The sequence below is a fragment of the Rhizobium sophoriradicis genome, assembly GCF_003939025.1.
Lineage (GTDB): Bacteria > Pseudomonadota > Alphaproteobacteria > Rhizobiales > Rhizobiaceae > Rhizobium > Rhizobium sophoriradicis.
Genome location: NZ_RQIH01000007.1, coordinates 230687 through 344407, shown reverse-complemented (window position 1 = coordinate 344407; position 113721 = coordinate 230687). Strand labels below are relative to the sequence as shown.

Annotated in this window: 110 protein-coding genes, 1 tRNA gene, 1 other RNA gene and 1 pseudogene (2 of these 113 only partly in view); 66 read left to right on the top strand and 47 right to left on the bottom strand. The window is 61.9% G+C overall.

Translation table 11 applies throughout. The features are described from left to right. The 7 genes from EFR00_RS14420 to EFR00_RS14390 all read left to right on the top strand — a co-directional run. Window positions 1-104, top strand: partial view of an ABC transporter permease gene (locus EFR00_RS14420; protein WP_039621946.1) — the end only. Its footprint begins 715 nt before the window's first position; only the last 104 of its 819 coding nucleotides appear in the window; the start codon falls outside the window, past its left edge; the stop codon is at window positions 102-104. Next, on the top strand, window positions 101-925 hold the full coding sequence (locus tag EFR00_RS14415) for an ABC transporter ATP-binding protein (RefSeq protein WP_077990442.1): 825 nt from the start codon (window positions 101-103) through the stop codon (window positions 923-925). Before EFR00_RS14420 ends, EFR00_RS14415 begins: the two co-directional genes overlap by 4 nt. Continuing rightward, window positions 922-1743, top strand: coding sequence for an urea amidolyase associated protein UAAP1 (locus EFR00_RS14410; protein ID WP_009993031.1), 822 nt, complete (start codon window positions 922-924; stop codon window positions 1741-1743). Before EFR00_RS14415 ends, EFR00_RS14410 begins: the two co-directional genes overlap by 4 nt. Window positions 1744-1753: 10 nt before the next feature. Then, window positions 1754-2404, top strand: a complete 651-nt coding sequence (locus EFR00_RS14405; protein ID WP_077990444.1) for an urea amidolyase associated protein UAAP2 — start codon at window positions 1754-1756, stop codon at window positions 2402-2404. Between the two features lie 2 nt (window positions 2405-2406). Next, window positions 2407-5946: an urea carboxylase gene (gene uca, locus EFR00_RS14400; protein ID WP_077990447.1), complete on the top strand. Its 3540-nt coding sequence runs from the start codon at window positions 2407-2409 to the stop codon at window positions 5944-5946. Further along, window positions 5946-7757: an allophanate hydrolase gene (atzF, locus tag EFR00_RS14395; RefSeq protein WP_077990450.1), complete on the top strand. Its 1812-nt coding sequence runs from the start codon at window positions 5946-5948 to the stop codon at window positions 7755-7757. Before uca ends, atzF begins: the two co-directional genes overlap by 1 nt. A gap of 185 nt (window positions 7758-7942) precedes the next feature. Next, on the top strand, window positions 7943-8740 hold the full coding sequence (locus tag EFR00_RS14390; protein ID WP_077990452.1) for a creatininase family protein: 798 nt from the start codon (window positions 7943-7945) through the stop codon (window positions 8738-8740). A gap of 19 nt (window positions 8741-8759) precedes the next feature. On the opposite strand, the gene EFR00_RS14385 is transcribed toward EFR00_RS14390, so the two are convergent. Further along, on the bottom strand, window positions 8760-9710 hold the full coding sequence (locus EFR00_RS14385) for a LysR family transcriptional regulator (RefSeq protein WP_039621959.1): 951 nt from the start codon (window positions 9708-9710) through the stop codon (window positions 8760-8762). 181 nt (window positions 9711-9891) lie between these two features. Between EFR00_RS14385 and EFR00_RS14380 the strand changes: the two genes are divergently transcribed. The 6 genes from EFR00_RS14380 (at window position 9892) to EFR00_RS14355 (ending at window position 15939) form a co-directional block, all read left to right on the top strand. Then, window positions 9892-10908, top strand: a complete 1017-nt coding sequence (locus EFR00_RS14380; protein ID WP_077990464.1) for an ABC transporter substrate-binding protein — start codon at window positions 9892-9894, stop codon at window positions 10906-10908. A 68-nt stretch (window positions 10909-10976) separates the two neighbouring features. Beyond that, the gene (locus tag EFR00_RS14375) at window positions 10977-11801 is read left to right on the top strand and encodes an ABC transporter ATP-binding protein (RefSeq protein ID WP_077990466.1); all 825 of its coding nucleotides are present in this window, start codon (window positions 10977-10979) and stop codon (window positions 11799-11801) included. Beyond that, complete coding sequence (locus EFR00_RS14370) at window positions 11801-12637, top strand: ABC transporter permease (protein WP_077990469.1); 837 nt, start codon at window positions 11801-11803, stop codon at window positions 12635-12637. The genes EFR00_RS14375 and EFR00_RS14370 overlap by 1 nt, the downstream gene beginning before the upstream one ends. Continuing rightward, window positions 12637-13950 carry a cytosine deaminase gene (locus EFR00_RS14365; protein WP_077990471.1) on the top strand — a complete coding sequence of 438 codons (1314 nt, stop codon included), beginning with the start codon at window positions 12637-12639 and terminating at the stop codon, window positions 13948-13950. The genes EFR00_RS14370 and EFR00_RS14365 overlap by 1 nt, the downstream gene beginning before the upstream one ends. A gap of 1 nt (window position 13951) precedes the next feature. Continuing rightward, the gene (locus tag EFR00_RS14360) at window positions 13952-15361 is read left to right on the top strand and encodes an FAD-binding oxidoreductase (protein WP_077990473.1); all 1410 of its coding nucleotides are present in this window, start codon (window positions 13952-13954) and stop codon (window positions 15359-15361) included. Then, entirely contained in the window at window positions 15358-15939 is a 582-nt protein-coding gene (locus EFR00_RS14355) for an NAD(P)H-dependent oxidoreductase (RefSeq protein WP_064686067.1), read from the top strand. Before EFR00_RS14360 ends, EFR00_RS14355 begins: the two co-directional genes overlap by 4 nt. A gap of 22 nt (window positions 15940-15961) precedes the next feature. Here EFR00_RS14355 and EFR00_RS14350 read toward each other — a convergent pair whose 3' ends face one another. Both EFR00_RS14350 and EFR00_RS14345 read right to left on the bottom strand, forming a co-directional pair. After that, the gene (locus EFR00_RS14350) at window positions 15962-16351 is read right to left on the bottom strand and encodes a RidA family protein (protein WP_077990843.1); all 390 of its coding nucleotides are present in this window, start codon (window positions 16349-16351) and stop codon (window positions 15962-15964) included. 54 nt (window positions 16352-16405) lie between these two features. Then, window positions 16406-17122, bottom strand: a complete 717-nt coding sequence (locus EFR00_RS14345; protein ID WP_009993585.1) for a GntR family transcriptional regulator — start codon at window positions 17120-17122, stop codon at window positions 16406-16408. A gap of 312 nt (window positions 17123-17434) precedes the next feature. Between EFR00_RS14345 and EFR00_RS14340 the strand changes: the two genes are divergently transcribed. The 11 genes and pseudogenes from EFR00_RS14340 (at window position 17435) to ligD (ending at window position 27946) form a co-directional block, all read left to right on the top strand. Continuing rightward, on the top strand, window positions 17435-18562 hold the full coding sequence (locus EFR00_RS14340) for a BMP family ABC transporter substrate-binding protein (RefSeq protein ID WP_077990474.1): 1128 nt from the start codon (window positions 17435-17437) through the stop codon (window positions 18560-18562). A gap of 19 nt (window positions 18563-18581) precedes the next feature. After that, window positions 18582-19709, top strand: coding sequence for an ABC transporter permease (locus EFR00_RS14335; protein WP_077990477.1), 1128 nt, complete (start codon window positions 18582-18584; stop codon window positions 19707-19709). Further along, window positions 19709-20635 carry an ABC transporter permease gene (locus tag EFR00_RS14330; protein WP_077990481.1) on the top strand — a complete coding sequence of 309 codons (927 nt, stop codon included), beginning with the start codon at window positions 19709-19711 and terminating at the stop codon, window positions 20633-20635. Before EFR00_RS14335 ends, EFR00_RS14330 begins: the two co-directional genes overlap by 1 nt. Before the next feature lie 18 nt (window positions 20636-20653). Beyond that, window positions 20654-21670: a formamidase gene (locus tag EFR00_RS14325; protein ID WP_077990484.1), complete on the top strand. Its 1017-nt coding sequence runs from the start codon at window positions 20654-20656 to the stop codon at window positions 21668-21670. 12 nt (window positions 21671-21682) lie between these two features. Further along, window positions 21683-22384 (top strand): biuret amidohydrolase, encoded by a 702-nt coding sequence (gene biuH / locus EFR00_RS14320; RefSeq protein WP_009983899.1) that lies wholly within the window; start codon window positions 21683-21685, stop codon window positions 22382-22384. Next, window positions 22381-23931 carry an ABC transporter ATP-binding protein gene (locus EFR00_RS14315; RefSeq protein WP_077990486.1) on the top strand — a complete coding sequence of 517 codons (1551 nt, stop codon included), beginning with the start codon at window positions 22381-22383 and terminating at the stop codon, window positions 23929-23931. Before biuH ends, EFR00_RS14315 begins: the two co-directional genes overlap by 4 nt. Further along, the gene (locus EFR00_RS14310; protein ID WP_077990488.1) at window positions 23931-24599 is read left to right on the top strand and encodes a cysteine hydrolase family protein; all 669 of its coding nucleotides are present in this window, start codon (window positions 23931-23933) and stop codon (window positions 24597-24599) included. Before EFR00_RS14315 ends, EFR00_RS14310 begins: the two co-directional genes overlap by 1 nt. Then, window positions 24592-24954 carry a cupin domain-containing protein gene (locus EFR00_RS14305; RefSeq protein WP_077990490.1) on the top strand — a complete coding sequence of 121 codons (363 nt, stop codon included), beginning with the start codon at window positions 24592-24594 and terminating at the stop codon, window positions 24952-24954. Before EFR00_RS14310 ends, EFR00_RS14305 begins: the two co-directional genes overlap by 8 nt. A 231-nt stretch (window positions 24955-25185) precedes the next feature. Next, the gene (ku, locus tag EFR00_RS14300) at window positions 25186-26082 is read left to right on the top strand and encodes a non-homologous end joining protein Ku (RefSeq protein WP_077990495.1); all 897 of its coding nucleotides are present in this window, start codon (window positions 25186-25188) and stop codon (window positions 26080-26082) included. A 15-nt stretch (window positions 26083-26097) separates the two neighbouring features. Then, window positions 26098-26907 carry a non-homologous end joining protein Ku gene (ku, locus tag EFR00_RS14295; protein WP_077990496.1) on the top strand — a complete coding sequence of 270 codons (810 nt, stop codon included), beginning with the start codon at window positions 26098-26100 and terminating at the stop codon, window positions 26905-26907. Further along, window positions 26904-27946, top strand: a pseudogene (ligD, locus tag EFR00_RS33895) (non-homologous end-joining DNA ligase). The gene ku (EFR00_RS14295) and the pseudogene ligD overlap by 4 nt, the downstream one beginning before the upstream one ends. A 136-nt stretch (window positions 27947-28082) precedes the next feature. On the opposite strand, the gene EFR00_RS14285 reads toward ligD, so the two are convergent. Then, window positions 28083-28159, bottom strand: a tRNA-Met gene (locus tag EFR00_RS14285). A 137-nt stretch (window positions 28160-28296) separates the two neighbouring features. Then, window positions 28297-29496, bottom strand: a complete 1200-nt coding sequence (mnmA, locus tag EFR00_RS14280; protein WP_077990501.1) for a tRNA 2-thiouridine(34) synthase MnmA — start codon at window positions 29494-29496, stop codon at window positions 28297-28299. A gap of 499 nt (window positions 29497-29995) precedes the next feature. Between mnmA and EFR00_RS14275 the strand changes: the two genes are divergently transcribed. Further along, entirely contained in the window at window positions 29996-30262 is a 267-nt protein-coding gene (locus EFR00_RS14275) for a hypothetical protein (protein WP_039623497.1), read from the top strand. A 78-nt stretch (window positions 30263-30340) separates the two neighbouring features. Here EFR00_RS14275 and serA read toward each other — a convergent pair whose 3' ends face one another. From serA to ybgC, 14 genes are all read right to left on the bottom strand, one after another. Further along, on the bottom strand, window positions 30341-31936 hold the full coding sequence (gene serA / locus EFR00_RS14270) for a phosphoglycerate dehydrogenase (RefSeq protein WP_039622028.1): 1596 nt from the start codon (window positions 31934-31936) through the stop codon (window positions 30341-30343). Window positions 31937-32017: 81 nt separating this feature from the next. Next, complete coding sequence (locus EFR00_RS14265) at window positions 32018-33196, bottom strand: phosphoserine transaminase (RefSeq protein ID WP_077990503.1); 1179 nt, start codon at window positions 33194-33196, stop codon at window positions 32018-32020. A 187-nt stretch (window positions 33197-33383) separates the two neighbouring features. Continuing rightward, a complete protein-coding gene (locus tag EFR00_RS14260) occupies window positions 33384-34220 on the bottom strand; it encodes an outer membrane protein (RefSeq protein WP_010060657.1) in 837 nt (278 codons plus the stop codon). An 838-nt stretch (window positions 34221-35058) separates the two neighbouring features. Then, entirely contained in the window at window positions 35059-36411 is a 1353-nt protein-coding gene (gene glmM, locus EFR00_RS14250; protein WP_038691072.1) for a phosphoglucosamine mutase, read from the bottom strand. A 243-nt stretch (window positions 36412-36654) separates the two neighbouring features. After that, a complete protein-coding gene (ftsH, locus tag EFR00_RS14245) occupies window positions 36655-38586 on the bottom strand; it encodes an ATP-dependent zinc metalloprotease FtsH (protein ID WP_038691074.1) in 1932 nt (643 codons plus the stop codon). A gap of 96 nt (window positions 38587-38682) precedes the next feature. Next, window positions 38683-40164 carry a tRNA lysidine(34) synthetase TilS gene (gene tilS / locus EFR00_RS14240; protein WP_009992435.1) on the bottom strand — a complete coding sequence of 494 codons (1482 nt, stop codon included), beginning with the start codon at window positions 40162-40164 and terminating at the stop codon, window positions 38683-38685. Window positions 40165-40175: 11 nt separating this feature from the next. After that, window positions 40176-41159, bottom strand: a complete 984-nt coding sequence (gene ybgF / locus EFR00_RS14235) for a tol-pal system protein YbgF (RefSeq protein ID WP_077990506.1) — start codon at window positions 41157-41159, stop codon at window positions 40176-40178. Between the two features lie 158 nt (window positions 41160-41317). After that, the gene (gene pal, locus EFR00_RS14230; protein ID WP_009994607.1) at window positions 41318-41851 is read right to left on the bottom strand and encodes a peptidoglycan-associated lipoprotein Pal; all 534 of its coding nucleotides are present in this window, start codon (window positions 41849-41851) and stop codon (window positions 41318-41320) included. A 150-nt stretch (window positions 41852-42001) separates the two neighbouring features. Then, entirely contained in the window at window positions 42002-43309 is a 1308-nt protein-coding gene (gene tolB, locus EFR00_RS14225) for a Tol-Pal system beta propeller repeat protein TolB (RefSeq protein WP_077990845.1), read from the bottom strand. Window positions 43310-43331: 22 nt separating this feature from the next. After that, window positions 43332-43778, bottom strand: coding sequence for a cell envelope integrity TolA family protein (locus tag EFR00_RS14220; protein ID WP_077990509.1), 447 nt, complete (start codon window positions 43776-43778; stop codon window positions 43332-43334). Beyond that, on the bottom strand, window positions 43779-44924 hold the full coding sequence (locus EFR00_RS14215) for a hypothetical protein (protein ID WP_077990511.1): 1146 nt from the start codon (window positions 44922-44924) through the stop codon (window positions 43779-43781). 8 nt (window positions 44925-44932) lie between these two features. Then, window positions 44933-45388, bottom strand: coding sequence for a protein TolR (gene tolR, locus EFR00_RS14210; RefSeq protein WP_003566333.1), 456 nt, complete (start codon window positions 45386-45388; stop codon window positions 44933-44935). Window positions 45389-45406: 18 nt separating this feature from the next. Then, window positions 45407-46126, bottom strand: coding sequence for a protein TolQ (gene tolQ, locus EFR00_RS14205; protein ID WP_004671617.1), 720 nt, complete (start codon window positions 46124-46126; stop codon window positions 45407-45409). Window positions 46127-46499: 373 nt separating this feature from the next. Next, window positions 46500-46955, bottom strand: coding sequence for a tol-pal system-associated acyl-CoA thioesterase (gene ybgC, locus EFR00_RS14200; RefSeq protein ID WP_009992977.1), 456 nt, complete (start codon window positions 46953-46955; stop codon window positions 46500-46502). Between the two features lie 163 nt (window positions 46956-47118). On the opposite strand from ybgC, the gene EFR00_RS14195 reads away from it, so the two are divergent. From EFR00_RS14195 to EFR00_RS14170, 6 genes are all read left to right on the top strand, one after another. Then, a complete protein-coding gene (locus EFR00_RS14195) occupies window positions 47119-48339 on the top strand; it encodes an NAD-dependent epimerase/dehydratase family protein (RefSeq protein ID WP_077990514.1) in 1221 nt (406 codons plus the stop codon). Window positions 48340-48606: 267 nt separating this feature from the next. Then, window positions 48607-49431, top strand: coding sequence for a glycosyltransferase (locus EFR00_RS14190; RefSeq protein ID WP_077990847.1), 825 nt, complete (start codon window positions 48607-48609; stop codon window positions 49429-49431). Next, window positions 49428-50345 carry an NAD-dependent epimerase/dehydratase family protein gene (locus tag EFR00_RS14185; protein WP_077990517.1) on the top strand — a complete coding sequence of 306 codons (918 nt, stop codon included), beginning with the start codon at window positions 49428-49430 and terminating at the stop codon, window positions 50343-50345. The genes EFR00_RS14190 and EFR00_RS14185 overlap by 4 nt, the downstream gene beginning before the upstream one ends. A gap of 129 nt (window positions 50346-50474) precedes the next feature. After that, window positions 50475-51062, top strand: a complete 588-nt coding sequence (locus EFR00_RS14180; RefSeq protein WP_039622052.1) for a 5-formyltetrahydrofolate cyclo-ligase — start codon at window positions 50475-50477, stop codon at window positions 51060-51062. A 3-nt stretch (window positions 51063-51065) separates the two neighbouring features. Then, entirely contained in the window at window positions 51066-51890 is an 825-nt protein-coding gene (locus tag EFR00_RS14175; RefSeq protein ID WP_077990520.1) for a TIGR00282 family metallophosphoesterase, read from the top strand. A gap of 109 nt (window positions 51891-51999) precedes the next feature. Further along, a complete protein-coding gene (locus tag EFR00_RS14170) occupies window positions 52000-52848 on the top strand; it encodes an MBL fold metallo-hydrolase (RefSeq protein WP_077990523.1) in 849 nt (282 codons plus the stop codon). A 34-nt stretch (window positions 52849-52882) separates the two neighbouring features. Here EFR00_RS14170 and EFR00_RS14165 read toward each other — a convergent pair whose 3' ends face one another. Further along, window positions 52883-53386 carry a pyridoxamine 5'-phosphate oxidase family protein gene (locus EFR00_RS14165; protein WP_038691094.1) on the bottom strand — a complete coding sequence of 168 codons (504 nt, stop codon included), beginning with the start codon at window positions 53384-53386 and terminating at the stop codon, window positions 52883-52885. A gap of 142 nt (window positions 53387-53528) precedes the next feature. Here EFR00_RS14165 and EFR00_RS14160 point away from each other — a divergent pair, with 142 nt between their 5' ends. After that, window positions 53529-54275: a YebC/PmpR family DNA-binding transcriptional regulator gene (locus EFR00_RS14160; protein WP_038691096.1), complete on the top strand. Its 747-nt coding sequence runs from the start codon at window positions 53529-53531 to the stop codon at window positions 54273-54275. A 70-nt stretch (window positions 54276-54345) separates the two neighbouring features. Here EFR00_RS14160 and EFR00_RS14155 read toward each other — a convergent pair whose 3' ends face one another. Next, a complete protein-coding gene (locus EFR00_RS14155; RefSeq protein ID WP_077990526.1) occupies window positions 54346-55347 on the bottom strand; it encodes an LLM class flavin-dependent oxidoreductase in 1002 nt (333 codons plus the stop codon). 124 nt (window positions 55348-55471) lie between these two features. Continuing rightward, window positions 55472-57787 (bottom strand): methyl-accepting chemotaxis protein, encoded by a 2316-nt coding sequence (locus tag EFR00_RS14150; protein ID WP_077990529.1) that lies wholly within the window; start codon window positions 57785-57787, stop codon window positions 55472-55474. Between the two features lie 242 nt (window positions 57788-58029). Here EFR00_RS14150 and ruvC point away from each other — a divergent pair, with 242 nt between their 5' ends. Genes ruvC through EFR00_RS14100 form a run of 10 tightly spaced genes read left to right on the top strand, consistent with a single transcriptional unit; the run spans window position 58030 to window position 63654 of the window. Further along, entirely contained in the window at window positions 58030-58539 is a 510-nt protein-coding gene (gene ruvC, locus EFR00_RS14145) for a crossover junction endodeoxyribonuclease RuvC (protein ID WP_009990263.1), read from the top strand. Window positions 58540-58593: 54 nt separating this feature from the next. Next, on the top strand, window positions 58594-58857 hold the full coding sequence (locus EFR00_RS14140) for an AbrB/MazE/SpoVT family DNA-binding domain-containing protein (RefSeq protein ID WP_038691102.1): 264 nt from the start codon (window positions 58594-58596) through the stop codon (window positions 58855-58857). After that, complete coding sequence (locus tag EFR00_RS14135) at window positions 58838-59254, top strand: type II toxin-antitoxin system VapC family toxin (RefSeq protein WP_038691104.1); 417 nt, start codon at window positions 58838-58840, stop codon at window positions 59252-59254. The genes EFR00_RS14140 and EFR00_RS14135 overlap by 20 nt, the downstream gene beginning before the upstream one ends. A 13-nt stretch (window positions 59255-59267) precedes the next feature. Continuing rightward, a complete protein-coding gene (ruvA, locus tag EFR00_RS14130) occupies window positions 59268-59882 on the top strand; it encodes a Holliday junction branch migration protein RuvA (RefSeq protein WP_039622061.1) in 615 nt (204 codons plus the stop codon). 54 nt (window positions 59883-59936) lie between these two features. Next, window positions 59937-60197 carry an AbrB/MazE/SpoVT family DNA-binding domain-containing protein gene (locus EFR00_RS14125; protein WP_009994747.1) on the top strand — a complete coding sequence of 87 codons (261 nt, stop codon included), beginning with the start codon at window positions 59937-59939 and terminating at the stop codon, window positions 60195-60197. Continuing rightward, window positions 60194-60589 (top strand): type II toxin-antitoxin system VapC family toxin, encoded by a 396-nt coding sequence (locus EFR00_RS14120; RefSeq protein ID WP_009994749.1) that lies wholly within the window; start codon window positions 60194-60196, stop codon window positions 60587-60589. The genes EFR00_RS14125 and EFR00_RS14120 overlap by 4 nt, the downstream gene beginning before the upstream one ends. Beyond that, window positions 60589-61629: a Holliday junction branch migration DNA helicase RuvB gene (ruvB, locus tag EFR00_RS14115; RefSeq protein WP_077990531.1), complete on the top strand. Its 1041-nt coding sequence runs from the start codon at window positions 60589-60591 to the stop codon at window positions 61627-61629. The genes EFR00_RS14120 and ruvB overlap by 1 nt, the downstream gene beginning before the upstream one ends. Further along, window positions 61630-62532, top strand: a complete 903-nt coding sequence (locus tag EFR00_RS14110) for a metallophosphoesterase (RefSeq protein ID WP_039622066.1) — start codon at window positions 61630-61632, stop codon at window positions 62530-62532. 7 nt (window positions 62533-62539) lie between these two features. Then, window positions 62540-63052, top strand: a complete 513-nt coding sequence (locus EFR00_RS14105; protein ID WP_039622067.1) for an NUDIX hydrolase — start codon at window positions 62540-62542, stop codon at window positions 63050-63052. A 38-nt stretch (window positions 63053-63090) separates the two neighbouring features. Next, window positions 63091-63654 (top strand): DinB family protein, encoded by a 564-nt coding sequence (locus tag EFR00_RS14100; RefSeq protein ID WP_009995246.1) that lies wholly within the window; start codon window positions 63091-63093, stop codon window positions 63652-63654. A 42-nt stretch (window positions 63655-63696) separates the two neighbouring features. Here EFR00_RS14100 and EFR00_RS14095 read toward each other — a convergent pair whose 3' ends face one another. Together EFR00_RS14095 and mprF are read right to left on the bottom strand one after the other, a co-directional pair. Further along, complete coding sequence (locus tag EFR00_RS14095; RefSeq protein ID WP_039622069.1) at window positions 63697-65079, bottom strand: virulence factor family protein; 1383 nt, start codon at window positions 65077-65079, stop codon at window positions 63697-63699. Then, a complete protein-coding gene (gene mprF / locus EFR00_RS14090; RefSeq protein WP_077990533.1) occupies window positions 65076-67679 on the bottom strand; it encodes a bifunctional lysylphosphatidylglycerol flippase/synthetase MprF in 2604 nt (867 codons plus the stop codon). The genes EFR00_RS14095 and mprF overlap by 4 nt, the downstream gene beginning before the upstream one ends. A gap of 238 nt (window positions 67680-67917) precedes the next feature. Here mprF and EFR00_RS14085 point away from each other — a divergent pair, with 238 nt between their 5' ends. Next, entirely contained in the window at window positions 67918-68295 is a 378-nt protein-coding gene (locus EFR00_RS14085; RefSeq protein WP_009997004.1) for a DoxX family protein, read from the top strand. 4 nt (window positions 68296-68299) lie between these two features. Here EFR00_RS14085 and EFR00_RS14080 read toward each other — a convergent pair whose 3' ends face one another. The 3 genes from EFR00_RS14080 to EFR00_RS14070 all read right to left on the bottom strand — a co-directional run bounded on the left by EFR00_RS14080 (window position 68300) and on the right by EFR00_RS14070 (window position 72290). After that, window positions 68300-70414 (bottom strand): mechanosensitive ion channel family protein, encoded by a 2115-nt coding sequence (locus tag EFR00_RS14080; protein ID WP_077990536.1) that lies wholly within the window; start codon window positions 70412-70414, stop codon window positions 68300-68302. Window positions 70415-70626: 212 nt separating this feature from the next. Then, window positions 70627-71655, bottom strand: coding sequence for a phosphogluconate dehydrogenase (NAD(+)-dependent, decarboxylating) (gnd, locus tag EFR00_RS14075; protein WP_009997003.1), 1029 nt, complete (start codon window positions 71653-71655; stop codon window positions 70627-70629). 152 nt (window positions 71656-71807) lie between these two features. Continuing rightward, window positions 71808-72290, bottom strand: a complete 483-nt coding sequence (locus tag EFR00_RS14070; RefSeq protein ID WP_077990538.1) for an SRPBCC domain-containing protein — start codon at window positions 72288-72290, stop codon at window positions 71808-71810. A gap of 55 nt (window positions 72291-72345) precedes the next feature. On the opposite strand from EFR00_RS14070, the gene EFR00_RS14065 reads away from it, so the two are divergent. The 3 genes from EFR00_RS14065 to EFR00_RS14055 all read left to right on the top strand — a co-directional run bounded on the left by EFR00_RS14065 (window position 72346) and on the right by EFR00_RS14055 (window position 74365). After that, window positions 72346-72681: an ArsR/SmtB family transcription factor gene (locus EFR00_RS14065; protein WP_009997001.1), complete on the top strand. Its 336-nt coding sequence runs from the start codon at window positions 72346-72348 to the stop codon at window positions 72679-72681. Between the two features lie 66 nt (window positions 72682-72747). Then, window positions 72748-73314 (top strand): helix-turn-helix transcriptional regulator, encoded by a 567-nt coding sequence (locus tag EFR00_RS14060; protein WP_009997000.1) that lies wholly within the window; start codon window positions 72748-72750, stop codon window positions 73312-73314. 67 nt (window positions 73315-73381) lie between these two features. Beyond that, entirely contained in the window at window positions 73382-74365 is a 984-nt protein-coding gene (locus tag EFR00_RS14055; protein ID WP_077990541.1) for an NAD-dependent epimerase/dehydratase family protein, read from the top strand. Between the two features lie 230 nt (window positions 74366-74595). Here EFR00_RS14055 and ssrS read toward each other — a convergent pair. The 3 genes from ssrS to EFR00_RS14040 all read right to left on the bottom strand — a co-directional run bounded on the left by ssrS (window position 74596) and on the right by EFR00_RS14040 (window position 75493). Next, window positions 74596-74754, bottom strand: a non-coding RNA gene (ssrS, locus tag EFR00_RS14050) — 6S RNA. A gap of 69 nt (window positions 74755-74823) precedes the next feature. Further along, window positions 74824-75201: a cell division protein ZapA gene (locus EFR00_RS14045; RefSeq protein WP_010054570.1), complete on the bottom strand. Its 378-nt coding sequence runs from the start codon at window positions 75199-75201 to the stop codon at window positions 74824-74826. Window positions 75202-75217: 16 nt separating this feature from the next. Then, complete coding sequence (locus tag EFR00_RS14040) at window positions 75218-75493, bottom strand: DUF4164 domain-containing protein (RefSeq protein ID WP_009994078.1); 276 nt, start codon at window positions 75491-75493, stop codon at window positions 75218-75220. 332 nt (window positions 75494-75825) lie between these two features. Between EFR00_RS14040 and tkt the strand changes: the two genes are divergently transcribed. The 8 genes from tkt (at window position 75826) to EFR00_RS14000 (ending at window position 85964) form a co-directional block, all read left to right on the top strand. Further along, a complete protein-coding gene (gene tkt / locus EFR00_RS14035; protein ID WP_038691134.1) occupies window positions 75826-77799 on the top strand; it encodes a transketolase in 1974 nt (657 codons plus the stop codon). Window positions 77800-77879: 80 nt separating this feature from the next. Then, on the top strand, window positions 77880-78890 hold the full coding sequence (gene gap, locus EFR00_RS14030; RefSeq protein ID WP_010057400.1) for a type I glyceraldehyde-3-phosphate dehydrogenase: 1011 nt from the start codon (window positions 77880-77882) through the stop codon (window positions 78888-78890). Between the two features lie 140 nt (window positions 78891-79030). Beyond that, a complete protein-coding gene (locus tag EFR00_RS14025) occupies window positions 79031-79345 on the top strand; it encodes a hypothetical protein (RefSeq protein ID WP_009988923.1) in 315 nt (104 codons plus the stop codon). 131 nt (window positions 79346-79476) lie between these two features. Further along, window positions 79477-79656, top strand: coding sequence for a hypothetical protein (locus EFR00_RS14020; protein WP_038691136.1), 180 nt, complete (start codon window positions 79477-79479; stop codon window positions 79654-79656). A gap of 380 nt (window positions 79657-80036) precedes the next feature. Continuing rightward, window positions 80037-81911, top strand: coding sequence for a potassium/proton antiporter (locus EFR00_RS14015; RefSeq protein WP_077990543.1), 1875 nt, complete (start codon window positions 80037-80039; stop codon window positions 81909-81911). A 70-nt stretch (window positions 81912-81981) separates the two neighbouring features. Next, a complete protein-coding gene (locus EFR00_RS14010; RefSeq protein WP_164519047.1) occupies window positions 81982-83184 on the top strand; it encodes a phosphoglycerate kinase in 1203 nt (400 codons plus the stop codon). A gap of 283 nt (window positions 83185-83467) precedes the next feature. After that, a complete protein-coding gene (locus EFR00_RS14005; protein WP_077990551.1) occupies window positions 83468-84490 on the top strand; it encodes a class I fructose-bisphosphate aldolase in 1023 nt (340 codons plus the stop codon). Between the two features lie 550 nt (window positions 84491-85040). Next, the gene (locus tag EFR00_RS14000; RefSeq protein WP_077990553.1) at window positions 85041-85964 is read left to right on the top strand and encodes a PhzF family phenazine biosynthesis protein; all 924 of its coding nucleotides are present in this window, start codon (window positions 85041-85043) and stop codon (window positions 85962-85964) included. Between the two features lie 22 nt (window positions 85965-85986). Here the strand turns inward: EFR00_RS14000 and EFR00_RS33020 are convergent, their stop codons facing one another. Next, window positions 85987-86151 (bottom strand): hypothetical protein, encoded by a 165-nt coding sequence (locus EFR00_RS33020; RefSeq protein WP_009996623.1) that lies wholly within the window; start codon window positions 86149-86151, stop codon window positions 85987-85989. A 172-nt stretch (window positions 86152-86323) separates the two neighbouring features. Here EFR00_RS33020 and EFR00_RS13995 point away from each other — a divergent pair, with 172 nt between their 5' ends. The 3 genes from EFR00_RS13995 to rcdA all read left to right on the top strand — a co-directional run bounded on the left by EFR00_RS13995 (window position 86324) and on the right by rcdA (window position 88858). Continuing rightward, on the top strand, window positions 86324-87604 hold the full coding sequence (locus EFR00_RS13995) for an MFS transporter (protein WP_009996625.1): 1281 nt from the start codon (window positions 86324-86326) through the stop codon (window positions 87602-87604). A 155-nt stretch (window positions 87605-87759) separates the two neighbouring features. Then, window positions 87760-87951 (top strand): DUF1192 domain-containing protein, encoded by a 192-nt coding sequence (locus tag EFR00_RS13990; protein ID WP_077990557.1) that lies wholly within the window; start codon window positions 87760-87762, stop codon window positions 87949-87951. 391 nt (window positions 87952-88342) lie between these two features. Next, on the top strand, window positions 88343-88858 hold the full coding sequence (gene rcdA, locus EFR00_RS13985) for a protease adaptor protein RcdA (protein ID WP_004679442.1): 516 nt from the start codon (window positions 88343-88345) through the stop codon (window positions 88856-88858). 140 nt (window positions 88859-88998) lie between these two features. Here rcdA and rpmE read toward each other — a convergent pair whose 3' ends face one another. Next, window positions 88999-89220: a 50S ribosomal protein L31 gene (rpmE, locus tag EFR00_RS13980; protein ID WP_009990270.1), complete on the bottom strand. Its 222-nt coding sequence runs from the start codon at window positions 89218-89220 to the stop codon at window positions 88999-89001. 192 nt (window positions 89221-89412) lie between these two features. Here rpmE and EFR00_RS13975 point away from each other — a divergent pair, with 192 nt between their 5' ends. From EFR00_RS13975 to EFR00_RS13950, 5 genes are all read left to right on the top strand, one after another. Beyond that, entirely contained in the window at window positions 89413-91215 is a 1803-nt protein-coding gene (locus tag EFR00_RS13975; RefSeq protein WP_077990560.1) for an ABC transporter transmembrane domain-containing protein, read from the top strand. 142 nt (window positions 91216-91357) lie between these two features. Continuing rightward, window positions 91358-92350: a Bug family tripartite tricarboxylate transporter substrate binding protein gene (locus EFR00_RS13970; RefSeq protein ID WP_077990561.1), complete on the top strand. Its 993-nt coding sequence runs from the start codon at window positions 91358-91360 to the stop codon at window positions 92348-92350. Window positions 92351-92598: 248 nt separating this feature from the next. Further along, complete coding sequence (locus tag EFR00_RS13960; protein ID WP_009990299.1) at window positions 92599-92787, top strand: YegP family protein; 189 nt, start codon at window positions 92599-92601, stop codon at window positions 92785-92787. A gap of 249 nt (window positions 92788-93036) precedes the next feature. Continuing rightward, complete coding sequence (locus EFR00_RS13955) at window positions 93037-93375, top strand: YciI family protein (protein WP_077990563.1); 339 nt, start codon at window positions 93037-93039, stop codon at window positions 93373-93375. Window positions 93376-93382: 7 nt separating this feature from the next. After that, complete coding sequence (locus EFR00_RS13950; protein ID WP_077990573.1) at window positions 93383-94633, top strand: RNA polymerase sigma factor; 1251 nt, start codon at window positions 93383-93385, stop codon at window positions 94631-94633. Here EFR00_RS13950 and EFR00_RS13945 read toward each other — a convergent pair whose 3' ends face one another. The 12 genes from EFR00_RS13945 to EFR00_RS13890 form a co-directional block, all read right to left on the bottom strand. Continuing rightward, window positions 94634-95665 carry a peptidoglycan -binding protein gene (locus EFR00_RS13945; RefSeq protein WP_038691162.1) on the bottom strand — a complete coding sequence of 344 codons (1032 nt, stop codon included), beginning with the start codon at window positions 95663-95665 and terminating at the stop codon, window positions 94634-94636. It lies immediately after the preceding gene. 2 nt (window positions 95666-95667) lie between these two features. Next, the gene (locus EFR00_RS13940; protein ID WP_038691164.1) at window positions 95668-96771 is read right to left on the bottom strand and encodes a MotA/TolQ/ExbB proton channel family protein; all 1104 of its coding nucleotides are present in this window, start codon (window positions 96769-96771) and stop codon (window positions 95668-95670) included. 112 nt (window positions 96772-96883) lie between these two features. Then, the gene (locus EFR00_RS13935) at window positions 96884-97684 is read right to left on the bottom strand and encodes an inositol monophosphatase family protein (protein WP_077990575.1); all 801 of its coding nucleotides are present in this window, start codon (window positions 97682-97684) and stop codon (window positions 96884-96886) included. Between the two features lie 198 nt (window positions 97685-97882). After that, on the bottom strand, window positions 97883-98980 hold the full coding sequence (locus tag EFR00_RS13930; RefSeq protein ID WP_077990577.1) for a protein-glutamate methylesterase/protein-glutamine glutaminase: 1098 nt from the start codon (window positions 98978-98980) through the stop codon (window positions 97883-97885). 71 nt (window positions 98981-99051) lie between these two features. Next, window positions 99052-99909, bottom strand: coding sequence for a CheR family methyltransferase (locus tag EFR00_RS13925; protein ID WP_038691170.1), 858 nt, complete (start codon window positions 99907-99909; stop codon window positions 99052-99054). A gap of 29 nt (window positions 99910-99938) precedes the next feature. Beyond that, window positions 99939-100415, bottom strand: a complete 477-nt coding sequence (locus EFR00_RS13920; RefSeq protein WP_009996542.1) for a chemotaxis protein CheW — start codon at window positions 100413-100415, stop codon at window positions 99939-99941. A gap of 2 nt (window positions 100416-100417) precedes the next feature. Beyond that, on the bottom strand, window positions 100418-102226 hold the full coding sequence (locus EFR00_RS13915) for a methyl-accepting chemotaxis protein (protein WP_077990851.1): 1809 nt from the start codon (window positions 102224-102226) through the stop codon (window positions 100418-100420). A 203-nt stretch (window positions 102227-102429) separates the two neighbouring features. Next, complete coding sequence (locus tag EFR00_RS13910) at window positions 102430-104064, bottom strand: methyl-accepting chemotaxis protein (protein WP_425376253.1); 1635 nt, start codon at window positions 104062-104064, stop codon at window positions 102430-102432. A gap of 85 nt (window positions 104065-104149) precedes the next feature. Beyond that, the gene (locus EFR00_RS13905) at window positions 104150-104659 is read right to left on the bottom strand and encodes a chemotaxis protein CheW (RefSeq protein WP_009986416.1); all 510 of its coding nucleotides are present in this window, start codon (window positions 104657-104659) and stop codon (window positions 104150-104152) included. Then, window positions 104656-106701, bottom strand: coding sequence for a chemotaxis protein CheA (locus tag EFR00_RS13900; protein ID WP_077990581.1), 2046 nt, complete (start codon window positions 106699-106701; stop codon window positions 104656-104658). Before EFR00_RS13900 ends, EFR00_RS13905 begins: the two co-directional genes overlap by 4 nt. Beyond that, the gene (locus tag EFR00_RS13895; protein ID WP_077990584.1) at window positions 106698-107066 is read right to left on the bottom strand and encodes a response regulator; all 369 of its coding nucleotides are present in this window, start codon (window positions 107064-107066) and stop codon (window positions 106698-106700) included. Before EFR00_RS13895 ends, EFR00_RS13900 begins: the two co-directional genes overlap by 4 nt. Before the next feature lie 4 nt (window positions 107067-107070). Next, window positions 107071-107394: an STAS domain-containing protein gene (locus EFR00_RS13890; protein WP_077990587.1), complete on the bottom strand. Its 324-nt coding sequence runs from the start codon at window positions 107392-107394 to the stop codon at window positions 107071-107073. A 342-nt stretch (window positions 107395-107736) separates the two neighbouring features. Here EFR00_RS13890 and EFR00_RS13885 point away from each other — a divergent pair, with 342 nt between their 5' ends. After that, on the top strand, window positions 107737-109485 hold the full coding sequence (locus tag EFR00_RS13885; protein ID WP_077990590.1) for a chemotaxis protein: 1749 nt from the start codon (window positions 107737-107739) through the stop codon (window positions 109483-109485). A gap of 32 nt (window positions 109486-109517) precedes the next feature. Here EFR00_RS13885 and EFR00_RS13880 read toward each other — a convergent pair whose 3' ends face one another. Then, entirely contained in the window at window positions 109518-110600 is a 1083-nt protein-coding gene (locus EFR00_RS13880; protein WP_077990854.1) for a tetratricopeptide repeat protein, read from the bottom strand. 10 nt (window positions 110601-110610) lie between these two features. Next, window positions 110611-111264, bottom strand: a complete 654-nt coding sequence (locus EFR00_RS13875; RefSeq protein ID WP_038691182.1) for a thiamine phosphate synthase — start codon at window positions 111262-111264, stop codon at window positions 110611-110613. A gap of 108 nt (window positions 111265-111372) precedes the next feature. On the opposite strand from EFR00_RS13875, the gene EFR00_RS13870 reads away from it, so the two are divergent. Beyond that, complete coding sequence (locus tag EFR00_RS13870) at window positions 111373-112137, top strand: sulfite exporter TauE/SafE family protein (protein WP_077990593.1); 765 nt, start codon at window positions 111373-111375, stop codon at window positions 112135-112137. Between the two features lie 71 nt (window positions 112138-112208). Further along, window positions 112209-112469: an ArsR/SmtB family transcription factor gene (locus EFR00_RS13865; RefSeq protein WP_003552646.1), complete on the top strand. Its 261-nt coding sequence runs from the start codon at window positions 112209-112211 to the stop codon at window positions 112467-112469. 50 nt (window positions 112470-112519) lie between these two features. Here EFR00_RS13865 and EFR00_RS13860 read toward each other — a convergent pair whose 3' ends face one another. Beyond that, window positions 112520-112987, bottom strand: coding sequence for an Lrp/AsnC family transcriptional regulator (locus EFR00_RS13860; RefSeq protein ID WP_009994841.1), 468 nt, complete (start codon window positions 112985-112987; stop codon window positions 112520-112522). Between the two features lie 233 nt (window positions 112988-113220). On the opposite strand from EFR00_RS13860, the gene EFR00_RS13855 reads away from it, so the two are divergent. Beyond that, window positions 113221-113721, top strand: partial view of a homoserine dehydrogenase gene (locus tag EFR00_RS13855; protein WP_077990596.1) — the start only. The gene runs 558 nt beyond the window's last position; 501 of the gene's 1059 nt are visible here — the first part of the coding sequence; it begins with the start codon at window positions 113221-113223; the stop codon falls past the right edge of the window.

The window sequence follows — 113721 nt, the reverse complement described above, 5'->3', positions numbered from 1 at the left end:
CCTATGTCGTCTGGATCACGCTGCTTGCCGTGGTCATGAACGCCCTGCTCGACCGCTTGCGGATCGCCGTGTTTCCCTGGTCGGAGCTGGAGAAGCAGGCATGAGCGAACTGAAGATCGAACGGGTCTGGAAAGAATATGGCGACCAGATCGTGCTGGAAGACGTGTCGCTCACCGTCGCTTCGCGCGCCTTCGTCGCCCTTGTCGGCCCCTCCGGCTGCGGCAAGACGACGTTTCTGCGCATGCTGCTCGGCCAGGAGCAGCCGACGAAGGGTAAGATCCTGCTCGACGGCGAGCCTCTGCCGTCGGAGCCGGGGCCGGATCGCGGTGTCGTCTTCCAGCGCTACTCCGTCTTCCCGCATCTGACGGTGCTCGGCAATGTGCTGCTCGGCAGGGAATTTTCCGCCGCGCGCTACAGGGCCAAGCTCTTCGGCGCGGCCCGCCGCAATGCGCTTGAGGAAGCGGGCCGGCTGATCGCCGAGGTGGGTCTTGCCGGTTCCGAAGGCAAATACCCGGTCCAGCTTTCGGGTGGCATGCAGCAGCGCCTTGCGCTGGCCCAGGCGCTGATCATGAAGCCGAAAGTGCTGCTGCTCGACGAACCCTTCGGCGCGCTCGATCCGGGCATCCGCGCCGAGATCCACACGCTGATGAAACGGCTCTGGCATGAGACGCAGATGACCGTCGTCATGGTCACGCATGACATGCGCGAAGCCTTCACGCTTGCGAACCGCGTCGTCGCTTTCGAACGCCGCCGCAACCGGCCGGAGGAAAGGGAGCGCTACGGCGCTACCATCACCAAGGATATTTCCATCTGGCCGCCGCGCCTTGCCGGCCAGCCATCGATCTTCAGCCCCGACCGGGACGGCCCGGTCGCTTCCCTGGGGCACAGCCGGGACGACCTGGCACCATCAGGAGAGATGCAATGATGCATGTGGGACGCTCACCCGAAGAAATCGCCGCCAACCGCGCGCGATATGAGGAGCATCAGAAGAAGGGGCTGGAATTCGCCCCCAAGGCGCTGCCCGGCCCCAGCCCCTTGCCGGCGCCGGCCATCGACGCCGCCGCTATCATCCACCGGGAAACCGTCCCCGGCGGCTGGTATTGGTCGACGAAAGTTTCGCGCGGCGAGGCGATCCGCATCGATCAAGCGGAGGGCAATTCCACCCTGGCGCTCGTCGCCTGGAGCGCCGCCGATAGCAGCGAACGGATCAATCTCGTCGATACCGCCAAGGTCCAGTGGACGACGGCGCTCGGCAAGGGGCGCGTGATCTTCTCCGACATGGGTCGCGTCATGTTCTCGATGATCGAGGACAGTTCCGGCGCCCATGACTGCCTGATGGGCGGCTCGAACGCTGCCTCAAACGCAGCGAAATATCCGGGCGAAAAGACGCGCAACACGCGCGACAACTTGATTCTCGTCGCCGGCAAGCTCGGTCTTACCCGTCGCGATATCCCCGGCATCCTCAATCTCTTCGCACCCGTGCGCCTTGCCGAGGCCGGCGGCTTCGCCTGGCTGGGTAAGCGTTCCAACAGCGGCGACTATGTCGATCTCCGTGCCGAGATGGACGTGCTGGTCGGCTTTTCCAATTGCCCGCATCCGCTCGATCCGGATCCCATCTATCAGCCGAAACCCGTTGTCATCACGCGCTACAAGGCGGCAGTCCCCGCTGAGGACGATCTTTGCCACACGGCAACCGCCGAAGCAGTCCGCGGTTTCGAAAACAACGCCTTGATGCAGGCCTGAGGAGAAGACGATGTCCGATTTCATCCAGACCTCCCCTGCCCGCACCGTGGGAAATGCAGCTCAGGATCACTTCATCGCAGCCGAAGCGCCGTGGTCCGGGATCGTCCGCAAGGGCCAGATCATCCGCATCGAAGACAGCTACGGTCAACAGGCGATCGACACGCTCTTCTATCGTGCCGATGATTTCTCCGAGCGTTATTCCAACCAGGACACGATGCGCATGCATAATGCCGCCTATGTCGGCATCGGCACGAAGATCATGTCGAGCGAAGGCAATGTCATGCTGACCATGACGGCCGACAGCTGCGGCCGCCACGATACCTCGGCCGGCGCCTGCTCCTGCGAGAGCAATACGGTGCGCTTCGGCCACGGCACGAAATACCTGCATGCCTGCCGCGACAACTTCCTGCTCGAAGTTTCGAAACACGGCATGGGTAAGCGCGATATCGTGCCGAACATCAACTTCTTCATGAACGTGCCGATCCAGCCGACCGGCGAGATGACGATCGTCGACGGTATTTCCGCGCCCGGCGACTATGTCGAACTCGTCGCCGAGATGGATGTGCTCTGCGTCATCTCCAATTGCCCGCAGGTCAACAACCCGTGCAACGGCTTCGATCCGACACCGATCCGGGTGCTGATCTGGGATGGCGAGGCCTGATCATGTTCAAGAAAATCCTGATCGCGAACCGCGGCGAAATCGCCGTGCGGGTCATCAAGACGCTGCAGCGCATGGGCATTGCCTCGGTCGCCGTCTATTCCGATGCCGACCGTTTCGCCAAAGCGGTGATGATGGCCGACGAAGCCGTCCGTCTCGGCCCGCCGCCGGCCGGCGAAAGTTACCTGAATGTCGATGCCGTCATCGCCGCGTGCAGGTCGACGGGAGCGGAAGCCGTCCATCCCGGCTATGGTTTTCTCTCCGAAAATACCGGTTTTGCCGAGCTGCTTGCCGCCGAAGGCATCGCCTTCATCGGCCCTCGGCCGGAGCATCTATCGGCCTTCGGCTTGAAACATACGGCCCGCGAACTCGCCAAGGCGAGCGGCGTACCGCTTCTGCCCGGTACGGGCCTGTTGTCGAGCGCCGAGGAAGCGCTTTCCGCAGCGGAAGCGATCGGCTACCCGGTGATGCTGAAAAGTACGGCCGGCGGCGGCGGCATCGGCATGCAGCTCTGCGCCGATCCGGAAAGCCTGAGGGCTTCGTTCGAGAGCGTGCAGCGCACGGCGCGCGCAAGCTTCGGCGACGCACGCGTCTACATAGAACGCTTCGTGGCGGAGGCCCGCCATGTCGAGGTGCAGATCTTCGGCGACGGCAGAGGCAACGTCATCGCGCTCGGCGAGCGGGACTGCTCGCTGCAGCGGCGAAACCAGAAAGTGGTCGAGGAGACCCCTGCCCCCGGTCTTTCAGCTGCAACCCGTGGCCGCCTGCACAAGGCAGCCGTCGATCTCGGCGCTTCGGTTTCCTATGAATCGGCAGGCACGATCGAATTCATCTACGATCCGCTGCGCGAGGAATTCTATTTCCTTGAGGTCAACACGCGTCTTCAGGTCGAGCATCCCGTCACGGAAGCCGTGTTCGGCATCGACCTCGTCGAGTGGATGATCCGCCAGGCCGCGGGCGAAGACGTGCTCTCCGGCGCCAAAACACTAGGGCCGAAAGGTGCAGCGATCGAAGTGCGCGTCTATGCCGAGATGCCGCATGCCGACTTCCGCCCGAGCGCTGGGCTGCTGACGGAGGTCGTCTTTCCCCAGGACGCGCGCATCGACGGCTGGATCGAAACCGGCACGGAGGTGACCCCCTTCTACGACCCGATGCTCGCCAAGCTGATCGTCTCCGCCGAAGATCGCCCGGCGGCGATCGAAAAGCTGCAGAAGGCGCTTGCCGAAACATCGATATCCGGCATCGAGACCAATCTTGATTATCTCAGCGCAATCGCCCATTCGGATCTGCTCGCCAGCGGCAAGGTGGCGACGACGGCTCTCCGCGATTTTTTCTTCGTGCCTGACGTTATCGAGGTGCTTGCGCCCGGCGCCCAGTCAAGCATCCAGGAACTGCCGGGCCGGCTTGGCCTCTGGCATGTCGGCGTGCCGCCGAGCGGACCGATGGACGAGCGCTCCTTCCGCCACGCCAACCGCCTCGTCGGCAACGGTGACACTGTCGCAGCACTGGAGCTGACGGTGTCCGGCCCGGTGCTGAAATTTCACAGCGAAACGGTGGTCGCGCTTGCCGGCGCGAGAATGGCGATGAGCATCGACGGCGAGACACTGCCGCATGACGTGGCCGTGACGATCCGCGCCGGTCAGATCCTCTCAATCGGCAGCATCGACGGGCCGGGACAGAGGGCCTATCTTGCCGTCGCAGGCGGTATTGCCGCCCCGCTCGTGCTCGGCTCCCGCGCCACCTTCGGCCTCGGCCAGTTCGGCGGCAACGCCACAGGCACGCTGAAGACTGGCCACGTTCTGCATCTTGCCCGCAAGGCCGCGGTCGTGCCGCCGATGCCGGCGACGGAGCCTGCGGAACTGACGCGCGAATGGGATGTCGGCGTCGTCTACGGTCCGCATGGGTCCCCCGATTTCTTTCAGGACGGCGATATCGAAACGCTGTTTTCGACGAGCTACGAGGTGCATTTCAACAGCGCCCGCACCGGGGTACGCCTCATCGGCCCCGCGCCGAAGTGGGCGCGCAGCGATGGCGGCGAGGCTGGCCTTCATCCCTCAAACCTGCATGACAATGCCTACGCCATCGGTGCGATCGACTTCACGGGCGACATGCCGATCATTCTCGGGCCTGACGGACCGAGCCTCGGCGGCTTCGTCTGCCCAGCGGTGATTGCCCGCGACGAGCAATGGAAGATGGGTCAGTTCAAGCCCGGCGACCGTATCCGCTTTCATCCCGCCGCGCGGCCCGAAGATCCGATCGCCGGCCCCGTCGTGCATCGAGCAAAGGAGGAAGCGGGCTCGCCGATCATCGGCAAGTGCGACGACGGCCCGGTCTCCGTCGTCTATCGCCGCCAAGGCGACGACAATCTGCTCGTCGAATATGGACCGATGACGCTCGACATCGCCCTGCGACTGAGGGTGCACCTGCTGATGCAAGCCGTAGCGCAGGCACAACTGCCCGGGATCATCGATCTCACGCCCGGCATCCGCTCGCTGCAGATCCACTATGACGGTACGGCACTCACCCGCAAGCGCCTGCTCGGTCTTCTGGCAGAGATCGAGGCGGGCCTGCCGGCCGCGCAAGACGTCAAGGTGCCGAGCCGTATCGTCCATCTGCCGCTTTCCTGGAATGATCCGGATGCCGAGCTCGCCATGCGCAAATATCAGGATCTCGTGCGGCCGAACGCGCCCTGGTGCCCTGACAACATCGAGTTCATCCGCCGCATCAACGGCCTGCCCGACGAACAGGCCGTGCGCGACATCGTTTTCGATGCCAGCTATCTCGTGCTTGGCCTCGGCGACGTCTATCTCGGCGCACCGGTTGCGACACCGATCGATCCGCGTCATCGGTTGGTGACGACAAAATACAATCCGGCCCGCACCTGGACGCCGGAAAATGCCGTCGGCATCGGCGGGGCCTATATGTGCATCTATGGCATGGAGGGCCCAGGCGGTTACCAGCTATTCGGCCGTACCATCCAGGTCTGGAATACATGGAGGCCGACGCCGGTGTTTGCCAAGGACAAGCCCTGGCTGCTCGACTTCTTCGATCAGATCCGCTTCTTCCCCGTCAGCCACGAAGAGCTGAGCGCAGCCCGCGCCGCCTTTCCGCATGGAGGATATCCGGTCAGGATAGAGGAAAGCGAGTTCTCCTATGCCGCCTATGAGACCGGGCTTGCCCGTGAGGCAGCCGCCATCGGCGCCTTCAAATCGAAGCAGGAGGCCGCCTTCGAAACGGAGCGGCAACGCTGGAAGGAACTCGGCCTCGACAGCTTCACCGTCGATGAAAGCGCCGGCGCCAGCCTTGCCGGCGAGATACCGCAGGGTTGCTTCGGTGTCGAAAGCGCCGTGCCGGGCAACGTCTGGAAGATCCTCGTCGAAGAGGGGCAGCCGGTGGCCGCCGGCGACACATTGGCCATCATCGAATCCATGAAAATGGAAATCAACGTAACCGCGCATGCCGGCGGCCGCGTCCGCGATCTGCGTGCCGGCCCTGGGCGCAATGTCAAAGCCGGCGATGTGCTGGTCGTTCTGGAGGAAATCTGATGCTCCCCACCATTCTTGATCTTGCCTCGCTGCGGTCCGCCTATACGAGGGGCCTTTCCCCGCTTGATCTGGTGGAAGAGATCATCGCGAGATGCAGCGCGTCCGACGATCCGGCCGTCTTCATCACGATGACGCCAGAGGAGGAATTACGCGCCGCCGCCCGCGAGCTGGTGGCCCGTGCGCCGGAACCGAACAGCCTGCCGCTCTGGGGCATTCCCTTCGCCGTCAAGGACAATATCGATGTAGCCGGCCTGCCGACGACGGCCGCCTGCCCGGCTTTCGCCTATCAGCCGCAGGCGGATGCGACAACGGTCGCGCGCTTGCGGGCCGCCGGCGCCATCGTGATCGGCAAGACCAATCTCGACCAGTTCGCAACGGGGCTGAACGGCACGCGCTCGCCGCATGGCGCGCCGCGTTCGGTGTTTGACCGCAACTATGTCTCCGGCGGCTCCAGCTCGGGTTCGGCCGTCGCCGTCGCAGCCGGTCTGGCAAGCTTCTCGCTCGGAACCGACACGGCCGGTTCGGGCCGCGTGCCGGCTGCTTTCAACAATCTCGTCGGCATCAAGCCGACACCGGGGCTGGTGCCCAATGTCGGCGTGGTGCCTGCCTGCCGCAGCGTCGACGTCGTCACCGTCTTCGCCGCGACGGTCGGCGACGGCATTGCCATCCGCCGGATCATGGAAGGCTACGACGCCCGCGATCCGTTTTCACGGCAAGCCGTGCCCGCAAGCCTGCCGTCGACACGCCCGCGCATCGGCGTCCTCGACGGTGCGGAACGGGAGTTCTACGGCAACAGGCGCGTGGAGGCGCTCTATGACGCAGCAATCGAAAGGGCGCGGTCGCTAGGTGCGGTGATCCTGCCCTTCGACTACGCGCCTTTCCGACAGGCGGCCGAATTGCTCTACAACGGCCCCTGGGTCGCCGAACGACTGGCGGCGGTCAAGGAATTCCTGGCAACGAATGAAGGCGACTTCGACCCGACGGTGCGGGCCATCATCGAAGGAGCAAAGGCCTACGATGCAGTCGACGCCTTCGAGGGCCGCTACAGGCTGGAAGCGTTGCGGCAGAAAACAAGGGCCGAATGGGTGAAGGTGGATTTCCTGATGCTGCCGACATCCCCCACCACCTACAGCGTCGAAGAAATGCAGGCGGACCCGATCGTCAAGAACAGCCATTTCGGCCGCTACACCAATTTTGCCAATCTGCTCGATTGCGCGGCAATCGCCATTCCCGCCGGCTTTGATGCAGACGGACACCTGCCCGCAGGCGTGATGCTGGTAGGACCCGCTTTCACCGACGATGCGCTGGCGCCCTTCGCCGACGCCATGCACCGTGCGGCGGAGACCGGAATGGGCAAGGACCGCAACATCGCGCTGCCGGAGGCAAGCCGCGTTCAAACCCCGGCCGACGACTTCGTCCCGATCGTCGTCGTCGGCGCACATTTGACGGACATGCCGCTGAACCACGAACTGACGCGAACCGGCGGATACAGATTGAGAACGGGGCGAACGGACGGCAGCTACCGCCTCTTTGCCCTCGACGGCACGGTCCCGCCAAAGCCCGGGCTGGTGCGCGATCCGGGCTTTGTCGGCGATGGCGTGGAGATCGAGGTCTGGGCGCTGCCACCGGCCGCATTTGCCCTTTTTGTCCAGAACATTCCGGCGCCGCTTGGCGTCGGCAAGATCACGCTCGACGACGCGAGTTGCATCACGGGATTCTTGTGCGAGGCACATGCGGTCACGGGGGGCCGGGAGATCACCGAATTCGGCGGCTGGCGCAACTATGTTCGCTCAACCAGTCCGGTGGCGTAAAGGGAGAGAGGATGCGAAGATTTCTGTCCAAGGCAGCGCAGCTCCTTCTAAGAGGTCTCATTGCCAGGACCTGCGCGATCTCAGCGGGCAAGTCTCAAAAAGGCATCGGTCCGGGCGCAAATTGATGCTTTTCGCGCGCAATAATTTTCCCTACTCACTGCTTGAAAGCAACGAGAGGTGCGGCGATGGCGATGCCATTCTACTGGAACGAACTCAATACCGGTGATTTCGCCGGCCTTTCGCCCGACACGACCATTGCCATCCTTGCGATCGCCTCTACGGAACAGCACGGTCCGCACCTGCCGATCGCGACCGATGTTGCGATTGCCAACGGCATGCTCGCGGAGCTTCGAAAGCAGAAGCCTGCCGACCTCGACTTTCTTGTTCTGCCGACGCAGGAGATCGGCAAGGCGAATGAGCATGTCTATGGACCAGGAACGCTGTCGCTCGGTGCGGAACTCTTAATTCCGGTCTGGACGGCGATCGGCGCCAAGGTGGCCGAAGCCGGCATCCGCAAGCTAGTGATCGTCAATTCGCATGGCGGCAACGTCGATATCATGAGCATCGTCGCGCGCGAACTACGCGTGCGTTACCAGATGGCCGTCGTCTCCACGCAATGGGGCCGCTTTGGACACCCGGAGGGGATGATCAGCGAACACGAGCTGAAATACGGCATCCACGGCGGCGAGGTGGAAACTTCGCTCATGCTCCATTTCCGGCCTGACCTGGTGCGAATGGACAAGGCGGAGAACTTCACCTCGAAGGCGGAGTGGATGCGCGGGCAATCCAAATACATCCAGCCGCTGCCGCCACATTCGCTCGCCTGGATCGCCCACGATCTCAATCCCAATGGCGTTGTCGGCGACGCGTCGCTCGGCACAGCCGAAAAGGGCGAAGCAATTTGCCGCCACCAGGTCCAAGGGTTCATCGAACTGCTCCATGACCTGAAGCGCTACCCGCTTTCCAATCTCCATTCGAGATAGGGTCTCTATCGCGCACGGCTCAGATTGCTGCGGGCTTTTCCGCCGCGATGTGGCCTTTGGCCTGCAATTCCTCCACCAGGCCGGCCAGTTCGGCCAGGAGATATTCGACGAACAGGCTGGTCGCGGAATCGAGCGGCGCGCGGGCGCGGGCAAAAAGCTTCATCGGCTGGTGGCGGGCATGCGGCTCCGCGATCGGCCGGAAGACCAACTCGCCCTGGCGGCATTCGGTGATGACGTCGAGCGGATTGAGAATCGTCAGCCCAGCCCCCGACTTGACCAGCTTCTTCAGCATCTCCGAGGCATTGGTTTCGAGCACCGGCTCGACATGCACGTCGAGGCGCGCGAGCGCCAGATTGATCACATCGCGCAGGCTGGTGCCTTGCTGGGCCAGCACCAGTCGCTCCTGGACGATGTCCGCCAGGTTGATCGGGCCCGACCCGATCAGGTGGTGACCGGGTGGCAAAACCACGCCGATCGGAATGTCGAAATTGCCAAGCGTCCGGATGCCCGGCGTTGCCGGAATATTGAAGCCGAGGCCGATATCCACCTCGCCTGAGATCACCGGGTTGACCGTCATCGTACCGGCGTCGTTGCGCAATTGCATGAAGACACGCGGATGCTCCGACTGGAACCGGGCAATGATGTCAGGCAGCGGACCGGCAGCCAGGCCAACCGTGGTAACGATGCGGACCTTGCCGGCCTGCTGCATCTTCAGGCTGCGGATGCGCCCCTCCAGCCGCTCGTAATTCTTCAGCACCTCGCGAATATGTTCGATGCAGAGTTCGCCGGCGGCCGTCAGCCGCAAACCGCGCGGCAAACGCTCAAAGAGCGGCGCGCCCATCTCCTCCTCCAGCGCAAGAATTTGCCGGTTGATCGCCGACGACGCCACGTTCAGCCGCGCCGCCGCCTTGCGGATCGAGCCCGTGCGGGCGATCTCGTTGATGTAGATGAGCTTTCTGGAATGTAGCATCCCAACCTCGTTGCGTAAAAATAAAGCAGACGCACAAATTAGGCACAGGCTTTCGCTGAGATGCCGAAAAGGCATCATTGCGCACGAAATTTGATGCTTTTCAAAGAGCAACGCAACCGCTCCTATGAGGAAAATGGAACGTCGCGATGGGCGTTCCGCGCTCAGAAGGGGAACGCAGATCATGGCCGATGCACTGAAGAACTGGGGCCTTTCCGCACTTGCCGGTCTTGGCGGCGCGCTTGCCGCCATGGCCTCCGCCCATGCGGCCGACAAGGTGAGTTACGGCACGAACTGGCTAGCCCAGGCCGAACACGGTGGGTTTTACCAGGCGGTCGCCGATGGCACCTATGCGAAACACGGCCTCGACGTGACCATCGTGCAGGGCGGCCCGAACGCGGCAAACAGCGCGCTTTTGATCTCCGGCAAGATCGACTTCTACATGGGCGGCCCGCAGGGCGAAATCTCGGCCGTCGAACAGGGCATTCCGCTCGTCGATGTCGCGGCGATCTTCCAGAAGGATCCGCAGGTGCTGATCGCCCACCCGGACGCCGGCATCGAGAAATTCGAAGACCTCGCGAAGCTGAAGACGCTGTTTCTCGGCAAGGACGGCTACCTCACCTATTTCGAATGGATGAAGGCGAATTTCAAAGGCTTCAAGGACGAGCAATACAAGCCCTACAATTTCAGCCCGGCTCCGTTCCTCGCGGACAAGGAGTCCGCGCAGCAAGGCTACCTCACCTCGGAGCCCTATGAGATTGAGAAGCAGGCCGGCTTCGAACCTAAGGTCTTCCTGCTCGCCGACAACGGCTACTCTCCCTATTCGACGATGATCACCACGACGCAAACGATGATCGACAGTAAGCCGGATGTGGTTCAGCGCTTCGTCGATGCCTCCATCGAGGGCTGGTACAACTATCTCTACGGCGACAACCGCAAGGCGAACGAACTGATCAAGAAGGATAATCCTGAAATGACGGATGGTCAGATCGCCTATTCGATCGCCAAGATGAAGGAATACGGCATCATCGAGTCCGGCGACAGCCTGGACAAGGGCATCGGCTGCATCACCGATGCCCATTACAAGGCGTTCTTCGAAGAGATGGTCGCGATCAAGGTCTTCAAGCCGGAGACGGATTACACCAAGGCGTTTACGACGAAATTCGTCTGCAAGAGCACCGGCATGGCGATGAAGAAGTAAGCTGGCCGCAACCCCGATGATCCGCCGCTGCGGCGGATTGCATCTCCCCCGCATGAACGAGACAGGCAATGCCGCTAGCAGAAGCCCAGGCCGTATCCCCACAAGACAAGCGCAAGCGGCCATTGGTCGTCATGCGCTCGGTTTCGAAGGTCTTTTCCAGCGGAACCGTCGCACTTTCGGACATGTCGCTCACCGTCGAAAGCGGCGAATTCGTCAGCCTCCTCGGCCCTTCCGGCTGCGGCAAGTCGACGGCGCTGCGCATCATCGCCGGCCTCGGCGACGTGACATCGGGGGCGATCGACTGGCCGAGTTCGCGCATCAATTCGAAAGGCCTGCCGGAGGGCGATATCGGCTTCGTCTTCCAGGAGCCAACGCTGATGCCCTGGAAGAACGTATTCGACAATGTCCACCTGCCGCTGAGGCTGAGGCGTGTTTCGAAAGCGGCAGCCTCCAAGCGGATCATGGATGTACTGACCACGGTCGGTCTGCAGGATTTCGCCAAGGCCTATCCGCGCGAACTTTCCGGCGGCATGAGGATGCGGGTCTCGATCGCCCGCGCGCTGGTGACGAAACCGAAACTTCTGCTGATGGACGAGCCCTTCGCCGCACTCGACGAAATCACCCGTCAGAAGCTCAACGACGACGTGCTGCGGCTCTGGAAGACGACCGGCATCACCGTCATCTTCGTCACCCATTCCGTCTTCGAGTCGGCCTATCTCTCGAACCGCATCGTCGTGATGAAGGCAAGGCCCGGCCGGGTGCACGCAGACGTCCCGCTAACGACCAGCCTGGAGCGCGATGCCTATTACCGCAGTTCCGAAGAATACAGGAAGGCCTGCGAGACGGTCTCCCATTCGCTCATCGGCGCAATCAATTCGGCTGGAGATCATTGATGAGCGACGAGACCGGCGCATCGCCCCATCCGGATGCCGCGAGCGCCAGGCGCCGCGATCTCGCCTTGCGGATCGCCGTTCCATTGCTCGTCATCGCTCTCCTCCTTCTGATCTGGTACGCCTATGTGAAACTGTCAGACGTGCCGCCTTATATCCTGCCGGGGCCAGCGGCTGTGGCGAACGCCTTCGTGACCGACTGGGCCACGCTTGCGCCCGCCTTCTGGGTCACCACCAAAATCACCTTCCTGTCGCTGATGCTGGCACTTGTCGGCGGCGTCGGCTTTGCGATCTTCCTCGTGCAATCGCGCTGGATCGAACTCGCCTTCTATCCGCTCGCGGTCATTCTGCAGGTGACGCCGATCGTCGCGATCTCGCAGCTGATCCTGATCTATGCGCCCTCGACGCAGGTGGCGCTTTTGATCTGCGCCTTCCTCGTCGCCTTCTTTCCGATCCTGTCGAACATGGTCCAGGGGCTGAAAAGCGTCGACCACAATCTCATCAATCTCTTCGAACTCTACGGCGCCTCCCGCTGGCAGACACTGCTCTATCTCAAGCTGCCCGCCGCCCAGCCCTATTTCATGACAGGCCTTAGGATCGGCGGCGGCCTGGCGCTGATTGCCGCCGTCGTCGCGGAATTTGCGGCAGGATCGGCGGGTGCGGGTTCCGGGCTCGCCTTCCGGCTTCTCGAAGCTCAGTACCGGCTCAACATCCCCCGCCTCTTCGCCGCGCTGCTGATGCTTTCGCTTCTCGGCGTCGCGATCTTTGCCCTCACCTCGTTCATTTCCTGGCTTGCCCTGCACCGCTGGCACGAGAGCAGCCTGAAACGGGAAAACTGATGACCTATCCCTTCATCTCTCCGCCCAATGCCGGCCGCTTCGCACTGTGCAACGCGACGCTTCCCGCCGCCGCCACCGTCGGATTTGACACGCCTGCCGTCGAAGGTCTGATCAAGGCCGATATCGTCATCACCAATGGCGTCATCTCCGCACTGCTGCCGGCGGGCGGAACGCCGGCGGAATTCGCGAGATCCGACCTGAAGGAGGGCATGGTCTGGCCGTGTTTCGCCGACATGCACACGCACCTCGACAAGGGGCATATCTGGCCGCGCAACGCCAATGCGGACGGCACTTTCATGGGCGCGCTGGAGGCCGTGCGCACGGACCGCGAAGCGAACTGGTCAGCGGCGGATGTCTGGAAACGCATGGAATTTTCGCTGCGCTCGGCCTATGCGCACGGCACCAGCCTGATCCGCACGCATCTCGACTCGCTGGCGCCGCAGCACCGCATTTCCTTCGAGGTTTTTGCCGAGATGCGCGAGGCATGGAAGGACCGGATCGCGCTGCAGGCTGTAGCGCTCTTCCCGATGGAAAATATGGCGGATGCGGCCTTTTTCGCCGACCTGGTTGCTGTCGTACGCGAAAAAGGCGGACTGATCGGCGGCGTCACCCGGATGACCGCCGATCTCGACAGCCAGCTCGACGTGCTTTTCAGGGCTGCCGCCGACAACGGCCTCGATGTCGACCTCCACGTCGACGAGACCGACGATCCCGCTGCCGAGACCTTGAAGGCGATTGCCGAGGCCGTGCTGCGCAACCGGTTCGAAGGCCAGGTAACGGCCGGCCATTGCTGCTCGCTCGCCCGCCAGGACGAGGAGGCCGCAAAGCGCACGGTCGAGCTCGTTGCAAAGGCCGGCATTTCCATCGTCTCGCTGCCGATGTGCAACATGTATCTGCAGGACCGCTACCCCGGCCGGACACCGCGCTGGCGCGGCATTACTCTCTTCAAGGAACTGGCCGCGGCCGGTGTGGCAACGGCGGTCGCCTCCGACAATACTCGCGACCCCTTCTACGCCTACGGCGATCTGGACCCGGTGGAGGTATTCCGCGAGGCGGTGCGCATCCTGCATCTCGATCACCCATTGGATACGGCCGCGCGCATCGTCACCACTTCGCCCGCCGATATTCTCGGCCGCTCCGATATGGGCCGCATCGCCGTCGGAGCCCCGGCCGATCTCGTGCTCTTCAGCGCCAGGCGCTGGAGCGAATTTCTTTCCCGTCCGCAGTCAGACCGCGTCGTCCTTCGCCGCGGCAAGGTGATCGACCGCAGCCTGCCGGACTATCGTGAACTCGACAGCGTCGTTGGAGCCTGACATGCCGGATTATCAGACGATCAAGAAGGAACTCGAAGGCATCGCCGTCGAGGACAATCCGGCGCTGGTGCGCCAGAAGAGCCGGGACTTCTACTGGTATTCGCCGATCCTGAAGGCGCAGCTCGACAATGTGACGGCCGATCTCGTGGTCACGCCAAAGAATGAGGAAGAGGTCATCCGCACGCTGAAGGTTGCTTTCGCCCATGGGGTGCCGGTCACTCCCCGCGGCGGCGGCACCGGCAATTACGGCCAGGCGATGCCGCTCTCCGGCGGCATCGTGCTGAACCTTGCGGCCATGAACAAGATCAAGGAAATCCATCCCGGCCGGGTGATCTGCGAGCCGGGCATCATCATCGCTCAGCTCGACAAGCAGACCAAGGCCCATTCCGGGCAGGAGCTACGCTTCCACCCTTCGACCGCGCAGATGGCGACCGTCGGCGGCTTCATCGCCGGCGGCTCCGGCGGCGTCGGCTCGATCACCTGGGGAGGCCTGCGCGATCTCGGCAATATCCTGCGTCTGCGCGTCGTCACGATGGAAGCCGAACCTCGGGTGCTCGACCTCACCGGCTGGGACCTGCAGAAGGTCAGCCATGCCTATGGCACCAACGGCATCATCACTGAAATCGAAATGCCGCTGGCGCCCGCCTATGACTGGGTCGACGTGCTTGTCGGTTACGACGACTTCATGGCGGCCGTGCGCTTCTCGGATGCGCTCGCCAAATGCAACGGCATCCTCGTCAAGGAGATCGCGCCGATCGCCGCACCCATACCGCATGATTATTTCACGCGCCACAAACCCTATATCCGCAAGGGACAGTCGGTCGTGGTGCTGATGATCGCGCCGCATTCAATGGATGCTTTCCTGGCCTTCGCCGCCGCGCATAAGGGCGAGGTCGTCTTCCGCTCCGACACGGTCGAAAGCATGAAGGGCATTCCGCATGCCTATGAGCTTGCCTGGAACCACACGACGTTGCGCGCCCTGAAGGTCGATCCCAACTTCACCTATCTGCAGGTTCAGTATCCGGGGCCGGATCACGTGGCCAAGGTCGCCAAGATGGTCGAGATCTTTGGTGACGAAGTGCCGGGCCATCTCGAATTCATCAGGTTCGACGGGCAGATCCAGTGCTCCGGCCTGCCGCTGGTGCGTTACACCTCGGAGGAACGCCTCGAGGAGATCATCAGGATTCACCAGGATCACGGCTGCCCGATCTTCAACCCGCACCGCTACACGCTCGAGGAAGGCGGCATGAAACGCACCGACAAGGTGCAGCTCGCCTTCAAGCACGAGACCGACCCGAGGGGGCTCCTCAATCCCGGCAAGATGATCGCCTGGGAGAACCCCGATTTCGATTTTGATGCCGGCAAGAACTATCTCTTCCCAGGGCTTGCGAGCGTCATGGAGGCCTCATGAGAGTTCTCGTCCTTCACTCGCATCCGGTCGAGGAAAGCTACGGCAAGGCGCTTTACAAACAGACGCTGGAAAGCCTTCGCAAAGCCGGTCACGAGGTGGATGGCTGCGATCTCTATGCCGAGAAATTCGATCCCGTGCTGTCACGCAACGACCGGCTCGCCTATCACGACTATCCCGGCAATTCCGCACTGGTGAAGCCCTATGTCGATCGGCTGAAGCAGGCTGAAGGACTGGTACTGGTGACACCCGTCTGGAACTTTGGCTTCCCGGCAATCCTCAAAGGCTATTTCGATCGCGTCTGGCTTCCGGGCGTCTCTTTCGAACTTGTCGACGGCAAGGTGGAATCGCGGTTGCGCCATATCACCAAGCTCGCCGCCGTGCTGACCTACGGAGCAACCCCATTCCGCGCCTTCGTGGCCGGCAACCCGCCGAAGAGGATCGTCAAGCGCGTGCTGAGGGCGCAGATCAATCCGCTGCGGCCGGTTACCTTCCTTGCTCATTACGACATGAACAATTGCACGCCTGAAACGCGGGCGCGGTTTCTGGAAAAGGTGCAGACATCGATGGAACGGTTCTGAAACGGGTCGCCCCCAGCAGACGTCACAGTACTTTGGCGGCGGTGACCTCGACTTCGACGAGGAAATCCGGCCGAGTGAACCCGCCGACGATGATCAACGTAGAAACCGGCTTCGGATCGAGCGTGTAGCGATCGCGCACCGCCATATAGGCCGGAAAATCCTCGCGCTTCGTCACGAATGCCGAAATGCGGATGACATCCGCAAAACTCATCTCCGCATCGGCAAGAATGGCCTTGATCGCTTCGAAACAGAGCTCCGCCTGCTTGCCGATATCTTCCGGCACCTTCTCGTCGAGACCGATGCCGAGCTGGCCTGAAACGACGAGCAGCGACGCGCCCGGCGGCACCAGCAGCCCATGATTGTAATTTCCAAACGGACGGCGGACGGACGGCGGATTGAAAATCTTCTTCATCGGCATTTCCATAGCGCGATTTCCTTCAACTCCTCAGCCAAACCCTCTCCGACGTCAAGCGCCTCGCTCTTTCCGCTCGGCAGCGGCCGCAAAGACGGCGCTGGCGTCGCTGACGATTTCCACATGGGCATAGGCCGCGCGCGCGGCGGCCGCGCCGTCGGCGCGCATGATCGCCGTCACGATCACGTCGTGCTCGTCATAGGATTTCGCCAGCCGGCCGGACAGCCGGAACTGCGCGCGGCGAAAAGGCGCAAGCCGGGCCCTGCTCTGCGTTACCAGCTCATAGATGTGCTCATTGTGCGCGCCGCGATAGAGCCGGCTATGAAATTCAGTGTTATAGGCAGAATACTCTTCGTCGGCGCCCTGACGCACGAGCCGGGCGGAGGCGCGGTGCTCGATTTCCAACAGGCGCCGCTCCTCGATCGTCATCCGCTCGGCGGAAAGCCGAGCGCAAATGCCCTCGAGCTCCGCCATCGCCTCGAACATCGAATGCAGATAGGTTTCCGTCACATTGGTGACGACGGCGCTGCGGTTCGGCTCGCGCTCGACAAGCCCCATCGCTCCGAGTTCCCGGAGCGCCTCGCGCACAGGGGTGCGCGACACATCGAACCGGGCTGCCAGCGAAATTTCGTCGAGCTTGTCACCCGGCAGCATCTGCCCGGTCACGATCATGTCGGCGATTGCCCGCACCATTTGCTCGACGGTCGTTCCTGCCCGGATGATCTCCCGGCGCCGGATCTGCTTCGATGGGTCACTCTGGTCGTTGGTCATGCTGCATACACATGCATTGCCCACGACACAAAGTCAAATATGGAAGCAATACACTGTTTTCATTTGCAAAATGAAATTAATCCGCGACCGAAAACAAGTCCACTTTCTATATAATGTGGAATTTTCGCCAACATTATAGGCTTTGCATAAATTTTATACCGTGAGTCCGTTAAATTTGCATACACTTGCGACATTCGCCAAACAGCTTCGAAATTACCATCGTAAAATCAATCGCTTAATGTCTGGCACATCCATTGCATACACTTTCCCGTATCCAATGAACCGGCAGAACGCCATAAGGGGAGCATTCCAATGACCAAACTCCTTTCCATGAACCGCCGCAATTTTCTTCAGGCCTCTGCTGCCGCTGCCCTTGCCGGCGTCGCGCCCGGCCTGCTTTCCTCGCGCGCCCTTGCCCAGAGCGCCCTTACCGTCGGCTTCATCTATGTCGGTCCGAAGGACGACTATGGCTACAACCAGGCCCATGCCGAGGGTGCGGCCGCCGTCAAGGCGCTGCCCGGCGTCACCCTCGTCGAGGAAGAGAACGTGCCGGAGACGGTCGACGTCCAGAAGACGATGGAATCGATGATCAACCTCGATGGCGCGGCTCTACTTTTCCCGACCTCCTTCGGCTATTTCGATCCGCATATGCTGGCGATGGCCGCCAAATATTCCGATACCCAGTTCCGCCATTGCGGCGGCCTCTGGCAGGAGGGCAAGCACCCGGCCAATACCGGCTCTTACTTCGGTTACATCTTCCAGGGCCAGTATCTGAACGGCATCGCGGCCGGTCATGCGACGAAAAGCAAGAAGATCGGCTTCGTCGCCGCCAAGCCGATCCCGCAGGTGCTGCAGAACATCAATGCCTTCCTGCTCGGCGCACGCACCGTCGATCCGACCATTACCTGCCAGGTGATCTTCACCGGCGAATGGTCGCTCGCCGTCAAGGAAGCCGAAGCCACCAACGCATTGGTCGACCAAGGCGCCGATGTCATCACCTGCCATGTCGACAGCCCGAAGGTCGTTGTCGAGACGGCGGCCGGCCGTGGCGCCTTCGTCTGCGGCTATCATGCCAACCAGAGCCCGCTCGCGCCCGAGAAGTACCTGACCGGCGCCGAATGGGCCTGGGGCAACGTCTACAGCGACTTCGTCAAAAAGGCGCAGGCCGGCGAAAAGCTCGGCAACTTCGTGCGCGGCGGCCTGAAGGACGGCTTCGTCAAGATGAGTGCACTCGGCCCCGGCGTTTCCGAAGCCGGGCGCAAGGCCTTCGAGGCTACCCATGCCGAGATGATGAAAGGCGGCTTCTCGGTCTTCAAGGGACCGCTCAAAGACAACAAGGGCGGCACGGTCGTGACCGCCGACAAGAGCTACGCCGAAGACGCGATCGAGCTCGAAAGCATGAACTATCTGCTCGAGGGTGTCGTCGGATCCACGGCGTAAACCGCGAGGGGGAAGCGCCATGACCGTCCAGGCCAATGATCCCGCAATATCCATCGCCGAAAACCCGGCTTCGCTGCGCCCCATCCTCGAATGGATCGCGCGAAAAGCCGAACCTCTTGTCATCGGCTTTGCCGCCATCCTGATCGGTCTCGCGCTCTTCTCCCTGTTCATCCTGGCGATTGGCAAATCGCCGGCAGTGCTTTTCCAGCTCATGTATACCGGCGGCTTCGGCAGCTGGTTTTCGGTGCAGAACAGCTTAAGCCGTGCCGCACCCCTTCTCCTGACGGCACTCTGCGTCGCCCTGCCCGCCCGCCTCGGTCTCGTCATCATCGGCGGGGAAGGCGCGGTCGTGCTGGGCGGCGTTGCCGCCGCGGCCATGGCGATGCCCCTCGCGAGTTCGGCGCCGGTCTTGCTGACGCTCGTTCTCATGGGAATTGCTGCCATGATGGTCGGCGGCATCTGGATCGGCCTTGCCGGTTTTCTGCGCCACTACCGCGGCGTCAACGAGACCATCTCGTCGCTGCTGCTCTCCTATATCGCCATCGCCTTGATGAACCAGTTCGTCGAAGGGCCGCTGCGCGATCCTGCAAGCCTCAATAAGCCGTCGAGCAAACCGCTGCCGGCAGAGTACATGCTCGGCAACCTCCCCGGCATGGACGTGCATTGGGGCCTTGTCATCGGCATTGTCGCCTGCATTCTCTCCTGGATCCTGATCGAAGTGACGAGCTACGGCTTTGCCGCCCGTATTGCCGGCGGCAATGTGCGCGCGGCCCAGATTCAAGGCTTGCCCGTGGGCAGGCTGATTGCCGGCTTCACGGCGATCGCTGGCAGCTTCGCCGGGCTTGCCGGCATGATCGAGGTCGCCGCCGTCCAAGGCAGCGCCAACGCCTCCCTTGCCGCCGGCTACGGCTATACCGGCATCCTCGTCGCCTTCCTGGCCAGACACAATCCGCTGGCGATCGTCCCCGTCGCCATCCTGCTCGGCGGCATCGACGCTTCGGGAGGCCTGATCCAGCGCCGCATGGGGCTGCCTGATGCCACCGTGCTGGTGCTGCAAGGCATGCTCTTCCTCGTCATCCTGTTCTGCGAGACCTTCTACGGCCGCTTCAAGGTCTTCAATCCCGACCTCTGGAAAAGGAGCCTGTGATGGAAGAGACAGGCATCGGCTTCTGGGGCGTGCCCCTCGCCATCCTCGCAGGCGCCATCCGTGTGTCCACCCCTTTCATTTTCGTCAGCCTGGGCGAGACGATCACCGAGCGCTCCGGCCGCATCAATCTCGGCCTCGAAGGCACGCTCGTCTTCGGCGCGATGACGGCCTATGCCGTCGCCGTCATGTCCAACTCCCCCTGGCTCGGCGTGCTCGCGGCCATGGCGACAGGCGCGGTCTTCGGCCTTGTCCACGGCTGGATCTGCAAATGGCCGAAGGTCAACGATATCGCGATCGGCATCGCCATGATGCAGTTCGGCCTGGGGCTCGCCTTCTTCCTCGGCAAGCCCTTCATCCAGCCGGCAGCGCCGCATCTGCCGGCAATTCCGCTCGGCTCCTGGTCCAGTTTGCCGCAAATCCAGGCGGCGCTGAATATCAACGTGCTGTTCCTCCTCGGGGCCGCCCTCGCCTTCGTTCTCTGGTGGGCGTTCAAGAATACCCGCGTCGGTCTCGTCCTGCGCGTCGTCGGCGACAGTACGGATGCAGCACGGGCCATGGGCATCGATCCGGATCGCGTGCGACTGCTCGCCACCGCCGTCGGCGGCTCGCTGGCGGCGATCGGCGGCGCCTATCTCTCGCTCTATTATCCCGGCTCCTGGAACGAGGGGGTCTCCTCCGGTCAGGGTCTGATGGCCGTGGCCCTCGTCATCTTCGCCCGATGGAATCCTATCGGCTGCTTCCTTGCCGCCCTGCTCTTCGGCGGCGCCGGCGCGCTCGGACCGGCGCTGCAATCGGTTGGGGTGAGCGAGGGCTATTATCTCTTCTATGCCGCCCCTTACGTGCTGACGCTGGTCATCATGATCGCGACCTCTTCGCCGACACGTTCGCTCGCCGGTGCGCCCGGGGCGCTTTCCCTGACAAAGTAGCATGAAAGGAGCCAAGCCATGAACGGTCTCGGCGGATTGAACAAATCGGAACATGGCGTCGCCATCGGCCTCGTCCAATTGCAGCTTCCCGTTACCGTCACGAGAGAAGACCTCGCCCGCCAGACACAGGTGATCGTCGATCTCGTCGGTAAAGCGCGACGCAACCAGCCCGGCATGGATCTGGTTGTTTTCCCTGAATATGCCCTTCACGGCCTGTCGATGGATATCAATCCCGCGATCATGTGCACGCTCGACGGGCCGGAGGTCGCAGCCTTCAAGAAGGCTTGCAAGGGGAACGCGATATGGGGTTGCTTCTCGATCATGGAGCTGAACCCTGAGGGCATGCCCTACAATTCCGGGATCGTCATCGACGATAAGGGCGAGCTGAAGCTTTATTATCGCAAAATGCACCCATGGGTGCCGGTCGAACCATGGGAGCCTGGCAATGCCGGTATCCCGGTCATCGACGGGCCAAAGGGTGCAAAGCTCGCGCTCATCATCTGCCATGACGGTATGTTCCCGGAGATGGCACGCGAATGCGCCTACAAGGGTGCGGAAATCATGATCCGCACGGCCGGTTACACCGCGCCAATCCGTGAAAGCTGGAAATTCACCAACCAGTCGAATGCCTTCTGCAATCTCATGGTCACGGCGAGCGTCTGCATGTGCGGCTCGGACGGCACCTTCGATTCCATGGGCGAAGGCATGGTCTGCAATTTCGACGGCACGATCCTCGCTCACGGCGCCTCTGGGCGCGTCAACGAGATCATCACCGCCGAAGTCCGTCCCGATCTGGTGCGCGAAGCACGCCTCGGCTGGGGCGTCGAAAACAATATCTACCAATTCGGCCATCGCGGCTATGTCGCTGTCTCCGGCGGCGCGGGTGACGCACCCTATACCTACATGCACGACCTCGTCGCCGGCAAATACCACCTTCCCTGGGAGGATCGGGTGAAGGTCACGGACGGTACGTCCTGCGGCTTTGAGAAGCCGACGCGGCGCTACGGTGAAGCATTCAAGCTCGCGGGTGAATAGGAGAAGAAGACGATGGACGCCATGGTCGAAACCAAAGGAGATTATATCGATGCCGACCCCTATGCCTGGCCCTATAATGGCGATCTGAGGCCTGATAACACCGCCCTCATCATCATCGACATGCAGACGGATTTCTGCGGCAAGGGCGGCTATGTCGATCACATGGGCTATGACCTGTCGCTCGTCCAGGCGCCGATCGAGCCGATCAAGCGCGTGCTGGCCGCCATGCGCGCCAAGGGCTATCACATCATCCACACGCGCGAAGGCCATCGGCCCGATCTTGCCGACCTGCCGGCCAACAAACGCTGGCGCTCGCAGCGGATCGGCGCGGGCATCGGCGACCCGGGTCCTTGCGGGCGTATCCTGACCCGCGGCGAACCCGGATGGGACATCATCCCCGAACTCTATCCGATCGTGGGCGAGACGATCATCGACAAGCCGGGCAAGGGTTCCTTCTGCGCCACCGACCTTGAACTGATCCTCAACCAGAAGCGCATCGCAAACATCATCCTGACCGGGATCACCACCGATGTCTGCGTCTCCACCACGATGCGCGAGGCCAATGACCGCGGTTTCGAATGCCTGCTGCTGGAAGATTGCTGCGGCGCGACCGACTACGGCAACCATCTCGCCGCCATCAAGATGGTGAAGATGCAGGGCGGCGTCTTCGGTTCCGTCTCCAATGCGCAAACGCTTGTGAGCCAACTGCCATGAGCACGGTCCGCGACACGCCTCTCCCACAGGCCGGCAGAGCCGTCGGCATCGATACGCTCGACATGACGATGCGCTTCGGCAGCTTCACGGCCCTCGACCATGTCTCGATCAAGGTGCCCGCCGGCAGCTTCCATGCGCTTCTCGGCGAAAACGGCGCCGGCAAATCGACGCTCGTCAAATGCATCATGGGCTTCTACCACGCCACGTCGGGTGCGCTTTCCGTCGACGGCCACGAAGTAGCCATCGCCTCCCCCAAGGACGCCTCCCTCTATGGTCTCGGCATGGTCTATCAGCACTTCACGCTCGTGCCGTCGCTGACGGGCGCTGAAAACCTCGTGATCAGCCGTGCAGAAGTGCCGGCCATCATCAACTGGGTCAAGGAGCGGAAGGACCTTGCCGCCTTCATGGAGCGCATGCCGTTCAGGATCCCGCTGGACCGGCCGGTGAGCGAGCTTGCCGCCGGCGAGAAGCAGAAGCTGGAGATCCTCAAGCAGCTCTATCTCGGCCGCTCCTTTCTCGTTCTCGACGAACCGACCTCGGTTCTGACCCCTGCCGAAGCCGATGAGATGCTCGGTCTCATCCGGGGAATGACCGAGCGCGGCGAACTGACCGTGCTGATGATTTCGCACAAGTTCCACGAGGTGACGAAGTTCGCCGATGCCGTCTCGGTCTTGCGACGCGGCAGGCTGGTTGGCACCGGCAAGGTCGGCGACCTCTCGACATCGGAGATGGCCGCCATGATGATCGGCGACGTGAAGCTTGCAGAGCTCGACAGCCGCGTTCCCGTCTCCGAAAACGCCAGGCCCGTCCTTGCGGTGGAGCAGGTCAAGGCGCCGGACCGCTCTGGCCTCAAGACCATCGCGATCGACAATCTCATGATCCGCTCCGGCGAGATCGTCGGCATTGCCGGCATTTCGGGCAACGGTCAGAAAGAGCTGACAGAAATCCTCGCCGGTCAGCGGCCGGCCGACAGCGGCCGCGTGAGCGTCAATGGCAAGACCTATGGCGCGACGCGCCCCGAGACCCGCAGAAACAATGTCCGCTTCATCCCCGAGGAGCCGCTGCAGAACGCCTGCGCCCCGCGCATGACGGTCAGCGAAAACCTCGCCTTCCGGACCTTCGACCTGAAGGCGGACGGCAAGGATGCTATCTGGCTGAACAAGGGCAAGATGAAAAAGCGGGCGGCGGCGCTGATTTCGGACTTCAAGGTGAAGACTGCCTCCTCATCCTCGCCGATCGCGGCACTTTCAGGCGGCAACGTGCAGCGCGCCGTGCTCGCCCGCGAACTGACCGGCAAGGTGGACCTGCTGATCGTCTCGAATCCCTGTTTCGGCCTCGACTTCTCGGCTGTCGCCGAAATCCGGGCCCGCATCATGAAGGCCCGCAATTCCGGCACGGCAGTCCTGCTGCTGTCCGAAGACCTCGACGAACTGCTTGAGATGTCCGACCGCATCATGGTCATTTCCGAAGGCCGGCTGGTCTACGAGACACCGGCGCGTGCGGCCGATATCGCCGTGATCGGCGCCCACATGGCGGGGCATCATTGATGGCCGCGATCAAGGCAGAACCCTTCGCTTTCCCGGTGAAGTACGATCAGCTCGCCCTTATCGTCATCGATATGCAGCGCGATTTCGCCGAGCCCGGCGGCTTCGGCGCAAGCCTCGGCAACGACGTCAGCCGCATCGGCAGGATCGTGCCTGATGTCAGACGCCTCATTCAGGGCTTCCGCTATGCCGGCCTGCCGGTCATCCATACGATGGAATGCCACCGGCCCGATCTTTCGGATCTGCCCCCGGCGAAACGCAACCGGGGCAATCCCGTGCTCAGGATCGGAGACGAAGGCCCCATGGGCCGCATCCTCATAAGGGGGGAGCCGGGAACGGCGATCCTTCCGGAGCTTGCTCCGATCAACGGCGAAGTGATCATCGAAAAGCCCGGCAAGGGCGCCTTCTATGCCACCGGCCTCGGAGAGATACTGCAGCAGAAGGGCATCAAGCAGCTTGTCTTTGCCGGCGTGACGACGGAGGTCTGCGTACAGACGACCATGCGCGAGGCGAACGACCGCGGCTATGAGTGCCTTCTCGCTGAGGAGGCGACGGAAAGCTATTTCCCCGAATTCAAGGCGGCAACAATCGCCATGATCCGCGCCCAGGGAGCGATCGTCGGCTGGACCGCCCATGTCGACGACATTTTGGAAAGCATCACCCATGCCTGAAACAACCCGCGAACTGCTGACGTCAGGCGGCTGGAAGGAACTGGAATTCGGCCCCTTTCGCGACGACGTGACCATCCATTGGATCCGCCCCTTCGAAGGCGACCAGCCGGGCGTGGCGCTCCTGAAATACGGGGCCGGCGCCAGCGTTCCGCGCCACCGGCATTCAGGGCTGGAAACGATCCTGGTTCTGGATGGCGTACAATCCGATGAAGCCGGCAACTACGGCCCCGGCAGCTACATCGTCAATGCGCCTGGCACCGAACATTCGGTCTGGAGCGATACCGGCTGCGTCGTTCTCATCCAATGGGATCGACCGGTGAAGATCTTAGAAGAGCCCGCAAAGCCTGGGCCCTAACGTCATGTTGCATTGAGATCCGCCCAGACAAACCTGCTCTCACCTCGAAGTTGTTCGCTTCTGAATCTCGCGCCGCCAAAAAAAGACGCATTGGAATCAGGGCGCTAATGAGGACTCGGAAAGCGAGCATGAGCGGCTTGCTAAGTCGTTGAAAAATGATTCGTTTCGCTCGGAACGATTCGCCGCCGAATCACTTGAATCGCTTGAGTTGTGTCGGGAGCATCCCAAGCCATGGCGGGTCCGAGAGCGAATTGGAAGGGCTATATCAGATTCGGGGAGGTGTCCTGCCCGGTGGCGCTCTATACGGCGGCCTCCTCGTCGGAACGCATCGCTTTCAACACCCTTAATCGTAAAACCGGAAACCGGGTCAAACGCGAATTCATCGACAGCGAGACCGGGGATCCGGTCGAGCGCGACGACCAGGTCAAAGGCTATGAGGTTGAGAACGGCCAATATGTCGTGCTTGAGCCCGACGAGGTTGCGGCAGCGATCCCTGAGAGCGACAAGACATTGAAGATCGAGGCCTTCATTCCCTGTTCGCAGATCGACACCACCTACTTTGACAAGCCCTATTATCTCGCCCCCGACAAGATCGGCACGGATGCCTTTCTGCTCCTGCGGGATGGCATGAAGAAGGAAGGGGTCGCGGCAGTTGCCAAGACCGTGCTCTTTCGTCGGCTGCGCACCGTTCTCATCCGGGCGCATGGCAAGGGCCTGATCGCCTCGACCCTGAACTTCGACTACGAGGTCCGCTCGTCCGAAAAGGCGTTTGAAGAAATGCCAGACCTGAAGATCGAAGGCGAAATGCTCCAACTCGCCGAACATATCATCGGCACCAAGAAGGGCAGCTTCGACGCCAGCACCTTCGATGACCGCTATGAGGCTGCAGTCGCCGAGCTGGTCAAGGCGAAGATCGAGGGCCGCACGCTGCCGAAGCGGAAAGCGCCGGCCGCCTCCAAGCCGAGCGACTTGCTGCAGGCCTTGCGCGAGAGCGCCGGTCTCGGCACGAAGGAATCGAAGCCGAAGCGGACGGCGGCGAACGCCAACAGAGGTGCTGGCCGTCAGAAGGCAGCCAAGCCTGCCGCGAAAACGAATCAGGCTTCGGCACCGAGGCGCCGGGCCGGCTGATCGGAGGTCACAGTCATGGCTCTACGTCCCTATTGGCGAGGCTATCTCAAGCTCTCGCTCGTCACTTGCCCGGTACAGATGATGCCGGCCACCTCCGAAAGCGAGAAGGTCCGCTTCCACACGCTCAATCGCCAGACCCAGAACCGCGTCGTCAGCCACTACGTCGATTCCGTTACCGGCAAGGAGGTCAAGGAAGAGGACGAGGTTAAAGGCTATCAGCGCGGAGAGAACGAGTACGTCATTCTCGAGGACGAAGAGCTCGAGAACGTTGCTCTCGAAAGCACCAAAACGATTGATATCTCTACCTTCACGCCCCGCGAAAGCATCGATTGGATCTGGCTCGACACGCCTTATTATCTCTCGCCGAATGATCCGGTCGGGCAGGAAGCCTTCTCCGTCATCCGTGACGCGATGGAGGCCCAGAATATGGTGGGGATTTCCCGCCTGGTGATCTCGCGACGCGAGCGCGCCGTCATGCTCGAGCCGCGCGGCAAAGGTATCGTCCTGTGGACGCTGCGCTACGGCGACGAGGTCCGCGATGAAGACAGCTATTTCGAGGCAGTCGGCGACGAAAACGCCGATTCCGACATGATGCCGCTCGTCCAGCAATTGATCAAAAAGCAGACGAAGGACTGGAGCCCGAAGATGGTGGCCGACCCGGTACAGGAGCGCCTGCTTGAGATCATCGCCGCCAAAAAGAAGAGCCTCAAGAAACCTGCCAAATCCAAGGGCAAATCTGCGCCGTCGGCTCCGCCGACCAACGTGGTCAACATCATGGATGCTTTGAAGAAATCGGTTGCAGCTGAAAAGCGGACCGGCAGATGACCCGTCGTGCCAAACCGTTGCTCCAGGACGCGCACCTTCTCAAGTCGAAGCCGGCGCGGCCGCGCGATCCCACACAGCCTCATCTCCCGTTCGACCCGATGCCCGATCGAGTGGAGCCATGCCTGGCGCTGCTGAAGAAGGTGCCGCCCAATGGACCGGATTGGGCATTTGAGGTGAAATGGGACGGCTATCGACTTGCCATTCACCTCGAACCCAAAGGCGTGCGGATCATCACCCGCGGCGGCCACGATTGGACGCACCGGTTTCCGACGATCGCCGAGGCGGCGAGGAAGCTCGGCGTCGGAACCGCCATCCTTGATGGCGAAGCGGTCGTGCTCGACAAGGAGGGCATTCGGATTTTGGCGCCCTGCAGCGCTCGCTCGGTGGACGGGGTGGGAAACGCGCGTCGACGGAGTCCGTGTTCATGGCGTTCGACCTTCTCTATTTTGACGGCCATGATCTGACGGGAACGGAACTCTCAGTCCGCCGCCACCTGCTGGAAGATTTTCTCGATGGCGTCACCGGCGCAATTCGGCTGTCGGACGAAGTCTTTGGCGATGGCGCCGAGCTTCTGGCGAATGCCTGCTCGATGGGGATCGAGGGCATCATCGCCAAGCATCGGGATCAGCCCTATCGCTCCGGCCGCACCGGCGACTGGCTGAAGATCAAATGTGTCCAGAGCGAAAGCTTCATGATCGTCGGCTACGAGCAGTCGACCGTTGCGCGCGGTGGGATCGGCAGCCTGCTTCTTGCAGTGCGCAAGGAGCGTGACTGGGTCTATGTCGGCTCGGTTGGAACCGGGTTTAATGCCAGGGATGCGGCGTACCTGCGCATGTCACTCGATAAGATCAGAACCAAGCGGCCGGCTGTAGCACTCAAGGGCAAGAACCTGGTCTTCGCCCAGCCGACATTGATTGCGGAGATCGAGTTTCGCGGATGGACCGATGACGGCAGTTTGCGCCATGCATCCTATAAGGGCCTCCGTGAAATCCAGGACAATGCGGCGGTCTTCGACATGAATGAGAAACCGACTGAATGAACTTCCGGCGGTAGCGATATGGCTCAAGACTTCGGCACCGTGCTACCCAAGGGAGTTCCTAAGCAGGAGTACGGCCCAAGCCATCGAAAGGCGCGGCCATCAGCCCACACTTGAGAAGTGTTTGAAGAAAAACGTGTGGTAGCGGAGGAGGGATTTGAACCCCCGACACAAGGATTATGATTCCTCTGCTCTGACCTACTGAGCTACTCCGCCACTGGTCAAACGATACCTGCTCGCGAAGCGCTGCGGGCTCGTGGGATGAGCGGCTTATAAGGTGCGCTTCGGCTTTGTGTCAAGCGCATGATGGAGAAAAACGCTGGGGCTTGGCCACCCGCCCTCTCCTATCGATTTCAGGCGGCGACGGGGCTGGCCAAGAGGGCCTTGAGCGAGGCCTCGGCCGAGGGTTCACGCTCGGAACGCTCGATGAAACCGCCGCCGAAGACGCGGGCGTCGTCGCCGGGTGCGGAATAAAGCGCGCAAGCCTGGCCGGGAGCAATGCCGGCCTCGCCGACCGTCAGGTCGACATAGGTGCCTGTGGCATCGACATGCAGCACGGCGGGTGCCGGTGCCCGTGTCGATCGGACTTTGGCGTAGCAGGCAAAACCGCCGCCGGAAGCGGCCTCCGCAAGCGTTTCGTCGCCCAGCCAGTTGACGTCGCGCAGATAGACGCGGTGGGTTTCCAGAGCCTCCTTCGGCCCGACGATGACGCGGCGCGAGCGGGCATCGAGATAGACGACGTAGAGCGGTTCGCCGGTGGCGATGCCAATGCCGCGGCGCTGGCCGATGGTGAAGTGCAGGATGCCTTCATGGCTTCCAAGCACGCGGCCGTCGAGATGGACGATCTCACCGGCGAGCGCCGCATTCGGCTTCAGCTTGGTGATGATATCGGAATATTTGCCCTGCGGCACGAAGCAGATATCCTGGCTGTCGGCCTTCTTGGCGACGACGAGGCCCATCTCTTCGGCAAGGCGGCGGGTCTCGGCCTTCGGCAGGCCGCCGAGCGGAAAGCGCAGATAGTCGATCTGCTGCTGAGTCGTGGCGAACAGGAAATAGCTCTGGTCGCGGTCGGCGTCGGCCGGACGGAACAGCGCGCGGCCGCCGGGATGTTCGGGCGAAGGGTTCGGCCGCGAACGGATATAATGGCCGGTTGCCAGCGCATCGGCGCCGAGTTCCTTGGCCGTTGCCAGGAGATCGGCAAACTTGACGGTCTGGTTGCAGGAGACGCAGGGAATCGGCGTTTCGCCTGCCACATAGCTTTCGGCGAAGGGATTGATCACCGTCTCGCGAAAGCGCTTCTCGTAATCGAGCACATAATGCGGAATGCCGAGCGTTTCGCAGACGCGGCGGGCATCGTCGATATCCTGGCCGGCGCAGCAGGACCCGGCGCGGTGAACGGCGGCGCCATGATCGTAAAGTTGCAGCGTAATGCCGAGCACGTCGTAACCCTGCTGCTTGAGAAGGCCGGCCACGACGGAGGAATCGACGCCGCCCGACATGGCGACGACGACACGGGTCTCTTCCGGCTTCTTGTCAAAATCCAGTGTGTTCAACGGTGGTGCCAAATTCTGCGCGCTCATCATCCGCCCTTGCGCTGCAATTGCGGCGGATTGCTGTATCAGGCGGGATCGGCCGCCTTTCGATCAGCGATCGATATAGAAAGGATTGTATCGGGACGCAAGGGGCGGCTTCGGGCGGCCGATCGTTTCGCCCGCGAGAAAGGAAAGGCGCGGCCGAGGCCACGCCTTAAAGCGGGGTGCGGCTCAGGTGCCGATCAGCTTGTTGCAGGCGAATGCGATGCCTGGATTGGCGATGACCGCGGTCATGAACGCCAGTCCGATTATCGAGAATGAATAGCGTTTCATATACATCCTCCTTCCAGCCCGTGCATTATGCCGCGCCGGCCGCCGTTCTCAAAATAACGAATGCTTGAGCACCGACCGGCTCAACCGGAAATCGTCGAGCGAATAATTATCGCCCTATGGAACTATTCTTTCGATCATGCGTTTGCTGCTGTCATCAATGTCGCAATCGAATGCTGCGGAGGGTTTCATGGCCAGGTTCGGCACGACGGCGGATTACAACAGGATCAGACACTGGATCGAAGAGCGAGGCGGCCATCCCGCTCGCATCAAGGACGCGACCGACAGCGAAACCGTCCGCGTCGATTTTTCCTCGGAAACGCAGGAGGAGATTTCCTGGGACGAATTCTTCCAGGGTCTCGACGGCAGCAGGCGCGCCTTCCTTCATCGCACCAAGGCTGACGACGATAGGGCCCGTTTCGGCAAGATCGTCCGCCGCAAGCGCTTGCCTCACTGAAATATACCCATTGCTGACGCAGAAAACCCGGCGCCGTTTCCCGCGCCGGGTTTCTCTGTTTCCTTGGGAGGAGGAAACTCAGTCGATGTTGAATGTCAGCAGCTTTGCTTGGCGGATTGCCTGGTGGGCCGTCAGCTGTTCGAGCACGCCATCCTCCACCTCGCCGTCGACATAGAGCAGCGCGATGGCGTCGCCACCCTGCTTGTCGCGCCCGAGCTGGAAGTTGGCGATGTTGACGCCGGCACCACCAAGCGTCGTGCCGATGAAGCCGATCATGCCAGGAACGTCGGTATTGGTGATGTAGATCATGTGCGAGCCGACATCGGCATCGAGATTGATGCCCTTGATCTGGATGAAGCGCGGCTTGCCGTCCGAAAACACCGTGCCGGCGATCGAACGTGTCATGCTCTCGGTCGTCACCGTCAGCTTGATATAGCCGTCGAAGACACCCGTCTTGTCGCGCTTGACCTCGGAGAGAACGATGCCCTTTTCCTTGATCATGATCGGCGCCGAAACCATGTTGACGTCGGCGACCTGCGGGCGGATGAGGCCGGCAAGCACCGCACTCGTCAGCGCCCGCGTGTTCATGTTGGCGGTGATGCCGTCATAAAGGATCTCGATTTCCTTGATCGGCTCTTCGGTGACCTGGCCGACAAAGGCGCCGAGAACATCGGCAAGACGGATGAAGGGTTTCAGGATCGGCGCTTCTTCCGCGGTGATCGACGGCATGTTGATGGCGTTGGAGACCGCACCCTTGACGAGATAGTCCGACATTTGTTCGGCCACCTGCAGGGCGACGTTTTCCTGCGCTTCGGTCGTCGAAGCGCCGAGATGCGGCGTGCAGACGACGTTCGGAAGGCCGAAGAGCGGGCTTTCCTTGGCGGGCTCGACCTCGAAGACGTCGAAGGCGGCACCCGCGACATGGCCGGACTTGATCGCTTCTGCAAGGGCCGCTTCATCGACCAAGCCGCCGCGGGCGCAATTGATGATGCGCACACCGGGCTTGGTCTTTGCCAGCGCTTCCTTGTTGAGGATGCCGCGCGTCTTGTCGGTCATCGGCACGTGCAGCGTGATGAAATCGGCCCGGGCGAAAAGTTCGTCCAGCTCGACCTTGGTGACTCCCATTTCCTCGGCGCGTTCCTTGGAAAGGAACGGGTCATAGGCGACGACATGCATCTTGAGGCCAATGGCGCGGGCGCAGACGATCGAGCCGATATTGCCGGCGCCGATGACGCCGAGCGTCTTGCCGGTGATCTCGACACCCATGAATTTCGACTTCTCCCACTTGCCGGCCTGCGTCGAGGTATCGGCTGCGGGAAGCTGGCGGGCGACGGCAAACATCAGCGCGATCGCGTGTTCTGCCGTGGTGATCGAGTTGCCGAAGGGCGTGTTCATTACGATGATGCCGCGGCGCGAGGCAGCCGGGATATCGACATTGTCGACGCCGATGCCGGCGCGGCCGACAACCTTGAGGTTCTTCGCCCCTTCGATGATCTTTTCCGTCACCTTGGTGGCGGAACGGATGGCAAGGCCATCATACTTGCCAATGACTTCGAGCAGACGATCCTTGTCCTTGCCGAGCTGCGGTTCGAAATCGACTTCGACGCCGCGGTCGCGGAAAATCTGGACGGCGGTTTCCGACAATTCGTCGGATACGAGAACGCGAGGTGCCATTGTGGCCTCCTTCAAAAGTGTTCAGCGATGAATGAATGGAGATGCGGGCTCCGCCCTGTGGCGGAGCCGGATGCGATCACGTCAAGCTGCCGCCTGAGCGAGCTGCGCCTTCTGCGTTTCGAAGGCCCAGGAAAGCCAGGGCATCAGCTTCTGCATGTCGGACGCCTCGATCGTAGCACCCGCCCAGATGCGCAGCCCCGACGGCGCGTCGCGGTAATGGCCGATGTCATAGGCGACACCTTCCTTTTCCAGGAGGCCGACCAGGCCCTTGGCGAAATTCGCCTGGCCGTCGGCGTCGAGAGCCGCGATGTCTTTGTCGACGATCTTCAGGCAGACGGAGGTGTTGGAGGCCGTTTCCGCCTTGACGGCGAGATTGGCGATCCAGTCGTTTGCCGCGACGAAATCGTGAATGACCTTGGCATTGGCATCGGCGCGCCCGATCAGCGCCCTGAGGCCGCCGAGCTCCTTGGCCCAAAGCAGCGCATCGATATAGTCCTCGACGCAGAGCATCGACGGCGTATTGATCGTCTCGCCCTGGAAGATGCCTTCCGTCAGCTTGCCGCCCGAGGTCATGCGGAAGATCTTCGGCAGCGGCCAGGCCGGCGTATAGGTGGTGAGGCGCTCGACGGCGCGCGGCGAAAGAATGATGACGCCATGTGCGCCCTCGCCGCCCAGAACCTTCTGCCAGGAGAAGGTGACGACATCGAGCTTGGCGAAATCGAGTTCCTGCGCGAAAGCCGCCGACGTGGCATCGCAGATCGTCAGGCCCTTACGGTCGGCGGGAATGAAATCGCCGTTCGGCACGCGCACACCCGAAGTCGTGCCGTTCCAGGTGAAGACGACGTCGCGATCGAAATCGACGGCGGAGAGATCGGGAAGCTCGCCGTAACCGGCTTCGAGCCTGCGCACATCCTTGAGCTTCAGCTGCTTGACGACATCGGTGACCCAGCCGGCGCCGAAGCTTTCCCAGGCGAGCATGTCGACGCCGCGTTCGCCGAGCAGCGACCAGAGCGCCATTTCGACGGCACCGGTGTCGGACGCCGGAACGATGCCGATGCGGTAATCCGCCGGCACTTCGAGAATTTCACGGGTAAGGTCGATCGCCTGCTTGAGCTTGGCCTTGCCGACCTTCGCACGGTGCGAACGGCCAAGGGCCGCGTCGGAAAGGGCTTCGAGCGACCAACCGGGGCGCTTCGAGCAGGGGCCAGAAGAGAAATGGGTATTGTGCGGACGGATGTCCGGCTTTGCGGTCTTCGCCATGATGCTATCCTCTCAGATAGAAAGCCCTTCGTTGGGGAAGGGTGTCCCGCCGCCGTGTGTATGGATCGGAGACGTCATAGTCAAGATCGAAGTGTCGCAACCGGTAGATATTTTGACGCAGACGGGGTGGCGGATATGAAAAAAGCCGCCCGGGTCGGGGCGGCTTTTTCATGCGAAGGGTTCGGCTTTACTTGTAGACCGGCTGCTGCAGCGGGATTTCCGGCGGCGGTTCGTAGCTCGCCTGGGCGCAGCCGCCGAAGAGATAGCGGGCACCGACGCGGGCTTCGTGGACGCTCAGACCCTTGTCGCGGCCCGGGCCGCCGTTATCGGCATAGCCGAACATGTTGCCGCCGTCGATATGCAGGTAGCGGTAGCCGACATCGGCCTTGATGTTGCAGGTGACGTCGACCGAGGCGCCGGCCATGAGGGCGTAAGTAAAGCGCCAGTTGCCCTTGCCGCCATGAGTAACCTGATCGTCGCAGAAGCTGCCGTCATCGGCGCAGGCGACGTTGCGCAGGTTCTTCCACTTGACGTAGGAACCGCCGATACCGGCGCCGACATAAGGCGTGACATAGCCGTAGGTGCCGAGATCGACATAAGCGTTGGCAAGCAGCGTGTAGGCCGTCAGCGAAGAGCGGTCGCTCGAGGTGCAATCCACCAGCGGGAAGCCGCACTGACCGACCGTCGAGCCGCGGAAATCGGCCTGGGTGAGATAATCGAAGGTCAGATCGGTGCGCAGGTAGCTGTTGATCTGGTAACCGACACCGCCGCCGATCGTCCATGCGTCGTCGAGGTCAGCGTCGTCGAAATCGACCTCCGTCGCATTGCTGCCCTGGAAATAGCGGGCGCCCCGCAGATCGGTGAAGGCATAACCGACATCGCCGCGCAGGTACCAGCCGGTTGCCTCGGTGACCGTCACTTCCGGCGGCTGCTCCGGGATCGGCTCAGCAGGGGCGAAGTCCGCGGAATAGGCGTTTGTCGCGATCAACAATGCCGCCAAGATGCCGGACAAGCTTCTTTTCATGGATCCCACTCCAAAATCCGTTGCGTCGGCAGGCACACATCGCCGCCAAACTGATACGCTTCGGATGGATAATGAATGGGAAACGTTAAAAGCTGCTTAACCACGATTATTTACTTTAGGAAACAGGGATTGCCGCAGTAAAAGTCTTCGAAGCTGCGACCTGACGAGACCACTTGGCTGGATAGCGCACCAGCTCTTCCCTTAATCTTCGCCCAGCCGCGACGCGGCATATGATCATCACCAGGGGTGATACATTGGCGAGGACGCTCGCCCCACCCACCCTCACCAAGTCAGTTTAGGCCGTGACTGGCATTGTCTGGCTTCGCTAGCGGATGGCGTCGCGGACACGGGCGTCTGCGCTGTGAATGGGTTTCTCCTGCCCACCCCACCCTCCGTCCTGCTCGGCCTTGAGCCGAGCATCCACACCGCATCCAGCAGCAGCAGTCGCATGGATCCCAGGCTCAGGGCCTGGGATGACGGAGAGTGTGGTGGCATTCTCGCCAAACGCGCCGTCAGCGTACAGAGACACACCACAACGGGTGCTTCATTAGGCCGGCACTTACTACACCCTTCATTCCTGTGCCCGTCACAGGAATGAAGGGTGGATGGGCTGATACTTGCGCTAGATTTTCTGCCGTAGAGCGTAGTGTCGAACGATTTTCCCAAGCAAAGCACGCCGACCAGCCCATCAGCCACACGGCATGCCCTTAGCCCTCATCCTGAGGGGCACCTCAAGATGAGGGCTTAAGAGAGTGCCTCGCTCATTCTCTAAGCATCAGCCCAAACGCCCAATGAATGTCGCCAAGCCTAGGGTCGAGCCCAATGTGGCCTCACCGGATCAAGCGGCCGTCCGGACGTTCGAGATCGTCCCGATCAGCTCGTTGACGATGCGCTCGATCTGGGCGCGATCGTCGCCCTCGGCCATGACGCGGATCAGCGGCTCGGTGCCGGAGGGGCGGATGACAAGCCGGCCGGTCTTGGCAAGCTCGGCTTCGGCATCGGCGATTGCCTTCTGCACCTGGATATCCTCCAGCGGCTTGCCGCCGCTAATTCGGACATTGCGCAGCAGCTGCGGCACCGGCTCGAAGCGGCGGCAGACCTCGCTGACGGTCCGGCCGGTGCGCTTGACGGCGGCAAGGATCTGCAGTGCGGCAACCAAGCCATCGCCCGTCGTGCCATAATCCGACAGCACGATATGGCCCGACTGCTCGCCACCAACATTGTAATTGTGCTGGCGCATATGCTCGACGACATAACGGTCGCCGACCTTCGTGCGGGCGAGCGCCATGCCGCGGTCGTCGAGAAAGCGCTCGAGGCCGAGGTTGGACATGACAGTGGCGACGATGCCATTGCCACGCAGCTGCTGGCTCTCGGCCCAGCTCTCGGCAATGACGGCCATCAGCTGGTCACCGTCGACGATCGAACCATTCTCATCGACGATGATGACGCGGTCCGCGTCGCCATCGAGCGCGATGCCGATATCGGCACGCACCTCATCGACCTTCTTCTGCAGCGCAACCGGGCTGGTGGAGCCGCAATTGAGATTGATATTGGTGCCGTTCGGCTCGTTGCCGATGGTGACGACGTCGGCGCCGAGCTCCCAGAGCACGGCAGGCGCCACCTTATAGGCGGCGCCGTTGGCGCAGTCGATGGCAATCCGTAGACCCTGCAGCGTCACGTCGCGCGGCAGGGTGCGCTTGGCGTGTTCGATATAACGGTCATGTACGCCGTCGACGCGCTTGGCGCGGCCAATGTCGTCGGACTTGGCGAGCTGCGTGCTCAGGTCCTTTTCGAGCAGCTCCTCGATTTCGGCCTCGATGTCGTCGGACAGCTTATAGCCGTCGGGACCGAACAGCTTGATGCCGTTATCCTCGTAAGGATTGTGCGAAGCCGAAATCATCACGCCGATATCGCAGCGCAGCGAGCGGGTCAGCATGGCAACCGCAGGCGTCGGGATCGGGCCGAGAATGAAAGCATCGAGGCCGGCAGCTGTGAAGCCCGCGACCATGGCGTTTTCGAGCATATAGCCGGAAAGACGCGTATCCTTGCCGATGACGACGCGATGGCGATGATTGCCGCGGCGGAAGATGGTACCGGCGGCAATGCCGACCCGCATGGCGAGATCCGGTGTCATCGGGAAGACATTGGATTGGCCGCGAATGCCGTCGGTCCCGAAATAGCGTCTTTTCATCTGCACTCCTGCGCTTTGCGCGCGCCATTCAAGGCAGCGCGCCGTTCCAAGCGAATCCGGCTTCAATGGAATGTCGTCAATCCACGAGCGCGATTCATGCTTGCCTCAATTCAGCGGAATGCCACAAAATGCGGCGAACGGCACGTAAATTAGCAAGAAAAATGATTATATCCCGTTACCAAATAGAAAAGGCCGGATCTCCCGCTTGGGAAATCCGGCCTTGTTCAAGATGGCGCTAGCGGCTCAATGCGGCTGCGGTTCGAGGCCGGCTTCAGGCTCGTCGCCCTTGGTGGCCGGCCGCGCGCCGGCCTTTGGAACAGCCGAGCCGCGGCTTGGCGGTGAATCATCCCCGAGATCGCGAGACGGCTTCTCGCCGCGGATCAACGCCTTGATCTCTTCGCCGGTCAGCGTCTCGTATTCCAGCAGGCCTTCGGCGAGAGCGACGAATTCGTCGTGCTTTTCCGTCAGGATCGTACGGGCCTGCGTATAGGCTTCGTCTATCAGGCGGCGCACTTCATTGTCGATCTTCTGTGCGGTCGCTTCCGAAACATTCTTCGACTGCGAAACCGAGTGACCGAGGAAGACCTCCTGCTGGTTCTCGCCATAGGCGACCTGACCGAGCTGATCGGAGAAGCCCCACTGCGTGACCATGGCGCGGGCAAGCTTGGTCGCCTGCTCGATATCCGAGGAGGCACCCGAAGTGATGTTTTCCTTGCCGAAGGTGAGTTCTTCGGCGACACGGCCGCCCATCATGATGCAGAGGCGCGACACCATCCACTTGTAGCTCATCGAGTAGCGGTCGCCCTCGGGAAGCTGCATGACCATGCCGAGCGCACGGCCGCGCGGAATGATCGTCGCCTTGTGCAGCGGATCGGCGACAGCGACATTGAGCGCGGTGATGGCATGGCCGGCTTCATGATAGGCGGTGAGCTTCTTCTCCGCCTCGGTCATCGCCGAGGAACGGCGCTCGGCGCCCATCATGATCTTGTCCTTGGCGTCCTCGAATTCCTGCATGGTGACGACGCGCTTGTTGCGGCGGGCGGCCATCAAGGCGGCTTCGTTGACGAGGTTCATCAGGTCGGCGCCGGAAAAACCGGGCGTGCCGCGGGCGAGAACCTTGAGATCGACATTCGGTGCCAGCGGCACGTTGCGGGCGTGCACCTTGAGGATGCGCTCGCGGCCAACGATGTCGGGGTTCGGCACCACGACCTGACGGTCGAAACGGCCGGGGCGCAGCAGCGCCGGGTCGAGAACGTCGGGACGGTTGGTGGCAGCGATCAGGATCACGCCTTCATTCGCCTCGAAGCCGTCCATTTCGACCAGCAGCTGGTTCAGCGTCTGTTCGCGTTCATCATTGCCGCCGCCGAGGCCGGCGCCGCGATGGCGGCCGACCGCATCGATTTCGTCGATGAAGATGATGCAGGGGGCATTTTTCTTCGCCTGTTCGAACATGTCGCGTACGCGGCTTGCGCCGACGCCGACGAACATTTCGACGAAGTCGGAACCGGAAATCGTGAAGAACGGCACATTGGCTTCACCGGCGACCGAGCGGGCGAGCAGCGTCTTGCCGGTACCCGGAGGGCCGACGAGCAGCACGCCGCGCGGGATCTTGCCGCCGAGACGCTGGAATTTCTGCGGATCACGCAGGAATTCGACGATTTCTTCAAGATCCTGCTTGGCCTCGTCGACGCCGGCGACATCATCGAAGGTCACCCGGCCATGCGCTTCGGTCAGAAGCTTGGCCTTGGATTTCCCGAAGCCCATCGCGCCGCGCGAGCCACCCTGCATCTGCCGCATGAAGAACAGCCAGACGCCGAGAATGAGAAGCATCGGCAAGAGCGTGCCGAGATAGCTCAAAAACCCCGAAGAACCGTCCGTTTCCGGACGGGCGGAAACCAGAACATTCTTCTGCTGCAGGCGATCGAGGAGGCTGTCGTCGATTACAGGGGAATAGGTCTGAAAGGTGGTGCCGTTTTCAACATAGCTTCCGGAAACACGGTTGCCCGTGACCACGACATCCTTCACACGGCCCGCATCGACCTCACGCAGAAACTGCGAATAGGGGATTTCGCGGGAGCCAGTCTGTGCCGGAGCCGTCTGAAACATACTGAACAAGGCGATCAGCAGAAGCGCGATGATCGCCCACAAGGCAAAATTACGTAAGTTAGGGTTCATTGAACTCCCCAGCACTGGAACAGCCGCCTCATGGCGACGGTCTTATTCTTTCTAACATAGGGTTGCGCCGTGCTGTTGCCAAGGCAATCCCCCAGGTCAGATGGTTTTTCCGTCAATACTTCTAAAAGGCAGCCCCGCATAGGGCGCCATCGCGAAAACCGCCGAAAGCCTGTCGGCAAAGATGAAATCGAATCGTGTCAAAAAGCGGTCGAAGGGCGCGAAATAGGGTGTCAGATGGATCGAGCCGACAGATTGCAGAGATAGAGGGTGTCCATCGACGGCAAAAGCCGGCGCTGAGGCGACGGCACGTTTCCACGCCGCCTTGGGCAGGCCCCTGCTCCACTCCCCCTCATTCCTGTGCTCGTCACAGGAATCCAGCGCGCCCAAGTCCTTGGGCGCGGAAGACTCGCCCTGTTTTGTAGAGTCATCCACCGCGCCGACGCGCGGTGGAAGGATTCCTGTGACATCCCTCGGGCGAAGCCCTGAGGACACAGGAATGAGGGAGTAGTGAGTGGCCTGCGCTTTTATCGTTACGGTCTCTCCGGAGCCGTTTACGGCTTCAAATCTCCCATCCCACACCCCCGCCTCTCCCGGCCGTAAAATCATCGGTACGATCCCCCGGCTCTCCCGCGTGAAATAAAGCCCGTCCCGCCTGCGATCGAACACGACTCGACCGATAGTCATCCGACCCGGTTCCCCGCCGGTGGCAAATGAGAGAAGGCGCGCCATCTGTGCCCTCCCCGGCACGAATGGCTGTCCGCCGAAGACGGCCGTCAGGCGGCCGAGCGCATAGTCCAGAACTGCGCGATCCTGCCGCAAACCATCAACAGATACCTGCCCAAGCAGGCCACCATGAAGCCTGAAATGGCGGTCCAGCCAATCAGCGGCCCGGGACGACAGAGCCCGCCGCGCTTCCCAGGCCGCGCGAATATCCGTCTCCATCGCAGGATCGGCCGACAGCCGCCGGCGGATCCGCACGCGCTCATACTTCACATCCTCATTACTGGGATCTTCGATCCAAGGCACGCCGCGCTCTCTTAGGAAAGCCCGAATGTCGGCGCGGCTGGAAAAGAGGAGCGGCCGCAAAATCCAGAACCGCCGGTTGAAGAGCACCGCATCGGCGATACCTGACGAAACCTGCTCGGTTCGCATGCCGCGCATCTGCAATGTTTCGCGCTGATCGTCGAGGGTATGGCCGGTGGCGATGAGATTGGCGCCGAGCCTCTCCGCCGATTCCGCCAAGAGATCGTATCGCGCTTCACGGGCCGCGGCCATGACGCCGGTTTTCGGCTTGTCGCCCTGCCAGGCTGCGATGATGTGGGGAATGCCGAGCGACGCGCAGAGCGCGGCAACCTGTTGCGCTTCGTCCGCGGAGCCGGCCCGCAGACGGTGATCGACGGTGGCAGCACAGAGGGAAATCTTGAGATGAGGCGCGGCCTTCACGGCTTCGTCGAGGAGGAGAAGCAGGCCGGTGGAATCGCTGCCGCCCGAGATCGCGACGAGAATGCGCGCAGGACTTTGAAGCGATGCTAGAAACTGGAGGATCGCCGCATGAGGCGATGCGGCTTCCGGAGACATTCCGGAAGACCTCAGCAGGCGAGGCGTTTCTGTTCGCTCGCAACCTTGCTTATGACGGCGCGTGACGCTTTGGGGTAGCGCTTCGAGACTTCGCGCAGCGTCGCGCAGGCCGTTTCCTTATTGTCGAGGGCAGCAAGCGACATGCCGAGTTTCAGCAGCATTTCCGGCGCCTTTTCCGAGCTGCCGTATTTCTGATGCGCGTTGAGGAAAGTCTTTGCCGCCTCGTTATATTTACCCTGCGAATAAAGCGCTTCGCCGAGCCAGAAGTTGGCGTCGGCCGCCCGCGCGCTGCTGGGGTAACGGGCAATGTATTGGTTGAATTCCTGCTCTGCGGTGCCGTAATCGCCCGACAAGACGTGGCCGTAGGCTGCCTTGTACTGATCCGCCTCACTGCCGAGCGATGCCGTCTGCTGCGGTGTGCGGCCACTGGCATCGGGAATCGGGCCGGAGCCGATGCTGGCATTTTCGTCGACGGTTCCGCCGACCGGGTTGCCGTTCTGATCGAACTCGATCGAGCCGAGCTGCTTCGGCGGCTGGCCGAGGCCGGTATTATCAGGCACGTCGGTGGAGGGAGCCGTTTCGGCCCCCTGCGGTGCTTGGATTACCCTGGCGACATCATCCCCGCCGGAAGCTGCCGGAGCGGCATCGGTCTCGCTCTTCTTGACAGGAGCCTTGGCGCCACCGCCGCCGGTTTTCTCGAGCTGCTGGAAGCGGAATTCATTGTCTTCCTGCTGCTTGCGGATCGTCTCCTGCATCTGCAGCAGCTGGAAGCTCATCTCCTCGATCCGGCCGTTCAGCTGCCGCAGCTGCTCTTCGAGCTGCTGCACGCGAACCTCGGCGTCGCCGCTCTGCACCTTGACAACAGGCGCCGCCGCCTGGTTTTCCGCGGATCGACCGCCAAGATGCAGCCCGAAGAACGAGGCCGAATAGGCGGCCCGCTCGCTCCCGGTCATAGCCGCGAGGCACAGCATGCCTGCCACGACAAGTTTCTTCATATGTATCGTCCTGTCCCAGTGATTCTTCGCGCTTTAAGCGCGAACAGGAGATTTTTCCAATTGCTGTCAAAAAGCAACGGAGTCTGGCCAAAGTGTGGTCAAAAAGAAAAGGCGGCCCCTCGCGGGACCGCCTTCCGAAAACGAATTGTATCCGAAGATTACATGCCGGCGCCGCCGAGCACGGTGACCGCGCGGCGGTTCTGCGACCAGCAGGAAATATCATCGCAGACGGCGACCGGACGTTCCTTGCCGTAGGAGATCGTCTTCATGCGCTGCGCCGGAACACCGCGCGAAGCGAGGTAATCCTTGGCGGCAGCAGCACGGCGGGCGCCGAGCGCGAGGTTGTATTCGCGCGTGCCGCGTTCGTCGGCATGACCTTCGACGGTGATCTGGTAATTCGGGTAACGGCCGAGCCACTGCGCCTGACGGTCGAGCGTCTGCGAGGCATCGGCGCGGATCGACGAAGAGTCGGTATCGAAGAAGATGCGGTCGCCGACATTGACCGTGAAGTCCTGGGCCGAACCCGGCGTTGCAGCCCCACCCGCGCCGGCGCCGAGGCCGAGATCACCGGCGCTGTTCGGCGGCTTTTTGGCGCAGCTTGCAAGCGCGAGACCGGCGACAAGCGCGATCATGACGGGGTTGCGGGCGAAATTCTGCATGCGGCTCATTGCCGGGGTGTGAATTCGGCTCATGGCCGGGTCTCCTTGCGATTTCAGGGTTTCCGGACAGTAACCGCACTCGGTTAACCGCCCCTCAAAGATTATGGTTAACAATTTACTGATTTGTCCCGTAGCCGCCCGGTTTCCATGATTCTGGGGCGACAAGAAGGCACTGCCGCATTCTTACTCCAGAAGCGGCGACCAAGCCGGGTCGGAACCGTAGGTCGGTGTCTTGACGAGTTGTTCGTTGTAGCCAGTCAGATCGATTGAATAGAGCTGCGGGCCGCCAGAGCCTGCTGCCTGGCGGAAGAACATCAGCACGCGGCCGTTCGGCGCCCAGGTCGGGCCCTCATTGTGGAAGCCGGTCGTCAGGATGCGCTCGCCCGAACCGTCCGGCTTCATCACGCCGATCGAGAACTTGCCGCCGGACTGCTTGGTGAAGGCGATGAGATCGCCGCGCGGCGACCAGACCGGCGTCGAATAGGAGCCGTCGCCGAAGGAGATACGGGTCTGGCCGGAACCATCGGCATTCATCACGTAGATCTGCGGCTTGCCGCCACGGTCGCTTTCGAAGCTGACACGGGCACCATCGGGCGAATAGGAGGGCGAGGTGTCGATCGCCGCCGTCGAGGTCAGCCGCGTCGTCGTGCGCGAGCGCAGGTCCATCGTATAGATGTTGGAATTGCCTTCCTGCTGCAGGCTCATGATCACCTTCTGGCCATCCGGAGAAAAGCGCGGCGAGAAAGTCATGCCGGGGAAGTTGCCGACGACCTCGCGCTGCCCGGTTTCGAGCTGCAGCAGATAGACACGCGGCTGCTGGTTGGCAAAGGACATATAGGTGACTTCCTGCCGGCTCGGCGAGAAGCGCGGCGTCAGCACGAGATCGCTGCCGTCGGTCAGCATACGCACGTTGAAACCGTCCTGATCCATGATCGCCAGTTGGCGCTTGCGCTGCTGTTTGGTGCCGGATTCCGAGACGAAGACGACGCGGGTGTCGAAATAGCCTTCTTCACCGGTGATCTGCTTGTAGATCGCATCGGCAATGATGTGCGCCACACGGCGCCAGTTCTCCGGCTGGGTGAAGAACTGCTGACCAGTCATCTGCTGCCCGGCGAACGGATCCCAGAGGCGGAATTCGGCGCGAAGACGGCCATCTGCTTCCTTGGTAACCCGGCCGGTGACCAGCGCCTGGGCATTGATGACCTTCCAGTCCTCGAAACGCGGCGATGCATCCGGATTGGAGATCTTTTCGATAAAGGCTGACTTGTTGATCGGTGCGAAGAGACCCGACCGCTGTAAGTCGGCGGCGATGACTTGCGAGACCTGCGCGCCCATGTCGCCCTGGAAATCCGTCACCGCAATCGGCATCGGCTGAACGTTGCCTTTTCGAAGATCGAGAGTGACCAACGCGTTCGCCGGCGTCGTAAAGGCTGCAGCCCCAATCAGGCCTGCAATGACCATCAGAGCGCGGATGAGAGAACACTTGACCATATCAAACAAGCCTTTCAGCATCTTATCGGGTAAGAGCGCTGGTGTCGAAATTGAAAACAACTTCCTTCCAAGCATCGTATTTATCTTTCGGAAGCATCGTAAAAGGAGCTGCGCGACGAACGGCGCGAAGGCCGGAAGCGGTAAGACTTTTCTGCGCACGCTCACTGCCACCGGTGACCTGCACATCAGGGTTGCCTACGATCTGCCCGTCTCTGGCGAGCTTTATGTGGATCGTCAAACGCACGCTGCCGATATCTTTCAGGCGATTGTCGACGAAGAATTGATCTGTGATCGCGTTTCGCACCGCCTCAGCTTCAGCCACGCTGATCCGCAGCGAATTGACATCGCTGTTTCGGCGATCAGCCGTCTCCGCATTTGCATCGAAGGGAAATGCGAGGCCAGGGATCAACCCTGCCAACATCGCGCATATGCCGAAAGATTTTGCGAAATGGATCGAATCCGTCGGCATTTAAATCCCCATATCGCTGGGATGAAAATTAAGAACGACCTCGTTCCACACGTCATACTTGTCCATCGGAAGATTCGTGCGGAACGACGGAGCAGATTTCATCACGGCACGGTAAGCGCCACTTTCCAGCGCACGACGCGTTGAATCGGTGCTGCTTCCACCGGAAGACTCGATTTCAGGTTGGCCGATAATGTTTCCATCTTTGTCGAGTTTGAAATGCACGGTGATGACCATGCCGGAAAGGCCTTCCATTCCCGGAGTGATAAGCCAGTTACCCTCGATCAAACCTTTTAGCGCGTCTTCTTCGCTTTGACTGAGCTTGGAGGCACCATTGCTCTTCTTCGCACCGAGCGAGGCCTCTTGGGTCGAGCGCTTAGCTCCCCCGGCAGAAGGATCGGTCTTGTTCAGCAGGGCGGAAATCTCATCCGCGTTGAAGTCACTCTTCATTGACGAAGCGGATTTCGCCACTTCCTGCTTCTTGTCGGCCTTCTTCTTGTCCGTCGGCGCTTCCGCAGCCTTCGGCTGGTCTGGAGTCTTTTCCGGTGGCTTTTCGGCAGGCTTCTGCGGCTCCGGCGGTTTTACCTGCGGCTTGACGACCGGCGTCGGCACCTTGTCCGGCAATGCTTCCGCATCCGGTTTCGGCGGCTCCTCAGGCTTGGCCTGTTCTTCCGGCGGTTTTTCCTCGGGCTTCGGCGGCGTCACTTCGACGGGCTTAGGCGGCGGAATGGAGGCGACTTCCTTCGGTTGCTCGACCTCGGTCTCTTCCTTGTTGACTTCCTTGACGTCGTTCGGCTTGGGATCGATCTGGGGCTGCGGCTTTTCGCTGGAATTGGCGGCGGCCGCCTCGCTGTTGCTCGGCTTGGCGTTCGGCACCGGCGGCGTCTTCAAATCGACATTGTTGTCGCCGGCGTTCTCGGCCGGCTGCGCGATCGGCGGCCGCGTCGTCGGCACGGGCGCTGAGGTCTCCTTCTTCGGAGCCTTCTTGTCGCCCTGCTGCATCTGGGTGATGGATTCCACCGGCACGAGATCGACCGGCATCGCCTCGAAATCCTCCACCTTGAAGGATTCCGGCGCGCCGAGCGACACCATCGCCCAGGTAAGCACCAGGCAGTGCAGAACAGCAGATGTGACGACGCTGGTCTTCATCTTGAACGCTACTGGTCCTTCTTCTGCTGCGTCACCAGGCCGATATTCTTGAAGCCTGCGCCCTGGATACGGGCCATGACGTCGGCGATGACGCCGTAGGGCGCCGTCGCGTCGCCGCGCACGAAGATACGTTCGTTATAGCCGGTGGTGGCGATCGCCTCGAGCTTGGCGGCGATCTCGGCGGCCGGGATCGGCGTTTCCTGCAGGAACACCTCGCCGTCATTCTTGACGGAGATGGTGATCGGCTGCGTCTCGGAATTCAGCGCCTTGGCCTGCGTTTCCGGCAGATCGATCGGCACGCCGACGGTCATCATCGGTGCCGCAACCATGAAGATGATCAGAAGCACCAGCATGACGTCGACGAGCGGCGTCACGTTGATTTCGGAGATCACGGCCTTGTTCCGACCGCCGCGACGGCGGCGTCCGCCGCCCCCGCCGCCATTGCCTCCAACAGCCATACCCATGTCAGAATACTCCGTTGGTTACTGAGCAGCAGCGCGCGGCTGCAGCTTCTCGTCGATCTGGCGCGAAAGTATGGCGGAGAATTCGTCCGCGAAACCTTCCATGCGCGCCGAGAGCTTGCCGGCATCGGCGGAGAACTTGTTGTAAGCAATAACCGCCGGAATAGCGGCGACAAGGCCAATCGCGGTGGCAAGCAGCGCTTCGGCAATGCCGGGCGCGACGACCGCGAGGTTGGTCGACTTCGAACCGGCGATCGCCTGGAACGAGGTCATGATACCAACGACGGTGCCGAACAGGCCGATGAACGGACCGGCCGAACCGATCGTCGCAAGCGACCCGAGGCGGGCACCGAGATATTCGGTTTCACGGGCGAGCGTCACATCCATCGCGCGATCGATACGCATCTGCAGGCCGATCGGCGAGCGGGCGCCGCGTTCGAAGGATTTCTTCCACTCGCGCATGGCCGCGACGAAGATCGACGCCAGGCCGGTATTGTTGCGCTCCGACAGCGAGCGATAGAGTTCTTCGAGCGACTGGCCCGACCAGAACACCTGTTCGAATTTGTCGAACTGGCGCCGTGCGCGGCCATAGGCCAGGTATTTGTCGATGACGATCGCCCAGGTCCACACAGAGGCTGCGATGAGCCCGAGCATGACGAGCTTGACGACGATGCCGGCCTGCATGAAAAGCGACCAGAGGCTGACGTCCGTCGTGGCTGCTGCCAATCCTACTTGTTCCATTGATCCAAAATCCCCGAATCCAAACGCCCGGTGCTGGACCGGGCGGCACAAAGTGATCTCGCAAGAAGTGTCCGGCGGCCGCCGCCCAAAGCCCTGGTCAAGCTTCCAAGCTCATCTTCCGCCTTCTTGCCGTCAAATTTGGTCAAAGGAAGGCGTGCACCGCACAAACTCCGACTTTCCCAGTAAGACACTATTATGGTTAATAGATCGTTAGTGCCGGACTATGACAGCAAGCCTGTATTCGGGAGATTTTATTCCTGGATTACTTGACCGGAGCAGATCCGGCTGCCGAAAGAGCGCTCATCCTGCGGCGCGGGAATTCCTTCACATAAAGCTCAAGTTTTTACAAGGCCGAATTTCGAGCAATTCGGCGCTATAGCGGCGTGCTGCCTTCAAGGAATTTCGCCGCCAACGTCTCCGGCAGCCGCCGCGGCCGCCCTTTGGCATTGATGACGGCGATGATCACCCGGGCGGCGATCAGCAGCGTCTCGCCCGAGCGGATCTGCTGATTGAGCACCATCTTGGCACCACCCGCTTTTTCCGTGTGCGTCAGGATCGTCAGTACATCGTCCATGCGCGCCGGGCTCTTGAAGTCGATCTCCATGCGGTGAACGACGAAGACAAGCCCCTCCTCGTCGGCGCTGACCAGCTCGCGCTGCTCGACTCCGAGGCAGCGCAGATAATCGGTGCGGCCGCGCTCGAGAAAATGCAGGTAGCGCGCATGATAGACCAGGCCGGAGAAATCCGTGTCCTCATAATAGACCCGCTGGACGAGGCGATGTCCGGTCTCCGTCAGCTCTCCCGATATGGAAAAAGGGCGTTCCGTCATAATTTTCTCCAAACTGCGGTGCCCTCTTTGGCGCAACGCCTCTCGGCAGGCAAGCATTGAATGCCCGGTAGGCATGCATTGAATGCGCCGCCGGCAGGCATTGAATGATTGTCATAATTCCTAACTATTCCCGATAATGAGCGAACGATCAGGAGACGATGCGATGAAGATTGCGGTTATGGGCGGAGACGGTTTCATTGGTTGGCCAACCTCGCTGCATCTCTCCGATGCCGGTCACGACGTCCATATCCTCGACAATCTGTCGCGCCGCTGGATCGATACCGAGCTCGGCGTTCAGTCGCTGACACCGATGGATTCGATCCAGGAGCGCACCCGCATCTGGCATGCCGAAACGGGGCGCCGCATCCACTTCAACCTGATCGATCTCGCCAGGGATTACGAACTCCTGAAGAACTGGCTCTCAGAACATCGCCCCGATGCCATCATCCACTTCGCCGAACAGCGGGCCGCGCCCTATTCGATGAAGAGCGACCGCCATAAGAACTACACTGTTAATAACAACGTCAGCGCCACGCACAATCTTTTGAACGCCCTTACCGAGCTCAACCTCGACGCCCATCTCATCCATCTCGGCACCATGGGCGTCTACGGCTACTCGACAGTCGGCGCGGCGATCCCCGAAGGTTACCTGCCGGTCGGCATCGAAACGGCGGGCGGCGAGACGGTCAGCCAGGAGATCCTCTACCCCTCCAATCCCGGCTCGATCTACCACATGACCAAATGCCTGGATCAGCTGCTCTTCCAGTTCTACGCCAAGAACGACGGCTTGCGGATTACCGACCTGCACCAAGGGATCGTTTGGGGCACGCACACCGAGCAGACGCGCTGTCACGCGCAGCTCATCAACCGTTTCGACTATGACGGCGATTACGGCACGGTGCTGAACCGCTTCCTCATCCAGGCGGCGATCGGCTATCCGCTGACCGTGCACGGCACCGGCGGCCAGACCCGCGCCTTCATCCATATCCAGGATTCGGTGCGCTGCATCGAGCTGGCGCTCAAGAATCCTCCCGCTCGCGGCGCCCGCGTCGAGATCTTCAATCAGATGACGGAGACCCACCGGGTACGCGACCTCGCCGAAATGATTGCGAGGATCAGCGGCGCCAAAATTGCCTATCTGCCCAACCCGCGCAAGGAAGCCGCCGAAAACGAACTAATCGTCCGCAACGAAAAGTTCCGCAATCTCGGCCTCGAACCGATCACGCTGGAAACAGGCCTGCTCGGCGAGATCGTCGACGTCGCGAAGAAATTCGCCTATCGCGTCGACCGTGCCCGCGTGCCGGCCGTCTCCGCCTGGACCAGGGATATCGCCGCGACGATCAACCACGATCCGGAAGGCAAGCGGCTGAAGTCGGTGTCATGAGTGCTGAACGGTGACGAAGGCTAGAAAGGCCGCGGCTTGCCCCCTCTTCTCCCCAGCGGGGAGAAGGTGGCCCGGAGGGTCGGATGAGGGGGCCACACGGCACGCCCTTCATTGCCCTTCGCTCGCGCTCAGCGCACTCGCTCCTGTCGGCGCTCGCCCCCTCATCCGCCTGCCGGCACCTTCTCCCCGCTGGGGAGAAGAGACATGCAGCAACGCCTTGCCGTCTATCCTCCGCCGGAGCAAGACATATCGAGGCAGTCGAACCCGATGAACCGCTCGTCCGTATTCGCCTACGTCACCCTCGTCACCAACGCCGACTACGCCATGGGCGCCACCGCCCTGGTGAACTCGCTTCGCCGAACCGGTACCACCGCCGACATCGTCGTCCTCCATACCGGCGGCGTCGATGCAACCGCCCTCGCCCCACTGGAAGCCCACGCCTGCCGCCTCATCGAGGTCGAGCACCTGCCGCTCTCCGATGCCTTCAACCAGCGCCACGCCCGCGGCCAACTCCATTCCGCCGCGCCTTTCACCAAGGGCCGTAAGCCCGCCTTTCATTCGCCGCTCGACAATTTCTGCAAGCTCAGGCTTTGGCAGCTCGTCGAATACGAACGCTGCGTCTTCATCGACACCGATGCCTTGGTGCTGAAGAACGTCGACAGGCTCTTCCACTATCCGGAATTTTCCGCCGCCCCCAATGTCTATGAAAGCCTCGCCGACTTCCGCCGCATGAACTCCGGCGTCTTCGTCGCCACGCCGTCACATGACACATTCCGGCTCATGCTCGAAAGCCTGGACAGACCGGACACCTTCTGGCGGCGCACCGATCAGACCTTTCTCGAGACGTTCTTCCCGGATTGGCACGGCCTGCCGGTTTATTTCAACATGCTGCAATATGTATGGTTCACCATGCCGGCGCTTTGGGACTGGAAGAGCGTTTCGATCCTGCACTACCAATATGAAAAGCCGTGGGAAAAGGATCATCCCAAGGCAGCACAGCTACAACCCTTGATCGATTTGTGGCATCGTTTCTACAATGATAGCTATGTGCCGGAGATCGCGGCGCTAGACAATCCGGAAGGGGCAGCATGAAAGTATTGGTATCCGGCGGAACCGGTCTCGTCGGCCGTTATGTCGTCGAGGAGCTTCTGACCGCCGGCTATCAGGTGATCGTCGGTGGACGCCGTGCGCCGCGTGCCCGCCTCTTCTCCCGCCCGGTAGAGTTCGCAGCGCTTTCGCTCGATCCCGATAAGGACCAGATCGACATTTTCGACGACGCCTATTTCTTCGTCCACGCCGCCTTCAGCCACGTTCCCGGCAAATATCGCGGCGGCGAGGGCGATGACCCGAAGAGCTTTCAGAGGTTGAACCTGGATGGCACTGTCCGGCTTTTCGAAGCGGCAAAACGCGCCGGTACGCGCCGCTGTGTCTTCCTGTCCAGCCGGGCGGCCTACGGCGAACACCCTGCGGGAACCGAGCTTACCGAAACGATGCTGCCGAAGCCGGAGACGCTCTACGGCCAGATCAAGCTCGACGCCGAAGGCGCGCTGACCCATCTCTCGGCACCGGGTTTTGCCGGCGTCAGTCTGCGGGCGACCGGCATCTATGGCGATCTCTCGCCGAACAAATGGGGCGGCCTCATCGACGATTATCGCGCCGGCCGGCCGGTCGCTCTTCGTGCAGGCACGGAGGTTCACGGCCGCGACCTCGGGCGGGCGGTGCGGCTGATGCTGGAAACGGAAAGCACGCGCATCTCCGGCGAGATCTTCAACGTGTCGGACATCGTCGTCGACACCCGCGACATCCTTGCCCCCATCCGCCGTGAGACGGACTGTCGCCATGCGCTGCCGGCTCCGGCCGATGGCACAACGCTGAATACTATGAGCACGGCGAAAATTCGCGCGCTCGGCTGGATGCCGGGCGGAACCCCTCTGTTCGAGGAAACGATGCGGCGGCTGGCCGCCGCGCTGGCGACGTCGGCACACGAATCGGCGCAGGAGCAATAGGCCTCCTCGTCTAACAACTAGCGGCCGGCTGACACGGCGTGAAACCGCCGCGCTCCTGTCGCAGCCTGCATTTGCATCGGGCCTCCAGCCGTCTATGCTCGGCAGAACCTCTCACATCTGGCAGATCGAATGACCGCACGAGAACTGAAGGCGCAGTTGCGCAATGAACGGCTGGCCGCCCGCGACGCCATCGCTCCTGAGGAGCGCATCTCCAAAAGCCTTGCAATGGCGGATCATGCCGGCGAGGCCGTCGCCTTCGCCCCCGGAACGATCGTCTCCGGTTTCCTGCCGATCCGGTCCGAGGCCGATCTGCGGCCGCTGATGGCCCGGTTCGCAGCGCGCGGCGCACGGCTGTGCGTGCCGGCGATCCTCGACAAGCAGACCATCGCCTTTCGAGAACTGACCGAAGGGCTGCCTCTCATTGAGACCGGCTTCGGCACGGTGGCTCCCGGCGCGGAGGCTGCCATTCTCCACCCCGAGATCATGCTGGTGCCGCTTTCGGCCTTCGATGCCCGCGGCCATCGCATCGGCTACGGCGCAGGCTACTATGACCGTGCCATCAGCCGGCTAAGAGAGAAAGGCCTGCATCCGAAGCTGATCGGCATTGCATTCGACTGCCAGGAAGTGGCACATGTGCCGGACGAGCCGCATGACATTAGCCTGGATGCCATCCTGACAGAAAGCGGCCTGCGCTTTTTTGCCTCTTGGATTGGATAGGGAATGCGGCTGCTTTTTTTGGGTGACATGGTCGGCAAGACGGGACGCACGGCGGTCTGGGACCGTCTTCCCGGCCTGATCTCCGACCTCAGGCTCGATTTCGTCGTCGTCAACGGCGAGAACGCCGCCGGCGGCTTCGGCATCACCGAGGACATCTTTCTGGAAACGATCAATGCCGGCGCCGATGTGGTGACGACAGGCAATCACGTCTGGGACCAGAAGGAAGCAGTCGCCTTTGCCGGGCGCCACGATCAGTTTCTGCGGCCGGCCAACTATCCCCAAGGCACGCCGGGCCGCGGCTCCGGTCTTTTCTATGCCAGGAACGGGGCGCGCGTGCTCGTTGCCAATGTCATGGGCCGGGTCTTCATGCATCCGGAACTCGACGATCCCTTCAAATCGGCGGAGGTGATCCTCGACGCCTGCCCGCTGAAGGAGCAGGCCGATGCGATCATTTTCGATTTCCATGCCGAAGCGACCAGCGAGAAGCAGTGCTTCGGCCATTTCGTCGACAGCCGCGCCAGCTTCGTCGTCGGCACCCATACCCATGTGCCGACCGCCGATGCACAGATCCTGAACGGCGGCACGGCCTATATGTCGGATGCCGGAATGTGCGGCGACTATGATTCCTCCCTCGGCATGGACAAGGAGGAGCCGCTCAACCGCTTCATCTCCAAGATGCCGAAGGGCCGCATGGAAGCGGCGAGCGGCCCGGCGACGATCTGCGGCGTCGGCGTCGAGATTTCCGACACGACCGGACTGGCCGAAAAGATCGCGCCGCTCCGGCTCGGACCGCGCCTGGCCGAGACCCTACCGGAGTTCTGGCGGTAAAGCTGCCTCGACACAGACCCCACACACGATTGTGAGCATTCACGGTCTGGACCGCTGCGACCTCTTGCCGCATTCTCCGGCCTTCTCGTGAAAGCGCCGGAGGGGTGGCATGAAGCCGCAACATCTTGTTCTCGCGATCGCATGCATAGCCGCCCTTGTCGTGTCGGGTCCCGCAGCAAGGGCGCAGCAACAGCGGCCGCCCGTCAGCCAGTGCCAGGCAATCGCGCAGACCATCCCGAAGGCGACCTTCGCCAGCTTTTCCGGCGCCCAGCCGGTCGTACCGGCCGGCTCCGAGGGCGAGGACGTCAAACTGACCTTCCTCGGCCACTCCACCTTCGAGATCGACACTCCCGCCGGCATCATCATCGCGACAGATTATAACGGCTGGTACCGGCCGGCGACGCTTCCGGACGTCGTCACGATGAACAAGGCGCATACGACCCACTTCACCTTGACGCCTGAGCCGGGCATCAAGCATGTGCTGCATGGGTGGAGCGATGTTCCCGGCGAGGCAGCCAAAATCGATCTTGTGGTCGGCGACGCCCATATCCGCAACGTCACCACGGATATCCGCTTCAGCTATGGCCTCGGCGGCTCGCAGCAGAATGGAAACTCGATTTTCGTCTTCGAAATTGCCGGCCTTTGCATCGGCCATCTCGGCCATCTGCATTACGAACTGACGGATACCCATTATACCGAGATCGGCCGCCTCGACGTCGTCATGGTGCCGGTCGACGGCGGCCTGACCATGGGCGCCGACAGCATGAGCCGTGTGATCAAGCGCCTGCGCTCGTCGCTGATCCTGCCGATGCACCGCCGCGGTCCGCCGGTCAATTCCTTCGTCTCCATGTTCGGCAAGGACTTCGATGTCGCTTATGCGCCTGATGACAGCATCACCGTCTCCATCCGCACGCTGCCGAAGAAGCCGCTGATCTACGTGATGAAAGGCGTGCAGTAAAAAAGGTCCGGCGGGTCCCGCCAAACCTTGCGCATCAGGCAAATTGCAGGTGACGTTTCACGCCGACGTCGGGCATCTTGTCGTCGTCAAGATTGGCCTTGGCGATCTCCCACCCGAATTTCAGGGTGCTGCCGGTGGAAACCCAGATGTCGGCATCGTCGACATGCAGGGAAAGCATAGTGAGTTTCGGATCTTTCTTGCCGCCGTCATACCAGGCCGCAACCATCGAACTCCAATATTCCTCGATTTTGGAAGGGTCGGGGCGTATCTCGATCACGCCGGAGAGGCAGGCGTGGTAGTCGTGATCCTTGCCGATGACGCAGAAATGCGCGCGGCTGCCGGGCTTGATCACGCGCACGATATCGGCGTCGGTCTTGGTGTAGAACCAGATCGTGTTGGTGGTGGGATCGGCATGCGGCGCCATCGGCTGCATGTGCATATCCAGTCCGGAAATTCCGAGCATGCCGGCATGAACGCCGTTGACCTGATCCCAAAGCTGACGTGCCGGTTGCTCCCGCGCCTCGCTGAGACTTGCCATGACCGTTCCTTTCCGTTGGATGGAGTTCGATTGAAAACGTCATCCTTTCGCCTTTGTTCCGAACTGCTTTTCCCTTGAACGGGTGCCGTTTCGCTCTTATAAGGCGCCCCATTCCGAACAATGAGACGTGAACAGGGGTGCCATGGCTGGCCATTCACAGTTTAAAAACATCATGCACCGCAAAGGCCGTCAGGATGCCGTGCGGTCGAAAATGTTCTCCAAGCTCGCGCGCGAAATCACCGTTGCCGCCAAGGCCGGCCTGCCCGACCCGTCTATGAACGCCCGTCTTCGCCTGGCGATCCAGAACGCCAAGGCCCAGTCCATGCCGAAGGACAATATCGATCGCGCCATCAAGAAGGCAGCCGGCGCCGACGGCGAAAACTATGACGAAGTCCGCTACGAGGGCTACGGTCCCGGCGGCACGGCGATCATCGTCGAAGCCCTGACCGACAATCGCAACCGCACCGCCTCCAACGTCCGCTCGATCTTCACCAAGGCCGGCGGCGCTCTCGGCGAGACCGGTTCCGTTTCCTTCTCCTTCGACCATGTCGGCGAAATCACCTACAAGCTTTCCGTCGGCGACGCCGACAAGGTGATGGAAGCCGCGATCGAAGCCGGCGCCGACGACGTAGAGACCGACGAAGAGGGCCACTACATCACCTGCGCCTTCGAAGCCCTCGGCGAAGTGGCGAAAGCGCTGGAAACGAGCCTCGGCGAAGCCGAGACCGTCAAGGCGGTCTGGCGCGCCCAGAACAATGTGCCGGTGGACGAAGAAAAAGCCCAGTCGCTGATGAAGCTGATCGACAGCCTGGAAGATGACGACGACGTGCAGAACGTCTATTCCAACTTCGAGGTCTCGGAAGAAGTGCTGGCCAAGCTCTCGGCCTGACTTTCCAAACGATCTTCGATGAAAAACCCGGCCGACGCCGGGTTTTTTGTGCCGAGCCGCGCGTTGCGATCTATGCAGCCACCCGCATGAAGTTTCCCAGGCCAGCAAACAATTCCACCGATCTCAGCCGCGCCTCGATATCATGGATCGGCATGGAGATGATCACCTCGTCGGCCTGGGTTTCCTTAATGAATTCCGTCAGTTTCGCTTCCGCCGTCCCCGGTGATCCCACCACGGCATAACGCAGCGTGTGTTCGACGTTCATCTTCTCCATCGGCGACCAGAAAGCCTCCATATCGGCCACCGGCCGCGGGAACGGGCCGCGGACATTGCGGCGCAGGTTGACGAACTGCTGCTCGGCGGAGGTGAAATGATAGCGCGCCTCCTCGTCCGTCGCCGCCACCGCGCCCATGACGCCGACCATCACATAGGGCTTGTCGAGCGTTGCCGAGGGCTGGAAGCGATCGCGGTAGATCGCGATCGCATCGAGCAGCATGTAGGGCGCGAAATGCGAGGCGAAGGCGTAGGGAAGCCCGAGCATGGCGGCAAGCTGAGCGCTGTAGAGGCTGGAGCCGAGCAGCCAGATCGGAACATGTGAACCATTGCCGGGAACGGCGAGGATCGCCTGGTTCTCGACCGGCGTGCCGAGCAGCTGCTGCAGTTCGACCACGTCGTTCGGAAAGCTGTTGGCGCCGGCCTCAAGGTTGCGCCGTAGCGCCTGTGCCGTGCGCATATCCGTCCCCGGCGCACGTCCGAGCCCGAGATCGACGCGGCCGGGGAAGAGCGCCTCCAATGTGCCGAACTGCTCGGCGATGACGAGCGGAGAATGATTGGGCAGCATGACGCCGCCGGAGCCGATGCGAATGCTTTTCGTCGCCGCCCCGACATGACCGATGACGACTGATGTGGCCGCACTGGCGATGCCAGGCATGCCGTGATGTTCGGCGAGCCAGAAGCGCTTGTAACCGAATTCCTCGGCCTTGCGGGCCATTCGCGCCGAGCTTTCGAGCGACTGGCGCACGGTGCTGCCTTCGGCAACGGGGGAAAGGTCGAGGATGGAGAAGGGAACCATGGAAAACCTGCCGGCCAGTTGAAGGATGCAGCCTATGTAGGTTCGCACCCGCACCATTCCAAACCATGCAGGCAAAACAAAGGGCCGCGCGAACGCGACCCAGGCCGGATGCCGGAAGCAATGCCTAGCGGTGACGGCGCAGCACATGCACCTCGGCGCTCGGCCTATGATCGCCGTGCGGCAGCGTGAAATTGCCGAGCTGGCGATCCATTTCCAGGGCCTCCGTCGCCAGCCGGTGGATCGCTTCCGTCGTCTCCTCGACCATCGAGGCATTCTGCTGCGTCATCGCGTCGAGTTCGGCGACGGCGCTGTTGATCTCCCGCAGTGTGTTGGCCTCCTCGCGGGTCGCACCCATGATCTCGTGGATCTGACCGTTGATTGCCTCGACATGCGCGCCGATGCCGGTCAGCGCGACCCCTGCCCTTTCCACAAGCGACACGCCGCTTTCGACCTCATGCGTCGATTTCTGCAGCAGGCTGGAGATCTCCTTGGCCGCGCTCGACGAACGCTGGGCGAGCTCGCGCACTTCCATGGCGACGACAGCAAAACCCTTGCCCGATTCACCGGCTCGGGCCGCCTCGACACCGGCATTCAGTGCCAGAAGGTTGGTCTGAAAGGCGATGTCGTCGATGACGGAGATGATCGTGTTGATCTGGCGTGAGGAGGTCTGGATCGCCTCCATCGCCGCGATCGTCTCGCGCATGATCTGGCCGGAGCCGGTGGTCTCCTTCTTGGCGTCGCGGGCGATGCGCTCGGCCTGTTCGGCCCGCTCGATCTGCCGGCGCACGGACTGGGTGATGGCGCTGATTGCATTCGCCGTCTCGGTGATCGAGCCGGCCTGGCGCTCGGTGCGCCCGGCAAGCTCGTCGGCGCCGGTACGCATCTCCTCGGAGCTGGCCCGCACCGCCATCGAGTTACCGCCGATGGCGGTCATGGTTTCGCTCAGCGTCGCGAGCGCCTCGTTGAAATTGATGCGCAGGCTTTCGAGCTCGTTCGGGAAGCGCCGCTCGATCTGATAGGCGAGATCCCCGCTCGCCAGATGATGCAGGCCCTCATCGATCGCCTCCACCACCTGCTGCAGCGTCTTCGCCTCGGCCTCGCGCTCGGCAAGGTTCTGCTGGCGGTCCTGCTCGGCCTGAAGGCGCGTCTCTTCGCTGGCGGCTTCCAGTTCACGGCTTTCGATCAGCGACTGCCGGAAGCGGGCGAGCGCATTCGCCATCGTGCCGATCTCATCCTTGCGGTTCAGGCTGCCGATCTCGCTGTCGAGCTTGCCATCGGCGACATCGCGGGTGACGCCGGCAAGCCGTGCAAGCGGCGAAAACAGGAAATTCGTGACGAGGCCGGTGGCGATCGCCATGACGACAAGCACGCCGATGCCGATCATCGTCAGCAGCGTGGCGATCTCGATCGAGCCGGCATTGAGCTCGCTCAAAAGCACGCTTTCGACCACGAGGAAGCGGTCGCCGCGATAGTCGATGCCGCGGACATAGGCGCGCGCCGCGCCATCTGGCCGCTCGAAATCGGCAACCGTCATCGTGGAACTGGCAAGCGCGCCCTTGATGAAGGTGAAAGGGGTGGCATCGAGCGTCACAAGCTTGCCGCCGGTATCGAGACCGATAGCCGAGCCATCGGCGGAGACGATCGCCGCCCGCGCCGTGCTGCCCTGGACGATGCCCTTGGCGAGGATGCTGGTGACGATGTCGTCACGCACCTTGAAGAGGATGATACCCTTGGCCGCCCCGAGCTTGACGATCGGCACGGCATAGAAGATCGCCGGCTTGCCGCTGGCCGCATCGACGCGAAGGCCGGAAAAACCTGTCGGCGCAGCGTCATCGGTCGCCTTGGCGGTATTTTCGATCGCCTTGGCGAAGGCGATACCGGCGCCGGTTGCCTTCCAGGCCTCCGACTTCAGGTTTTCGGCGAAGTCGTCTTCCTTCTTGTAGGAATAGAGCACGGAACCGTCGAGATCGGTGATCAAGAGATCGCTGAAGGCAGTATCCTCGAGGTCGCGGGCGACTTCGCTCTGCGTCTTCTCGTGGTTCGAATAATAAAAGCCGCTCGGCCCTTCCGGCTTCATCAGCTTCTCGCGCCGGGCGGCCGGGTTGGGATTGTCCGTGATAAAGACCTTTTTCAGCTCGGCGCGGGCATTGCCCGAAGTCTTCTCGATCGTCTTCCAGCCGCTCTTCAGGCTGGTGATCGACATCTGCAGCGCTTCGATGCGCGCGATGGAGTTCGCTTGGTTCTCAAGCTGCATCAGCTGGTCCTGCAGCATGTCGCCGCGAAAGATCAGCACGCTTTCCTTGGCCTTCAGCGCCTGTTCGTCGGAGATCCGGCTGCTGGCGAAATAGGCAAGCACGTCGATCACCGCGATCGACAGCACCGTCAGCAGAATGAATGTGGCAATGACCTTGAAGGACAGGGACTGAAATCTCTGAGCCATGTACGACGAACCCCCTCTGACACACCTGCCGGCGTGGGCACGCAGCGCATGCCTGATCGACCGATCTTTGAACAGAACATCGGGGGCTTATCTCTTTGCGACACGAGACCCCCTTCGTATTTGACACTAGAATTCAAGCATCTGTTTTAATTCGCGGTAAATGGAGCGGCTTAAATCCGAGAGTGTTTTTGTTTTGTTCACATATCGATGGCAGTTATTTCGCAGTCGCTATAGGTTGAACCATGCAAAATACGATTCGCATCGTCGGCATCGATCCCGGACTTCGCCGCACCGGCTGGGGAATCATCGACACGTTGGGCAATTCCCTGCGGTTTGTGGCCTCGGGAACTGTGACCTCCGATGGAGACATGGACCTCGCCTCCCGCCTCTGCCAGCTGCATGACGGCCTGGCGGAGGTTGTGCACGCTTACAAGCCGGATGAGGCCGCCGTCGAACAGACCTTCGTCAATAAGGACGCGGTTGCAACCCTGAAGCTCGGCCAGGCCCGCGGCATCGCCATGTTGGTGCCGGCGCGCGCCGGGATGCAAGTCTCCGAATACGCCCCGAACGCCGTCAAGAAGGCCGTCATCGGCGTCGGCCACGGCGAAAAACATCAGATTCACATGATGTTGAAGATCCTGATGCCGAAAGTCGAATTCAAAGGCGACGATGCCGCCGACGCCCTGGCGATCGCCATCTGCCATGCGCACAATCGCGGCAGCAATCGGATGCGGCAGGCACTGGCCGGCTAATCTGTTCTTGACTTGTTCCCATTCGATGATAAGTAATACCTTAGAGGTATTACCATGCGCGTGACGGAAAAAGGCCAAGTGACAATTCCCAAAGATATCAGGGACCGTTTAAAGATCGGGCCGGGATCCGAGGTGGATTTCATTGCCGATGAAAAGGGTGCCCGCCTGGTCGTTCTGACCAGCCGCGCAGAGCCGTCGCAGGACGATTTTGAATCCTGGCTCGGCAGCATGAGCGGCACTCTCGACACCGGCGGCATGACGACCGATGAGTTCATGGAGTGGTTGAGGGGACCACGCGATGACCTCGGTCCTCATTGATACCAACATCTTCATCGATATCTTCGGCCCGGACAATCCTTTCAGGGAATGGTCCACGCGGGCCTTGAGCACATTGCGGCCGGATTCGCAGTTCATCATGACGCCCGTGGTCTGGGCGGAGCTGGCAAGCATGAGCCCGCGCGAGGAAACGCTTGTATTTCTCCTATCGCGATTAAATCTGATCCGGGAGGCGCTGCCGTTTTCCGCCGCCTACCGCGCGGGCATGGCCCATGCGCAATATCGGCGGAGCGGCGGCCTGCGAGAGCGCACGCTGCCCGATTTTTTCATCGGCGCGCATGCCCTGGTTCGATCGCACCGCCTGCTGACGCGCGATGGTGCGCGCTACCGTTCCTATTTCCCTGATTTGGACATTATTTCCCCCGAAACGCACTCTTGAGAGACCGCGCCCCATGATCGGCAAGCTGAAAGGCACAATAGACGAGATCGGCGAAGATTATGTGCTCGTCGATGTGCACGGCGTCTGCTACGTCGCTTACTGCTCCGCCCGCACGCTATCCAAGCTCGGCTCGGCCGGCGAGGCCTGCGTGCTGTTCATCGAGACCTATGTGCGCGAGGACCAGTTGAAGCTCTTCGGCTTCACGACCGCATTGGAGCGGGAATGGTTCAACCTGCTCCAAAGCGTCCAGGGGGTCGGCGCCAAGGTGGCGCTTGCCGTGCTCTCGACCTTGACGCCGGGCGAACTCGCCAATGCGATCGCCCTGCAGGACCGCGCCGCCGTTTCCCGCGCGCCGGGCGTCGGCCCGAAAGTGGCGATGCGCCTCGTCACCGAACTCAAGAACCGGGCTCCCGCCTTCGCCGGGGAAGCGATCAATATCGCCCTCAAACAGGAACTCGGCGAAGGCGTCGCCGCCGCACCCGTGGCCGACGCGGTTTCCGCGCTGACCAACCTCGGCTACAGCAGAGACCAGGCGGCAAATGCCGTTGCTGCGGCGATGAAGACGGCCGGCGAAGGTGCAGACAGCGCCAAGCTGATCAGGCTGGGATTGAAGGAACTGGCGCGGTGACTTCCTTGAATATATCGCAATTCCTTACTAAACTTGAATGGTAAGGAGATCCGAATGAATATCTACTACGGTACAATGACATCGAAGGGCCAGACAACAATTCCGGCGGAAGTTCGTGAATTGCTCAATCTGAAGTCTGGTGACAGGATCCGCTACATCAATCGCGATGGCGAAATCATCATGAAGGCCAAGAACAAGCGCGCCATTGACCTTGCCGGCAAATTTCACGATCCGAAACGGCGGGCGATCACATTGAAGGAAATGGACGAGGCTATCGGAGAAGCCATCGCCGCTCATGTGAATAGTGCAGGATGATTGGCCTCGACACCAATATCCTGCTGCGCTTCCTCCTGAAGGATGATGCCGCCCAGACAGAAAAAGTCACAGCACTGTTTGAGAACCTCTCCGATACCGCACCTGGCTATATTAGCTGCATCACGCTGATGGAATGCACGTGGTTCCTGCGGCAACGGATCAGGCTGAAGAGGGAACAGATCGTGGAGGCAATTTCGGATTTGTTGGACTCAGCGGATCTGATCCTTGAAGATGAAAGAGTGGTCGAGGAGGCGCTCGGAATCATGGTGCGAACAAATGCCGAATTTGCGGATGTCTTCATCGCTCTTCGCAACCGTGACGCCGGTTGCGTGACAACCAAGACATTTGACGCCCAAGCTGCAAAAACGATACCTGGAATGGAACTTCTTTGATGAGCGAACCCGCCCGCCTGATATCGCCGGAAAAGCGGGGCGAAGACCTTGATGTCACGCTGCGCCCGCAATCGCTGGACGAGTTCACCGGCCAGGCGGAGGCGCGCGCCAATCTCAAGATCTTCATCGAAGCGGCGAAGAACCGTGGCGAGGCGCTGGACCATGTGCTCTTCGTCGGCCCGCCCGGCCTCGGCAAGACGACGCTGGCGCAGATCATGGCAAAGGAGCTCGGCGTCAACTTCCGCTCGACATCAGGCCCTGTCATCGCCAAGGCCGGCGATCTCGCGGCGCTGCTGACCAATCTCGAAGAGCGCGACGTGCTCTTCATCGACGAGATCCATCGCCTCAATCCCGCCGTCGAGGAAATCCTCTATCCGGCCATGGAAGACTTCCAGCTCGACCTCATCATCGGCGAAGGCCCAGCCGCCCGCTCGGTGAAAATCGATCTGTCGAAATTCACGCTGGTGGCCGCGACCACCCGCCTCGGCCTGTTGACGACGCCGCTGCGCGACCGCTTCGGCATCCCGGTGCGCCTGAGCTTCTATACCGTCGAGGAGCTGGAACTGATCGTGCGCCGCGGCGCGCGGCTGATGAACCTGCCGATCACCGAAGAAGGCGCCCGCGAGATCGCCAGACGCGCCCGCGGCACGCCACGCATCGCCGGTCGGCTGTTGCGGCGCGTGCGCGACTTCGCCGAGGTGGCAAGTGCGGAAGCCGTCACCCGCGAGATCGCCGACGAGGCGCTGACCCGCCTTCTGGTTGACAATGTCGGCTTCGACCAGCTCGACAAACGTTACCTCAACATGATCGCCGTCAATTTCGGCGGCGGCCCGGTCGGCATCGAGACCATCGCCGCCGGCCTTTCCGAGCCGCGCGACGCGATCGAGGACATCATCGAGCCCTATATGATCCAGCAGGGTTTCATTCAGCGCACGCCGCGCGGCCGTGTTCTGACCGCAATCGCGTGGAAACATCTGGGAATGCAACCGCCCAAGGAAATGGAGGCTGCGCAGTTCCGGCTGTTCCAGGAGGACGACTGAGTGATCACCCGCCGCGGTTTTTTCAAATTTGTCGGCGGCGGTATCGCGGGCGTCATGTCGCTGGGTGGTTATGCCTTCGCCTATGAACCGCTGGCGCGGCTCGGCATCGCCCGTTACCGGCTGACGCCGCCGGGATGGACACCGGGGCTGAAACTCCGTGTCGTCGCACTCGCCGATATCCATGCTTGCGAACCTTGGATGTCGGCAAGCCGCATCACCGCAATCTGCCACAGGGCGAATGAACTCGAAGGCGACGTGACCGTCCTGCTCGGCGATTATGCCTCGGGCATGAACATGGTGACGCAATACGTGCATTCGAGCCAGTGGTCGAAGGCGCTGGCCACTCTGCGAGCCCCTCTCGGCGTCCATGCGATCATGGGCAATCATGACTGGTGGGAGGACAGGACTGCCCAGAAGAACGGCGGGATGGAAACATTCGGGCACCGGGCGCTTGCCGAGGTCGGCATCCCGGTCTACGGCAACCGCGCCGTTCGGCTCGAAAAGGATAGCCGCGGCTTCTGGCTCGCGGGCCTTGAAGACCAGCTGGCGCTGCTGCCCGGCAGGAAATGGGGCCGCACGCGCATGCTCGGCCTCGACGACCTTGATGGAACGATGGCGCAGGTGACCGACGATGCGCCCGTCATCCTGCTCGCCCATGAGCCCGATATCTTTCCGCGCGTGCCCGAGCGCGTCTCGCTGACGCTGTCCGGCCACACCCATGGCGGGCAGATCCGTTTCCTCGGCCGTTCGCCGATCGTCCCCTCGCGTTACGGCAATCGCTACGCCTATGGCCACATCGTCGAGGAGGGCCGGAATATCATCGTGTCCGGCGGCCTCGGCTGCTCCATCGCGCCGGTCCGTTTCGGCGTGCCCCCGGAAATCGTCGTGATCGATCTCGGATAAGAATGACATGAGCAAGCGCACTCACATCCGCCTGACTGTGGGCGCTGAACGTTTCAACCATCGCATCGCCGGCCTCGCCTTTCGCGACGGCCATGTGCTCGTCCATCGTGCCGTGCACGAGCCCTTCTGGACCTTTCCTGGTGGGACGGCGGAAATCGGCGAGAGCTCGGAAAAAACGCTGAAACGGGAGATGATGGAGGAACTCGGCGTCAACGTCACAGTCTCGCGCCTCCTCTGGATCGTCGAGAATTTTTTCCACTACGAACAGCGCGACTGGCATGAACTCGGCTTCTATTATCTGATGGAAATTCCGCCGGAATTTCCCTTTCGGCCGCGCGAGATCATCCATCGCGTCGAAGACGGTGACAACCATCTCGAATTCAAATGGGTGGCGGCAACGCGCACAGCCCTGACCGCGCTCGACATCCCGCCCTATTTCATCGCCGATGAAATCGAGAGCCTGCCCGCAGCACCCCGTCATCTCGTCTGGCGCGACGGCGATCTCGATGAGAAGAGCTGACGCAAGCAATTCAAAGCGCGTGAAGAGGAGATGCGCCGATGCCGACTTTCGACCCCGTCAGGCCATTCCGCAAACTCGCCTATAACAACGCCCTTGCCAACCGCCGCCTGCTGCAAGCTTGCGCGGCATTGACGCCCGGTGAATTCGAAGCGCCTCGCACCGGCTTCTTCCCTTCGATCAAGGAAACCTTGAACCACATCGTCACGGTCGACTGGTTCTATGTCGATGGCCTGGAAGGTGGCACGCTCGGGTTCCAGGCCTTCGAGGTCGACCAACCCTTCGACGACGTTTCCTCGCTGGCAGAAGCGCAGGCGAAGGTCGATCAGCGCCTGGTGGCACTTTGCGAGGCCCTGACGCCAGAAAAACTGGTCTCGACCGTGAGCCTCCACCGCGGCGACCGCATCCAGCAGGAGCGGATGGAAGACGTGCTCGCCCACCTCTTCCAGCACCAGACTCATCACCGCGGCCAGGTGCATGCGATGCTCGCCGGCACCAGCATCGCCCCGCCGCAGCTCGACGAATTCATCGTCGCCGATGATGCGAAATTTCGCGGCGGGGAACTCGCCGGACTCGGCTGGAGCGAGGAAACGCTGATGCGTTAAGGTCTTTCCTGGTCAGGATGCTTCAATCTGACCAGGAAAGCTCTAGTTCCGAAGCCGCTTTTTCAGCCCGTCGATGATCGTCTTGGTGAGAAGGTCGTAATTCTCGTCGAAATGGTGGTCGCCGGGCAGCTCGATGACCTCGGCGCCGCTGTCCTTCAGCGCCGGACAGGCGACGTCGTCGTCATCGTCCTTGCCGTAGATGCATTGCACGAGTTTGGGATCGACGTTCTTCAGATCGGCGACCGGATCGCCTCCCGCCCCGCCCGTCTTCTGGCCGAGCCAGCCGAGAACGGAGATGACGTAGTCGACTTCGTGCGAGAGCGACAGCAGCGACATTTGCGCCACCGCCGACTTCTCGGCCGGTTTCAGCAACTGGTAGGTCGCAGGCACGACATCGGCGCCGAAGGAATACCCGACGAGCAGCACATGCTTCACCTTCCACTGTTTGCGGTAGAAATCGATGATCTTCGAAAGATCGCCGGCGGTCTCCTCCGGCTTGCGCTCCGACCAGAAATAATGAAGCGAATCGACGCCGACGACGGGAATGCCTTCCTTCTGCAGGGTGCCGCCCACCTCCTTGTCGATGTCTCGCCAGCCGCCGTCGCCGGAATAGATCACCGCCATCGTATCGAGGGCGGGGGTGGCCTCGAGGATCGCCAGCGGCAGACCGAGCGGATTGCCGAAGGCGCCGGAGGCGGTAACGAGGTCATCGAGCGTATCGGCAAAGACCGTCTGCGCGTCGTCGGTGGAATCGCGGATCTCGATCGCGGAATGGACTTTCTTCAGCGCTTCGGCATGCGCCCTGCCATCCTTGTCGGCGTTGGGCGTAAAGACCGCTATAACCGGATCCGGCAGCGCGCCGTCACTCAGCCCATAGACCATGCGTTCGCCGACGGCCTTCTTGGAAGCGGGCGTGCAAAGTTCCTTGGTTAGCGGAATGCCGGCCTTCGGATCGACGGCGAGCGTCTGACCGATCGTCGCATCCGGCGTCTGCGCCGCAATCGCCAGCGCCAAGGCCCCGCCCTCGCCGATGCCGGCGACAATCGGCAAATGATAGGCGTTGTTGCCGGTCGCACGCTGCACCTGCTGGCTCAGCGATTCGATATCCGAGACCATGTAGAGGCAGCCATCATTGAGGCTGACATCATATCGGCTGAGCGCCTGGATATAGGAAGGAAAGTCGACGCCGATGACGACGGCGCCTTCGGAAACCAGCCTGTCGGCCTCGGCCTTCTCAAAATCGCCCCAGCCGGCGGCATCGGAAATCAGCATCACCGTGCCCTTCACCTCCCCTTCCGGCAGGAAGATGTGAGGCGACGGGATGAGCCCGCTTTCGAAGCTCTGCGTGGTTTCCTCGGCGGCATCAGCCGGTGCGGCCGCGAGCATGCAGGCGCATGCCGTGGCAAGAAGGATTGTCCTGATCATTTTCTCACTACCCCTTTCAACCCGCCCCCGATCAGAAATGTCGCGTCCATCAACGCGATCATCGGATTGCCCCCTCCGGAGACCGCAAGATAGCGCGGTTGCCAGTGCGGATGAAACTTGGATTTGAATGCCCGAAGGCCTTTGAAGTTGTAGAAGCGCTCGCCGTGCTCAAAGACGGTGCTGCCGATGCGGTCCCAGACGGGTGCCGCCTCGCGTTTCGACATGCCGGAGAGAGGCGCCATGCCGAGATTGAAGTGGGTGAAACCCTGACCGCGCAGATACTCCATGATCTGCACGAAGAGAAAGTCCATCGAGCCCTTCGGCGCGTCCGGGGAGAAACGCATGAGATCGATCGTGCCCTCCTCCCGCGATTCGGTGACGAGGATATTGGCAAAGGCAACGATCTTGCCGTCCTTCTTCAGAATGCCGACCGGTTGCGAGGAGACATAATCCGGATCGAAGGCGCCGAGCGAGAAGCCCTTTTCCTTGGCCTTGTGGTGCTCGAGCCAGGCCGAGGAAACCGCGGCGAGATCATCGATGACCACGGGCACGTCCTGCGGTTCGATTACGGCGAATTCCAGCCCGTCGCGCTGCGCCCGGCTGGCAGTCTGCCGGAGATTTGCCCATTTGCCGCCCTTCATCTCGAAGGTCCTGAGATCCGCCACCGCCAGTTCGCCGAGCTTGAAGGCACGCAGGCCGGCATCAGCGCAATGGGAAAGCAAGGCCGGCGAGATCTGGTAAAAAACGGCGCGGCAGCCCGCCGCCCGCGCCGCCTCGACGAAACGCCAGACGAGTTCCTGCACGGCGCGATGATCGCCTACAGGATCGAACAGCGCGATCCATGAGCGGCCCTGCCGGCCGTACATGATGAAGGCGTCGCCTTTCTCCGAAAACATGATGCTCTTGTCGCCCATCCGCACCAGATTGGCGTCGGCATTGCCCTGCTTCCTGACGATATCGACGGCACGCGCCAGCGCCTCCTCCGTCGCCGGCTCCGGCCGGAAGGCCGCAGGCCGAAGCAGGCTGAAGATGGCAATGGCCGACGAGATGATGGTGATGCCGAGCACAGCGCGCAGTCCCCGTGGCGCTTCGGCGGTGAATTCGAACTGCCACCAGAGCTGGTTGCTGTATTCGACATCGCGATAGACGAAGAGCAGGATGACGACGGCGCCGACGACGATGACGGCGATTGCCATCAGCCAGGATGCCGTCATTGCCTGGTTGAGCAGCGACGCATGGCGGGTAAAGAGCCGGCGGCTGACGAAGAGCCCGAAGATGAGGAAGGCGAGAAAAGCGGCTTCGACCAGCGCAATCGCCTTCAACAGCGACAAGGTCAATGCCGCAACGGCCGAGAACACGGCCACCCACCAGGCGCCGTCGAGCCTCTGACCAAGGCCGCGCGCGGCGACCACCAGCGCCAGTCCGAGCAGGCTGGAGAGGAAATGCGCGCCTTCGACCATCGGCAGCGGCAGATAGTTGGACAGAAATTCCAAATTCTGATCCGGCGTCGGTGTGACGCTCGAAAACACCAGCATGACACCGAGCAGCAGGGCCAAGGTCGAAAGCAGCTGCGGCATCAGCCGACCACCGATGCGTCGGACGCTGGAGGCGGCCGGGTGATCCACAAAACGACGCAGCTCCGTCGCTGAGACCGCGAGCACGGCGATCAACAGCGGCAATACATGATAGATGAGCCGGTAGAGCACCAGCGATCCGAGCACCGCATCGATATTCACCGCGCTGCCGAGCGAGGCGATAATCACGGTCTCGAACACGCCGAGCCCGGCCGGAACGTGGCTGAGCACGCCGAGACCGACGGCGATCGCATAGACAGCCAGGAAGGCCGGCCAGCCGATGGCCGTCTGCGGCAAGAGCACATAGAGCACCGAGGCCGAGGCGGCGATATCGAAGGCCGTAACCAGGAATTGGCGCGACCAGGTGCGCGAATCCGGCAGGCGGATCGCGACCGCGCCGAGATCGAGCACGCGGCCTTCGCGGCCGATGATCAGCACAGCCCCGAGAATGGCGAGGATCGAGCCGGCAATCAGCCGGAGAAGGAAGGCGCTGACACCGATCAGCGGCCCGATCTCGCTGGCGATGATAATGAGGGCGATCGCCGCGACCCCTGCAAGCCCGAGACCGAAGGACAGGGTAACGAAGGCGATGATCCGACCGATATCCTCTGGCGACAGACCAAGGCGCGTATAGGCGCGATAGCGGATCGCGCCGCCCGAAAGGGCGCCGAAACCGGCGGTATTGCCGACGGCGTACGCACTGAAGGCCGTCAGCGCCACATGCGGAAACGGCAGCTTCTTGCCGATATACTCGATGGCGTTGAGATCATAAAAGACCAGCGAGAGGAAGCTGAGCGCGGTGAAGAATAGCGCAAGCAGGATCGCGCTCGGCCTGGTCGCCGCCAGCGCACCGACGACATCATCATAGCGAACCTCGTTGGTGAGCTGCATGATCGCATAGCCGACGAGACAGAAGACAATGAGTGTTGCGGCTGCCGTCAGTGGCGTCCTGTACCGCCTGAAAAGCGCGCGAAAAGAAAACCCGTCCGTCGCTTGCATCTCTTCCAAATTGCCGTGACCCGACATCTCGTACCTGCGCAATTTCCAAACTCGGCGGGAATCATTTTTCGAAGACGTAACATGACAGGCATATAAGCTCTATGAAGCCATGCCGCCGCTACCCCAGCCCCGCCGCCTGCGCCTCAATCATCCTCAATTGGGGCGAATTTGCGCAGACAAACTGTATTGGCACATTGCATTTTCGTAAGCTTACGAAGAGTTTGCGGTGATGACCAAAATTTTAGACGCGAGCGAAGGATGAGACATGCAGGGTGACTTGGCCTTCCTGATCCTCATCCTCGGCAGATTGCTGCTCGGCGTCTTTTTCGTTGCCGCCGGTATCCATCATTTTTTCGTCATCGTGCCGATAACCGACGCCATCGAAGCCCGCGGCATACCTTGTGCGAAATGGGTGCTGCTGTCCGGCAGCGTCTTTCAAATTGCTGCCGGCCTCCTCATGATGCTGGGTCTCTTCGTCGCCGCGGCAGCGTTCGGCCTCATCATCTTCACGCTTGCCGCCTCGGTGATGCTGCTGAATTTCTGGGAGATGGAAGGCACAGCTCGCGACAGCGCCATCAACAGCTGGAAAAGCAACATGGCCATCGTCGGCGGCCTGCTCACCGTAGCTGCCGGAGCGATGTAAGGGCTCACGTGGCCGGCTCACCGCCGGCCCGTGCATAAGCAGCGTAGCGTGCCGCGGCGGCATCCACCTCCACCGTGCGATCGCCGGCCACCTGCACCGTCGGCACGGCGAATTCGATGCCGTTTTCCTTGAAGGCATTGCGGATCATCGCCAGTGCGTTGCGGCGGATAACGAACTGTTCGCCGGGCTTCGTCATCATCGACAGGCGGAGCTCGATGGCGAATTCGCCGAACTGCTCGACGCCCTTCATCTTCAGCGTTTCGATGATGTGCGGGCCGAATTCCGGGTTTTCGAGCAACGTCTGACCGATCTGCTTGATCACCTTCTTCGCTTTAACGAGATCGGTGTCGTATGTGACGTTGAGGCTGATCTTGTCGATCGTCCAATCGCGATTGAGGTTCTTCACCGCGCCAAGTTCGCCGAACGGCACGGTGGTCAGTGGCCCGCGATGATGCCTGAGCTTCACCGAGCGCAGGCTGAAAGCCTCGACCACGCCCTTGTGGCTGCCGCTTTCGATATATTCGCCGACACGGAAGGCATCGTCCCAGAGATAGAACATGCCGCTGATGACATCCTTGACGATCGTCTGGGCACCGAAACCCACAGCGACGCCAACGACGCCCGCGCCGGCAATCAACGGCCCGATCTCGATGCCGAGGCCCGAGAGCACCATCAGAACCGCAATGACGGCGATGACCACGGCAAGGATATTGCGGAAGATCGGCAGCAGCGTCTGAAACCGCGCATGTCTGGCCTTCTCCTCGTCCGTCGCGCCGCCCTCCAGGGGCGAGCCGAGCAGCTTGCCGTCGATATAGGCTTTGACGACGTGCCAGAGCAGATCGGCAGCAAGCAGGATGACGATTCCGCCGATGACGCCGCGCGCGATCTTATCGACCATTTTGTCGCCGGCCGCCATCGTGTCGGCGCCGACACCGAGCAGCTGGCCGAGCCAGATGGCGGCGAATGCGATGATCAGTGCCCGCACGCCGCGGTCGAGCAATACGGTGGCGATCCGCCGCGTGGCAAGGAAGCTTGCCTCGGTCTGCTGCAGCGACTTCACCGCAATCGTCGAGACGGCGAGCACGCGCGGCAACATCAGCACATAGATGCCGAGCCAGAGCAGCCAGTTGAACCCAGTGACCCACAGCCCCCAGAGCAACAGGAAATAAACGGTGAGCGCCCAGGAAATCCCATGGCCGCGTTTGTCGTCCTTCTGAGGCCGCGACCAGACAGCTTCGATCGCGATCAGCAGCAGCCCGATACCGAGGATATAGCCGACGAAGAGCCGGGCGCTCGGAGAAAAGCCGAGCGGCTCCATCGACTGGATGGCTGCCCAGCCAAGCATGAAATAGATGACGAAGATCGCAGAGCGGCGATACCAGAAGAGTGCTATGGCGCGTGACGGCATGGTCGGCGCGATCACGCCTTGCCGCTCTTCCTCGGCCCGCGCCAGCCCGATGAGATCGACCAAGACGCCGCCCAGGCAAATCGTGAAACGCTGCACGATGAGCGCGACGGCGCAGAGGATCGCCACACTCTGGCTGAGTGGAGGCCAGCTGAGACTGAAAAGCGCGAGCATGGTGGCCGCGGCAAAAATGAGAGCCGGCACGACGCGCGGCGTCAGATGCATGCCCGCCATCTCAGCCAGGCGCCGGCGGCGACGGCGGAAGGCGTAGCGGGCCATGCTTTCGACGATGGCGCCGAGCAGGAAGATCGCCAGGAATTGCGCGATCATTCGACTCCAGCCGGTGGCGGCGAGCTCACCGAAAAACAGTGAGGACGCATTGCCGATCTGCGCGGGTAAGGTCATCGCCGCGCCGGACACCGTCGAGACATGCCGGCGGGCATGCTGCAGCAGGCCTGAGAGAACCGACATCTCGTTCTGGGCCGCGGTGTCGACCCCAGGCGTTGCCGCCATCTGCGTCGCCATCCACTGCTTGACCTCGGGCGTCTGCATGAGCTGCATCATCTCACGCACTTGCGCTGGCGGGGCGACCGCGGCCGGGACTTGCGCCTGAGCTGTCTGGGCGAAGCCTGGCGAAACCACACCCAAAAGCACGATGAATGCCAGCACGCCTGATATGACGGCCCTCAAGACCCCTGCCCTGTCACGTTCCATAGCCGCCCTCGATGGAGTGTCGTCCGCCCGGATGAGGCAGCCCCGACATTTCCCCTTTCAGCAATGGATACTCGCGACCGTTGCCGCCAGCAAGCAGTAGGAAACCATACCGATGCCTAGGAAGACCGATGTCGCCGCCGTCCTGAAACCAAGCGCTGCCCCGCTATTTCAGGATGGCGGCTTTGTCGGGCAGGTGGAAAACCGCTGGCTCTCTATTTCGGCGTCGGCTTTTCCACGTGGCCGCCGAAGCCCGCACGCATTGCCGACAGCACCTTGTTGGCGAACTCGTCATTGTCGCGCGAGGAGAAGCGGCCGTAGAGCGCAGCACTCAGCACCGGGGTCGGCACGCTTTCATCGATTGCCGCCATGATCGTCCAGCGGCCCTCGCCACTGTCCGAGACGCGGCCGGCAAACTTCGAAAGTGCCGGATCGGCATGCAGCGCATCGGCCGTCAGATCGAGCAGCCAGGAGGTGATGACGCTGCCGCGACGCCAGACTTCGGCGACATCCTGCAAATTGAAATCGTATTGGAAATGTTCGGGATGGGCGAGCGGCGCCGTCTCTGCATCGGCCTCATGCGAGGCAGCGCCGATATTGGCGTGTTTCAGAATGTTGAGGCCTTCGGCATAGGCGGCCATCAGGCCGTATTCGATGCCGTTATGCACCATCTTGACGAAATGGCCGGCGCCGTGCGGGCCGCAATGCAGATAACCCTGCTCCGCCGTGCTGGCCGCTGCCGCTTCGGCTGTGCGGTTCGGCGATGCTTCCGTCTTGCCGACGCCGGGGGCGAGCGTCGCAAAGATCGGAGAAAGATGCTCGACGGTGCCCTTTTCGCCGCCGATCATCAGGCAATAGCCGCGCTCCAGGCCGAAGACGCCGCCGCTGGTGCCGACATCGACATAATGGATGCCCTTGGTGATGAGCTCGGCGCCGCGGCGGATGTCGTCGTGGTAATAGGAATTGCCGCCGTCAATGACGATATCGCCGTTCTGAAGCAGCGGCACCAGGCTCGAAAGCACCTTGTCGACGATCGCGGCCGGCAGCATCAGCCAGATCGCCCGGGGGTGGCTAAGCTTCGAGACGAATTCCTCGAGCGACGCACTCCCGGTCGCACCGAGACCCGCAAGCGCGGCAACGCTTTCCGGCCTGGTGTCGTATACGACGCATTCGTGACCGCCCCGCATCAAGCGCTGGACCATGTAATTGCCCATGCGGCCCAAACCAACCATGCCAAGCTGCATATCAATCTCCTGGAACCGAAATGAAGTATCGACTCCGGAAACTAGCACCCGCAGTGTGACTGGCAAGCGAAGTCTCGGCCATATCCGCGCCTGCGACGATCGCGCCGCGGCGGGACGACGTCGGACCGAAGCGCCCGATGCCCGCTCATTCCTCACTCATCGGGCGCGCTGGCCGGTTCACCCTTCATCTCACTGAGGAACATGCCCTCGCGCAGGTTGATGCCGTACTCGACGAATGCCTTCATGCAGCAAAGCATCTGCGTCCAGCCTTCACAATTGAGATAGGTGCCGCGCCGGCCGGCTTCGTCCTCGCGCCAGCCGTTTTCGGCAATCGTCACCAGCGTGCCGCCATCCTCCAGCGGTTTGAAATTCATCTCCACCAGCGTTTTATAGCTCGCCTTGTCCTCGCCGGTTCCACCGTCCCAGCGAAGCACGATGCGGCTTTCCGGCACGAGTTCGACGACCTCGACCGGCGCGTCCTTCCACCAGGTCACCGTTGTGCCTTGGACGAGCGGGGCGCTCGCCCCGCCGATCGTGGTGAAATAGCTGCTGAGCTTCTTCGGATTGACGACGGCGTCGAACACCTCTGCGACGGGACGGCCGATCCGGCCGGAAATGCGGATTCCGAGAGACATGGCATTGCTCCTCTTCTCCATTGTGTCTGAGCACATTATGTTATAAAAATATAACATGTCAAGCGAATCAACCGATGACCCTGTTTTCAAGGCGCTGGCGCATCATCGCCGCCGCGAGATCCTCGATCTGCTCAAGGATGGCCCCCGCACAACAGGGGCCCTTTGCGACATGTTTCCGGAGATGGATCGCTGCACGGTGATGCAGCATCTGAAAGTGCTGGAAGAAGCCGATCTGGTCATCGCCAGGAAGGAAGGGCGCGAACGCTGGAACCATCTGAACAGCCTGCCGATCAAGCAGATCTACGATCGCTGGATCAGCGCCTACGCAGGCCATGCCCTGTCGATCCTCGATCGGCTGAGAAGCGATTTCGAAGGCCCGCTGGAACAATGACCGGGCACCTTGCCTCCCGGCCGGCCGCAATCCTATGCTGACCAAACGACAAGAGACGGGACAGAGATGACGATATCGGGGGCCGGCATACGCCGCATGCGGCTGCTGCGCAGCATGAAGCAGCAACACCTCGCCGAACTCCTCGGCGTCAACCAGGCGACCGTCTCGCGCTTGGAGCGAGATCAACTTGCCCTGTCGCCGGAGCAGGCCGTCAGGCTGGAACGAATTTTCGCCGCGCCGCACCATGCCGTGGCCGATGCCGCTTTGAAACGGCTGGTCGAGGACTGCCTCCGGCCTGTGCATCTGATCTGCGACAGCACCCACCGGCTGCTGTCCGCCTCCCGTCCTCGGCAGTCGGAATGGCGTGCACCGATCGGCGCTTTTCTCGGCCGCTCTCTTTTCCCCTACGCCTCCGCCGAGATCGCCGCCGCCGAACAATCGCTGGAGGCATGCGGCTGGCATGACGGCAGGCTCATGTCGTTTACATTCGATACCGGTGCCAACGGCAATGCGCGCCTGCCCATTGCCGTTGGCCGCGTCATCTGGGAACGGATCATGCTTTCCGACGGCAGCGCCGGTCGCCTCGTCACCACAGTCACCGAGCCTGCAGCTTTCCTGCACCCTCATGCATAATTTATGCGTTGTCTGAAAATGCCGGTCTTAATAGCCTCCGCCGTGGAAACGGTCTGGAGAAAATGCAATGACGATATTGGTGACGGGAAGCGCCGGCCACCTCGGCGAAGCGCTGATGCGCGTCCTGAAGGCGCAAGGCCGATCGGCGCGCGGCGTCGACATCAAGCCTTCGGATTTCACCGACGCGGTCGGTTCCATCGGCGACCGCGCCTTCGTCCGGCAGGCGATGTCGGGCATCAGCTACGTCATCCATGCCGCCACACTGCACAAGCCGCATGTGGCCACTCATGGCAATCAGGAATTCGTCGACACCAATATCGGCGGCACGCTGAACCTGCTTGAAGAGGCGGCGGCCGCGCGCGTTGAAAGTTTCGTCTTCACCAGCACCACTAGCACCTTCGGCGCGGCATTGACGCCGGCCGCCGGCCAATCGGCCGCATGGATCACCGAGGACGTGCTTCCGATCGCGAGGAACATTTACGGCGTAACGAAGCTCGCTGCCGAAGGTCTGTGCGAACTCTTCGCTCGCAAATGCGGATTGCAGGTCGTTATTCTGAGGACGTCGCGTTTCTTTCCCGAAAGCGACGACGATCCCGACATTCGCAACGCCTATTCGCCGGCAAATGCCCAGGCCAACGAGTTGCTCCATCGCCGCGTCGATATCGCCGATGTGGTCGGCGCCCATCTGATCGCCCTCGAAAGGGCACGTCCGATCGGCTTCGGTCGCTACATCATCTCGGCCACCACGCCGTTTTCACCAGACGATCTCGCCGACATCAGGCGCGACGCGCCTGCGGTCGTCGAGCGGCTCTTTCCGGGAGCCCGCGGCCTCTATGCCGAACGCGGCTGGAAGATGTCCCCGGCACTCGACCGCGTCTACGTCAACGAGCGCGCACGGCGCGAACTCGGCTGGCAGCCGCGCTATGATTTCCGCTTCGTGCTCGATTGCCTGGGGGAGAATCGCGAATGGCGCAGCCCATTGTCGCTCGAGGTCGGCTCCAAAGGCTATCACGACGAAATTTTCGCCGAAGGCCCCTATCCGGTCGATTAATGCATGTCGCCCGGAAGTGTGCAGCGGTTCCGGGACAACGACATGCATCAGCGCGTCGCATGAATCAAATTTGATGCGACGCGCTTTAGGACGCGGAATCGCCGAAGCGAGAATGCGTCCTCAGATATCACGATGCCGTCATAAAGGAAGTAGTCGCACCTGCGAAAAAAAGGCGGACGCGCGCCGCGTTCGCCTGTCGATCTGCTGCCTTTGCCGGCGATGGAGAGAAAGTGCGATCCACGACGACCGATGGATGTTTACGATCCTGGGCGCCTACAAACGTAGGTGGGCACCGTGTGTCCAGGCCCACGGGCCTGGCCAGGGACAGCTCCCTTTGGATCGAGTATGGCCCCAGGGATTGTGGTTCCTGTCGAGAGGCGCAGACCGCATCGCGATATATAAGGTCGTTTGCGCCGGCGCGCCAGTGGCGACCGCAGGCCGCGCCGATTTAATTGAGATCAGTTGAGCTCGGGGGCGGTGCGGCCGTTCAGCTTGTCGGTGATGCCCCGGATGCGGCTCGACACCTCGCTGAGTGCCGCCGCCAGCGTTTCCTCGGTGCGGGCGGTAGCGGCAAGCACGGTATCGCGGTTGCCGCGCAGCGACTCGAGCTCGGATTCCAGCCCGGCGATGCGGCGCGTCAGCTCGGCAATCTCGTCCATGATCATGATGCCGGCCATGACGGTGATCCGGAGGTCGCCGATCTCGCCGAACTGATCCTTGAGATGGCCGACATAGCGATCGAAACGAGTGGCGAGGTCGGTCAGATGATCCTCCTGCCCTTCCTCGCAGGCCATGCGATAGGCCTTGCCGTCGATCGTCACCGTCACCTGCGCCATGTCATATTCTTTCTCATCAGCGATCTAGAACCGCGCGGATCGTTTCCATGGCCGTCACCAGCCGCCGCGATACCTCGCGGTTGACCTCTTCCAGCCGGTTGGCACGGAATTCGGCCTGGTCGAGCTCCTGCGCCAGCCGGGATCGGTCGGCGTGCACGCGCCGGACCTCGCCCTCGATCTCGCCCTGCTCGCGCTGCCGCTCGATGCGCATGTCGACGGCGTTTTCGAGGCTCGAAATCGCCTGTCTCAGCTCGTTGAGCGCTGCTTCCATGGTTTTGCCTGTGGGCATCATGCCTTTCCGATTCCCGCGCAGGATCCGCGAATCGGCACTCTGCACCGATCCGTGATTTCAAAAAGGATATGCAGCTCGCCAACGGCCCGTCAATAAATCTCCCCACCCGTCCGCCGGCCTATCTTGTGGATGAGCGTTTTATCGGTGCCTCCCTCATAAAATTTGTCTTTTGTATAATCGCACGAGCAAATGTCAAAAATCGCCGCAACCCCGCCGGATTCGGCCCGCCATTTATTGACTCGCCCGTCTTAACTGCTATGTCTCTGCCGCTTTCACTTGATGGTCTTGGAGGCTCGAGGCCATCCCCCGACACCCGAGCTTGCGGAAAAGCGATGACCTCTCCCGAACAAAACGACCGGATGGCGAATGCGATCCGTTTCCTCGCCATGGATGCCGTTGAAAAGGCAAATTCCGGCCACCCCGGCATGCCGATGGGCATGGCTGACGTGGCAACGGTCCTGTTCACCAAATATCTGCGCTTCGACCCCAAGAAGCCGCACTGGCCGAACCGCGACCGCTTCGTGCTGTCGGCCGGCCATGGCTCCATGCTGCTCTACTCGCTGCTCTATTTGACCGGCTATCCTGACATGACGGTCGAGGATCTGAAGCAGTTCCGCCAGATCGGCTCGAAGACTGCCGGCCACCCGGAATACGGCCATGCCACCGGCATCGAAACCACGACGGGGCCGCTCGGCCAGGGCATCGCCAACGCCGTCGGCATGGCGATCGCCGAACGCAAGCTGCGCGATGAATTCGGTCCGGAGCTGCAGGACCACTACACCTACGTCATCAATGGCGACGGCTGCCTGATGGAAGGCATCAGCCATGAAGCCATCGCCCTTGCCGGTCACCTGAAGCTGAACAAGCTGATCCTCTTCTGGGACAACAACTCGATCACCATTGACGGCGCCGTCTCGCTGTCGGATTCGACCGACCAGATCGCCCGCTTCAAGGCGGTTCACTGGAACACGATCGAGATCGACGGCCACGATCAGGCCGCCATCGCCGATGCGATCGAAGCCGCCCACAAGTCCGACCGCCCGACCTTCATCGCCTGCAAGACGGTCATCGGCTTCGGCGCTCCGAACAAGGCCGGCAGCCACAAGGTTCACGGCAGCCCGCTCGGCGCCGATGAAATCGCAGCGACCCGCAAGGCTCTGAATTGGGATTACGAGCCCTTCGTCGTTCCCTCCGATGTTCTCGACGCATGGCGCGCGGCCGGCACCCGCTCCGACAACATCGTCAAGGCGTGGGAAGAAACCCTCGCCAATTCACCTGTCAGGGCCGAGTTCAGCCGCCGCATGGCGGGCGATCTGCCGGAAGGCTTCGACGCGGCGATCACCGACTACAAGAAGAAACTCGCCGAGACCAAGCCGACCGTCGCCACCCGCAAGGCGTCTGAGGATGCGCTCGAAATCATCAACGGCTTCCTGCCGGAGACGCTCGGCGGCTCCGCCGACCTGACGCCGTCGAACAACACCAAGACCAGCCAGATGGTCTCCATCACCCCGACGGATTTCAAGGGCCGTTACATGCACTGGGGCATCCGCGAGCACGGCATGGCATCCGCCATGAACGGTATCTCGCTGCACGGCGGCCTCATCCCTTATGGCGGCGGCTTCATGATCTTCTCGGATTATTGCCGCCCGCCGATCCGCCTCTCGGCGCTGATGGGCATTCGTGTCATCCACGTCCTGACGCATGACTCGATCGGCGTTGGCGAAGACGGCCCGACCCACCAGCCGGTCGAGCAGATCGCCGGCCTGCGTGCCGTTCCGAACCTGCAGGTCTTCCGTCCGGCCGACGCCGTCGAGACGGCGGAATGCTGGCAGATCGCCATCAAGAGCAAGAACCGCCCGTCCGCGCTGGCTCTCACCCGCCAGAACCTGACGACCGTCCGCACCGAGTATAATGAGAAGAACCTCTGCGAGCTCGGCGCCTATACGCTCGCCGGCAACGCCGATGCCAAGGTGACGATCTTCGCTTCCGGCTCCGAGGTCGAAATCGCCGTCGCCGCCCGCGCGACCCTCGAAGCCAAGGGTGTTTCGGTGCGCGTCGTGTCGGTCCCCTGCACGGAGCTGTTTTTCGAGCAGCCGGACGCCTATCGCAAGGATATTCTCGGCAACTCGCCGGTCAAGATCGCCGTCGAAGCCGCCGTCCGCGAAGGCTGGGACGCTTTCATCGGACCGGAAGGCAGCTTCGTCGGCATGAAGGGCTTCGGCGCCTCCGGCCCGGTCAAGGACGTCTACAAGCATTTCGGCATCACTGCCGACGCCGTCGTTGCGGCTGCGGAAGCAAAGCTTTAAAGAGGGCGCCTGAGGCGCTCTCCATCTCCTCAATTCCAGGCCCTCTCTATCGGGCCCTATTCTATCGGGAGTGAATGAACATGACAGTCAAGGTTGCCATTAATGGTTTCGGCCGCATCGGCCGTAACGTCCTCCGCGCTATCGTCGAATCCGGCCGCACCGACATTGAAGTCGTCGCCATCAACGACCTCGGCCCGGTCGAGACCAACGCCCACCTGCTGCGCTACGACTCGATCCACGGCAAGTTCCCGGCAAACGTGAAGGTCGAAGGTGACACGATCACCGTCGGCAACGGCAAGCCGATCAAGGTCACGGCGATCAAGGATCCGGCGACGCTTCCGCACCGCGAACTCGGCGTCGACATTGCCATGGAATGCACCGGCATCTTCACCGCCCGCGACAAGGCTGCCGCCCATCTGACGGCCGGGGCCAAGCGCGTTATCGTCTCGGCCCCTGCCGACGGGGCCGATTTGACGGTCGTCTACGGCGTCAACCATGACCAGCTCACCAAGGAGCACATGGTCATCTCCAACGCCTCCTGCACCACCAACTGCCTGGTGCCGGTCGTCAAGGTTCTCGACGACGCCGTCGGCATCGACCACGGCTTCATGACGACCATCCACTCCTATACCGGCGACCAGCCGACGCTCGACACGATGCACAAGGACCTGTATCGCGCCCGCGCAGCTGCCCTCTCCATGATCCCGACCTCGACGGGTGCTGCCAAGGCCGTCGGCCTCGTGCTGCCGCACCTGAAGGGCAAGCTCGACGGCACCTCGATCCGCGTTCCCACCCCGAACGTCTCGGTCGTCGACTTCAAGTTCGTCGCCAAGAAGGCGACCACGGTCGGCGAAATCAACGAAGCCATCCAGGCTGCGGCAAACGGCAAGCTGAACGGCATCCTCGGCTACACCGACGAGCCGCTCGTCTCCCGTGACTTCAACCACGACAGCCACTCCTCGATCTTCGCCACCGACCAGACCAAGGTCATGGAAGGCAACTTCGTGCGCGTCCTGTCGTGGTACGACAACGAGTGGGGCTTCTCCAGCCGCATGTCGGACACGGCCGTCGCCTTTGCCAAGCTCATCTGAGAGCCTGACGAACGAATAATCGCAAGCGGCCCGGGAAACCGGGCCGTTTTGTTATAGGCGCCACGCCGGATCGATTGCAAAACCTGATATGGTGCGCCAAGCCCTAACCGCATCGCGGCCGGGCAGATGGGGAGAGATGCATGGATTACTTTACCGTTGAGATCGCCGGCCGCGCCATTGCCAGCTTTCGCTCGAAAAACCATGAGCAGGCGACGCATTTCTTCGAGGCGGAAGATTTTCGCGACGACCTGACCATCCTGGAGTCCGAGGGCAAGCCCCTGTGGGACCGCAAGGCCGCGCTCAGCCTGCGCAAGGCGACCGCCGAGGAAGCCAGTGAAGTCGAGCACGCCTATGAATTCGATGACGATCCGCAAAGGACCATCGACGACGAATTCGTCGTTTTCCTGGTTCCGGTCGAGGATCTGACTGACGATGGTGACGACACCTCAGACTGAGCATCGTCTCCCTGTTTTGAAAGCCGCTTCGAAGCGACGGGTTCGGTGGCCGCCAGGATGGAATCACGGTTGGCAATCCGCTGTCCAATCGTGATAGACTGAGGCTGAAATGACCCAAGCGGAGGCGATAAATGGCAGAGCCGCAAAAACGCTTGTCCCACACCAGCCTCAAGCGACGGCAGCGGTTTCATCCCAAGCGGGACGTCCGACCTGCCGTGCTGGCAAAGGCTGATCGTCTGGTGATCCGTTTTGTCGCGGCGATCGGCCTTGCGTTTCTCGCCGTCATCATACTTCAGGCAGTGTTGGGATAGCACTCGCTCAATCCGGCGCTGCAATCCCCTCCTCCCGTCATCGGGCAAGACGAACGGGGCGCGTGAACGCAGAAGCGTGCCTTATCCCGTCGCCATTCGCAGATAACGGCAGGAAAAATCGATCTTCCTGGCTTTCGCCCTGCTCTTGCCTGATTTGCTTATACATTCTTTGTAGAGAATTTCTCCCGTAGCATTTCCGTGTCGGTCGCCGTCCGGCGGTCGTTCAGCAGCATGATGCAGCACGAGACGAGGTTAAGCCGCAAGGCCTACCCTTCTCTGCCGTTTTGCCGTTTACTGATGGACCGACGCGCGTTGTGGAGGGTGGAAATAGACGGATCGGCCGGAGGGTGGCCATATCCGCGAAGTAGAAAGGGGCGGGCATGGAAGCGTTCTATATCGTGGTGCTGGTTGCGACGGCGCTCGTGCTTATGGCCGCTTTTTCCAGCCTTCTCGCCTTCCGCTTCGGCGCGCCGCTGCTGCTGCTGTTCCTGATGATCGGCCTTGCCGCCGGCGTCGATGGCCTTGGCATCGAGTTCAGCAACAACTATCTCGCCTATATTCTCGGCTCCATAGCGCTCGCGGTCATCCTGTTCGATTCCGGCTTCGGTACACCGATGCAGGCCTTCCGGCTCGCGGCCGTTCCCTCTCTCACGCTCGCCTCTGTCGGTGTGCTGATCACCGCCTCGCTCTTTGCCGTCGCCGCCATGTGGCTTTTGAATTTCACCTGGCTGGAAGGTCTGCTGCTCGGCTCGATCGTGGCCTCGACGGATGCCGCCGCCGTCTTCTTCCTGCTGCGCATCGGCGGCATCAATATCCGCGACAAGGTGCGCTCGACGCTCGAAGTCGAATCCGGCACCAATGATCCGATGGCGATCTTCCTCACCATCGCCCTTGTCGAAGTGCTGGCGAGCGGCGAGCGTTATGCCGGCATCAATATCGGCATGCTCGCCATGTTCGTGCAGCAGATGGGCCTTGGCGTCATCCTCGGCCTGCTCGGCGGCATGATGATCGTGCTGATCGTCAGCAAGCTCGATACCGATCGCGGCCTGACGCCGATCTTCGTGCTGGCTCTCGCCCTTCTCGTCTTCTCCTTTACCGGCGCGGTCGGCGGCAGCGGCTTCCTTGCCGTTTACGTCGCCGGCATCTACGCCGGAAACCGCAAGATGCAGGCGATCGGCACCATCAAGCGCTTTCAGGACGGCATGACCTGGCTCGCGCAGATCATCATGTTCCTGGTGCTCGGCCTGCTCGCCACGCCGTCGCAATTCCCGGTGATCATCGTGCCGGCCATCCTGCTCGCCCTCTTCCTGATCTTCATCGCCCGGCCGCTGGCGATTTGGCTGTCGCTGCTTCCCTTTGATTACACCCAGCAGGAAATCGGTTTCGTCGCCTGGGTCGGTCTGCGCGGCGCCGTCTCCATCCTGCTCGCCATCATGCCGATCCTCGGCGGGCTGGAAAACGGCCAGATCTTCTTCAACACGGCCTTCATCATCGTGCTGGTCTCGCTGCTGCTCCAGGGCTGGACGATCAAACCGGTTGCCAAGAAGCTCGGCCTGATCATTCCGCCGCGCATCGGCGCCGTCGACAAGGTCGAGGTCGACCTGCCGGGTGCCGCCAACCACGAACTGCTCTCCTATCGCGTCATCAAGGATAGTCCTGTGCTACGCGGCGAGCGCATTCCTCGCTGGGCAACCCCCTCGCTTGTCATCCGCGACGGCAAATCGATGCGCTATCAATATGCCGGGCGGCTGCGCGAGAACGATCTCGTCTATCTTTTCATCGTACCGAGCTATTCCCGCCTGCTCGACCGGCTCTTCGCCAGCCGTGCACCGGTGGACGAAGACGATGCCGAATTCTTCGGTGCCTTCGCGCTCTCGCCTGCCCGCCCCGCCGCCGATCTCGACGCCGCCTACGGTCCCGGCCTGCTCAACGAATCCGAAAAGGGCCTGACGATCGCCGAATTGATGCGCCAGCGCCTCGGCGGCAAGGCCGATTATGCCGACCGCGTCCGTCTCGGCTCGATCATTCTCATCGTCCGCGATCTCGACGAGCACGACCACGTCACCTCCGTCGGCATGTCGCTCGAAGCGGTCGAACCGGCAATCACTCTGCCGATCTTCATCAATCTCAAGGACATCATCCAGCGCATCCGCGACCGGCTGAAGGGACGCCGGAACCGCGATGCGGCGGCCTCCGAAAACGCGCCGAAAGCATCGGCCGGACGCGAGGAAGCCAGACGCGAAAACGGCCGTTGAACGCCTTGCGTCTCGAATGATCCTTGCTATGGTCGGCGCAACTCCCGCCAACCAAGACTGGATCCTCCCCATGCCTGCTTTCAAGACCCTCGACGATCTTTCCGACCTCAGCGGCAAGCGCGTGCTCGTCCGCGTCGACCTCAACGTTCCGGTCAAGGATGGCAAGGTCACCGATACGACACGCATCGAGCGTGTGGCGCCGACGATCCTCGAATTGTCCGACAAGGGCGCCAAGGTGATCCTGCTCGCCCATTTCGGCCGGCCGAAGGATGGCCCGTCGCCGGAACTGTCGCTGTCGCTGATCGCCCCTTCCGTCGAGGAAGTGCTCGATCATGCCGTGCTGACTGCCTCCGACTGCATCGGCGAGGCCGCCGCCTCGGCCGTCGCCGCGATGAATGACGGCGATATCCTGCTGATGGAAAACACCCGCTTCCACAAAGGCGAGGAGAAGAACGAGCCCGACTTCACCAAGGCGCTTGCCGCCAACGGCGATATTTATGTCAACGACGCCTTCTCCGCCGCTCATCGCGCCCATGCCTCGACCGAGGGCCTTGCTCACCATCTGCCGGCCTATGCCGGCCGCACCATGCAGGCCGAACTGGAAGCACTGGAAAAGGGCCTCGGCGCCCCGGCCCGCCCGGTGGTCGCCATCGTCGGCGGCGCCAAGGTCTCCACCAAGATCGACCTCCTGATGAACCTGGTGAAGAAGGTCGACGCGCTGGTCATCGGCGGCGGCATGGCCAACACATTTATCGCCGCCCGCGGCACCAATGTCGGCAAGTCGCTCTGCGAGCATGATCTTGCCGAAACCGCCAAGCAGATCATGATCGAGGCGGCGACATCAGGCTGCGCCATCATCCTGCCGGAGGACGGCGTCGTCGCCCGCGAATTTAAGGCGGGTGCCGCCAACGAGATAGTCGATATCGACGCCATTCCCGCCGATGCCATGGTGCTCGACGTCGGGCCGAAATCGGTCGAGGCTATCAACGCCTGGATCGAGCGCGCCGCAACGCTCGTCTGGAACGGGCCGCTCGGCGCCTTCGAAATCGAGCCCTTCGACACCGCAACGGTTGCTGCCGCGAAATACGCCGCTGAGCGCACTGCAGCCGGAAAGCTCACCTCGGTTGCCGGCGGTGGCGACACCGTCTCCGCGCTCAACCATGCCGGCGTTGCCGACGATTTCACCTATGTCTCGACCGCCGGTGGCGCCTTCCTCGAATGGATGGAAGGCAAGGAACTCCCCGGCGTCGCCGTCCTCAACGCCGCCAGATAAGACCGAGCGCCTTGGCGCGAAAAAAGCATCCGGCGTCGCACCTTGCAATAGGCGGTGCGGCGCCGCTAAGGCAATTTGGCAGGTTTTACATGTGGATAGACCGCGGTGGCGAGGAGCCTTCCGCGGTCTTTTGCCCAAGGGCTGGAAAAAATCCCATTTTTCAAACGATTGAATTGATTTCAATCGTTTCAATGACTTAGCCTTCCATTTTCCTCACTATAAACTTCTGTTATCGCCGTCCTATATTCTTAAACCGCCGATGTTAACGCTGTGGAGAGATCGAATGAGCGAACGACTGGAAGACATTGCAGTGCAGATGGTTGCGGGCGGCCGGGGACTGCTTGCGGCTGACGAATCGACCTCCACCATCAAGAAGCGTTTCGACACGATCAATCTCGAATCGACCGAAACCAGCCGCCGCGACTACCGCGAGATGCTCTTCCGCTCCGACGAGGCGATGAAGAAATATATCTCCGGCGTCATCCTTTTCGAAGAGACGCTTTTCCAGAAGGCCGCCGACGGCACGCCTTTCGTCGACATCATCCGCGCTGCCGGTTCCATTCCCGGCATCAAGGTCGATACCGGCGCCAAGCCGATGGCCAAATTCCCCGGCGAAACCATCACCGAAGGCCTCGACGGCCTCGGCGAGCGCCTTGCCCGCTATTATGAAGCCGGCGCCCGCTTCGCAAAATGGCGCGGCGTCATCGCCATCTCGTCCTCGCTGCCGACCCGCGGCTCGGTCCGTGCCAACGCTCAGGCGCTCGCCCGCTATGCAGCTCTCTGCCAGGAAGCCAAGATCGTACCGATCGTCGAGCCGGAATGCCTGATGGACGGCAAGCCGGGCGACCACAATATCGACCGCTGCGCCGAAGTAACCGAATCCACCCTGCGCATCGTCTTCGAAGAACTGGCCGAAGCCCGCGTCAGCCTCGAAGGCATGATCCTGAAGCCGAATATGGTCATCGACGGCAAGAACGCCCGCAAGGCATCGGTCGAGGAAGTTGCCGAGCGCACCGTCCGGGTGCTGAAGCGCACGGTTCCCTCTGCGGTTCCCGGCATCGCCTTCCTTTCCGGCGGCCAGACGACGGAAGAAGCGACTGCCCACCTTTCCGCCATCAACGGCCATGACCTGCCCTGGCTCGTCACTTTCTCCTATGGCCGCGCCCTGCAGGACAGCGCCCTCAAAACCTGGAACGGCAAGCCGGAAAATGTCGCCGCCGGCCAGCGCGAATTCACCCACCGCGCCGAGATGAACAGCCTCGCCGCCAAGGGCAGCTGGAAGAAAGACCTGGAACAGGCCGCCTGATTTTGGACTTGGGATTCGGGCAGGGGCAGCGAACGCAGCGTTGCCGCTCCCGCCCGGTCCCCTCGCCTTCCTCATTCCTGTGCACCTTAGGGCTTCGCCCAACGGAGGTCACAGGAGGGAGCATATGGTGAGTGCCGGCCGAATGAAGCACCCGTTGCGGTGTGCCTGTGTACGCCGGCCGCGAGTTTGGCGAGAACGCCAACCTCACCCTCCGTCATCCCAGGCCTTGAGCCTGGGATCCATGCGACTGCTGCTGACGGATGCGGTGTGGATACTCGGCTCAAGGCAAGCTCAAGGCAAAGCATGACGGACCGTGGGGTCGGCACGAGAAACCATTCACAGCGCACGCCCGTGTCAGCGACGCCATCCGCTGGCGAAACCAGACAATGTCACGGCCTCAACTGACTTGTGAGGGGAGCTTGGAGAGACGCCGGGGACAATAAGTTCGGCGCGTAAGACGCTTCCCTCTCATTGTCACGGCGACAAGAAACCACTTCATTCCCTTAAGAACCATGCTTACTCATAACGGCCCGTCACCACTGGAGCCGCCATGAACACCCTCTCCTACGTCACCGTCGACGTCTTCACGTCCACCCGCTTCGAGGGCAATCCGCTTGCCGTCATTTCCGATGCCCGGGGCTTGAGCGATGCGGCGATGCAGAAGATCGCCACCGAGTTCAACTATTCCGAAGTCACCTTCGTCCTGCCGCCGGAAGATCCGCGGAATTCGGCCCGCGTGCGCATCTTCACGCCGACGATGGAAATACCCTTCGCCGGCCATCCGAATGTCGGCACCGCCTATGTGCTCGGCCGGCAGGCGGAGATCTTCGGCAAGCCGGTCGGCGACAGGCTGCGCTTCGAGGAAAAGGCCGGCATCGTCGAAGTCGACCTGAAACGCAGCCACGGACAGATCGAGGCCACCGCCATCCGCGCGCCGCGGCCGCTGACGGTCGGCGATACTATTGCCGAGGAAACCGTCGCCCGTTGCATCTCGCTCGATCCCAGCGCCGTCGTCACCACCACCCACGCGCCGGTCTTTGCCTCCGTCGGCCTGAATTTCGCCGTCGCCGAATTGAAGGGGCTCGAAACCCTGGCCGCCGCCCGCCCGAACCTCGCCGGCTTCCAGGCGGCCGCAGGCCGCCATACGACGAGCGGCCACGACTTCTCGCTCTTTGTCTATGCCAGATCGGCCGAGAACCCGTGGAACATTCGCGCCCGCATGTTCGCGCCCCTCGACAACGTGCCCAAGGACCCGGCCACCGGCAGCGCTTCGGCCGCACTCGGCGCCTATCTCGTGTCGCTTGCGCCGGAAGCCGATATGGACGTCCGCATCACCATCGAACAAGGCGTTGAAATGGGCCGCCGCAGTATCATTGCCCTTGATGTCGTGAAATCGCGGGGCATCGTCACCGATGTCGTCATCTCGGGACGCTGCGTTTCCGTCATGCGCGGAGAAATCATCCTGCAGGACTGACGATCCGGGATGGAGTGCGGGCTTACATCAGGAAGTCGCGCGACAAGAGCGCCACGGCCCAGACACCGAAGGCGATGAGCGCGATCTTCCAGAAATCCATGCGCCGCCGGAGGCCGGGGAACCCGAGCGGCTTGATCACCTGTATCGCCATGGCAAGCATGAGCAGCAAGGCTATCAGCTTTGTCATGCTTTATTTTTTCCGTTTTTCGGAATGTCACAGGACGGACATTTTTCCGCGCGAACAAGAGGATCTCGACACGCCGTAAAGAGATTCCGGGGCACAATCAATCATCTTGAGGCTGGCCAGACGCAGGTCTCGCCTTATGTCCGTTTACAATTGCTGAGACCGAGCTGGGGAAATGAAGAGAAATCTGCTGTCCGTCGCCGCGTTGCTGTTTGGCACGCTCTTCCTTTTCATGGGCAACGGCCTACAGGGCATCCTGCTCCCGGTGCGCGGTAATATCGAAGGATATACCACGACAACGCTCGGCCTGCTTGGCACCTCATGGGCCGGCGGCTTCGTCATCGGCTGCCTGGTGGCGCCGAAACTGGTGCGCCGCGTCGGCCATGTCAGAGCCTTTTCCGGCTTCATCTCGATCATCGCCATCATCGCGCTGGTGAGCGGCATCATCATCGATCCAATCTGGTGGGTGGTCCTGCGCACCGTCACCGGTTTCTCCACTGCCGGCACGTCGATGATCATCGAAAGCTGGCTGAACGAGCGTGCGAGCAACGAAAGCCGCGGCGCAATATTCTCCCTCTACATCTGCATCACGCTGATCGGCGTCGTCGCCGGCCAGATGATGATCCCGCTCGAGGACGTGCGTACGCCGGTGCTGTTCATGATCTGCGGCATATTCTATTGCATCGCCATGCTGCCGACGACGCTTTCGACCGCCGCCTCGCCGCAGCCGCTGAAGGCCGTTCGCCTCGACCTGCCGGCGCTCTACCGCAATTCGCCCGTCTCCTGCCTCGGCATCCTGCTCGTCGGCATCGCCAACGGCGCCTATGGCACGCTGGGCGCCGTCTTCGGAGCCGGCGCCGGTCTTTCCGACACCAGCATCGCCGTCATGATGAGCGCCACCATCTTCGCCGGCGCCATGATGCAGCTGCCGGCCGGCCGACTTTCCGATCGGATCGACCGGCGCTACGTGCTCGCCGCCATGTCGGCGATCGCCGCCCTCGCCGGCCTGCTGATCTTCATGCTCCACCCGACATCGCCCGCCTTGCTGATCGGGTTGGTTGTCCTTTACGGCGCGGTGGCCAATACGCTCTACCCGATCGCCGTCGCTCACGCGAACGACTTCGCGGCATCGGAGGATTTCGTCAAGGTCTCCGGCGGACTGCTGCTGCTCTACGGCATCGGCACCGTCATAGGCCCGACGCTCGGCGGCCCCGTGATGTCGGTCATCACCCCGCACGCGCTGTTCCTGGTCACCGCCGTCGCCCATGTGCTGATTACCGTTTATGCCATTATCAGAAGCCGCATCCGCGCCGCCGTCCCGGCCAGCGACCGCGACGCCTATACGACGATCCCGACCGGCACTTCGCCGATGCTGACGCCGCAAAGCATGTCGCTCGCCGATCGCGGCACCGGCAAGTCTCCCGAAAGCGGCGATTCCGCTGTAAAGTTCGGATAGAGCGTCCCGCAAACCGCGCCCGCGATTTGCTCCGTGGCTCGCCAAACCAGAAATGCTCTTGGTACGGGTGGACTTGCGCCAGATCGGCCTAAATCTCGATTCCGTATCGCCTGTATTTTCCGGCATCATGTTGCCAACAGCACGGAGGAGAACCAATGAGCTTTATCGATGACGACAGGCCGCAGAAGAAAACCGCCCACGAGGTCGGCGCCGATCTCTCCCTGCTGTCGGTGGATGAGCTGAAGGCACGGGTGGAATTGCTGAAAGCAGAGATCGCCCGGCTCGAAGCCGAAGCCGCCCTCAAAGCCTCCGGACGGCAGGCGGCTGAAAGCTTCTTCCGCTCATGATCGGTTAAAAGCCGCGAAAAACAAGACCATAGGCAGGCAAAATGAGCCTGCCTCAAGTCTTCATTCGGCACAATGTTAATAAATTATTAAGCTTTATAAGGTATTACTGTATTCATCCAGACTTTCTCTGGATTTCAGACAGTTTTCCACGCGGTGAATTGGTCTGATTTTTCTCCCTGTTTTACCTTGAGAGCCGCTTTTGCGGCTCTTCTTTTTGCTGCGGCCGGCGCATTTCCATGAAACTGTGGAGATTAACCCTTTCTTAAGAAACGGCTTGCGCATTTGCGCTAATGATACCATCTTAACGTCATAAAGACCGGACGCGGAAACTTTTCCGTCGGAGCCGGCGTTACCTGACCATAAGTAGCTGCGTGCAACAGGGACTATTGCGATGTCGGAAGTTGGATTGAACACGATCAGTTTTGCGGGCCGCGCGGCTGCATCCTCGCAGTTCAAGGCGCTTTATGCCGAAGGCATGTCGCTGGTCGAAGAGACCGCCGCCTATCTCGACGGCCAGGGCCGCGCAGCCTCCAAGGTTCTGCCGCGCATGGCGTCTGTCCTCTACGCCGCTGAATCGATGCGGCTGACCACCCGCCTGATGCAGATGGCCTCCTGGCTGCTGCTGCAGCGCGCCGTCAACAACGGCGAGATGTCCCGCGACCAGGTGCTGGCCGAAAAGAACAAGGTTCGCCTCGACGGCTTCAACGTCGACCGCGCCGCACCGGGCTGGGGCGATCTGCCGGAATCCTTCCGCGATCTCGTCGAGCGCTCCCTGCGCCTGCAGAACCGCATCGCCTTGCTCGATCGCGAAATCTATCGTCCGGCCGAGGCCGTGATCGTCCACGATAATCAGAATAGCGTTCAGGCTCAGCTTTCCCTGCTGCAGACGGCTTTCGGCAACAACTGACTGGTTCCTGAGAGAATTCATATGTAACCGGCTGCGCTCCGCGCGGCCGGTTTTTTTGTTGCCGATGTGCCTCAGCATTCGTACAACGCAAAAAAGCCCGGCAAAGCCGAGCTCTTTCAAATTCCGTCGAGCAGAAGCGATTAGAGGCCGAGGCCGCCGAAACGCTTGTTGAACTTGGAGACGCGGCCGCCGCGGTCCATGAGCTGCTGGTTGCCGCCCGTCCAGGCCGGGTGCGACTTGGAATCGATCTCGAGATTCATGACAGCGCCTTCCGAACCCCAGGTCGAGCGGGTTTCGTATTCGGTGCCATCAGTCATGACTACCTTGATCGTGTGATAGTCGGGATGGATGCCTGCCTTCATAACAATCTTCCTGCGATACCGGAGTTCAATTTGCCGCATGCAGTTGCGGCCACCGAACCGATTGAATAAATGAAGCCGCAGTCGTGATGGCTACGGCTTCCCATTAGGATGGCGTGCCTATACATGAAGGACGCCGGGATAACAAGTGCCAACAGGCCGCATTAGCGGGTCCTTGAGGCGATCGGAGACGTTTTGGCAGAACAGGCACAAGCTGGGGAAAACAAAAGGCGCTCGCTGCGTCCGCTTGGGCGGCTGACGCCTTATGTCATGCGCTATCGCGGCTTGGTGGCCGGAGCGCTGATTTCACTGGCGCTTGCTGCCATCACCTCACTGGCGCTGCCGCTCGCCGTGCGCCGCATGATCGATCATGGCTTCACCCAGTCCGATGGCCGCTTCATCAACAGCTACTTCGCCATGCTGATGGTCATGGCCATCGTGCTCGCGATCGCCAGCGCGCTACGCTACTATTTCGTCATCACCATTGGCGAGCGCATCGTCGCCGATCTTCGCCGCGATGTCTTTGCCCATGTGACACGGCTGTCGCCCTCCTTCTTCGACGTCAACCAGTCCGGCGAAATCATCTCGCGGCTGACGGCCGACACGACGCAAATCAAATCCGCCGTCGGCGCCACCGCCTCGGTAGCGCTCAGGAACCTCATCCTCTGTCTCGGCGCCATGGGCATGATGGTCGTCACCTCGCCGAAACTTTCCAGCCTCGTCATCGGGGCGATCCCGCTGATCGTCTTCCCGCTCGTCGCCTTCGGCCGCTCGGTGCGCAGGCGTTCCCGCGCCGCTCAGGATACGCTTGCCGAAGCCTCCGCCTTCGCCAACGAGACGATCGCCGCAACCCGCACGGTACAGGCTTTCAACGGCGAGGATGCCGCAGCGACGCGCTACGGCGGTGCCGTTGAATCCGCCTATGAGGCCGCCGGCGCCGCCATCCGCTCGCGCGCCTTGCTGACGGGTATCGCCATCACGCTGATTTTCGGCAGCGTCGTCGCTGTGCTCTGGGTCGGCGCTCACAGCGTCCTTGCCGGCACGCTTTCGGCCGGCACGCTCGGTCAGTTCCTGCTCTATGCCGTCATCTCCGCCGGATCGCTCGGCGCACTGTCGGAGGTCTGGGGCGAACTCTCGCAGGCGGCCGGCGCTGCCGACCGTCTGACCGAGCTTCTCGACGAGGTCTCGCCGATCGCCGCCCCTGCCAGCCCCGAAGCCCTGCCCTCGCCCAGCCGCGGCCGCGTCGAATTTTCCGGCGTGCATTTCGCCTATCCCTCGCGCCCCGGCAAATCGGCATTGCACGGCTTAAGCTTTGCGATCGCGCCCGGCGAGACCGTCGCCATCGTCGGCCCCTCAGGCGCCGGCAAGAGCACCGTCTTTTCGCTGCTGCTGCGCTTTTACGACCCGCAGCAGGGCAGCGTGACGATCGACGGCGTCGACGCGCGGCTGACGACACCGGACGAGTTGCGCCAGCGCATTGCCATCGTGCCGCAGGACGTCACCATCTTTGCCGCTTCGATCCATGACAACATCGCCTTCGGCCGCCCCGGCGCCTCGCCAGAGGAGGTCCGCGCCGCAGCCCTTGCCGCCCAGGCCGACGAGTTCATATCCCGGCTGGAGAGCGGCTATGAGACCGAGGTCGGCGAACGCGGCGTCACCCTGTCGGGCGGCCAGCGGCAGCGCATCGCCATTGCCCGCGCCATCCTGAAGAACGCGCCCGTACTGTTGCTCGACGAGGCGACGTCTGCCCTTGACGCCGAAAGCGAGACCCTGGTGCAGAAGGCGCTCGACGGGCTGGTCGATGGCCGCACGACGCTCGTCATCGCCCATCGCCTGGCCACCGTCTTGAAGGCCGACCGCATCCTCGTCATGGACCAGGGCCGCGTCGTCGAGGAAGGCACGCATCAGAGCCTGATCCGCCACGGCGGCATCTATGCGCGGCTGGCGCGGCTGCAGTTCGACGCCGCGAACGAAGATGTACTCGCCGCCGCGAAATAGCCGACAGCCGCTTTTCTGAGGACAGCAACTAAAGTCTGACCTCTCTTGAACCTTCTCGCGGTTGTCTTTCGCGCCGCCCGCCCTACCCTCTTCATGCCCCTGGGTAGGGGATGGTTGTTGAAATCCTTGGGAGGAGATAGGAATGGCGCTTTCCGATATGACGCGACGCACGGGCCTTGCGCTCGCTTTCGGCCTGGCTGCAACGCTCGGTCTCGGCACGGCTTCCGTTGCCGCGGATTTTCCGGATCGCGCGATCACCATGGTCGTGCCCTTCGCGGCCGGCGGCTCGACCGACGTCGTCGCCCGTATCGTCGCGCAGAAGATGTCGGAGGATCTCGGCCAGCAGGTGATCGTCCAGAATGTCGCCGGCGCCGGCGGCAATCTCGGCGCCGGCAACGTCGCCCGCGCCGACCCCGACGGCTACACCATTCTAATGGGCACGGTCGCAACCCACGCCCTCAATCCGCTGATCCTCAAATCGACCCCCTATGATCCCGAGAAGGATTTCGCGCCGGTCTCGCTGCTCGTCGTCGTGCCGAACGTGCTGGTCGTCAATCCGGAACTGCCGGCAAAGACAGTGCCGGAACTGATCGCGCTCCTGAAGGCCGAGCCCGACAAATACAGTTACGCCTCGTCGGGCAACGGCACGCCGCTGCATCTGTCCGGCGAACTGTTCAAGAGTATGGCCGGCGTCAGCATGCAGCACATCCCCTATAAGGGCGCCGGCCCCGCCTTGAACGATGTCATCGGCAATCAGGTGCCGATCATGTTCGACAACCTGCCCTCGTCGTCCAGCCACATAAAGGCTGGCACGCTGAGGGCGCTGGCGGTGACGACGGCTGAGCGCGCACCCTCCTTCCCCGACGTGCCGACGGTCGCGGAATCCGGCATTCCAGGCTATGAGACCTATACTTGGAACGCCCTCTTCGCGCCGGCAAAGGCGCCGAGCGAGGTGGTAACGCGCCTCAACGCCTCGGCCAAGAAGGCGCTCGCCGATCCCGCCGTTGCCGAACGGATGAAGGAGTTCAGCGCCACCATTGTCGGCTCCACGCCGGAGGAACTCGCAGCCCATGTGAAAGCCGAGCTCGCCAAATGGGGGCCGGTCGTCAAGGGCGCGAACATCCAGATGGAATGACGCGGCGGCGTTCGCCGCACATCACGGGCGGCCAATGGAAACCATGTTGATGGACGCTGCCGCGCGGCATGTCTTCCACGCACAAGAAAGCGCGCCGACCTGGCGCATCATGCTTTGCGAAAATCGACGACGATTTTCGGGCGATTGCGTCAGGCACCCCAATTCTCATTAAGGTAGTGGAAAAGCTCGCCATTTTGCTCTAGCCTCCTCAATGCTGATGGTACAATTCAGCGTTTCGGGAGACATCCATGTACAAATTCGAAGTTTACAAGGATAAATCAGGCGAATTCCGCTTCCGCTTCAAGGCATCGAACGGGGAAACCATGTTCCTGTCCGAAGGCTACAAGGCGAAGGCCTCGGCCATGAGTGCCATTGAATCCATCAAGAAGAACACGCCAGGCGCCGACATCGTCGATCAGACGAAGGCCGAAGCCTGAGCAGGACGGCACGGGCGGCGTGAGCGCCGCCCTGCCTTTTTGCGCCCTTGAGCGGCGCTGGTGCCTTTGAGCCCGGCTCACCCGCGTTCGGATTTCCGGCGCCGTTTCCTTTTTCAAGTATTTTTCAAAGCCATGTCGAAAGGACCGCCGCTCGCGCCTCATTGTCTCGGAACGGCTGAGCCGCTCTACCAGGCATAAAGGCTTTCGTCGGCCTGCCTGGAAGGCCAACAACGAGATCAGGAGTTTTCCATGCAATATGCTCTCATCATTCGCGAAGCCCCCGAAGATTTCGCCCGCCGCAGCGATCCTGCCTATCGCGACGGTTGGGTCGCCTACAGCAAGGCGCTCGCGCAGGCAGGAATCATGACCGGCGGCGCCGGCCTGACAGCCCCTGATACCGGCACGATCCTGCGCCGCAAAGGCGAGGATCACGATGTCCAGGACGGTCCCTATCCGGAAGGCAAGGAACAGCTCGGCGGCTTCTATCTGATCGAGGTCCCAGATATCGATACCGCGCTGGAATGGGCGACCCGCGTTCCGATCTCCGACAAGGGCTCGGTCGAGGTGCGCCCGCGCCTGCAGATGTGAGGCGGCAATGTCCGCCAATGCCGGACGCGCCGCCGAACAGGTAGCGCGTCAGTCTTACGGCAAGCTGATCGCCTTTCTCGCCGCCCGCTCGCGTGACGTGCCGGCGGCGGAAGACGCATTGTCGGAGGCGCTGGCTTCGGCCTTACGCGTCTGGCCGGAGCGCGGCATTCCTGGCAATCCGGAAGCCTGGCTGCTGGTCGCCGCTCGCCGCAACCTCATGCAGGCGGCCCGCCACCGCATCGTCGCGGCCAACGCCCAAACGACGATATCGCTCGCCTTCGAGGAAGCGGAGGAGCGCATGAACGAGGCTGGCAATTCCGTTTTTCCCGATGAGCGGCTGAAGCTGCTCTTTGCCTGTACCCACCCTGCCATCGACAGCTCCGTGCATACGGCGCTGATGCTGCAGACGGTTCTCGGCATCGAGGCGAGAACCGTCGCACGGGCCTTCGTCGTTTCGCCGCAAGCGATAAGCCAGCGGCTGGTGCGGGCCAAGGTGAAGATCCGTGATGCCGGCATTCCCTTCGCCGTTCCGCCTCGGCCCGCCCTGCCGGAGCGGCTGGCCGCCGTGCTCTCGGCAATCTACGTTGCCTACGGCCTCGGATGGGATGGCCTTGACGGCGAGGAGGCGCACCAGTCGCTTGCCGCCGAAGCGATCTGGCTCGGCCGGGCGCTGCTGACGGTGCTGCCGGACGAGCCGGAAGCGATCGGCCTCCTGTCGCTGATGCTTCACTGCGAAGCCCGCCGTGATGCCCGACGCGACGGTGAGGGCCGATATGTGCCGCTGGACGAGCAGGACACGGCAGCCTGGAACGCGATCATGATCGCCGAGGCAGACGCATTGCTGCGCAAGGCCGGGGGCTTCGAGCGTTTCGGCCCCTTTCAGTGTCAGGCGGCAATTCAATCCGTGCATGCGGCGCGCCGCCTTTCCGGGTCGACCGACTGGCAGGCGCTGACGACGCTCTATGCCGCGCTGCTGGAGATGAAGCCGACGCTCGGCGCCCGCGTCGCCGAGGCGGCGGTGATCGGCAGGGCCTCGAGCGCCGCCGAAGGCCTCGACCGGCTCGACAGGATCGATCCGCGCGCCATCGCGGCTTATCAGCCCTACTGGGCGGTGCGTGCCTTTCTTCTGGCACGGGCCGGCGACAATACCGCCGCGGCCGACGCCTACGTGACAGCGATAGGCCTCAGCGACAGTCCCGCCGTTCGCGCCTTTCTCGCCGACCGGCTCGAGGAGTGCCGGCAGACAATATCAAGCTGATTATTTCTCGGTCAGCTTCAACTCGATGCGGCGGTTGGTGGCGCGCGCCTCCGGCGTATCGCCGGGTGCGATCGGCTGGAACTCGCCGAAGCCGGCGGCAACGAGCCGATCGGCCGGCACGCCTTGACCGATCAGGAACTTGACGACCGACGTCGCACGCGCCGAGGAAAGCTCCCAATTGTCGCGATACCGTCCCGTTCCGCCGAGCGGCACGTTGTCGGTATGGCCGTCGACGCGCAGCACCCAGTTGATTTCAGGCGGAATTTCCTTGGCGAGGTCGAGCAGGGCGGTCGCAAGCTTTGCCATCTCGGTCTGCCCCTCCGGATTGAGATCGGCGCCGCCTGAGGGAAACAGCACTTCCGATTGGAAGACGAACCGGTCACCGACGATGCGGATATTCTCGCGGTCCGAAAGGATCTCGCGCAGGCGGCCGAAGAAGTCGGAACGGTAGCGGTTCAGCTCCTGCACGCGTGCGGCGAGCGCCACGTTGAGGCGGCTGCCGAGATCGGCAATCTTGGTCTGCGAGACCCGGTCTTTCTCCTCCGACGCCTGAAGGGCTGCTTCGACGGCGGCGATCTGGCTGCGAAGTGCGGCGATCTGCTGGTTCAGCAGCTCGACCTGGCTGAGGGCCCGCTCGCTCACCTGTTTCTGCTCGTCGAGCTCCTGCGTCATCGCGCCGATCCGCTTCTGGGCCGCGTCCTGGCCGCCCGAACCAGCGTTCAGCAGCGCCTGCAGCCGTGAACGGTCGCCCTCGGCAGTGGCAAGCGAGGCCTGCAGGTTGGCGACCGAATCCTGGAGGTCCTGATTGCTGCCTTTTTCGAGCGCCAGAAGCTGCGTCAGTTCGTTGATCTGGCTGTTAAGGCGATTGAGCACCTCATCACGTCCGGTGATCTCGCGGCTTAGGATGAACTGCCCGACGACGAAGACCGTCAGCACGAACATGATCGAGATGAGCAGCGTCGACAGCGCGTCGACGAAACCCGGCCAATAGTCGACCGTGCGCTCGCGGCGGCGGTTGCGGGCAAGAGCCATGGCTACTTGCCCTCGCTCTTCTCTGTGTGGCTTGTGCGGTCGCGGTGGCGTTCGGCCTTGTCGCCGGCCCGCTCCTGCAGTCCGATGCGTTCGGCCAGCCGGTCGAGCGTGCGGCGCATTGCTTTGGCCTCGTCCTGCTGTGCCTCGATCCAGTCGCGCAGCATCTGCTGCTCGTTGCGCATGTTCTTGACGAGCCCCTGGATGCCTTCGGCAAGGCTCGCCATGGCGGCGACCGAGCGCTGGCTGCCGACGCCGCCCTCTTCGGAGGCCTTGCGCAGATATTCGGTGAGCGCACGCATGTCCTCCGAGGACGAGCCGGATACGGCGTCGAGCGCCGGCGCAAGATCGGAACCGACATCGGTAACGGAGGAGAGCCAGTTTTCCAGCTCCGTGTAGAAGCGGTTCTGCGCGCGGCCGGCCTGCAGGTCGAGGAAGCCAAGAATGAGCGAACCGGAAAGACCGAGCAGCGACGACGAGAAGGCCTGGCCCATGCCCGAAAGCGGCGCGGACAGCCCCTCCTTCAGTGCCGAAAGCACGTCCCCCGTACCGTTCGAACCGGCATCCAGCGATTGAATGACGTTGCTGATCGAACCGATCGTGCCGATGAGGCCCCAGAAGGTGCCGAGCAGGCCGAGGAAAACCAGGAGGGCGATCAGGTAGCGCGAGACGTCACGCGATTCATCGAGGCGCGTCGCGATCGAATCGAGGATCGAACGCAGCGCCGTCGTCGATAGCGCCAACGACGTCTTGCGATTGCCGATCAGAGCCCGCATCGGCGCCAGCAGCCGCGGATTGCGATTGACCTTGTCGGCGCTCCCGGCGGCGCGGAAGGAGTTGAACCAGCGCACTTCGGGGCGAAGCGCCAGCACGTGATTGAAAACAAGGATGATGCCGACCGCGAGAACGCCGACGATCAGGCCGTTGAGGCCTGGATTGTGCATGAAGGCGGTCTGCGTCTGCCGGAAGAGGATGGCGGCAATGAACCCGACGATGACGAGGAAAAGCAGCATCGTCCAAAGGAAGGGCATGGGACTCGAAAGCCTGTAGGCATAAGCGCCGGGAGTCTTTTCGGCGGAGCCGATCTCCGCCACATTCACATTTTCCATAGGTTCAGCAGCCTCCGAACTCATTGCTGGCGGAGACTAGAGCAACATTGTGCCGAATTGAAGTATCCGGAGGCGAAAACCGTGACTTTACAACAGCCGCGTTTTCCTTCGCCTACTTGGCGGGAATCGGTCGCTTGATGACCTCGATCAGTGCCTTGTGGATGTGCTCGTTGCCGGCGACGATCGCGCCACCCTCCAGAATGGCCGCTCCGCCGTCCCAATCGCTGGCAAAGCCGCCAGCTTCGCGGATGAGTAGGATGCCCGCCGCCATGTCCCAGGGTGCAAGCTCAGCTTCCCAGAAACCATCGAAACGTCCGGCGGCGACATAGGCGAGATCAAGCGTCGGCGAGCCCAGACGGCGAATACCCGCCACTTCGCCCATCACGTGGCGAAGCTCGACCAGGAATTTGCCGTGATTGCGCTTGCCGAGCGCCGGCACGCCGCAGCCGATGACGCAATCCGACAGCACCCGGCGCGCAGCGACGCGCAGGCGCCGGTCGTTGAGGAAGGCGCCGCCGCCGCGCTCGGCAGTATAGAGTTCGTCGGTCGCCGGATTGAACACGACGGCCGCAACGATCTCGCCGTTGCGTTCGAGCGCGATCGAGACGGCGAAGGCCGGGATGCCGTGCAGGAAGTTGGTGGTGCCGTCGAGCGGATCGACGATCCAGCGATGCGCGCCGTCGGTGCCCTTGATCTCCTCGCTCTCCTCACCAAGGAAACCATAAGTCGGGCGCGCCTTGAGCAGTTCTTCCCGAACCATCTTTTCGGCCTTGCGGTCGGCGGTGGACACGAAGTCGCCCGGTCCCTTCACCGAAACCTGCAGGTTCTGCACTTCGCCGAAATCACGCCCCAGCGTTTTTCCTGCCTTGAGGGCAGCCTGAACCATGACATTGAGAAGAGCTGAACGGGCCATCGGCGCATTTCCTTGGGACTGATACGGGACGCGCGCTGCCAGGGGCGGGAAATGTCCCTGAACATGCATGACAGGCAGCGCTGCAAAGATTGGCGGCCTCAAGACCACAAAATCGTGGAAATTTCAAGAGGAGGCGCGCAAGGCGGCCTGCCGGCCTGGAAACCGGCATTAATTCCGGCCGGATGTTCAAAACGGGTCTCAGAATTTCTGCTGCGTCATCATCACTTCGCGAGCGATCTGATCGAGCGGCAAGACGCGGTCGACGCCGCCTCTGGCGATCGCCTCCTTCGGCATGCCGAAAACAATCGAGCTCGCCTCGTCCTGCGCCACCGTGTAGGCGCCGGCCTGATGCATTTCCAGCATGCCGCGCGCGCCGTCATCGCCCATGCCGGTCATGATGATCCCCATGGCATTCGAGCCGGCGGACCGCGCCGCCGAGCGGAAGAGTACGTCGACAGAAGGCCTGTGGCGCGACACCAGCGGCCCCATCTTGACGCTGACATGGTAGCGCGCGCCCTGGCGTTCGAGCAGCATATGCTTGTCGCCGGGCGCAATCAGCACATGCCCGCGCAGCACCGGGTCACCGTCGACAGCTTCCTTGACCTCGACCTCGCAGAGGCCGTTCAGCCGTTTGGCGAAAGCGTCGGTGAATCTCTCCGGCATATGCTGGACGATCACCATGCCGGGCGCATTGGCCGGCAATTCCTCCAGGAATTCGCGCAGCGCCTCCGTGCCACCGGTGGAGGCGCCGACGCAGACGACCATCTCGGTCGTCTTCGCCATGGCCCGCCCCGTCGGCGGCGGCAGCATCGCATCCGCCGTCAGCTTTTTGGTCGGCCCGTCGGCCGAAGCCGAGCGGATCGTTCCGGCGGCGCGGCGGACGGTGGTAAGCCGTGCATGCGAGGCACTCTTGACGATTTCGCGAATGCGTATCGCATCATCGGAAAGACTGTCGGCGGCGCCGATCTTCGATTTCAGAATGACGTCGACGGCGCCGGCCTCCAGCGCCTGGATCAGCGTTTGCGACCCCGCTTCGGTCAGCGACGAGCACATCACGACGGGGATCGGCCGCTGCGCCATCAGCTTGCGCAGGAAAGTGATGCCGTCCATGCGCGGCATCTCGACATCGAGCGTGATGACGTCGGGGACCTCCTCCAGCAGCTTGCGCGCCGCCACGAAGGGATCGGAGGCCACCGCCATGATCTCGATATCGGGATCCTGCTCCAGCACATGCGTCAGCGTCTGACGGATGCTGGCGGAATCGTCGATGATGAGAACGCGGATTTTCTTAGCCATGAATGTCCGTAGAGCAATTCCAGGAAAAGTGTGAAGCGGTTTTCCCAGCCTCTTGCCGGGAATTGCGTACACTAGATACGCTGAAATACCGTGTTGGAAACCTGCTTCAATGGCAGATCGAAACCGGTGATCGATTCGGAATGGCCGATGAACATGTATCCGCCCTTCGCCAGGCAATCGCAGAGGCGGTTGAGCACGCCCGCCTGAGTCTGCTTGTCGAAGTAGATCAGCACATTGCGGCAGAAGATAACGTGCATCGGCTCGCCGATCGGATATTTCTCATCCATCAGGTTCATGCGGGCAAAACCGATTCTGCTGCGCAGTTTCGGCGTGATCCGCACCTCCCGCCGATCCGGCTGCTTGGCCGTCAGCACATATTTGCGCTGCAGGTCTCGCGGCACCGGCGCGATGAGATCTTCCGGATAAATACCCCGGCGCGCCGTCTGCAGCACGTCGGTGGAAAGATCGGTCGCCAGTACGCTGTAGGAGACGTCGTTGCGGCCTTCGGTGAATTCGGCCAGCACCATCGCCATCGTATAGGGTTCGGCTCCCGTAGAGCAAGCCGAACTCCAGGTGCGAATGGTGCGAACGCCGCTGCCGGCGATCACCGGCAGCGCCACGCTCTGCATATAGTCGAAATGTTTGGCTTCGCGAAAGAAGTCGGTCTTGTTCGTCGTCACCACGTCGATCAGGTAGACGGTTTCCTGGGCAAGACCGTCCTGATTGAACAGGAAGTCGCAATAATCGTCGAAGGTCGCATGATTGGTTGCCCGAAGGCGGCGCCTCAGCCGACCCTCGAGCATCGTCAGCTTGGTCGGCGGCATCTTGATGCCGCTATAGTCGTAGATGAACCGGGCAAGCCTGTCGAAATTGCGCTTGCTGATCCGGTCGCCCGGCAATTGGGTTTCCACCGCTGCTGCCATACTCATAAGACGCAGTACTCCGGGTTGACGCGCGGTCAGGCCGCCGATTGCAGTGCAGAGGCGTCCTCGCGCGACAGCAGCCGCGCGAGATCGATGATGACGACAAAGCCGTTTTCGCGGCGAACGACGCCGGCAATATAGTCCGAACGCCAGCGCACGCCGATATCGGGCGCCGCCTCGATCTGGTCACGCCGAAACGGCGTGACCTCGAAGACGCGGTCGGCAACGAGGCCGAGCGTGAGAAGCCGATTTTCCATCGGCACGTCGAGGACGAGCACCCGCGTATGCGGTGTCGGCTCGGTCTTCGTCATGCCGAGCTTCAGTCGAAGATCGATGGTCGGCACACCCTGCCCGCGCACATCGCGCAGGCCGAGCAGATAGTCGGGACCATTCGGAATCTTGAAAGCTTCCGCATAGTCGAGGATTTCCCGGACGACCTCGACCGGTACGGCGAAAATCTCCTCGCCGAGGCTGAAGGTCACGAATTGCGCTTCAAGAGATGTTGGAGCCATGATCAGGCGCTTTCCTTGAATTCGACGTCCCCGTCATCGGGACCGCCCATGGAGAGATCGAGAGCGAAGCCCTTTGCCCGCGCCTGCTGACCGGTGACGCTGTTGGCGGCGAGCTTCCTGCCGCCGAGGCTGCGGCCGGCGACGGGCGCCGAGCTGCGGACCGTCACCCTGGCGGTCGGCATACGGGTTTGGCGACCGCCTGTTGTATCGACCTTGAAGAAGGCGATCGACGTCTGCAGCTCTTCCGCCTGGCTCGCGAGTTCTTCCGAGGTCGCAGACATTTGCTCGGAGGCGCCGGCATTCTGCTGCGTCACCCGATCGAGCTGCTGGATCGCCTCGTTGATCTGGCCGGCACCGATATCCTGTTCGCGGCAGGCGGCGCTGATCTCCGAAACCAGCTCGGCCGTTTTACGGATATCGGGCACCAGCCGGCCGAGCATGTCGCCGGCATCCTGGGCGGCCTTGACCGTGTCGCTCGACATCGAACTGATTTCGGCGGCGGCCGATTGGCTGCGTTCGGCAAGCTTGCGCACTTCCGAAGCGACGACCGCAAACCCCTTGCCGTGTTCGCCGGCACGCGCTGCTTCCACCGCGGCGTTGAGCGCCAGTAGGTCCGTCTGGCGGGCGATTTCCTGGACGATGCCGATCTTCTCGGCGATGGTCCGCATCGCCTGTACGGCGCGCGAAACCGCTTCGCCGCTCATCTCCGCATCCTTGGCCGACTGACGGGCGATCTTTTCGGTCTGCGCGGCATTATCGGCGTTCTGCTTGATGTTGGCGGCCATCTGCTCCATCGAGGCGGAGGCCTCTTCGGCCGAAGCCGCCTGTTCGCTGGCGCCCTGCGATACTTGCTCCGAGCTTGCCGAAAGTTCCTGGCTGCCGGCCGAAACATTTTCTGCGGCCGTGATCGCATCCGCAACGACGCCGCGCAGGCGCTCGACCATCTGCTCGAGCGCGATGCCGAGCGTATCCTTCTCCGAGAGCGGCTTCGGGGACACCGTCAGGTCGCCGTCGGCGATCTGCCTGGCAATGCCGGCGGTGACGCGAAGATTATCCGTCATGACATTGATCGTGTTGACCAGATCCTTGATCTCGTCGTTGCTCCTGATCTCTACCTTCTGGTTCAGGTCGCCGATCGCCACAGCGCTGGCAACGTTCATGATCTTGCTGAGGCCGCTGTTGACCCCGAGCGCGATCCAAAGCGCTGCCCCGAAAGCAATGACGGAAGCCCCGATCGCTACACCGATCAGCGTATTCTTCGTCGAACTGTAGAGGATGTCGGTGTCATTATCGGCCTGGGCCATCGCTTTCTGCTGAAGCGTGACGAGCGTCTCGAAAACGTCTTCCAGCTCCAGGACGAGGCGGCGAACCTCTCCTGAGGACAGCGCCACGGCTCCTGCCCTGTCGCCGCCTTCCTGGATAGAGGCGACTCTGTTGGACCCTTCGTCGAAGCGTTTGGCGAGATCGAGCAGCCTGTCCCAACTCGGCTTGCCCTCAGGAGTTGCGAGCTGCTGGCCGCTTGTCACGAACGCGATCATTTCGTCTACGCTCTTCGCGGCATTCTGATAGTTCTTCCTGACCGCTTCGGGATCCATTTCGAGAAGGGCGTTCTTCTGCCAGCGAACGGCATCGAGCTCGGCGGTCTTTGCTTCCAGAGCGATTTCCAGCCTTTTAGCGGGACCGGAAATAAGGTTGCCGACGGCGTCGTTCAGTGAACCGAGGCTCAATATCCCATATGCCGCGCTGCCCACCAGCAACAATATGACAAAGCCGAATGCAGCCGCGAGTTTTAGTTTGATCGTAATACGCATCTCAATATCCCTCTCAGAGAGCGAAATATGGTCCAATTGGCGCGGCATCATGCAGCAAAGAAATTCCATCCGGCGAAAGCCGACGGCAGAAATGAATAAGCGTCCATATCGCTTCCCCAAGCGCCGAAAGCGCGTCGCGGGCCGTGCCAGCCGGCCCACAACAGTTATCGAAGGGGAACGCCTAAGCGTCCCCCGGGAAGGGCTCACGCGCTCTCCCGAAACTCGTCATCAGCGGTGTCGGGACCGCCCATCGACATGTCGAGGGCAAATCCTTTCACGCGCGCCTGCTGGCCGGCGACCGTATTGGCCGGTGCCTTGCCGCCCGTTTTGCGCGGTGCGGCTTGGACCCGGCTGCGAGCAGTGAGTTTCGCGGCCGGCGCGCGCTCGCGTTGCCCGCCCGTCGTGTCGACCTTGAAAAAGGCGATCGACGTCTGCAGCTCTTCCGCCTGGCTCGCGAGTTCTTCCGAGGTCGCAGACATTTGTTCGGAGGCGCCGGCATTCTGCTGCGTCACCTTATCGAGTTGCTGGATCGCCTCGTTGATCTGCGAGGCGCCGATATCCTGCTCGCGGCAGGCGGCGCTGATTTCGGAAACCAGCTCGGCCGTCTTGCGGATATCAGGCACCAAGCGGCCGAGCATCTCGCCGGCATCGGCTGCAGCCTTGACCGTGTCGCTCGACATCGAACTGATTTCGGCGGCGGCCGATTGGCTGCGTTCGGCAAGCTTGCGCACTTCGGAGGCGACGACTGCAAACCCCTTGCCGTGTTCGCCGGCACGTGCTGCTTCCACCGCGGCGTTGAGCGCCAGCAGGTCGGTCTGGCGGGCGATTTCCTGGACGATGCCGATTTTCTGAGCGATTGTACGCATGGCGTCGACAGCACGCGTCACCGCCTCGCCGCTCGCTTCCGCATCCTTGGCCGACTGACGGGCGATCTTCTCCGTCTGGGCGGCATTGTCGGCGTTCTGCTTGATGTTGGCGGCCATCTGCTCCATCGAGGCGGAGGCCTCTTCGGCGGAAGCCGCCTGCTCGGTGGCGCCCTGCGATACCTGTTCCGAACTTGCCGAGAGCTGCTGGCTACCGGAAGAGACGTTATCGGCAGCCGACAAGGCGTCGGCGACGACGCCGCGCAGGCGTTCGATCATCGTGTTGACGTTGCCGAGAAGCTCGCCGATTTCGTCGTGGCTGGTGATATCGGCCATCTTGGTCAGATCGCCTTCAGACACTTCGCGAACCACGGTGTTGGCGCGTTTGAGGCCCTTGCTGATCGTGCTGGCGATCCAGAAGGCGGTAATCGCGGCAATCAGCAGTGCAACGGTGGCAACGGCGATCATCGTCGTGCGTGTCGTCGTATACTGCGCGTCGGCATCGGCGTCGGCGGCCTTCATGCGCTGTTTTTCCAGCGCCAGAATCTCGGCCAGTGTCGCGTCGATATCATTGGCGGCCGCACGCGCTGCGGTGATGGAGACCGTGTTTGCGCCGTCCGCATTGCCGGCCTTCAGGTAGTCACGGATCTGGTCGTCGGCCGCGTTGAAGGATTTGGAAAAGTCGGCGATACGCGCCCAACGCGCCTTGCCTTCTTCCGTGGCGAGCGTCAGCACTTGATTGAAGGCGTCACTGAAGTCCTTGCGCGCCTGGTTGCCTTTTTCAATTGCCGCGGCGGCTTCATCGGCGCCGCGGGCGGTGAGCAGGTTCTTCTGTTGGCGGATGGCTTCGAGCTGCGCGATGTTGATCTGCTGCGCAAGGTCGAGGCGGGCCGCCGGACCGGCAAGAAGATTGCCGATCGTATCGTTCAGCGATCCAAGGCTGAAAATTCCATAAGCGGCGGTGCCCAATAACATCAGAATGATGAAGGTGAACGCCGTCACCAGTTTCGTCTTTATTGTCAAGCGCATGTCAAACCCCCAAGTTTGAATTCATCCAACGTCAGCTGACGGCTCCCGCCGCCTTGTGCCTCGATGAAAAAATCGCCTGCAGATTGGGGAGAATGATGAACTCTCCACCCCTCTTCACCAGGCAGTTGATGTAGTCGGCGCGCCAGCGCATGCCGATGCTCGGCGGCGCCTCGCTCGCTGTCTTTGCCAGCGTCGTCACCTCGTTCACCTTGTCGGTTCTGAGGCCGACCAGCGTCGGCTCGCCCTGCAGATCGATCTCGATGACGATGATACGGCTGTCGATCGTGGCTTCCGCCGCCTCCATCCCGAAGGCGAGACGCAGATCGGCCAGCGGAATGACCTTGCCGCGAAAATTGATGACGCTGGCGACGAAGGGCTGGCTTCCCGGCACCGCGGTCTCCGGAAGCAGGTCCAGGATTTCCTGGACGATGACCGCTTCCAGCGCGAAGGTCTCGCCGTTGAGATCGAAGGTCAGCACCTCGACTTCCTCGGCATAGTTCCAGTGATTGTCGAACCGTTCGGCTGTTGCTGCTGCACTCATCCTGCTACCCGCAATTGCGCCTCCTGTTGCTGACCCGCGGCCACCAGGTGCCCGACGTCGAGAATGAGGGCGACGCTGCCGTCGCCGAGAATGGTGGCGCCCGAAAAGGTCGCCACGTCGTTATGCAGTTTCGACATCGACTTGATGACCGTCTGGTGGTCGCCGATGATCTGATCGACGACGAGGCCGACGCGCTCCGTGCCGGTCGAGATGACGACGACCTTCTGATGCACGTCGGGTTTCGTGCCGGTGCGGAAAAGATCGCGCAGGCGCAGGAACGGCACCAGGCTGTCGCGCAGCGAGATGAAGCTGCGGCCGCGCGAGCGGAGATCTTCCTCGAGTGACAGTTCGAGGCATTCCTCGACTGCCGAAAGCGGGATGACGTAGCGGCCGGAACCGACACGCACCAGCAGGCCGTCGATGATGGCAAGCGTCAGCGGGATGCGCAGCGATACTTCCGAACCCTGCCCCGGCACGCTGACGATGTCGATCGCGCCGCGCAGCTCTTCGACCGTTTTCTTGACCACGTCCATGCCGACTCCGCGCCCGGACAGATTGGTGATCGCCGCAGCCGTCGAGAAGCCCGGAGCGAAGATCAGCTGCAGCAGCTCGGAATCGGAGAGCGGCTGGCCGGGATGGATAAGGCCGGAGGATTCCGCCTTGGCGCGAACCCGTTCGCGATTGATGCCGCGGCCGTCGTCCTTGATCGAGATAATCACCTCGCCGCCGGCCTGGCGGGCGGAAAGGACCACCGTGCCGGCTTCGGTCTTGCCGGCGGCAAGGCGGTCGGCAGGCACCTCGAGACCATGATCGATCGAATTGCGCACCAGATGCACCAGCGGATCGGCCAGCCGTTCGATCACCGTCTTGTCGACTTCGGTGGTCTCGCCCTCCATCACCAGCTCGATCACCTTGCCGGTCTCGCGGGCGAGATCGTGGACGAGGCGGCGGAAGCGGGAGAACAGGGTTGCGACCGGCACCATGCGCAGCACCATCATCGTGTCGCGCAATTCACCGGACAGGCGTTCGATTTCTTCCGAGACGGAGCGCAGCGCAATATCGGCGCTGGCGCTGGCAAGCTGGCTGAGACGTGATTGCGCGATGACAAGCTCGCCGACCCGGTCCATCAGCTCGTCGAGACGCTCGGCCGGAACGCGAACATTCTCGGCCGCCTTCGCCTGGCTGGCGGCGGCGGGCGCCTCGCGCCGGGCCGGAACCGCCTCGACCGGGCGAAACTCCGGAACGGCAGCCGGCGGAACGGCCACCGATACTGCGGCGACCGGTGCAGCTGCGGCCCGCTCCACGGTCGGAGCAGCGGTTGCCGACCCGGCGATCTCCTCGACGCTGAGTTCCATATCGTCGAGCACGAAGATGAAGACGTCGTCGATCGCCGAGCGGTCCTGCTCGCTAGTCAGCATCACGTCCCAGGAAATATGGAGTTCCGTCGGCGTGAGCTCGTCAAGCGGCGGAATGGCCGAGGTGTTGGCGCGCACCGTGCATTCGCCGAGATCGCGCAGCTCGTCCAGCAGGCCGAGCGGGTTGGTGCCGTTGGCCATCGAGTTGGCGGGCAGACTGAAGCGGATACGCCAGCTGTTCTTCTTCGCCGATATCTCACGCACGACCACGGGCGTAGCAACAGCGGCCGGTCCGGCCGCAGGCGCCGCCGGCTTGCCGCCGACGGCCGCCTGCAGCTGCGCCAGAAGCTTGCTGCCGGTATCGCCGTGATCGGCATCCGGCCGGTCGACGAGGGCGCGCATATGGTCCTGGGCGGCCAGAACGGCGGCGACGAGTTCGCTGGTCGCCGCCACCTCGCCCTTGCGGACGCGGTCGAAGGCGGTTTCGCAATGATGGGTGAAAGCGGCGAGCGCCTCGAAACCGAACATCGCGCCGGATCCCTTGAGCGTGTGGAGCCCGCGGAATACGGCATCGACAAGATCCTTGTTGTCGAGCTGGTGGGTGAGGTCGAGAAGACCGACCTCGATCGCTTCAAGGCATTCGGCAGCCTCCATGCGGAACACGGCAACGGGATCGAGCGTGCTCATCGTCCGAGAACCTTCTTCACGATCTTCACGAGATTTTCCGGATCGAAGGGCTTGGTCAGCCAACCCGTAGCACCCGCGGCCTTTGCGCGTGCCTTGAGATCGGCATCCGATTCCGTCGTCAGGAAGATGATCGGAACGCCGGCCTGCCCGGGCAGCTTCCTGAGCTCCTCGATCATCGTCAGCCCGTCCATAACCGGCATGTTGAGATCGGTCACAATCAGATCGAAGCGGCTGCCCTTGGCAGTCGCGAGGCCTTCGGCCCCATCTGCGGCCTCGGTGACGATGTAGCCGGCATTGGTCAGCGTGACCTTGGTGGTCAGGCGGATGCTGGCGGAATCGTCAACAGTCAGGATGTTTGCAGTCATAATATCATTCCCCTTTATGCAACCAGAACTTGGAATCTTCGTGATCGAAGGATTCGATAAAACCTGCGCGCTCAAGTACCTTCAGGACCGAGCCGCGAGCAGGTGTAGAAAGCTTGAAGGTCTTTCCGTCAGCTTTTGCTTGGCGACGCGATGACTCGATGAGTTGAATGAAACTCAGATCCGCTTCCGCACTTTCGGGGATGTTGACAACGATTGTATCACGCTCATGAAATTCGGCTGTAAACTTTGAATATAGTTCAGAAACAGAGCGAATGCTCAGCGAGTCCGGTAAATTTATAGATTCGTAATATTGTTTAGGAGTGTCCAACGCAGCCTCCCCGGCCCGAGAAATACTTGACGACCCCAGAAGGACTCTCACGGCAGCGTTAATGCAGGGTAAACAGCGGTTGTATGAAACTACCGTATAACGAGTCTTGAGACTCCCAATTCTCATCCGGGATAAGTTGTATCTATTCCTCAAAATTTAGAAACAAATAAAATAAAAGCAGTGGGTTAAGCGATATTAACCGACCGCGAGGTCGCTACGGCGCTCAATCCCCATCTTTCGTTAATCACAACGCTGACGAGTCCGGCGCGTTTACCGGACGTTTCCATCCTGCGCGTAAAAATAGTGTCAGATAAGCCTGTGTTTTAAGAAAAGGTATAAAAGTTGGCACACGCTCTGGTATCGCCGCCCGCTGCAGCCTACACATCCGGGCGGGACATCGGCCGGACTCTGGAATCCGCCCGCAGCCGGGTCGAGGAACGTTTTCTCGAAGGCGGCACCGTGCTGCTGTCGGTGATGGATGTTCTCAACCGTTTGTTGAATTCTCTTGAGGGTGTCACGGCGGCGCTCGACAATGGGGAGGCGAGCGATACCGGCGCCGATCTCCGTGCCACCGTGGAGAGCCTGACGGCGCTGCCGGTCACCGAAGAAAACCGTCAGCAGGCGCTCGTCTCACTGGCGCAAACCGGCAGGGATCTGCGCAAATATGTCTCCGACATGCAGGAGACGATGCGGTACCTCAGAACTTTCGCCGTGACCGTGAAGATCACCGGCGCCGGCCTTGCCGAATTCGCCGGCTTCGCACAGGAGATCCTGGAGCGAATCTATTCCGGCACTGATGAAGTCAATCGTTTCGCGACGCATCTCGACAGTCTCGACAAAGAGGTCAAACTTGCCGCCGCCTTCGGCGCCAGTGTCTCCAAGGGCTACGCCGATACCGTTCCGGCCGTTGCCGCCGCCCTGCGCGACGACGCCGCCAAGATCGCCGAACACCGCAAGCATCTCGGCGTCGTCGCCCGCGAGGTCGGCGCGATTGCACGCGGCGTCCAAAGCAAGGTCGCCTCGACGCTCTCCGCCTTGCAGATCGGCGATATCACCCGTCAGCGCATCGAGCATGTACAGGCCACCCTATCGCTGCTTGAGGAGTTCTTTGCCGGCGAGGAGGGCGCGAAGCTCGACGCCGGCGCACGCAAGCGTCTTCAGAACGTCATTCACCATCTGACCGCAGCGCAGATGAGCGACATGTGCATAAACTTCGAGCGGGAATCGGAAAACGTCGTCACGACGATCGCCAGTTTCGACCACGACATGCGGGAGATCCTCAAGCTGCGCGACCAGATGAGCGGCGCGAGCGGCGAATCCGGCGGCAATTTCATGCGCGCGCTGGAATCAAGCGTTTCAGCCGCCCACGAAATCGTCCGGCAGGTCGATACGGCAAGCCGGCAGGCCGACCAGGTGAGCCAGTCGACGATCGGCACCGCCGCCAAGCTCTCCGAAGCGATTGCCAACATCCGCGCCGTCAAGACCGACATCCATTATATGGCCCTGAACACCAACCTGCGCTGCAGCCGTCTCGGTGAGGAAGGCAAGTCGATCAACGTCGTCACGGCCGAATTGCGCATTTTCGCCGGAAAGCTCGATGAATCCGCCGACGCCATCGTCAGCGGCCTGCCGGCGCTCGAAGCCGCGGCCGGGCGCGTCACTCCGGCCACGGATGCCGGGGCGGGCGGCCTGGGAGAAAGCCTGACCTCGGCAGTCGGCAATATCCGCTCCGCAGCCGATATGATGGAAAAAGAGCTGAAGGTGCTCGCCGAAAACGGCCGCGAGGTCGCCACCAAAATCGGCCTGCTGATTGGCAAGCTCGATTTCCAGCGTGACCTCGGTGAGGTCTTTGCCCGCTGCGCCGATGTCCTTAATGAGGCCGCCGGCTCCGAGGTCGCCGATATTTCCGATCTCGCGGAGGCGATCGCGCCGCTCGACCGCAAGATCTTCAGGCACTATACGATGGTTCAGGAGCGCAACATTCATCGTGACATCATTCCGGCAAGCGAAGTCAGCGCTCCCGCCTCTGCTCCCGCCGAGCCTGCCAAAATCGAAAACGACGAGGATCTTTTCGCCGACGCGCTGTTTTGAAATCGCCCGGCTGGGACGCGCGGCGCTATTATTTAGCGCCGGCGGAACTTGTTGGCGGCATCGATCGCCGCCTTCTGCTGGCCGTCCTCGATGCCCAGATAAAAATCCTCGAGCGCCGGATCGGCAAGCCCGGCGCGGCGCGACAGCACGTACCACTTCGCCGCCTCGACCGGATTGGGCGGCGTGCCGATGGCATTGACATAGAGGTGGGCGAGTTTGTTCTGCGCGACGACGTTGCCGCCATTGGCGGCAAGTTTCAGCCATTCGAAACCTTTGACATAATCCTTCGGGCCGCCGACACCGTTGACGAGCCAGATGCCGAGATCGAGTTGAGCCGTGTCGAAGCCGGCGCGCGCCGCGCGCGCCATCCACTCGCGGGCGAGCTGTTTCTTTTCTTCCGGCAGGTCTTTCAGCGTCGCGTAAAGCTGCGCCACCGCATATTGCGAATCGGCAATGCCCTGCTCGGCCGATTTCTCATAGAATGGCAGCGCCAGCTTCAGCCCCTTCTCGCCGGGATTGTCGGCCACGAGGATCTGCGCCCAATTGAATTCCGCTGAAGGATTGCCGGCTTCGGCTGCCTTGCGCATGTAGTCGTCGGCCTTGACCTTGTCGCGCGGCACGCCTTGGCCTTCCATCAGCATCAGCGCATATTTGAACATGGCCGCCGGATCACCGCCTTCGGCGGCCTTGCCGTACCAGAAGGCCGCGTTCTTAACGTCCTTCTTGACGCCGAGACCCTGGGAGAGGATTTCGCCGATCAGCGTCTGCGCCGCCGGATCTCCGAGCTGGGCGCGCGGCAGCGCCTTATCCATTGCTGTGAGGTAATAACCGCGCTGGTAGGCGCCGTAAGCCTCGTCGATCGGTCCCTTGTAATCCTTCTCCGGCGGCAGGTCCGGCAGCTTCGCGCCCATCCGGTCGAAAACCCCGACGCCATTGGAGGGGCGCACGCCGGGACCGGCGGGCCGATCGGTGCGAAAGGTCGAAGCCGGCGCCGTGCCCGGCTGGCTGATGACGCGGTCGGCCGCCTGCGCCAGGGCGACATCAGGCCCGGCCGCAAGGAGGCCGGCTATGCTGGCGAGCAGATATTTCAAGAGACGAGCGGGCGGGATCGGCATGAGCGCGATTTCAATCCTCAAACCGTGGCGCTTTTTCGTCAAGCAATGCGTTGATCTCGGCAATGATTGATGGCGCCCGGGCGGGATCGTCGAAGACCGCCAACCGCAGCGCCACGAACTCCGCTCCGGTCTCCGCAACGGCGAGCGCCGATGCCGGATCGGTGCCGCCCATGACGATGCAGGGGATTTCGATCATCGAAGCCCACCATTCACCAAGCGCAAGGTTCTTGGGATGTGCCTCCGGCTTGATGTCGCCATCGAGCTTGCCGAAGAAGATATAGTCCGGCCTGGCTTCGCCGATCTCCAACGCCGTATGCCGGTCGGCCGCATTGCCGCCGCCGACGATCAGCTTCGGCGCGTGCTTGTCGATCGCCTCCGACAGCGCCTCGGCATTGCCGGAAAGATGCAGGCCATCGGCCTTGGCCCGTCCCGCCACGCGGCTGTCGCCCGCAATCAGCGCTGCGGCGCCGGCATCCTGAATGACAGGCACCAGCTTTTCGGCATGTTTCTGGAAGGTGCCGTCGTCGAGCCCGTATTGCGGCACGATCACCGAGGCGACATCGCCGCCCTTCAGCGCGTCGGCGACGATCCTTGCCTGTTCATCGGCGTCGGCGATATCAGGGGCGATGAGCACCAGGCGGCAGCGGTTTTCGGGTTCGGTCATGAGGTCTTTCCGTTTCCTGCGGATTCCCTCTTCGAAAGGACGGATCCGCACTCGTTTTGTGTGAGTAGTTCCGTTAGAGGAGGCTTGCAAGGGGAGGACGCCGAAAGCATGCCGCAGGATTTGTCATTCTACTACGCCGCTGTGCCCGCCGTGCTCCTGATCGGCCTCGCAAAAGGCGGCATGGGCGACGCTTTGTCGCTGATCGGCTTGCCCTTTCTCGCGCTCGTCGTCTCGCCGGTCGAGGCGGCGGCGATCCTGCTGCCGATCCTGGTCTTCATGGACATGATCTCGCTCGTCGTCTGGCGCAAGCACGGCGACTGGACGACGCTGAAGATCATGCTGCCCGGCGCGATCTTCGGTATCGGCCTCGGCTGGGCGACCTCGGCGCTGGTTCCGGGCAACATCCTGCGCATCGTCATCGGCGCGGTGACCATCTTCTTCTGTCTGCGCTATTTCTGGAACAATTTCGGCCCGGGCGCCGGCAGGGTGATTCCGCCGCGCGGCCAGCGGCCGGTCGCCGCCGGTTTCTGGGGCACGTTCTCGGGTTACGGCAGCTTTGTCGCCCATGCCGGAGGCGCGCCCTTCCAGATCTATGCCCTGCCGCTCAAGCTGCAGCCGCGCGAATATACCGGCACCAGCGTGCGATTTTTCGCGATCCTCAACGCCGTCAAGCTGATCCCCTATTTCGCGCTCGGCCAGCTCGACACGCAGAATCTCGCAACCTCGGCGACGCTGCTGCCTTTCGCCCCGCTCGCCACGCTTGCCGGCGCCTGGTGCGTGCGCCGCATGAAGCCGGAGATTTTCTATCCCTTCATGTATGCAATGGCCCTGATCGCCGCCTTGCTGATCGTGCGCGAGGGCGTTGGCGGCTAAGGGCGGCAAGCACCACGCTGCATTGCACAATTTCCTTGCTGGAACGGCCGGTTTGACGTAGCTTTCCCGCCATGTCGAACACGGACCCCTTCTCTGCGATTGCCGATCCGAACCGGCGCTTTCTGCTGGAGGAATTGCGGCGCGCGCCGCGGACAGTCAACGAGCTTGCCGAGGGCCTGCCGATCAGCCGTCCCGCGGTTTCGCAACACCTGAAGGCGCTGCTTGACAGCAACCTCGTCTCGGTGACGTCGGAAGGCACGAAACGCATCTACGCGGTCAATAACCGCGGCTTCGACAAGCTCAATCTGTGGCTGGATCAGTTCTGGGCTTGATGCATGCTTCTGGATGTCCCAGGATCGGAACGATGGAATAGAAGCGGGTCCTAGTCCGCGATGGGAACAAACATCCCGACTTTGATATCCTTCAACACGACATTCGTGTGAATGCTTTTGATCTGAGGATTCTCGGACATCAGGTTGGCCGTGATCTCATCATATTGTCCAACATCGCGCGCAGTGATAATTGCGACCAGATCGACTGAACCGGTCACGTAGTAGACCTGCTGAATGTGCGCCTGCTTCGCCAACCAGACTCGGAACTTGGAAAGAGCGTCATAATTCTCCCGCTCGATTTCCATCCCCGCGATGAACATCATTGGGGTTCCGGCCGCCTTGCGATCGACAAGGGCAATCTCGGCCGTGATGATTCCGGAATCGCGCATCCGTTTCAGACGCCGCTGCACGGCAGAGGCCGAGAGGCCGACGAGATCGCCTATGATCTCGGCCTTCATCTGACAATCGATCTGGATAATATCCAGAATCTTGCGGTCTAGCTGGTCAATAGTTTCCATAAGGATCGTCGCTATCGGTCGTTTTCCCGCATACTATCCCGATGCGGCGCGGTGAAACTGCATATTTCTGTCTGTTTTCACTTATTGCCTTCACCCACTATCGATCTTCGCGGGAAATCTGCACACTATGGCCGATGCCTGGCAGAACGACCATCAATTTGGTCGTTCTGCAAGCTTCCCGCTGACCTTCTGTAACGTCATCCTTTTCTCGTCACCTATGATGAGGAACCGGGATGGTACAATACAATATCGCACTTATAGGATTTGGTGGGGTCAACCGTGCCTTTGCCGAACTTGTGGCCGAACGAAACAACCGCTGGCGCACTGAACTTGGTTTTCAGCTCAACATCGTCGCGGTTACCGACCTCAATCTCGGCTCCGTCGTGTCGGCCAACGGCATCGACGCTCGCATGCTCATCGAGACTAGATTCGAGAGGGGTGGGTTCGCGAAGCTGTCCGGTGGGTCAGCGGAAGCGGACAACGAGCAAGTCATCAGGCAAGCGCCCGCCGACATCGTCGCGGAGGCAACCTTCACCAATCCCTACGATGGCGAACCGGCCGTTTCCCATTGCCGCTGGGCGCTTGAAAGCGGCAGGCACGTAATCACCACCAATAAGGGCCCGGTCGCCCTCGCCGCCGCCGATCTCAAGGCGCTCGCCCGCCGCAACCACGTTTCATTCGAATATGAAGGCGCGGTGATGAGCGGTACCCCCGTCATCCGCATGGCGAAAACC

Excerpts from the sequence above, each read along its gene's own strand:
- EFR00_RS14415 (WP_077990442.1), top strand. The coding sequence starts at position 101 with ATGAGCGAACTGAAGATCGAACGGGTCTGGAAAGAATATGGCGACCAG.
- EFR00_RS14410 (WP_009993031.1), top strand. The coding sequence starts at position 922 with ATGATGCATGTGGGACGCTCACCCGAAGAAATCGCCGCCAACCGCGCG.
- EFR00_RS14405 (WP_077990444.1), top strand. The coding sequence starts at position 1,754 with ATGTCCGATTTCATCCAGACCTCCCCTGCCCGCACCGTGGGAAATGCA.
- uca (WP_077990447.1), top strand. The coding sequence starts at position 2,407 with ATGTTCAAGAAAATCCTGATCGCGAACCGCGGCGAAATCGCCGTGCGG.
- atzF (WP_077990450.1), top strand. The coding sequence starts at position 5,946 with ATGCTCCCCACCATTCTTGATCTTGCCTCGCTGCGGTCCGCCTATACG.
- EFR00_RS14390 (WP_077990452.1), top strand. The coding sequence starts at position 7,943 with ATGGCGATGCCATTCTACTGGAACGAACTCAATACCGGTGATTTCGCC.
- EFR00_RS14385 (WP_039621959.1), bottom strand. The coding sequence starts at position 9,710 with ATGCTACATTCCAGAAAGCTCATCTACATCAACGAGATCGCCCGCACG.
- EFR00_RS14380 (WP_077990464.1), top strand. The coding sequence starts at position 9,892 with ATGGCCGATGCACTGAAGAACTGGGGCCTTTCCGCACTTGCCGGTCTT.
- EFR00_RS14375 (WP_077990466.1), top strand. The coding sequence starts at position 10,977 with ATGCCGCTAGCAGAAGCCCAGGCCGTATCCCCACAAGACAAGCGCAAG.
- EFR00_RS14370 (WP_077990469.1), top strand. The coding sequence starts at position 11,801 with ATGAGCGACGAGACCGGCGCATCGCCCCATCCGGATGCCGCGAGCGCC.
- EFR00_RS14365 (WP_077990471.1), top strand. The coding sequence starts at position 12,637 with ATGACCTATCCCTTCATCTCTCCGCCCAATGCCGGCCGCTTCGCACTG.
- EFR00_RS14360 (WP_077990473.1), top strand. The coding sequence starts at position 13,952 with ATGCCGGATTATCAGACGATCAAGAAGGAACTCGAAGGCATCGCCGTC.
- EFR00_RS14355 (WP_064686067.1), top strand. The coding sequence starts at position 15,358 with ATGAGAGTTCTCGTCCTTCACTCGCATCCGGTCGAGGAAAGCTACGGC.
- EFR00_RS14350 (WP_077990843.1), bottom strand. The coding sequence starts at position 16,351 with ATGAAGAAGATTTTCAATCCGCCGTCCGTCCGCCGTCCGTTTGGAAAT.
- EFR00_RS14345 (WP_009993585.1), bottom strand. The coding sequence starts at position 17,122 with ATGACCAACGACCAGAGTGACCCATCGAAGCAGATCCGGCGCCGGGAG.
- EFR00_RS14340 (WP_077990474.1), top strand. The coding sequence starts at position 17,435 with ATGACCAAACTCCTTTCCATGAACCGCCGCAATTTTCTTCAGGCCTCT.
- EFR00_RS14335 (WP_077990477.1), top strand. The coding sequence starts at position 18,582 with ATGACCGTCCAGGCCAATGATCCCGCAATATCCATCGCCGAAAACCCG.
- EFR00_RS14330 (WP_077990481.1), top strand. The coding sequence starts at position 19,709 with ATGGAAGAGACAGGCATCGGCTTCTGGGGCGTGCCCCTCGCCATCCTC.
- EFR00_RS14325 (WP_077990484.1), top strand. The coding sequence starts at position 20,654 with ATGAACGGTCTCGGCGGATTGAACAAATCGGAACATGGCGTCGCCATC.
- biuH (WP_009983899.1), top strand. The coding sequence starts at position 21,683 with ATGGACGCCATGGTCGAAACCAAAGGAGATTATATCGATGCCGACCCC.
- EFR00_RS14315 (WP_077990486.1), top strand. The coding sequence starts at position 22,381 with ATGAGCACGGTCCGCGACACGCCTCTCCCACAGGCCGGCAGAGCCGTC.
- EFR00_RS14310 (WP_077990488.1), top strand. The coding sequence starts at position 23,931 with ATGGCCGCGATCAAGGCAGAACCCTTCGCTTTCCCGGTGAAGTACGAT.
- EFR00_RS14305 (WP_077990490.1), top strand. The coding sequence starts at position 24,592 with ATGCCTGAAACAACCCGCGAACTGCTGACGTCAGGCGGCTGGAAGGAA.
- ku (WP_077990495.1), top strand. The coding sequence starts at position 25,186 with ATGGCGGGTCCGAGAGCGAATTGGAAGGGCTATATCAGATTCGGGGAG.
- ku (WP_077990496.1), top strand. The coding sequence starts at position 26,098 with ATGGCTCTACGTCCCTATTGGCGAGGCTATCTCAAGCTCTCGCTCGTC.
- EFR00_RS14275 (WP_039623497.1), top strand. The coding sequence starts at position 29,996 with ATGGCCAGGTTCGGCACGACGGCGGATTACAACAGGATCAGACACTGG.
- serA (WP_039622028.1), bottom strand. The coding sequence starts at position 31,936 with ATGGCACCTCGCGTTCTCGTATCCGACGAATTGTCGGAAACCGCCGTC.
- EFR00_RS14265 (WP_077990503.1), bottom strand. The coding sequence starts at position 33,196 with ATGGCGAAGACCGCAAAGCCGGACATCCGTCCGCACAATACCCATTTC.
- EFR00_RS14260 (WP_010060657.1), bottom strand. The coding sequence starts at position 34,220 with ATGAAAAGAAGCTTGTCCGGCATCTTGGCGGCATTGTTGATCGCGACA.
- glmM (WP_038691072.1), bottom strand. The coding sequence starts at position 36,411 with ATGAAAAGACGCTATTTCGGGACCGACGGCATTCGCGGCCAATCCAAT.
- ftsH (WP_038691074.1), bottom strand. The coding sequence starts at position 38,586 with ATGAACCCTAACTTACGTAATTTTGCCTTGTGGGCGATCATCGCGCTT.
- tilS (WP_009992435.1), bottom strand. The coding sequence starts at position 40,164 with ATGTCTCCGGAAGCCGCATCGCCTCATGCGGCGATCCTCCAGTTTCTA.
- ybgF (WP_077990506.1), bottom strand. The coding sequence starts at position 41,159 with ATGAAGAAACTTGTCGTGGCAGGCATGCTGTGCCTCGCGGCTATGACC.
- pal (WP_009994607.1), bottom strand. The coding sequence starts at position 41,851 with ATGAGCCGAATTCACACCCCGGCAATGAGCCGCATGCAGAATTTCGCC.
- tolB (WP_077990845.1), bottom strand. The coding sequence starts at position 43,309 with ATGGTCAAGTGTTCTCTCATCCGCGCTCTGATGGTCATTGCAGGCCTG.
- EFR00_RS14220 (WP_077990509.1), bottom strand. The coding sequence starts at position 43,778 with ATGCCGACGGATTCGATCCATTTCGCAAAATCTTTCGGCATATGCGCG.
- EFR00_RS14215 (WP_077990511.1), bottom strand. The coding sequence starts at position 44,924 with ATGAAGACCAGCGTCGTCACATCTGCTGTTCTGCACTGCCTGGTGCTT.
- tolR (WP_003566333.1), bottom strand. The coding sequence starts at position 45,388 with ATGGGTATGGCTGTTGGAGGCAATGGCGGCGGGGGCGGCGGACGCCGC.
- tolQ (WP_004671617.1), bottom strand. The coding sequence starts at position 46,126 with ATGGAACAAGTAGGATTGGCAGCAGCCACGACGGACGTCAGCCTCTGG.
- ybgC (WP_009992977.1), bottom strand. The coding sequence starts at position 46,955 with ATGACGGAACGCCCTTTTTCCATATCGGGAGAGCTGACGGAGACCGGA.
- EFR00_RS14195 (WP_077990514.1), top strand. The coding sequence starts at position 47,119 with ATGAAGATTGCGGTTATGGGCGGAGACGGTTTCATTGGTTGGCCAACC.
- EFR00_RS14190 (WP_077990847.1), top strand. The coding sequence starts at position 48,607 with ATGAACCGCTCGTCCGTATTCGCCTACGTCACCCTCGTCACCAACGCC.
- EFR00_RS14185 (WP_077990517.1), top strand. The coding sequence starts at position 49,428 with ATGAAAGTATTGGTATCCGGCGGAACCGGTCTCGTCGGCCGTTATGTC.
- EFR00_RS14180 (WP_039622052.1), top strand. The coding sequence starts at position 50,475 with ATGACCGCACGAGAACTGAAGGCGCAGTTGCGCAATGAACGGCTGGCC.
- EFR00_RS14175 (WP_077990520.1), top strand. The coding sequence starts at position 51,066 with ATGCGGCTGCTTTTTTTGGGTGACATGGTCGGCAAGACGGGACGCACG.
- EFR00_RS14170 (WP_077990523.1), top strand. The coding sequence starts at position 52,000 with ATGAAGCCGCAACATCTTGTTCTCGCGATCGCATGCATAGCCGCCCTT.
- EFR00_RS14165 (WP_038691094.1), bottom strand. The coding sequence starts at position 53,386 with ATGGCAAGTCTCAGCGAGGCGCGGGAGCAACCGGCACGTCAGCTTTGG.
- EFR00_RS14160 (WP_038691096.1), top strand. The coding sequence starts at position 53,529 with ATGGCTGGCCATTCACAGTTTAAAAACATCATGCACCGCAAAGGCCGT.
- EFR00_RS14155 (WP_077990526.1), bottom strand. The coding sequence starts at position 55,347 with ATGGTTCCCTTCTCCATCCTCGACCTTTCCCCCGTTGCCGAAGGCAGC.
- EFR00_RS14150 (WP_077990529.1), bottom strand. The coding sequence starts at position 57,787 with ATGGCTCAGAGATTTCAGTCCCTGTCCTTCAAGGTCATTGCCACATTC.
- ruvC (WP_009990263.1), top strand. The coding sequence starts at position 58,030 with ATGCAAAATACGATTCGCATCGTCGGCATCGATCCCGGACTTCGCCGC.
- EFR00_RS14140 (WP_038691102.1), top strand. The coding sequence starts at position 58,594 with ATGCGCGTGACGGAAAAAGGCCAAGTGACAATTCCCAAAGATATCAGG.
- EFR00_RS14135 (WP_038691104.1), top strand. The coding sequence starts at position 58,838 with ATGACCTCGGTCCTCATTGATACCAACATCTTCATCGATATCTTCGGC.
- ruvA (WP_039622061.1), top strand. The coding sequence starts at position 59,268 with ATGATCGGCAAGCTGAAAGGCACAATAGACGAGATCGGCGAAGATTAT.
- EFR00_RS14125 (WP_009994747.1), top strand. The coding sequence starts at position 59,937 with ATGAATATCTACTACGGTACAATGACATCGAAGGGCCAGACAACAATT.
- EFR00_RS14120 (WP_009994749.1), top strand. The coding sequence starts at position 60,194 with ATGATTGGCCTCGACACCAATATCCTGCTGCGCTTCCTCCTGAAGGAT.
- ruvB (WP_077990531.1), top strand. The coding sequence starts at position 60,589 with ATGAGCGAACCCGCCCGCCTGATATCGCCGGAAAAGCGGGGCGAAGAC.
- EFR00_RS14105 (WP_039622067.1), top strand. The coding sequence starts at position 62,540 with ATGAGCAAGCGCACTCACATCCGCCTGACTGTGGGCGCTGAACGTTTC.
- EFR00_RS14100 (WP_009995246.1), top strand. The coding sequence starts at position 63,091 with ATGCCGACTTTCGACCCCGTCAGGCCATTCCGCAAACTCGCCTATAAC.
- EFR00_RS14095 (WP_039622069.1), bottom strand. The coding sequence starts at position 65,079 with ATGATCAGGACAATCCTTCTTGCCACGGCATGCGCCTGCATGCTCGCG.
- mprF (WP_077990533.1), bottom strand. The coding sequence starts at position 67,679 with ATGTCGGGTCACGGCAATTTGGAAGAGATGCAAGCGACGGACGGGTTT.
- EFR00_RS14085 (WP_009997004.1), top strand. The coding sequence starts at position 67,918 with ATGCAGGGTGACTTGGCCTTCCTGATCCTCATCCTCGGCAGATTGCTG.
- EFR00_RS14080 (WP_077990536.1), bottom strand. The coding sequence starts at position 70,414 with ATGGAACGTGACAGGGCAGGGGTCTTGAGGGCCGTCATATCAGGCGTG.
- gnd (WP_009997003.1), bottom strand. The coding sequence starts at position 71,655 with ATGCAGCTTGGCATGGTTGGTTTGGGCCGCATGGGCAATTACATGGTC.
- EFR00_RS14070 (WP_077990538.1), bottom strand. The coding sequence starts at position 72,290 with ATGTCTCTCGGAATCCGCATTTCCGGCCGGATCGGCCGTCCCGTCGCA.
- EFR00_RS14065 (WP_009997001.1), top strand. The coding sequence starts at position 72,346 with ATGTCAAGCGAATCAACCGATGACCCTGTTTTCAAGGCGCTGGCGCAT.
- EFR00_RS14060 (WP_009997000.1), top strand. The coding sequence starts at position 72,748 with ATGACGATATCGGGGGCCGGCATACGCCGCATGCGGCTGCTGCGCAGC.
- EFR00_RS14055 (WP_077990541.1), top strand. The coding sequence starts at position 73,382 with ATGACGATATTGGTGACGGGAAGCGCCGGCCACCTCGGCGAAGCGCTG.
- EFR00_RS14045 (WP_010054570.1), bottom strand. The coding sequence starts at position 75,201 with ATGGCGCAGGTGACGGTGACGATCGACGGCAAGGCCTATCGCATGGCC.
- EFR00_RS14040 (WP_009994078.1), bottom strand. The coding sequence starts at position 75,493 with ATGATGCCCACAGGCAAAACCATGGAAGCAGCGCTCAACGAGCTGAGA.
- tkt (WP_038691134.1), top strand. The coding sequence starts at position 75,826 with ATGACCTCTCCCGAACAAAACGACCGGATGGCGAATGCGATCCGTTTC.
- gap (WP_010057400.1), top strand. The coding sequence starts at position 77,880 with ATGACAGTCAAGGTTGCCATTAATGGTTTCGGCCGCATCGGCCGTAAC.
- EFR00_RS14025 (WP_009988923.1), top strand. The coding sequence starts at position 79,031 with ATGGATTACTTTACCGTTGAGATCGCCGGCCGCGCCATTGCCAGCTTT.
- EFR00_RS14020 (WP_038691136.1), top strand. The coding sequence starts at position 79,477 with ATGGCAGAGCCGCAAAAACGCTTGTCCCACACCAGCCTCAAGCGACGG.
- EFR00_RS14015 (WP_077990543.1), top strand. The coding sequence starts at position 80,037 with ATGGAAGCGTTCTATATCGTGGTGCTGGTTGCGACGGCGCTCGTGCTT.
- EFR00_RS14010 (WP_164519047.1), top strand. The coding sequence starts at position 81,982 with ATGCCTGCTTTCAAGACCCTCGACGATCTTTCCGACCTCAGCGGCAAG.
- EFR00_RS14005 (WP_077990551.1), top strand. The coding sequence starts at position 83,468 with ATGAGCGAACGACTGGAAGACATTGCAGTGCAGATGGTTGCGGGCGGC.
- EFR00_RS14000 (WP_077990553.1), top strand. The coding sequence starts at position 85,041 with ATGAACACCCTCTCCTACGTCACCGTCGACGTCTTCACGTCCACCCGC.
- EFR00_RS33020 (WP_009996623.1), bottom strand. The coding sequence starts at position 86,151 with ATGACAAAGCTGATAGCCTTGCTGCTCATGCTTGCCATGGCGATACAG.
- EFR00_RS13995 (WP_009996625.1), top strand. The coding sequence starts at position 86,324 with ATGAAGAGAAATCTGCTGTCCGTCGCCGCGTTGCTGTTTGGCACGCTC.
- EFR00_RS13990 (WP_077990557.1), top strand. The coding sequence starts at position 87,760 with ATGAGCTTTATCGATGACGACAGGCCGCAGAAGAAAACCGCCCACGAG.
- rcdA (WP_004679442.1), top strand. The coding sequence starts at position 88,343 with ATGTCGGAAGTTGGATTGAACACGATCAGTTTTGCGGGCCGCGCGGCT.
- rpmE (WP_009990270.1), bottom strand. The coding sequence starts at position 89,220 with ATGAAGGCAGGCATCCATCCCGACTATCACACGATCAAGGTAGTCATG.
- EFR00_RS13970 (WP_077990561.1), top strand. The coding sequence starts at position 91,358 with ATGGCGCTTTCCGATATGACGCGACGCACGGGCCTTGCGCTCGCTTTC.
- EFR00_RS13960 (WP_009990299.1), top strand. The coding sequence starts at position 92,599 with ATGTACAAATTCGAAGTTTACAAGGATAAATCAGGCGAATTCCGCTTC.
- EFR00_RS13955 (WP_077990563.1), top strand. The coding sequence starts at position 93,037 with ATGCAATATGCTCTCATCATTCGCGAAGCCCCCGAAGATTTCGCCCGC.
- EFR00_RS13950 (WP_077990573.1), top strand. The coding sequence starts at position 93,383 with ATGTCCGCCAATGCCGGACGCGCCGCCGAACAGGTAGCGCGTCAGTCT.
- EFR00_RS13945 (WP_038691162.1), bottom strand. The coding sequence starts at position 95,665 with ATGGCTCTTGCCCGCAACCGCCGCCGCGAGCGCACGGTCGACTATTGG.
- EFR00_RS13940 (WP_038691164.1), bottom strand. The coding sequence starts at position 96,771 with ATGGAAAATGTGAATGTGGCGGAGATCGGCTCCGCCGAAAAGACTCCC.
- EFR00_RS13935 (WP_077990575.1), bottom strand. The coding sequence starts at position 97,684 with ATGGCCCGTTCAGCTCTTCTCAATGTCATGGTTCAGGCTGCCCTCAAG.
- EFR00_RS13930 (WP_077990577.1), bottom strand. The coding sequence starts at position 98,980 with ATGGCTAAGAAAATCCGCGTTCTCATCATCGACGATTCCGCCAGCATC.
- EFR00_RS13925 (WP_038691170.1), bottom strand. The coding sequence starts at position 99,909 with ATGAGTATGGCAGCAGCGGTGGAAACCCAATTGCCGGGCGACCGGATC.
- EFR00_RS13920 (WP_009996542.1), bottom strand. The coding sequence starts at position 100,415 with ATGGCTCCAACATCTCTTGAAGCGCAATTCGTGACCTTCAGCCTCGGC.
- EFR00_RS13915 (WP_077990851.1), bottom strand. The coding sequence starts at position 102,226 with ATGCGTATTACGATCAAACTAAAACTCGCGGCTGCATTCGGCTTTGTC.
- EFR00_RS13910 (WP_425376253.1), bottom strand. The coding sequence starts at position 104,064 with ATGTTATTGGGCACCGCCGCTTATGGAATTTTCAGCCTTGGATCGCTG.
- EFR00_RS13905 (WP_009986416.1), bottom strand. The coding sequence starts at position 104,659 with ATGAGTGCAGCAGCAACAGCCGAACGGTTCGACAATCACTGGAACTAT.
- EFR00_RS13900 (WP_077990581.1), bottom strand. The coding sequence starts at position 106,701 with ATGAGCACGCTCGATCCCGTTGCCGTGTTCCGCATGGAGGCTGCCGAA.
- EFR00_RS13895 (WP_077990584.1), bottom strand. The coding sequence starts at position 107,066 with ATGACTGCAAACATCCTGACTGTTGACGATTCCGCCAGCATCCGCCTG.
- EFR00_RS13880 (WP_077990854.1), bottom strand. The coding sequence starts at position 110,600 with ATGCCGATCCCGCCCGCTCGTCTCTTGAAATATCTGCTCGCCAGCATA.
- EFR00_RS13875 (WP_038691182.1), bottom strand. The coding sequence starts at position 111,264 with ATGACCGAACCCGAAAACCGCTGCCGCCTGGTGCTCATCGCCCCTGAT.
- EFR00_RS13870 (WP_077990593.1), top strand. The coding sequence starts at position 111,373 with ATGCCGCAGGATTTGTCATTCTACTACGCCGCTGTGCCCGCCGTGCTC.
- EFR00_RS13865 (WP_003552646.1), top strand. The coding sequence starts at position 112,209 with ATGTCGAACACGGACCCCTTCTCTGCGATTGCCGATCCGAACCGGCGC.
- EFR00_RS13860 (WP_009994841.1), bottom strand. The coding sequence starts at position 112,987 with ATGGAAACTATTGACCAGCTAGACCGCAAGATTCTGGATATTATCCAG.